Origin of the sequence: Nocardioides sp. Root1257 (genome assembly GCF_001425175.1) — a bacterium.
Classification (GTDB): Bacteria; Actinomycetota; Actinomycetes; order Propionibacteriales; family Nocardioidaceae; genus Nocardioides.
In genome coordinates this window covers 1-113,286 of the sequence record NZ_LMDV01000010.1, presented here as the reverse complement: position 1 = coordinate 113,286, position 113,286 = coordinate 1, and the positions used below count along the sequence as shown (strand labels likewise).

Annotated in this window: 113 protein-coding genes and 4 tRNA genes (1 of these 117 only partly in view); 75 read left to right on the top strand and 42 right to left on the bottom strand. The window is 70.7% G+C overall.

The window, feature by feature from the left end; all coding sequences use genetic code 11:
• The 3 genes in view from ASC77_RS19480 to ASC77_RS19470 are tightly spaced (each overlapping or abutting the next) and all read right to left on the bottom strand, a layout consistent with a single transcriptional unit that may run on beyond the window.
• A protein-coding gene (locus ASC77_RS19480) for a cytochrome P450 (protein ID WP_056156836.1) crosses the window boundary here: on the bottom strand, positions 1-1,078 show its 5' portion. It extends 101 nt beyond the left edge of the window; the window shows 1,078 of its 1,179 coding nt (coding positions 1-1,078); the start codon lies at positions 1,076-1,078; its stop codon lies beyond the left edge, outside the window.
• Positions 1,075-1,569, bottom strand: a complete 495-nt coding sequence (locus ASC77_RS19475; protein ID WP_056156834.1) for a GNAT family N-acetyltransferase — start codon at positions 1,567-1,569, stop codon at positions 1,075-1,077. Before ASC77_RS19475 ends, ASC77_RS19480 begins: the two co-directional genes overlap by 4 nt.
• The gene (locus ASC77_RS19470; protein ID WP_056156832.1) at positions 1,566-2,174 is read right to left on the bottom strand and encodes a LysE family transporter; all 609 of its coding nucleotides are present in this window, start codon (positions 2,172-2,174) and stop codon (positions 1,566-1,568) included. The genes ASC77_RS19475 and ASC77_RS19470 overlap by 4 nt, the downstream gene beginning before the upstream one ends.
• 17 nt (positions 2,175-2,191) lie before the next feature.
• On the opposite strand from ASC77_RS19470, the gene ASC77_RS19465 reads away from it, so the two are divergent.
• Positions 2,192-2,827 carry an MBL fold metallo-hydrolase gene (locus ASC77_RS19465; RefSeq protein WP_056156831.1) on the top strand — a complete coding sequence of 212 codons (636 nt, stop codon included), beginning with the start codon at positions 2,192-2,194 and terminating at the stop codon, positions 2,825-2,827.
• Positions 2,828-2,831: 4 nt separating this feature from the next.
• Here the strand turns inward: ASC77_RS19465 and ASC77_RS19460 are convergent, their stop codons facing one another.
• Positions 2,832-4,058, bottom strand: coding sequence for an isochorismate synthase MenF (locus ASC77_RS19460; RefSeq protein ID WP_056156829.1), 1,227 nt, complete (start codon positions 4,056-4,058; stop codon positions 2,832-2,834).
• Positions 4,059-4,122: 64 nt separating this feature from the next.
• Here ASC77_RS19460 and ASC77_RS19455 point away from each other — a divergent pair, with 64 nt between their 5' ends.
• Positions 4,123-4,758 (top strand): hypothetical protein, encoded by a 636-nt coding sequence (locus ASC77_RS19455; RefSeq protein WP_156391194.1) that lies wholly within the window; start codon positions 4,123-4,125, stop codon positions 4,756-4,758.
• Between the two features lie 37 nt (positions 4,759-4,795).
• Here ASC77_RS19455 and ASC77_RS19450 read toward each other — a convergent pair whose 3' ends face one another.
• Entirely contained in the window at positions 4,796-5,719 is a 924-nt protein-coding gene (locus ASC77_RS19450; RefSeq protein WP_056156825.1) for a L,D-transpeptidase family protein, read from the bottom strand.
• 158 nt (positions 5,720-5,877) lie between these two features.
• Here ASC77_RS19450 and ASC77_RS19445 point away from each other — a divergent pair, with 158 nt between their 5' ends.
• From ASC77_RS19445 to ASC77_RS19370, 16 genes are all read left to right on the top strand, one after another.
• On the top strand, positions 5,878-6,567 hold the full coding sequence (locus ASC77_RS19445; RefSeq protein WP_056156823.1) for a demethylmenaquinone methyltransferase: 690 nt from the start codon (positions 5,878-5,880) through the stop codon (positions 6,565-6,567).
• A gap of 331 nt (positions 6,568-6,898) precedes the next feature.
• Positions 6,899-7,258: an NADH-quinone oxidoreductase subunit A gene (locus ASC77_RS19440; RefSeq protein WP_056156820.1), complete on the top strand. Its 360-nt coding sequence runs from the start codon at positions 6,899-6,901 to the stop codon at positions 7,256-7,258.
• 14 nt (positions 7,259-7,272) lie between these two features.
• On the top strand, positions 7,273-7,827 hold the full coding sequence (locus tag ASC77_RS19435) for a NuoB/complex I 20 kDa subunit family protein (protein WP_056156818.1): 555 nt from the start codon (positions 7,273-7,275) through the stop codon (positions 7,825-7,827).
• Complete coding sequence (locus ASC77_RS19430) at positions 7,824-8,537, top strand: NADH-quinone oxidoreductase subunit C (protein WP_056156816.1); 714 nt, start codon at positions 7,824-7,826, stop codon at positions 8,535-8,537. The genes ASC77_RS19435 and ASC77_RS19430 overlap by 4 nt, the downstream gene beginning before the upstream one ends.
• A 1-nt stretch (position 8,538) precedes the next feature.
• The gene (locus ASC77_RS19425) at positions 8,539-9,879 is read left to right on the top strand and encodes an NADH-quinone oxidoreductase subunit D (RefSeq protein WP_056156814.1); all 1,341 of its coding nucleotides are present in this window, start codon (positions 8,539-8,541) and stop codon (positions 9,877-9,879) included.
• A gap of 67 nt (positions 9,880-9,946) precedes the next feature.
• Positions 9,947-10,699, top strand: coding sequence for an NADH-quinone oxidoreductase subunit NuoE (gene nuoE / locus ASC77_RS19420; RefSeq protein ID WP_056156813.1), 753 nt, complete (start codon positions 9,947-9,949; stop codon positions 10,697-10,699).
• On the top strand, positions 10,692-12,002 hold the full coding sequence (gene nuoF / locus ASC77_RS19415) for an NADH-quinone oxidoreductase subunit NuoF (protein WP_056156811.1): 1,311 nt from the start codon (positions 10,692-10,694) through the stop codon (positions 12,000-12,002). The genes nuoE and nuoF overlap by 8 nt, the downstream gene beginning before the upstream one ends.
• On the top strand, positions 12,002-14,407 hold the full coding sequence (locus ASC77_RS19410; RefSeq protein WP_056156809.1) for an NADH-quinone oxidoreductase subunit G: 2,406 nt from the start codon (positions 12,002-12,004) through the stop codon (positions 14,405-14,407). Before nuoF ends, ASC77_RS19410 begins: the two co-directional genes overlap by 1 nt.
• Positions 14,408-14,412: 5 nt before the next feature.
• Complete coding sequence (gene nuoH, locus ASC77_RS19405; RefSeq protein WP_056157234.1) at positions 14,413-15,714, top strand: NADH-quinone oxidoreductase subunit NuoH; 1,302 nt, start codon at positions 14,413-14,415, stop codon at positions 15,712-15,714.
• The gene (gene nuoI, locus ASC77_RS19400; RefSeq protein WP_082575044.1) at positions 15,714-16,286 is read left to right on the top strand and encodes an NADH-quinone oxidoreductase subunit NuoI; all 573 of its coding nucleotides are present in this window, start codon (positions 15,714-15,716) and stop codon (positions 16,284-16,286) included. The genes nuoH and nuoI overlap by 1 nt, the downstream gene beginning before the upstream one ends.
• The gene (locus ASC77_RS19395) at positions 16,286-17,125 is read left to right on the top strand and encodes an NADH-quinone oxidoreductase subunit J (protein ID WP_056156807.1); all 840 of its coding nucleotides are present in this window, start codon (positions 16,286-16,288) and stop codon (positions 17,123-17,125) included. The genes nuoI and ASC77_RS19395 overlap by 1 nt, the downstream gene beginning before the upstream one ends.
• Entirely contained in the window at positions 17,122-17,421 is a 300-nt protein-coding gene (gene nuoK, locus ASC77_RS19390; protein ID WP_056156805.1) for an NADH-quinone oxidoreductase subunit NuoK, read from the top strand. The genes ASC77_RS19395 and nuoK overlap by 4 nt, the downstream gene beginning before the upstream one ends.
• Before the next feature lie 11 nt (positions 17,422-17,432).
• The gene (gene nuoL, locus ASC77_RS19385) at positions 17,433-19,364 is read left to right on the top strand and encodes an NADH-quinone oxidoreductase subunit L (protein ID WP_056156803.1); all 1,932 of its coding nucleotides are present in this window, start codon (positions 17,433-17,435) and stop codon (positions 19,362-19,364) included.
• Positions 19,361-20,899 carry an NADH-quinone oxidoreductase subunit M gene (locus tag ASC77_RS19380; RefSeq protein ID WP_056156800.1) on the top strand — a complete coding sequence of 513 codons (1,539 nt, stop codon included), beginning with the start codon at positions 19,361-19,363 and terminating at the stop codon, positions 20,897-20,899. Before nuoL ends, ASC77_RS19380 begins: the two co-directional genes overlap by 4 nt.
• Positions 20,899-22,497, top strand: a complete 1,599-nt coding sequence (gene nuoN, locus ASC77_RS19375; protein WP_056156798.1) for an NADH-quinone oxidoreductase subunit NuoN — start codon at positions 20,899-20,901, stop codon at positions 22,495-22,497. Before ASC77_RS19380 ends, nuoN begins: the two co-directional genes overlap by 1 nt.
• Positions 22,494-23,498, top strand: coding sequence for a polyprenyl synthetase family protein (locus ASC77_RS19370; protein ID WP_056156797.1), 1,005 nt, complete (start codon positions 22,494-22,496; stop codon positions 23,496-23,498). The genes nuoN and ASC77_RS19370 overlap by 4 nt, the downstream gene beginning before the upstream one ends.
• 120 nt (positions 23,499-23,618) lie before the next feature.
• On the opposite strand, the gene rarD is transcribed toward ASC77_RS19370, so the two are convergent.
• From rarD to ASC77_RS19355, 3 genes are all read right to left on the bottom strand, one after another.
• Positions 23,619-24,527: an EamA family transporter RarD gene (gene rarD / locus ASC77_RS19365; protein ID WP_082575042.1), complete on the bottom strand. Its 909-nt coding sequence runs from the start codon at positions 24,525-24,527 to the stop codon at positions 23,619-23,621.
• Positions 24,528-24,661: 134 nt separating this feature from the next.
• Positions 24,662-25,747: a 2-oxoacid:ferredoxin oxidoreductase subunit beta gene (locus ASC77_RS19360; protein WP_056156795.1), complete on the bottom strand. Its 1,086-nt coding sequence runs from the start codon at positions 25,745-25,747 to the stop codon at positions 24,662-24,664.
• Positions 25,744-27,675: a 2-oxoacid:acceptor oxidoreductase subunit alpha gene (locus ASC77_RS19355; protein ID WP_056156793.1), complete on the bottom strand. Its 1,932-nt coding sequence runs from the start codon at positions 27,673-27,675 to the stop codon at positions 25,744-25,746. Before ASC77_RS19355 ends, ASC77_RS19360 begins: the two co-directional genes overlap by 4 nt.
• Positions 27,676-28,018: 343 nt before the next feature.
• Here ASC77_RS19355 and ASC77_RS19350 point away from each other — a divergent pair, with 343 nt between their 5' ends.
• Genes ASC77_RS19350 through ASC77_RS19335 form a run of 4 tightly spaced genes read left to right on the top strand, consistent with a single transcriptional unit; the run spans position 28,019 to position 31,677 of the window.
• The gene (locus tag ASC77_RS19350) at positions 28,019-29,029 is read left to right on the top strand and encodes a sulfate ABC transporter substrate-binding protein (protein WP_056156791.1); all 1,011 of its coding nucleotides are present in this window, start codon (positions 28,019-28,021) and stop codon (positions 29,027-29,029) included.
• Positions 29,029-29,874: a sulfate ABC transporter permease subunit CysT gene (cysT, locus tag ASC77_RS19345; RefSeq protein WP_056156789.1), complete on the top strand. Its 846-nt coding sequence runs from the start codon at positions 29,029-29,031 to the stop codon at positions 29,872-29,874. The genes ASC77_RS19350 and cysT overlap by 1 nt, the downstream gene beginning before the upstream one ends.
• On the top strand, positions 29,867-30,703 hold the full coding sequence (locus ASC77_RS19340) for a sulfate ABC transporter permease (protein WP_235547811.1): 837 nt from the start codon (positions 29,867-29,869) through the stop codon (positions 30,701-30,703). The genes cysT and ASC77_RS19340 overlap by 8 nt, the downstream gene beginning before the upstream one ends.
• A complete protein-coding gene (locus ASC77_RS19335; RefSeq protein ID WP_056156788.1) occupies positions 30,700-31,677 on the top strand; it encodes a sulfate/molybdate ABC transporter ATP-binding protein in 978 nt (325 codons plus the stop codon). The genes ASC77_RS19340 and ASC77_RS19335 overlap by 4 nt, the downstream gene beginning before the upstream one ends.
• On the opposite strand, the gene ASC77_RS19330 is transcribed toward ASC77_RS19335, so the two are convergent.
• Positions 31,678-32,697: a hypothetical protein gene (locus ASC77_RS19330; protein WP_056156786.1), complete on the bottom strand. Its 1,020-nt coding sequence runs from the start codon at positions 32,695-32,697 to the stop codon at positions 31,678-31,680. It abuts the gene before it with no gap.
• Positions 32,694-33,185: a YajQ family cyclic di-GMP-binding protein gene (locus ASC77_RS19325; protein WP_056156784.1), complete on the bottom strand. Its 492-nt coding sequence runs from the start codon at positions 33,183-33,185 to the stop codon at positions 32,694-32,696. The genes ASC77_RS19330 and ASC77_RS19325 overlap by 4 nt, the downstream gene beginning before the upstream one ends.
• Before the next feature lie 118 nt (positions 33,186-33,303).
• Between ASC77_RS19325 and ASC77_RS19320 the strand changes: the two genes are divergently transcribed.
• Positions 33,304-33,385, top strand: a tRNA-Tyr gene (locus tag ASC77_RS19320).
• A gap of 53 nt (positions 33,386-33,438) precedes the next feature.
• Here the strand turns inward: ASC77_RS19320 and ASC77_RS19315 are convergent.
• Positions 33,439-34,458, bottom strand: coding sequence for an amidohydrolase family protein (locus ASC77_RS19315; protein ID WP_056156782.1), 1,020 nt, complete (start codon positions 34,456-34,458; stop codon positions 33,439-33,441).
• 115 nt (positions 34,459-34,573) lie between these two features.
• Here ASC77_RS19315 and ASC77_RS19310 point away from each other — a divergent pair, with 115 nt between their 5' ends.
• The 10 genes from ASC77_RS19310 (at position 34,574) to ASC77_RS26785 (ending at position 42,071) form a co-directional block, all read left to right on the top strand.
• Positions 34,574-35,236: a GntR family transcriptional regulator gene (locus ASC77_RS19310; RefSeq protein ID WP_056156780.1), complete on the top strand. Its 663-nt coding sequence runs from the start codon at positions 34,574-34,576 to the stop codon at positions 35,234-35,236.
• 181 nt (positions 35,237-35,417) lie between these two features.
• Positions 35,418-36,407, top strand: a complete 990-nt coding sequence (locus ASC77_RS19305; RefSeq protein WP_200945059.1) for an ABC transporter substrate-binding protein — start codon at positions 35,418-35,420, stop codon at positions 36,405-36,407.
• On the top strand, positions 36,404-37,222 hold the full coding sequence (locus tag ASC77_RS19300; RefSeq protein WP_056156778.1) for an ABC transporter permease: 819 nt from the start codon (positions 36,404-36,406) through the stop codon (positions 37,220-37,222). The genes ASC77_RS19305 and ASC77_RS19300 overlap by 4 nt, the downstream gene beginning before the upstream one ends.
• Positions 37,219-38,004 carry an ABC transporter permease gene (locus ASC77_RS19295; protein ID WP_056156775.1) on the top strand — a complete coding sequence of 262 codons (786 nt, stop codon included), beginning with the start codon at positions 37,219-37,221 and terminating at the stop codon, positions 38,002-38,004. Before ASC77_RS19300 ends, ASC77_RS19295 begins: the two co-directional genes overlap by 4 nt.
• Position 38,005: 1 nt before the next feature.
• A complete protein-coding gene (locus ASC77_RS19290) occupies positions 38,006-38,869 on the top strand; it encodes an ABC transporter ATP-binding protein (protein WP_056156774.1) in 864 nt (287 codons plus the stop codon).
• Positions 38,866-39,558 (top strand): 4-carboxy-4-hydroxy-2-oxoadipate aldolase/oxaloacetate decarboxylase, encoded by a 693-nt coding sequence (locus ASC77_RS19285; RefSeq protein ID WP_056156772.1) that lies wholly within the window; start codon positions 38,866-38,868, stop codon positions 39,556-39,558. The genes ASC77_RS19290 and ASC77_RS19285 overlap by 4 nt, the downstream gene beginning before the upstream one ends.
• Positions 39,555-40,619, top strand: coding sequence for a 4-oxalomesaconate tautomerase (locus ASC77_RS19280; protein WP_056156769.1), 1,065 nt, complete (start codon positions 39,555-39,557; stop codon positions 40,617-40,619). Before ASC77_RS19285 ends, ASC77_RS19280 begins: the two co-directional genes overlap by 4 nt.
• On the top strand, positions 40,616-41,566 hold the full coding sequence (locus ASC77_RS19275; RefSeq protein WP_056156767.1) for a VOC family protein: 951 nt from the start codon (positions 40,616-40,618) through the stop codon (positions 41,564-41,566). Before ASC77_RS19280 ends, ASC77_RS19275 begins: the two co-directional genes overlap by 4 nt.
• An 88-nt stretch (positions 41,567-41,654) precedes the next feature.
• Positions 41,655-41,897: a DUF6458 family protein gene (locus ASC77_RS19270; protein ID WP_056157226.1), complete on the top strand. Its 243-nt coding sequence runs from the start codon at positions 41,655-41,657 to the stop codon at positions 41,895-41,897.
• Positions 41,898-41,918: 21 nt separating this feature from the next.
• Complete coding sequence (locus ASC77_RS26785; RefSeq protein ID WP_156391192.1) at positions 41,919-42,071, top strand: hypothetical protein; 153 nt, start codon at positions 41,919-41,921, stop codon at positions 42,069-42,071.
• A gap of 99 nt (positions 42,072-42,170) precedes the next feature.
• On the opposite strand, the gene ASC77_RS19265 is transcribed toward ASC77_RS26785, so the two are convergent.
• Positions 42,171-43,331 carry an alpha-hydroxy-acid oxidizing protein gene (locus tag ASC77_RS19265; RefSeq protein ID WP_056156765.1) on the bottom strand — a complete coding sequence of 387 codons (1,161 nt, stop codon included), beginning with the start codon at positions 43,329-43,331 and terminating at the stop codon, positions 42,171-42,173.
• A gap of 17 nt (positions 43,332-43,348) precedes the next feature.
• Positions 43,349-44,026, bottom strand: a complete 678-nt coding sequence (locus ASC77_RS19260) for a CHAP domain-containing protein (RefSeq protein WP_056156763.1) — start codon at positions 44,024-44,026, stop codon at positions 43,349-43,351.
• 258 nt (positions 44,027-44,284) lie between these two features.
• Between ASC77_RS19260 and ASC77_RS27810 the strand changes: the two genes are divergently transcribed.
• Positions 44,285-44,995, top strand: a complete 711-nt coding sequence (locus ASC77_RS27810) for an acyltransferase (RefSeq protein ID WP_321163708.1) — start codon at positions 44,285-44,287, stop codon at positions 44,993-44,995.
• On the opposite strand, the gene ASC77_RS19250 is transcribed toward ASC77_RS27810, so the two are convergent.
• The 6 genes from ASC77_RS19250 to ASC77_RS19225 are packed head-to-tail and all read right to left on the bottom strand — an operon-like array spanning position 44,996 to position 50,321.
• Entirely contained in the window at positions 44,996-45,721 is a 726-nt protein-coding gene (locus tag ASC77_RS19250) for a ZIP family metal transporter (protein ID WP_056156761.1), read from the bottom strand.
• Positions 45,722-45,727: 6 nt separating this feature from the next.
• A complete protein-coding gene (locus ASC77_RS19245; RefSeq protein WP_056156759.1) occupies positions 45,728-46,672 on the bottom strand; it encodes a metallophosphoesterase in 945 nt (314 codons plus the stop codon).
• A 22-nt stretch (positions 46,673-46,694) separates the two neighbouring features.
• On the bottom strand, positions 46,695-47,954 hold the full coding sequence (locus ASC77_RS19240) for a GNAT family N-acetyltransferase (protein WP_056793489.1): 1,260 nt from the start codon (positions 47,952-47,954) through the stop codon (positions 46,695-46,697).
• A gap of 40 nt (positions 47,955-47,994) precedes the next feature.
• The gene (locus ASC77_RS19235; protein ID WP_056156755.1) at positions 47,995-48,342 is read right to left on the bottom strand and encodes a hypothetical protein; all 348 of its coding nucleotides are present in this window, start codon (positions 48,340-48,342) and stop codon (positions 47,995-47,997) included.
• 36 nt (positions 48,343-48,378) lie between these two features.
• Positions 48,379-49,479, bottom strand: a complete 1,101-nt coding sequence (locus ASC77_RS19230) for a fumarylacetoacetate hydrolase family protein (protein WP_056156754.1) — start codon at positions 49,477-49,479, stop codon at positions 48,379-48,381.
• Entirely contained in the window at positions 49,476-50,321 is an 846-nt protein-coding gene (locus ASC77_RS19225) for a hypothetical protein (protein ID WP_082575038.1), read from the bottom strand. Before ASC77_RS19225 ends, ASC77_RS19230 begins: the two co-directional genes overlap by 4 nt.
• A gap of 69 nt (positions 50,322-50,390) precedes the next feature.
• Here ASC77_RS19225 and ASC77_RS19220 point away from each other — a divergent pair, with 69 nt between their 5' ends.
• Entirely contained in the window at positions 50,391-51,593 is a 1,203-nt protein-coding gene (locus ASC77_RS19220) for a homogentisate 1,2-dioxygenase (RefSeq protein WP_056157221.1), read from the top strand.
• A 50-nt stretch (positions 51,594-51,643) separates the two neighbouring features.
• Here the strand turns inward: ASC77_RS19220 and ASC77_RS19215 are convergent, their stop codons facing one another.
• Positions 51,644-52,111: a nitroreductase family deazaflavin-dependent oxidoreductase gene (locus tag ASC77_RS19215; RefSeq protein ID WP_056156750.1), complete on the bottom strand. Its 468-nt coding sequence runs from the start codon at positions 52,109-52,111 to the stop codon at positions 51,644-51,646.
• A 30-nt stretch (positions 52,112-52,141) separates the two neighbouring features.
• Positions 52,142-52,990: a hypothetical protein gene (locus ASC77_RS19210; RefSeq protein ID WP_056793487.1), complete on the bottom strand. Its 849-nt coding sequence runs from the start codon at positions 52,988-52,990 to the stop codon at positions 52,142-52,144.
• Positions 52,991-53,147: 157 nt separating this feature from the next.
• Here ASC77_RS19210 and ASC77_RS19205 point away from each other — a divergent pair, with 157 nt between their 5' ends.
• A complete protein-coding gene (locus tag ASC77_RS19205; RefSeq protein WP_056156747.1) occupies positions 53,148-55,508 on the top strand; it encodes an FdhF/YdeP family oxidoreductase in 2,361 nt (786 codons plus the stop codon).
• A gap of 14 nt (positions 55,509-55,522) precedes the next feature.
• Complete coding sequence (locus ASC77_RS19200; RefSeq protein WP_056156745.1) at positions 55,523-56,494, top strand: pirin family protein; 972 nt, start codon at positions 55,523-55,525, stop codon at positions 56,492-56,494.
• Positions 56,495-56,504: 10 nt separating this feature from the next.
• Here ASC77_RS19200 and ASC77_RS19195 read toward each other — a convergent pair whose 3' ends face one another.
• The 8 genes from ASC77_RS19195 to ASC77_RS19160 form a co-directional block, all read right to left on the bottom strand.
• Positions 56,505-56,882, bottom strand: a complete 378-nt coding sequence (locus ASC77_RS19195; RefSeq protein ID WP_082575032.1) for a TOBE domain-containing protein — start codon at positions 56,880-56,882, stop codon at positions 56,505-56,507.
• Between the two features lie 17 nt (positions 56,883-56,899).
• Entirely contained in the window at positions 56,900-57,820 is a 921-nt protein-coding gene (locus tag ASC77_RS19190) for an ABC transporter ATP-binding protein (protein WP_056156743.1), read from the bottom strand.
• Entirely contained in the window at positions 57,817-58,533 is a 717-nt protein-coding gene (locus ASC77_RS19185) for an ABC transporter permease (protein ID WP_056156741.1), read from the bottom strand. Before ASC77_RS19185 ends, ASC77_RS19190 begins: the two co-directional genes overlap by 4 nt.
• Positions 58,530-58,853, bottom strand: a complete 324-nt coding sequence (locus ASC77_RS19180; RefSeq protein WP_056156738.1) for a DUF2149 domain-containing protein — start codon at positions 58,851-58,853, stop codon at positions 58,530-58,532. The genes ASC77_RS19185 and ASC77_RS19180 overlap by 4 nt, the downstream gene beginning before the upstream one ends.
• Positions 58,850-59,494, bottom strand: a complete 645-nt coding sequence (locus ASC77_RS19175; RefSeq protein ID WP_056156736.1) for a MotA/TolQ/ExbB proton channel family protein — start codon at positions 59,492-59,494, stop codon at positions 58,850-58,852. The genes ASC77_RS19180 and ASC77_RS19175 overlap by 4 nt, the downstream gene beginning before the upstream one ends.
• Positions 59,494-60,729: a PKD domain-containing protein gene (locus ASC77_RS19170; RefSeq protein ID WP_056156734.1), complete on the bottom strand. Its 1,236-nt coding sequence runs from the start codon at positions 60,727-60,729 to the stop codon at positions 59,494-59,496. The genes ASC77_RS19175 and ASC77_RS19170 overlap by 1 nt, the downstream gene beginning before the upstream one ends.
• Before the next feature lie 109 nt (positions 60,730-60,838).
• Positions 60,839-62,509: a substrate-binding domain-containing protein gene (locus ASC77_RS19165; protein WP_056156733.1), complete on the bottom strand. Its 1,671-nt coding sequence runs from the start codon at positions 62,507-62,509 to the stop codon at positions 60,839-60,841.
• A 78-nt stretch (positions 62,510-62,587) separates the two neighbouring features.
• Positions 62,588-63,025, bottom strand: coding sequence for a CHRD domain-containing protein (locus ASC77_RS19160; protein WP_056156730.1), 438 nt, complete (start codon positions 63,023-63,025; stop codon positions 62,588-62,590).
• Positions 63,026-63,089: 64 nt separating this feature from the next.
• Between ASC77_RS19160 and ASC77_RS19155 the strand changes: the two genes are divergently transcribed.
• A complete protein-coding gene (locus ASC77_RS19155) occupies positions 63,090-63,665 on the top strand; it encodes a DNA-3-methyladenine glycosylase I (protein ID WP_056156728.1) in 576 nt (191 codons plus the stop codon).
• Here the strand turns inward: ASC77_RS19155 and ASC77_RS19150 are convergent.
• Positions 63,658-64,494: an alpha/beta fold hydrolase gene (locus ASC77_RS19150; protein WP_200945058.1), complete on the bottom strand. Its 837-nt coding sequence runs from the start codon at positions 64,492-64,494 to the stop codon at positions 63,658-63,660. The genes ASC77_RS19155 and ASC77_RS19150 overlap by 8 nt on opposite strands.
• 25 nt (positions 64,495-64,519) lie before the next feature.
• On the opposite strand from ASC77_RS19150, the gene ASC77_RS19145 reads away from it, so the two are divergent.
• Both ASC77_RS19145 and ASC77_RS19140 read left to right on the top strand, forming a co-directional pair.
• Positions 64,520-65,434 (top strand): hypothetical protein, encoded by a 915-nt coding sequence (locus ASC77_RS19145; RefSeq protein WP_200945057.1) that lies wholly within the window; start codon positions 64,520-64,522, stop codon positions 65,432-65,434.
• Positions 65,435-65,483: 49 nt separating this feature from the next.
• Positions 65,484-66,863, top strand: a complete 1,380-nt coding sequence (locus ASC77_RS19140; RefSeq protein ID WP_056156723.1) for a glutamate decarboxylase — start codon at positions 65,484-65,486, stop codon at positions 66,861-66,863.
• Here the strand turns inward: ASC77_RS19140 and ASC77_RS19135 are convergent.
• From ASC77_RS19135 to zwf, 5 genes are read right to left on the bottom strand one after another with little or no spacing between them, the layout of a single operon-like run.
• Positions 66,857-67,516: a class I SAM-dependent DNA methyltransferase gene (locus tag ASC77_RS19135; RefSeq protein WP_056156721.1), complete on the bottom strand. Its 660-nt coding sequence runs from the start codon at positions 67,514-67,516 to the stop codon at positions 66,857-66,859. The genes ASC77_RS19140 and ASC77_RS19135 overlap by 7 nt on opposite strands.
• A gap of 10 nt (positions 67,517-67,526) precedes the next feature.
• The gene (locus ASC77_RS19130) at positions 67,527-68,048 is read right to left on the bottom strand and encodes a hypothetical protein (protein WP_056156720.1); all 522 of its coding nucleotides are present in this window, start codon (positions 68,046-68,048) and stop codon (positions 67,527-67,529) included.
• Positions 68,049-68,077: 29 nt separating this feature from the next.
• The gene (eda, locus tag ASC77_RS19125) at positions 68,078-68,701 is read right to left on the bottom strand and encodes a bifunctional 4-hydroxy-2-oxoglutarate aldolase/2-dehydro-3-deoxy-phosphogluconate aldolase (protein WP_200945056.1); all 624 of its coding nucleotides are present in this window, start codon (positions 68,699-68,701) and stop codon (positions 68,078-68,080) included.
• Positions 68,685-70,553 carry a phosphogluconate dehydratase gene (edd, locus tag ASC77_RS19120; protein WP_056157213.1) on the bottom strand — a complete coding sequence of 623 codons (1,869 nt, stop codon included), beginning with the start codon at positions 70,551-70,553 and terminating at the stop codon, positions 68,685-68,687. The genes eda and edd overlap by 17 nt, the downstream gene beginning before the upstream one ends.
• 17 nt (positions 70,554-70,570) lie before the next feature.
• Positions 70,571-72,067 carry a glucose-6-phosphate dehydrogenase gene (gene zwf / locus ASC77_RS19115; protein WP_056157212.1) on the bottom strand — a complete coding sequence of 499 codons (1,497 nt, stop codon included), beginning with the start codon at positions 72,065-72,067 and terminating at the stop codon, positions 70,571-70,573.
• Positions 72,068-72,155: 88 nt separating this feature from the next.
• Here zwf and ASC77_RS19110 point away from each other — a divergent pair, with 88 nt between their 5' ends.
• From ASC77_RS19110 to ASC77_RS19100, 3 genes are read left to right on the top strand one after another with little or no spacing between them, the layout of a single operon-like run.
• Entirely contained in the window at positions 72,156-73,370 is a 1,215-nt protein-coding gene (locus tag ASC77_RS19110; protein ID WP_235547810.1) for an ROK family protein, read from the top strand.
• Positions 73,371-73,396: 26 nt separating this feature from the next.
• Entirely contained in the window at positions 73,397-73,777 is a 381-nt protein-coding gene (locus tag ASC77_RS19105) for a DoxX family protein (RefSeq protein WP_056156716.1), read from the top strand.
• A 35-nt stretch (positions 73,778-73,812) separates the two neighbouring features.
• Positions 73,813-75,210, top strand: coding sequence for an amidase (locus tag ASC77_RS19100; protein ID WP_056156714.1), 1,398 nt, complete (start codon positions 73,813-73,815; stop codon positions 75,208-75,210).
• Between the two features lies 1 nt (position 75,211).
• Here the strand turns inward: ASC77_RS19100 and ASC77_RS19095 are convergent, their stop codons facing one another.
• Positions 75,212-76,021, bottom strand: a complete 810-nt coding sequence (locus ASC77_RS19095) for a thioesterase family protein (RefSeq protein WP_200945055.1) — start codon at positions 76,019-76,021, stop codon at positions 75,212-75,214.
• Between the two features lie 30 nt (positions 76,022-76,051).
• Between ASC77_RS19095 and ASC77_RS19090 the strand changes: the two genes are divergently transcribed.
• The 3 genes from ASC77_RS19090 (at position 76,052) to rpmG (ending at position 76,472) form a co-directional block, all read left to right on the top strand.
• Positions 76,052-76,124 (top strand) — tRNA-Thr (locus ASC77_RS19090).
• A gap of 55 nt (positions 76,125-76,179) precedes the next feature.
• Positions 76,180-76,253: transfer RNA gene (locus ASC77_RS19085), tRNA-Met, on the top strand.
• A 48-nt stretch (positions 76,254-76,301) separates the two neighbouring features.
• Positions 76,302-76,472 carry a 50S ribosomal protein L33 gene (rpmG, locus tag ASC77_RS19080; protein WP_056156712.1) on the top strand — a complete coding sequence of 57 codons (171 nt, stop codon included), beginning with the start codon at positions 76,302-76,304 and terminating at the stop codon, positions 76,470-76,472.
• Between the two features lie 89 nt (positions 76,473-76,561).
• Here rpmG and ASC77_RS19075 read toward each other — a convergent pair whose 3' ends face one another.
• On the bottom strand, positions 76,562-77,899 hold the full coding sequence (locus ASC77_RS19075) for a PLP-dependent aminotransferase family protein (protein WP_056156710.1): 1,338 nt from the start codon (positions 77,897-77,899) through the stop codon (positions 76,562-76,564).
• Positions 77,900-77,983: 84 nt separating this feature from the next.
• Between ASC77_RS19075 and ASC77_RS19070 the strand changes: the two genes are divergently transcribed.
• Positions 77,984-78,613: a DJ-1/PfpI family protein gene (locus ASC77_RS19070; RefSeq protein ID WP_056156708.1), complete on the top strand. Its 630-nt coding sequence runs from the start codon at positions 77,984-77,986 to the stop codon at positions 78,611-78,613.
• 22 nt (positions 78,614-78,635) lie between these two features.
• Here the strand turns inward: ASC77_RS19070 and ASC77_RS19065 are convergent, their stop codons facing one another.
• Positions 78,636-79,598, bottom strand: a complete 963-nt coding sequence (locus ASC77_RS19065) for a hypothetical protein (RefSeq protein ID WP_056156705.1) — start codon at positions 79,596-79,598, stop codon at positions 78,636-78,638.
• A gap of 17 nt (positions 79,599-79,615) precedes the next feature.
• Between ASC77_RS19065 and ASC77_RS19060 the strand changes: the two genes are divergently transcribed.
• From ASC77_RS19060 to ASC77_RS19050, 3 genes are read left to right on the top strand one after another with little or no spacing between them, the layout of a single operon-like run.
• Complete coding sequence (locus tag ASC77_RS19060; protein WP_056156703.1) at positions 79,616-80,014, top strand: FAS1-like dehydratase domain-containing protein; 399 nt, start codon at positions 79,616-79,618, stop codon at positions 80,012-80,014.
• On the top strand, positions 80,011-80,406 hold the full coding sequence (locus ASC77_RS19055) for a MaoC/PaaZ C-terminal domain-containing protein (protein WP_056156701.1): 396 nt from the start codon (positions 80,011-80,013) through the stop codon (positions 80,404-80,406). The genes ASC77_RS19060 and ASC77_RS19055 overlap by 4 nt, the downstream gene beginning before the upstream one ends.
• Positions 80,403-81,425 (top strand): UDP-N-acetylmuramate dehydrogenase, encoded by a 1,023-nt coding sequence (locus ASC77_RS19050; RefSeq protein WP_056156699.1) that lies wholly within the window; start codon positions 80,403-80,405, stop codon positions 81,423-81,425. Before ASC77_RS19055 ends, ASC77_RS19050 begins: the two co-directional genes overlap by 4 nt.
• A 3-nt stretch (positions 81,426-81,428) precedes the next feature.
• Here ASC77_RS19050 and ASC77_RS19045 read toward each other — a convergent pair whose 3' ends face one another.
• From ASC77_RS19045 to ASC77_RS19030, 4 genes are read right to left on the bottom strand one after another with little or no spacing between them, the layout of a single operon-like run.
• On the bottom strand, positions 81,429-81,854 hold the full coding sequence (locus ASC77_RS19045) for a hypothetical protein (protein WP_056156697.1): 426 nt from the start codon (positions 81,852-81,854) through the stop codon (positions 81,429-81,431).
• Between the two features lie 4 nt (positions 81,855-81,858).
• The gene (locus ASC77_RS19040; RefSeq protein ID WP_056156695.1) at positions 81,859-82,404 is read right to left on the bottom strand and encodes a DUF4190 domain-containing protein; all 546 of its coding nucleotides are present in this window, start codon (positions 82,402-82,404) and stop codon (positions 81,859-81,861) included.
• A gap of 13 nt (positions 82,405-82,417) precedes the next feature.
• Positions 82,418-83,434 (bottom strand): adenosine deaminase, encoded by a 1,017-nt coding sequence (locus ASC77_RS19035; RefSeq protein WP_056156693.1) that lies wholly within the window; start codon positions 83,432-83,434, stop codon positions 82,418-82,420.
• A gap of 11 nt (positions 83,435-83,445) precedes the next feature.
• Complete coding sequence (locus ASC77_RS19030; protein ID WP_056156691.1) at positions 83,446-84,738, bottom strand: aminotransferase class I/II-fold pyridoxal phosphate-dependent enzyme; 1,293 nt, start codon at positions 84,736-84,738, stop codon at positions 83,446-83,448.
• Positions 84,739-84,898: 160 nt separating this feature from the next.
• Here ASC77_RS19030 and ASC77_RS19025 point away from each other — a divergent pair.
• The 25 genes from ASC77_RS19025 to ASC77_RS27805 all read left to right on the top strand — a co-directional run bounded on the left by ASC77_RS19025 (position 84,899) and on the right by ASC77_RS27805 (position 112,918).
• Positions 84,899-84,971: transfer RNA gene (locus ASC77_RS19025), tRNA-Trp, on the top strand.
• A 39-nt stretch (positions 84,972-85,010) separates the two neighbouring features.
• Positions 85,011-85,259 (top strand): preprotein translocase subunit SecE, encoded by a 249-nt coding sequence (secE, locus tag ASC77_RS19020; protein WP_056157209.1) that lies wholly within the window; start codon positions 85,011-85,013, stop codon positions 85,257-85,259.
• Positions 85,260-85,469: 210 nt separating this feature from the next.
• Positions 85,470-86,159 (top strand): transcription termination/antitermination protein NusG, encoded by a 690-nt coding sequence (nusG, locus tag ASC77_RS19015; protein ID WP_414813200.1) that lies wholly within the window; start codon positions 85,470-85,472, stop codon positions 86,157-86,159.
• Between the two features lie 238 nt (positions 86,160-86,397).
• Positions 86,398-86,826 carry a 50S ribosomal protein L11 gene (gene rplK / locus ASC77_RS19010; RefSeq protein WP_056156689.1) on the top strand — a complete coding sequence of 143 codons (429 nt, stop codon included), beginning with the start codon at positions 86,398-86,400 and terminating at the stop codon, positions 86,824-86,826.
• 62 nt (positions 86,827-86,888) lie between these two features.
• Entirely contained in the window at positions 86,889-87,608 is a 720-nt protein-coding gene (rplA, locus tag ASC77_RS19005; RefSeq protein WP_056156687.1) for a 50S ribosomal protein L1, read from the top strand.
• An 82-nt stretch (positions 87,609-87,690) separates the two neighbouring features.
• On the top strand, positions 87,691-88,662 hold the full coding sequence (locus tag ASC77_RS19000) for a D-2-hydroxyacid dehydrogenase family protein (RefSeq protein WP_235547809.1): 972 nt from the start codon (positions 87,691-87,693) through the stop codon (positions 88,660-88,662).
• A gap of 218 nt (positions 88,663-88,880) precedes the next feature.
• Entirely contained in the window at positions 88,881-89,573 is a 693-nt protein-coding gene (rplJ, locus tag ASC77_RS18995; protein WP_056156684.1) for a 50S ribosomal protein L10, read from the top strand.
• Positions 89,574-89,663: 90 nt separating this feature from the next.
• On the top strand, positions 89,664-90,059 hold the full coding sequence (gene rplL / locus ASC77_RS18990; RefSeq protein WP_056156682.1) for a 50S ribosomal protein L7/L12: 396 nt from the start codon (positions 89,664-89,666) through the stop codon (positions 90,057-90,059).
• 250 nt (positions 90,060-90,309) lie between these two features.
• Complete coding sequence (locus ASC77_RS18985) at positions 90,310-91,263, top strand: ABC transporter ATP-binding protein (protein ID WP_056156680.1); 954 nt, start codon at positions 90,310-90,312, stop codon at positions 91,261-91,263.
• A 15-nt stretch (positions 91,264-91,278) separates the two neighbouring features.
• A complete protein-coding gene (locus ASC77_RS18980) occupies positions 91,279-92,064 on the top strand; it encodes an MlaE family ABC transporter permease (protein WP_056156678.1) in 786 nt (261 codons plus the stop codon).
• A 5-nt stretch (positions 92,065-92,069) separates the two neighbouring features.
• The gene (locus tag ASC77_RS18975; protein WP_056156675.1) at positions 92,070-92,897 is read left to right on the top strand and encodes an MlaE family ABC transporter permease; all 828 of its coding nucleotides are present in this window, start codon (positions 92,070-92,072) and stop codon (positions 92,895-92,897) included.
• Positions 92,898-92,902: 5 nt separating this feature from the next.
• Positions 92,903-94,204: an MCE family protein gene (locus tag ASC77_RS18970; protein ID WP_056157203.1), complete on the top strand. Its 1,302-nt coding sequence runs from the start codon at positions 92,903-92,905 to the stop codon at positions 94,202-94,204.
• Positions 94,201-95,235 carry an MCE family protein gene (locus tag ASC77_RS18965; RefSeq protein WP_056156673.1) on the top strand — a complete coding sequence of 345 codons (1,035 nt, stop codon included), beginning with the start codon at positions 94,201-94,203 and terminating at the stop codon, positions 95,233-95,235. The genes ASC77_RS18970 and ASC77_RS18965 overlap by 4 nt, the downstream gene beginning before the upstream one ends.
• Positions 95,236-95,296: 61 nt before the next feature.
• Positions 95,297-96,262, top strand: coding sequence for an MCE family protein (locus ASC77_RS18960; protein ID WP_056156671.1), 966 nt, complete (start codon positions 95,297-95,299; stop codon positions 96,260-96,262).
• 1 nt (position 96,263) lies between these two features.
• Positions 96,264-97,388: an MCE family protein gene (locus ASC77_RS18955; RefSeq protein ID WP_056156669.1), complete on the top strand. Its 1,125-nt coding sequence runs from the start codon at positions 96,264-96,266 to the stop codon at positions 97,386-97,388.
• Positions 97,385-98,818, top strand: coding sequence for an MCE family protein (locus tag ASC77_RS18950; RefSeq protein ID WP_056156668.1), 1,434 nt, complete (start codon positions 97,385-97,387; stop codon positions 98,816-98,818). The genes ASC77_RS18955 and ASC77_RS18950 overlap by 4 nt, the downstream gene beginning before the upstream one ends.
• Positions 98,815-100,101, top strand: coding sequence for an MCE family protein (locus ASC77_RS18945; protein ID WP_056156665.1), 1,287 nt, complete (start codon positions 98,815-98,817; stop codon positions 100,099-100,101). Before ASC77_RS18950 ends, ASC77_RS18945 begins: the two co-directional genes overlap by 4 nt.
• Positions 100,098-100,697 carry a hypothetical protein gene (locus ASC77_RS18940; protein WP_056156664.1) on the top strand — a complete coding sequence of 200 codons (600 nt, stop codon included), beginning with the start codon at positions 100,098-100,100 and terminating at the stop codon, positions 100,695-100,697. Before ASC77_RS18945 ends, ASC77_RS18940 begins: the two co-directional genes overlap by 4 nt.
• The gene (locus ASC77_RS18935) at positions 100,694-101,467 is read left to right on the top strand and encodes a J domain-containing protein (protein ID WP_056156662.1); all 774 of its coding nucleotides are present in this window, start codon (positions 100,694-100,696) and stop codon (positions 101,465-101,467) included. The genes ASC77_RS18940 and ASC77_RS18935 overlap by 4 nt, the downstream gene beginning before the upstream one ends.
• 214 nt (positions 101,468-101,681) lie before the next feature.
• A complete protein-coding gene (locus ASC77_RS18930) occupies positions 101,682-105,170 on the top strand; it encodes a DNA-directed RNA polymerase subunit beta (RefSeq protein ID WP_056156659.1) in 3,489 nt (1,162 codons plus the stop codon).
• A gap of 80 nt (positions 105,171-105,250) precedes the next feature.
• Positions 105,251-109,138, top strand: a complete 3,888-nt coding sequence (locus ASC77_RS18925) for a DNA-directed RNA polymerase subunit beta' (RefSeq protein ID WP_056156658.1) — start codon at positions 105,251-105,253, stop codon at positions 109,136-109,138.
• Positions 109,139-109,243: 105 nt separating this feature from the next.
• Positions 109,244-109,723 carry a DUF4232 domain-containing protein gene (locus ASC77_RS18920; protein ID WP_162249840.1) on the top strand — a complete coding sequence of 160 codons (480 nt, stop codon included), beginning with the start codon at positions 109,244-109,246 and terminating at the stop codon, positions 109,721-109,723.
• A gap of 14 nt (positions 109,724-109,737) precedes the next feature.
• On the top strand, positions 109,738-110,784 hold the full coding sequence (locus ASC77_RS18915) for a hypothetical protein (protein WP_082574990.1): 1,047 nt from the start codon (positions 109,738-109,740) through the stop codon (positions 110,782-110,784).
• A 12-nt stretch (positions 110,785-110,796) separates the two neighbouring features.
• The gene (locus ASC77_RS18910; RefSeq protein ID WP_056156655.1) at positions 110,797-112,032 is read left to right on the top strand and encodes a geranylgeranyl reductase family protein; all 1,236 of its coding nucleotides are present in this window, start codon (positions 110,797-110,799) and stop codon (positions 112,030-112,032) included.
• A gap of 10 nt (positions 112,033-112,042) precedes the next feature.
• Positions 112,043-112,918: an NUDIX domain-containing protein gene (locus tag ASC77_RS27805; protein ID WP_056156652.1), complete on the top strand. Its 876-nt coding sequence runs from the start codon at positions 112,043-112,045 to the stop codon at positions 112,916-112,918.
• Positions 112,919-113,286: the final 368 nt, after the last annotated feature.

The window sequence follows — 113,286 nt, the reverse complement described above, 5'->3', positions numbered from 1 at the left end:
GGCGGGCGAGCAGCGGCAGGGCGACGGCCATGTCGGTGCGCGCGACGAAGTGGCCCAGGCAGTGGTGGACGCCGGCGCCGAAGCCGTGGTGCGGCGGGCGCTGCTGGGTGATGTCGAAGGCGGGGTCGGGCATCGCCGACGGGTCGGTGCCCGCGCTGTGCGACAGCATCTGCACGATGCCGCCCTGCGGGATGTGCAGTCCCTGGAACTCGACGTCCTCGAGCGCCTCCCGCGTCACCCACGTGACGGTCGGGTTGACGCGCATGACCTCCTCGACGGCGTTCTCGCCGAGGTCCGGCCGCTCGCCGAGGAGGCGCCACTGGTCGGGGTGCCGGAGCAGCGTCTGCAGGGCGAGCCCGAGCTGGTTGCGGGTGGTCTCCATGCCCGCGAAGGCCAGGAACACCAGCGCGACGCCGAGCTCGTGGCGCGAGAGCCGGTCGCCGTCCTCGGTCGCCTGCACGAGCGTCGTGACCAGGTCGTCGCGTGGGTGTGCGGTGCGATCGGCGACCACCTCGTCGACGTACCCGAAGAGCCCGTCGAGGGCGGCCTCGATCTTCGGGACCTGGTTGCCGACGTCGATCGAGAAGGACGCGCCGAGGTCGTCGGCCCAGTGGGCGACCTGGAGCCAGTTGTCCTCGGGCAGCCCGAGCAGCACGCAGATGATCCGGGCGGCGTACGGCTCGGCGAACTCGGAGATGAGCTCGACCGACCCACGGTCGGCGAAGCCGTCGATGAGCTCGTTGGCCAGCGCCTGGAACCGCGGGCGCATCGCGGCGATCGTCTTGTTGCGGAAGGCCGGCACCATCAGCCGGCGGATCCGCGCGTGGTCGTCGCCCTCCAGCGACAGCAGGGTCTCCTGCCACCAGTCGGAGAAGAGTCCCGAGTGGATGCCGTTCTGCGCCGGCCAGCGCGCGTTGCCCTGGCGGAAGCGCCGGTCGCGCAGCAGCGCGCTCACCTCGGCGTACCGCAGCACCGCCCAGCCCCAGTTGGTCTCGACGTACCAGCTGTCGTCGCGGGCTGCGTGCACCGTCGGCGAGGTGACGTCGAACGCCGGGTCGGACAGGTCGAAGTACGTCATGGTCGGACCATCCTGATCTCCCAGGTCCCGAGCCCGTCGTAGAAGTCGCGTGCTCCGTCGGCGACGAAGCCGTTGCGGCGGTAGAACCCCTGCGCGCGGTCGTTGTCCTCGAGGACCCAGAGCGAGCACGGCTCGTCGGGTCGTACGGCGTCCCAGAGCTCCTGCCCGAGACCGGTGCCCCACCACGCCTGCCGCGTGTAGATCGCGTAGAGCTCCGTGGCGGCATCGCCCTCGTGGCGGCCCGGACCGACCACGGAGAAGCCCACCACCTCGCCATCCGCCTCGGCCAGCACGCGCGGCGGCCCCTGCGTCAGGTGCCGGGTCCACGCCGCCAGCCAGCCCTCGGTGTCGGCGAGGCGCTCGGCCAGCAGGGCGGGGTCGGCGTACGGGCCGTAGGCCTCGCGCCAGCAGTCCGCGTGCATCACCGCGCAGGCGGCCGCGTCACCGGGCACGGCCTGTCGGAGGATGGCCCGTCGGAGGTGAGGAGTCACGCGAGCATCGTATGGATCGCGAGGAGGGCGATGACGGCGGCCGACACCAGGCCGGTGACCAGGTGGGCGCGGTGGCCGGTCGCGACCCGGCCCAGGGCCGCGCCGCCGCCGGCCAGCAGGAGCTGCCACGACGCGCTGGCGACGAACGCCGCGAGCACGAACACCACGCCCTCGGCCGCGCCCGACACGAGGTGCTGGTTGCCCAGGACCACGGCGGCGAAGTAGACGACGGTCGTGGGGTTGACCGCGGTGATGCCGAGGAAGAGCGCGTACGCCGCGCCGGCGCCCATCGGCCGCACCTCGCGGACCCTGCCGGCGGTCCCGATCGCGTGCACCGCCGTGAGCCCCGCGATCACCAGCAGCACGATGCCCGACGCGATCGTCAGCGCGTGCGCGACGGGCTCGAGCGCCGCGGCCACGGCCGCCCCGGCGGCGACGGCCAGCAGCGCGTACCCTCCGTCGACCGTGGCGATGCCGAGCGCGCCTGCCGCGCCGACGCGGAACGACGTCCGCGACGCGAGCGTGACGAGGAACGCCCCGACGGCGCCGATCGGGATCGCGATCGCCCAGCCGGTGACGAGACCGGACACGACGGCTTCGAGCACGGTGGCATCGTAGGGACATGCGGATCACGAAGTTCGGCCATGCCTGCGTCCGGATCGAGCACGACGGCACCACGCTGGTGCTCGACCCCGGCGTCTTCACCGACGTCGAGGCCGTCGACGGCGCGGACGCGGTGCTGATCACCCACGAGCACCCCGACCACTACGTCCCCGACCACCTGCGCGCCACCGACGCCCGGATCTTCACGATCGACTCCGTCGCGGCCAAGATCCGCGAGGACGCCCCCGAGGTGGCCGAGCGGATCACGGTCGTCGCTCCCGGCGAGACCTTCGACACCGGGCTGCCGGTCCGGGCGGTCGGTGAGATGCACGCGGTCATCCACCCGGAGATCCCGCGGATCTTCAACAGCGGGTACGTCGTCACCGCCGGCGACGCGAAGGTCTACCACCCGGGCGACTCGCTGACCGAGCCCGGCGAGGACGTCGACGTACTCCTGGTGCCGTCGTCGGCGCCGTGGCTCAAGGCCTCCGAGGCGATCGAGTTCGCGCGCGCCGTGAAGGCCCCGCGCAACCTGGCCATCCACGACCGGATCTACACCGAGGCCGCCCACGGGATCCTCGAGACGCAGATGAACCTGTTCCTGCCGAAGGCCGGCCAGGAGTACGTCCGGCGCGCCGACGGCACCGACCTGTAGGGCGTCAGCCCGCGGTCAGCGCGTCCCGCACCGGCACGAACTTCGCCTGCGCCTCGGCCAGCTCTGCCTCGGGGTCGGAGTCGGCGACGATGCCGCAGCCGGCGAAGAGGCGCACGGTGGACCCGGAGACTCGGGCGGAGCGCAGCGCGATGCCCCACTCGCCGTCGCCGGACGTGTCCATCCAGCCGACCGGACCGGCGTAGCGGTCGCGGTCCATGCCCTCGATCTCCGCGATCAGGGCGGTCGCGACCGGGGTCGGCGTCCCGCCGACGGCCGCGGACGGGTGCAGCGCCTCGGCGAGCTGGAGCGACGAGACGGTCGCCGAGTCGTGCACGACCCCGGCGACGTCGGTGGCCAGGTGCATCACGTTGGGCAGGTGCAGCACGAACGGCGCCTCGGGCACGTTCATGGACGAGCAGTGCGGCTCCAGCGCGTCGGCGACGGAGCGTACGGCGTACTCGTGCTCCTCGAGGTCCTTCGAGGACCGGGCCAGGGTGGCGGCCAGGGCGAGGTCGCGCTCGTCGTCGCCGGTGCGCCGGATGGTGCCGGCGAGCACCCGTGACGTGACGAGGCCGCGCTCGCGGCGGACCAGCATCTCGGGCGTCGCACCGAACATGCCGTCCACGTGGAACGTCCAGCACATCGGGTAGGTCTCGGTCAGCCGACCCAGCGGCCACCGGACGTCGATCGGCTCGTCGGCGGTGGCGACCAGGTCGCGGGCCAGGACGACCTTCTCGAGCTCGGAGCGGCTGATCCGCGCCACGGCGTCCGCCACGACCGACATCCACTGCTCGCCGTTGAGTGCGCCGTCGGCGAAGCTCACGCCCACCGGCGCCGCGGCCGCGGGGGCCGGGTCCAGGGCGGGGTCGGCGTCGTCGCCGACGACGGTCAGCCAGGCGACGTCTCCGCGGCGACCGACGACCACGCGCGGCACGACGAGCACGGACTCGCCGGGCTCGTTGGCGAAGGTGAACGTGCCGAACGCGACCGGGCCGGTGCCGGGCTCGTTGACCTCGTCGCGGACGCTCGCCCGGGCCGTCGTCTCGCGCCACCACTTGTCCGCGTCCGCGAAGCGGGTGGCGCCGTGGGTGCGGACCTCGGCGGCGACGCCCCAGCCCACCAGTCCGTCCCCGCGGCGCAGCCAGGTCACCGGACGGTCGGCCGGGACCAGGTCGAGGAGCCGCGTGGCCTCGGCGAGCTCGAGGCGGGTCGTGCGGACGGTGAGCGTCACGGGCCGAGCGTACTCACGGACCCGTCGAAACCCCGCGTCGGCTGCACCGGTAACGTCGGAGGGCGTGAGCACCCCCACAAGCACCGGTCGACCCTCGGTGGTCGCGATCCTGCTCGGCCTCCTCCTGCTCGGCCTGGTCGCCGCCTTCGCGATCGGCCTGCCGAAGGCGCAGGGAGACGAGGCCGCCGCCGAGCCCGAGGCGCTGGAGCTGGCGCTGCCGGACACGCTTCCCGGTGGGTACGTCGCGTCCGACGACCCGGCCGCGTTCGCCGACGGCCAGCTCGCCGACCAGGCCGAGGACATCGCGAAGCAGGAGCAGGCCAACGCCGACTACGGCAACGGGGTGCTCCCGGATGCGCTCGGCACGTCGGCCGCCACCCGGACCTACGTCGCCAACGGCACGGAGGCCGTCTTCGTCCAGGTGTTCCAGTCCGAGGGCGGCGCGTTCGCGCCCAACAACATCCCCGACCCGGCCAACAGCGGCGGCCAGGCCGCCACCGAGATGGCCAAGGTCGGCGACGGCGCCTGCATCCTGACCTACGGCCAGGCCCAGGCGGCCGGCCAGGCCGCGCCCGTCGCGTTCAGCCAGTGCCAGGTCTCCCAGGGCGAGGTGACGGTCCAGATCGGCTCGTCCGCCATCGCTGCCGAGGACCTGGTCGGCGTCGCCGACGACCTCGTGAAGACGTTCCAGCAGGACTGAGCCCCCTCGGGGCCGCTCGGGCCGCTCGGGCCCTCGGTCAGGACCAGTAGACGACGACCGTGTCGCCGACCTGGACCTGGTCGAAGAGGTGCGCGACCCCGTCGTAGTCACGGATGTTCACGCAGCCGTGCGAGGCGCCGGCGTACCCCCGGGCGGCGAAGTCCGACGAGTAGTGCACGGCCTGGCCGCGGTCGAAGAACATCGAGTACGGCATGGCCGACCCGAAGAGCCGCGACACGTGGTCCGCGTCCTTGAGGTAGACGTGGAAGACGCCCTCACGCGTGGGCGTGGCGGCCGCGCCGAACCGGGCGTCGAGGGTCTGCTGCACATGCCCGTCGACGACGAGGCGGAGCGTCGAGCTGGTCTTGTCGATGCAGAGCACCCGGCCGACACGGCACCGCGGATCGAGGGCGCCGGGGACGTTGCCGCGGTTGTGCAGCTCGGCGGTGGTCGGCTCGACCGTCATCGCCGCGAGCCGGTCGAGGGTGCGCTGGTCGACCTCGCCCGTCACGGGGATCTCGCGCTTGGCCTGGAAGCCGCGTACCGCCTCGCGGGTGACGTCGCCGTACGTCCCGGTGACGTCGGCCTGGAACCAGGCGATCTGCTTGAGTCGCGCCTGGAGGTCGCGCACCCGTGCGCCATCGTCGCCCGGGCCGAGCAGCCGCGGGCCCGGGACGAGCTCCACGGGCTTCGGCTTCGCGGGCGCGGAGGGCGGCTCGGGTGTCGGCGTCGGTGTAGGCGTCGGCGTGACCGCGGGAGTCGGGGTCGGGGTCGGCGTCGGGGTGACGGCGACCGCGGTGGGCGAGCCCGTGGCGGGCTCGGCCTCCGGGGCGCCGGGCGTGCCGGTCGCGGAGGGGTGGGCCGTGGGGCTGTCGCCGAGGGCGTAGCCCGCGACGAGCGCACCGGCGCACAGCAGGCCTGCCGTGGCGGCGATGAGCAGCAGGCGACGCAGGAACAGCATGAGCTCTCCCGGGGAAGTAGGTGAGTCGGACACGAGGGTGACGCCTGGGCGCTCCATCCGGTTGCATCCGGGCGGCGTGTTCCTCGCGCCGATGCCAACCTGTTACCCGCGCCGGGGGGCCGAGCCGGCCCCGGATCGCACCCCCGTATTCTCGGCGCGTGCCCCGCGCAGAGCTCGACAAGCAGCCGACCGACGTACGTCGGATGTTCGACGCCGTCGCCCGCCGCTACGACGTCACCAACGACGTGCTGTCGATGGGCCAGGACCGGCGCTGGCGCCGCGAGGTGATCGCGGCGGTCGACCCGCAGCCGGGCGAGCGGGTCCTCGACCTGGCTGCCGGCACCGGCACGTCGAGCCAGCCGTTCGCCGACCGCGGCGCGACCGTCGTGCCGTGCGACTTCTCGCTCGGCATGCTCCAGGTCGGCAAGAGCGCGAAGCCGCACCTGCCCTTCACGGCCGGCGACGGCACCCAGCTGCCGTTCGCCGACGAGACCTTCGACGCCGTCACGATCTCCTTCGGGCTGCGCAACATCGTCGACCCCGAGGCCGGGCTGCGCGAGATGCGGCGGGTCACCCGCCCTGGGGGCCGCCTGGTGGTCTGCGAGTTCAGCCACCCCACCTGGGCGCCGTGGCGCACGGTTTACCTCGAGTACCTGATGAAGGCACTGCCGCCGATCGCCCGGGCCGTCTCCTCGGCACCGGACGCCTACGTCTACCTCGCCGAGTCGATCCGCGCCTGGCCCGACCAGCGCGGACTGGCCGCCCTGATCGCCGGGGCCGGCTGGGAGTCGCCGCAGTGGCGCGACCTCTCCGGCGGCATCGTCGCGCTCCACCGCGCCAACCGCTGACGTCCGGGGCGGCTGGAAGCCTGTAACGCCGGGTTACTGACTCTTCCCACCAGGTTGCAATGGGGTGGGAAGAGCGGGTAACCCGGCGTTACAGCCAGCCAGGGCGCCGGCCCGAATTAGGGCATATCCGCATTCCCTAAATCCCCAGGTCAGGCTGGGGATCCGGGACCTTCGACCCCATTTCGTACGCCGCGCCGGGGGTCGCGTGCGCCTCCCGAGGTGGAGTGGTTAACTGTGTTCCGCGCCACTTAGTGATTCAGTTCACAAAGTCACAAAATCGGCCCTTCCGGACCGAGTCCGGGCGCAGCGGACACAGGAAGGAACGCGAGGCATGTCGCTCTACACGCCGGTCCTGGCGCTGACGCTCCTCGCGGCGCTGTTCGCCGTGGGATCCGTGGCCATGAGTGCCCTCGTCGGCCCTAAGCGCTACAACCGCGCCAAGCTGGACTCCTACGAGTGCGGCATCGAGCCGACCCCGCAGCCGGTCGGCGGCGGGCGGTTCCCGGTGAAGTACTACATCACCGCGATGCTCTTCATCGTCTTCGACATCGAGATCATCTTCCTCTACCCCTGGGCCGTGCGCTTCGACGCGCTGAAGCTCTTCGGCCTGGTCGAGATGGTCGTCTTCATCGCCACCGTCTTCGTCGCCTTCGCCTACGTATGGCGCAGAGGTGGCTTGGAGTGGGACTGAGAGGTAACTGACCCATGGGTATCGAAGAGAAGCTCCCCAGCGGCGTGCTCCTCACCACCGTCGAGGGCGTCGCGGGCTACATGCGCAAGGCGTCGTTCTGGCCGGCCACCTTCGGCCTGGCCTGCTGCGCGATCGAGATGATGACCAGCGGCGGCCCGAAGTACGACCTCGCCCGGTTCGGCATGGAGGTCTTCCGGGCCAGCCCGCGCCAGGCGGACCTGATGATCGTCGCCGGCCGGGTGAGCCAGAAGATGGCCCCGGTCCTGCGCCAGATCTACGACCAGATGCCCAACCCCAAGTGGGTCCTGGCGATGGGCGTCTGCGCGAGCAGCGGCGGCATGTTCAACAACTACGCCGTCGTCCAGGGCGTCGACCACGTCGTGCCGGTGGACATGTACCTGCCGGGCTGCCCGCCGCGCCCCGAGATGCTCATCGACGCGATCCTCAAGCTCCACGACCAGGTCCAGCACACCAAGCTCGGCGCCAACCGGGCCCAGGAGATCGAGCAGCTCGAGACGGCCGCCCTGCGGGCGCTGCCGACCTCCGAGATGCGGGGTCAGCTCCGATGACGAACAACGACCACACCGACGAGACCCCCGAGAACCTGCCGGCCCAGTCCGGCGAGGTGCACGCCGTCGGCGTGCGCCAGGGGATGTTCGGCATCCACGGCACCGGCGACACCAGCGGGTACGGCGGGCTCACCCAGCCGATCGTCTACCCGGGTGAGGCCCAGCGGCCCTACGGCGGCTGGTTCGACGAGGTCGCCGACGCCCTGGAGCAGGCCGCGACCGCAGCAGGGGTGGAGGTGGCGACGCCGCGCGTGGTCGTCCACCGGGGCGAGATCACGTTCCACGTCCGTCGCGAGGACCTTCCGGTCGTCGCCCAGGTGCTTCGCGACGAGCCGCGCCTGCGCTTCGAGCTCTGCTCGGGCGTCAACGGCGTCCACTACCCGGCCGACACCGGCGCCGAGCTGCACGCGGTCTACCACCTGCTCTCGATGACCCACAACCGCCGGATCCGCCTCGAGGTCTCCGCCCCGGACGCCGATCCGCACATCCCGTCGATCGTCTCGACGTACCCGACGAACGACTGGCACGAGCGCGAGGTCTTCGACATGTTCGGGATCGTCTTCGACGGCCACCCCGCGCTCACGCGCATCCTGATGCCCGACGACTGGCCGGGCCACCCCCAGCGCAAGGACTACCCGCTGGGAGGCATTCCCGTGGAGTACAAGGGCGGCACCGTCCCACCGCCCGACCAGCGCAGGAGCTACAACTGACATGACTGCCGACCAGGATCTGTACGCAGGCTCCAACGAGACCACCGACGGCCGGGTCTTCACCGTCACCGGTCAGGACTGGGACTCGATCGTCGAGGGCCTCGCCGAGGACGTCGACGAGCGCGTCGTCGTCAACATGGGCCCGCAGCACCCGTCGACGCACGGCGTGCTCCGCCTGATCCTCGAGCTCGAGGGCGAGACGGTGACCGAGGCCCGCTGCGGCATCGGCTACCTCCACACCGGCATCGAGAAGAACATGGAGTACCGCTCCTGGGTCCAGGGCGTCACGTTCTGCACCCGGATGGACTACCTCTCGCCGTTCTACAACGAGATGACCTACGTGCTCGGCGTCGAGCGGCTGCTCGACATCGAGGACCAGATCCCCGAGAAGGCGGAGGTGATGCGGGTCCTCCTCATGGAGCTCAACCGGATCTCCTCGCACCTCGTCTGCATCGCGACCGGCGGCATGGAGATCGGCGCCCTCACGGTGATGACGATCGGCTTCCGGGAGCGCGAGCTGGTGCTCGACCTCTTCGAGCTGATCACGGGGCTGCGCATGAACCACGCGTTCATCCGCCCCGGTGGCGTCGCGCAGGACCTCCCGCCCGGCGCGCTCGACGAGATCCGCAGCTTCATCGCGCTGATGAAGAAGCGGCTCCCCGAGTACGCCGACCTCTGCAACGCCAACCCGATCTTCAAGGCCCGCCTCGAGGGCGTCGGCCACCTCGACCTCGAGGGCTGCCTGGCGCTCGGTCTCACCGGCCCGGTGCTGCGCAGCACCGGGTACCCCTGGGACCTGCGCAAGACGCAGCCCTACAGCGGCTACGAGACCTACGACTTCGACGTGCAGACGTGGGACACCGCCGACTCCTACGGCCGGTTCCGGGTCCGGCTCGCGGAGATGTGGGAGTCGCTGAAGATCATCGAGCAGGCCGCTGACCGGCTGGCGAAGATGGACGGCGCACCGGTGATGGTCGCCGACAAGAAGATCGCGTGGCCCAGCCAGCTCGCCATCGGCAGCGACGGCATGGGCAACAGCCTCGACCACATCCGGCACATCATGGGTGAGTCGATGGAGGCCCTGATCCACCACTTCAAGCTGGTCACCGAGGGCTTCCGGGTGCCGGCCGGCCAGGCGTACGTGCCGATCGAGTCGCCGCGCGGCGAGCTCGGCGCCCACGTCGTCTCCGACGGCGGCACGCGCCCCTTCCGGGCGCACTTCCGCGACCCGTCGTTCACCAACCTGCAGGCGACGAGCGTGATGAGCGAGGGCGGCATGGTCGCCGACGTCATCGTCGCGATCGCCTCCATCGACCCCGTCATGGGAGGTGTCGACCGATGACTCACCCCACGAAGTTCTTCGGCTCCACCGCTCCGCTCCTCCGCCTCACAACTTCGAGGGGACCCCGATGACGTTGACCACGGAGACGTACGACGAGCTCCGCGCCATCGGCGCGCGCTACCCCGAGGCCCGGTCGGGACTGCTCCCGATGCTGCACCTGGTGCAGTCGGTCGAGGGTCGCATCACCCCCGAGGGCATCGAGGCGTGCGCGGAGGTCCTCGGCATCACCGCCGCCGACGTCAGTGGCGTCGCGACGTTCTACACGATGTACAAGCGCCGCCCGGTCGGCGACTACCACGTCGGGGTCTGCACCAACACGCTCTGCGCGGTGATGGGCGGCGACCAGATCTTCTCCCGCCTCAAGGAGCACCTCGACGTCGGCAACGACGAGACCACCGAGGACGGCAAGGTCACCCTGGAGCACATCGAGTGCAACGCGGCGTGCGACTACGCGCCGGTGATGACCGTCAACTGGGAGTTCATGGACAACATGACCCCGGACGCCGCCGTCGGCCTCGTCGACGCCCTCCGCGACGGGGCAGAGGTGCACTCCACCCGCGGCCCGCGCATCGTCACCTGGCGCGAGGCCGAGCGGGTGCTCGCCGGCTTCCCCGACGACCTCGCCGACGAGGGCCCGGCCGCCGGACCCGCGTCCCTGGTGGGGCTCGGCATCGCCCGCGACCGCGGCTGGACCGCCCCGCACCCCGACACCGACGCCGGCAGCGGCCGCACCGCGGACTCCAAGCAGGAGGCGGTGGCCCAGGCCGACACCGGCCGCGCCGAGACCGAGACCAAGCAGGAGGAGGGCAGCGATGACTGACGTGCTCACCCCGGTCCTCACGGACAACTGGGGCGACGACCGCAGCTGGACGCTCGACTCGTACGCCGCCCGCGGCGGCTACGAGGCCCTCGACAAGGCGTTCGCGATGGCGCCCGACGACGTCATCAACGAGGTCAAGGAGTCCGGCCTCCGCGGCCGCGGCGGCGCCGGCTTCCCCACCGGCATGAAGTGGGGCTTCATCCCGCAGGACAACCCGAAGCCGAAGTACCTCGTCGTCAACGCCGACGAGTCCGAGCCGGGCACCTGCAAGGACATCCCGCTGATGATGGCCAGCCCGCACACGCTGGTCGAGGGCGTCATCATCAGCTCCTACGCGATCCGCGCCAACAAGGCGTTCATCTACATCCGCGGCGAGGTCCTCCACGTCGTCCGGCGCGTCCAGCGCGCCGTGCAGGAGGCCTACCTGGCCGGCCACCTCGGCAAGAACATCCACGGCTCGGGCTTCGACCTCGACGTCGTCGTGCACGCCGGCGCCGGTGCCTACATCTGCGGCGAGGAGACCGCCCTCCTCGAGGGCCTGGAGGGTCGCCGCGGCCAACCGCGGCTGCGCCCGCCGTTCCCGGCCGTCGCCGGTCTCTACGCGAGCCCGACCGTCATCAACAACGTCGAGTCGATCGCCTCGGTGCCGAGCATCATCGCCCACGGCCACGGCTGGTTCTCGTCGATGGGCACCGAGAAGTCCAAGGGCTTCGGCATCTTCTCGCTCTCCGGCCACGTGCAGAGGCCGGGTCAGTACGAGGCTCCCCTCGGCATCACCCTGCGGACGCTGATCGAGCTCGCCGGCGGCGTACGCGACGGGCACGAGCTGAAGTTCTGGACGCCCGGTGGCTCCAGCACCCCGCTGCTGACGGCCGAGCACCTCGACATGCCGCTCGACTTCGAGGGCGTCGGCGCGGCCGGGTCGATGCTCGGCACCCGGGCCCTGCAGATCTTCGACGACAGCACCTGCGTGGTGCGGGCGACGCTGCGGTGGACCGAGTTCTACAAGCACGAGTCCTGCGGCAAGTGCACCCCGTGCCGCGAGGGCACCTGGTGGCTGGTGCAGACGCTGTCCGCGCTCGAGAACGGGCAGGGCAGCGAGGCCGACCTCGACCTGCTCCTCGACCAGTGCGACAACATCCTCGGCCGCTCGTTCTGCGCGCTCGCCGACGGCGCCGTCAGCCCGATCACCAGCTCCATCAAGTACTTCCGCGACGAGTACGTCGCGCACCTCACCGAGGGCGGGTGCCCCTTCGACCCGGCCCGATCGACCGCCTGGGCAGGACAGGAGGTGAACGCCTGATGACGACTACTCCTGAGAAGACCGACCTGGTCACGCTCACGATCGACGGCGTCCAGGTCAGCGTCCCCAAGGACACCCTGGTGATCCGGGCGGCCGAGGAGGTCGGCGTCCAGGTCCCGCGGTTCTGCGACCACCCGCTGCTCGCACCGGTCGGTGCCTGCCGCCAGTGCCTGGTCGACATCCCCGACGCCGGCAACGGCCGCGGCTTCCCGAAGCCGCAGGCCTCCTGCACGCTGCCGGTCGCCGAGGGCATGGTCGTCAACACCCAGGCCACCAGCCCGGTCGCCGACAAGGCGCAGCAGGGGATCATGGAGTTCCTGCTGATCAACCACCCGCTGGACTGCCCGGTCTGCGACAAGGGCGGCGAGTGCCCGCTGCAGAACCAGGCGATGTCCAACGGCCGCGGTGAGTCGCGCTTCTCCGCCGGCGGCGGTGTGAAGCGGACGTACCCGAAGCCGATCAACATCTCCGCCCAGGTGCTGCTCGACCGCGAGCGCTGCGTGCTCTGCGCCCGGTGCACGCGCTTCTCCGAGCAGATCGCCGGCGACCCGTTCATCGCGCTGATCGAGCGCGGCGCCCTCCAGCAGGTCGGCATCTACGAGCGCGAGCCGTTCGACTCGTACTTCTCCGGCAACACCATCCAGATCTGCCCGGTGGGTGCGCTGACCAGTGCCGACTACCGGTTCCGGTCGCGCCCGTTCGACCTGGTCTCGACGCCGAGCATCGCCGAGCACGACGCGTGCGGCTCCGCGATCCGGATCGACCACCGGCGCGGCAAGGTGATGCGCCGCCTCGCCGGCAACGACCCCGAGGTCAACGAGGAGTGGATCACCGACAAGGACCGCTTCGCGTTCCACTACGCCACCGAGGCCGACCGGCTGTCCTACCCGCAGGTGCGGGACGAGGACGGCAGCCTCCGCCCGGCGTCGTGGCCCGAGGCCTTCGCCGTCGCCGCACGCGGCCTGCAGGCCGCAGGCGCCACCGGCGTGCTCACCGGTGGCCGGGTGACGGCCGAGGACGCCTACGCCTACAGCAAGTTCGCGCGGGTCACGCTCGGCACCAACGACATCGACTTCCGCTCGCGCCCGCACTCGGCGGAGGAGGCCTCGTTCCTGGCGTCCGAGGTCGTGCTCCGGAGCACGGTCACGTACGCCGACCTCGAGTCCGCGAGCACGGTCGTCCTGGCCGGGCTCGAGCCCGAGGACGAGGCCGGGATGATCTTCCTGCGGCTGCGCAAGGCCGCGATGCACCACGGCACCCGCGTCGTCGCGATCGCGCCGTACGCCACCCGTGGCCTGGCCAAGATGTCCGGCCACCTGGTCCGCACCGCCCCCGGCGACGAGGCCGCCGCGATCGAGGCACTCGTCGAGCAGGGGGAGTTCGGCATCGACAAGACGGCCGTCGTCCTGGTCGGCGAGCGGCTCGCGACCGTGCCGGGCGCGCTGAGCGCCGCGGCCGGCCTGGCCGCGAAGACCGGTGCCCGGCTCGCCTGGGTCCCGCGTCGCGCGGGTGACCGGGGAGCTGTCGAGACCGGCTGCCTGCCCAACCTGCTGCCCGGCGGCCGTCCGGTCGCCGACCCCGCCGCCCGCGTCGACGCCGCCGCCGACTGGGGCGTGGACCACCTGCCCGACGCCGTCGGCCGCGACGCCGACGGCATCGTCGCCGCCCTCGGCGCCGGCGAGCTCCAGGGTCTCGTCATCGGTGGCGTCGACCCCGACGACACGAGCGACCCGGCCGCCACCCGCGCCGCGATCGCCGCCGCGTCGTTCGTCGTCGCCCTCGAGCTGCGCGAGACCGACGTGACCCGGGCCGCCGACGTCGTCTTCCCGGTGGCCCCGCCGGTCGACAAGGCGGGCATGTTCGTGACGTGGGAGGGCCGACCGCGCACCTTCGACGCGGTCTTCTCCAGCCCCAGCTCGCTGCCCGACCTGCGCATCCTGGCCGGCATCGCCGAGGAGCTGAGCTCGATGGGGCCGGGCCGGTCACTCGGGTTCCGCACCGTCGCCGAGGCGCGCGTCGAGATGGAGGAGATGGGCCCGTGGGACGGCGAGCGCGCCGGCCTCGGAGGTGTCGAGACAGGACCTCGTCCTTCCTCGACCACCGAGGGCTTTGCCCTGGCGACCTGGAAGCTGATGGTCGACAACGGCTCGCTCCAGGACGGCGACAAGGCCTACCGCGCCACGGCGCGGGTGCCGGTCGCACGGGTCTCGGCCGCGACGTACGCCGCCCACGGCCCGACCGTCACGCTCACCGGTGACCGTGGCTCGGTGACCCTGCCGGCCGAGGTGGCCGACCTGGGCGACGACGTGGTGTGGCTGCCGGCGAACTCCTTCGGCAACGGTGTGCTCGCCGACCTGGCGTCGCCCGGCAGCCGGGTCACGATCGCGAAGGGAGTCGAGTCATGATCGCGATGGCGGCCGAGCCGCTCGACCAGTTCGGGCACGACGTCTGGTGGGTCATCCTCGTCAAGACGGTGCTGATCTTCGTGATCCTGGTGCTCCTGACGCTCTTCAACATCTGGTGGGAGCGCCGGGTCGTGGCGCGGATGCAGCACCGCATCGGCCCCAACGTGCACGGGCCCTTCGGCCTCCTCCAGTCCCTCGCCGACGGCGTGAAGCTGGCGCTCAAGGAGGACCTAACCCCCAAGGCCGCCGACAAGGTGGTCTTCCTGATCGCACCCGTGTTGGCCACCGTGCCGGCCTTCGTGACCTTCGCGGTCATCCCGTTCGGGCCGACGGTCAACTTCTTCGGCCAAGAGACCCCGCTCCAGCTGACCGACATGCCGGTCGCGGTCCTCTTCGTGATGGCCATCGCCTCGATCGGCATCTACGGCATCGTGCTCGGCGGCTGGTCCAGCGGCTCGACGTACTCCCTGCTCGGCGGCCTGCGCTCCAGCGCGCAAATGATCTCCTACGAGGTCGCGATGGGTCTCGCCCTCGTCGCGGTCTTCCTGTACGCCGGCTCGATGTCGACCTCGCAGATCGTCGACGCGCAGGACGACCTCTGGTTCGGCCTGATCCTGGCGCCGTCGTTCGTGATCTACGTGATCGCGATGATCGGAGAGACCAACCGCGCCCCGTTCGACCTCCCCGAGGCGGAGGGCGAGCTCGTGGGCGGGTTCCACACCGAGTACAGCTCGCTGAAGTTCGCGCTCTTCTTCCTCGCCGAGTACATCAACATGGCGACCGTCTCGGCGCTCGCGACGACGCTCTTCCTGGGCGGGTGGCACGCGCCGTTCTGGATCGACCACGTGTGGGCCGGTGCCAACGAGGGCTACTGGCCGGTGCTGTGGTTCTTCGGCAAGGTCCTCTTCTTCATCTTCATCTTCATCTGGCTGCGCGGCTCGCTGCCGCGGCTGCGCTACGACCAGTTCATGGCGTTCGGCTGGAAGCGGCTGATCCCCATCGCCCTGGTGTGGATCGTCGCCGTCGCGACCATCCGCTCGATCTCGCTCGAGGGCGGCATCGACCGGCGCTGGCTGCTGATCGGCATCGGCGCGCTGGCGGTCGTCTTCGTCGTGCTGTTCTTCATCGGTGACTCGCAGGAGGAGACCGACGAGGTCGAGGCCGTGGCGACTCCGGGTGGCTTCCCGGTCCCGCCGATGCCGGCCGGAGGCGCCGTGCGCGGTGCCGCCCAGCCACTGACCTTCGAGAACCGATCACCCATCACGGAGCCTGTCGCCGCGACGCGCAGCGCAGGGGAGGAGATCTGATGGCTGACGAGCAGTCCAAGAGCATGAAGGAGCAGCTCTGGGACCCGATCGCCGGGTTCGGGGTCACCTTCCGCACCATGTTCAAGAAGGTCGTCACCGAGCAGTACCCGTTCGAGAAGCTTCCGACGGCTCCGCGCTTCCACGGCCGGCACCAGCTCAACCGCTGGCCCGACGGGCTCGAGAAGTGCATCGGCTGCGAGCTGTGCGCCTGGGCGTGCCCGGCGGACGCGATCTACGTCGAGGGCGCGTCCAACGACGACTCAGCCAACGGCGAGGGCCGCTTCAGCCCGGGTGAGCGCTACGGCCGCGTCTACCAGATCAACTACCTGCGCTGCATCCTGTGCGGCCTGTGCATCGAGGCGTGCCCGACGCGGGCGCTGACGATGACCAACGAGTACGAGCTGGCCGACAACAACCGGGCCGACCTCATCTACGAGAAGTCCGACCTGCTCGCCCCGCTCCTGCCCGGCATGGAGCAGCCGCCGCACGCGATGCTGCTCGGCGACGACGAGGGCGCCTACTACCGGGGCGAGTTCGCCGCACCCGCCCCGGCCGCACGGGAGGCTGACTGATGGTCGCGTTCTGGATCCTCGCGCCGGTCATGGTGATCGCCGCCCTCGGCATCCTCTTCGTCCGCAAGGCCGTGCACGCCGCGCTGCTGCTCGCGGTCGTGATGATCTCCCTGGCGGTGCTCTACCTGACGCTGGACGCCCCGTTCCTCTTCGCGGTGCAGATCATCGTCTACACCGGCGCCATCCTGATGCTCTTCCTGTTCGTGCTGATGCTCGTCGGCGTCGACGCCTCCGACTCGGTCGTCGAGACGATCCGCGGCCAGCGGGTGCTCTCCATGGTCGGCGGCGTCGTGCTCGGGACGGTCCTCGTGGTCGCGCTCGGCCAGATCTCGCTCGGTCCGGCGGTCGGGCTCGGCGCTGCGAACGCCAACGGCAACATCGAGGCGGTCGCCGACATCCTGTTCTCGCGCTACGTCTTCGCGTTCGAGACCACCAGCGCGCTGCTCATCACCGCGGCCGTCGGCGCGATGGTGCTCGCCCACCGCGAGCGCCTCACCCCGAAGGCCGGGCAGCCCGAGCTCGCCGCACAGCGGGTCAAGGACTACGCCGAGAAGGGCACGCATCTCGGCCCGCTGCCTCCTCCGGGCGTCTACGCCCGCCACAACGCGGTCGACACCCCGGCGCTGCTGCCCGACGGCACCGCGGCCTCGAGCTCCGTGTCCCGGGTGCTCGCCGCCCGCGGCACCGTGCGGTCCGCGCCGGCGACTGCCGACGCGATCGAGGACATCGAGAAGCAGATCGGCTGGGCCCCGCACGCCGGCCGCGACTCGGCCCCGCCTGCCTCGACCACCGAGGAGTCGCCCGCGACCGGCGGCCACGAGACGGGGAGCGACGCGTGAACATCCAGGCGTACGTCGTCCTCTCGGCGATCCTCTTCACCATCGGCTGCGTGGGTGTCCTGACCCGGCGCAACGCGATCGTGGTGTTCATGTGCGTGGAGCTGATGCTCAACGCCTCGAACCTCGCGCTCGTCGCCTTCGCCAAGCAGCACGGCAACCTCGACGGCCAGATCGCCGCCTTCTTCGTGATGGTGGTGGCCGCGGCCGAGGTCGTGGTCGGGCTCGCGATCATCATGACCATCTTCCGGACCCGGCGCTCGGCCTCGGTCGACGACGCCAGCCTGCTGAAGCTCTAGGAGTCGCGTAGATGTTTGCGTTCCACGAAGGCGGCGGCATCCCGGTCGTCGCCCCCACCTCCGCGGACGGTGTCTTCGGCCTGCTCTGGCTGGTGATCGCGCTGCCTCTCGCCGGCGCCGCGGTGCTGCTGATCGGTGGCAAGTACACCGACCGGTGGGGCCACCTGCTGGGCACGCTGCTGCCGATCGGGTCGTTCGTCATCAGCCTGGCGATGTTCATCGCCCTGCTCGGTCGCGACGAGTCGGACCGCCAGATCAGCCAGCACCTCTACCAGTGGATGCAGACCGGCCACCTCGACGTCGGCATGGACCTGCTCTACGACCCGCTGTCGGCGCTCTTCCTGCTGCTGATCACCGGAGTCGGCTCGCTGATCCACGTCTACTCGATCGGCTACATGGCGCACGACCCACGCCGGCGCCGGTTCTTCGGCTACCTGAACCTCTTCGTCGCCGCGATGCTGATGCTCGTCCTGTCGGAGAACTACCTCGGCCTGTTCCTCGGCTGGGAGGGCGTCGGCCTCGCGTCGTACCTGCTGATCGGCTTCTGGCAGCACAAGCCCACCGCGGCCGCGGCGGCCAAGAAGGCGTTCGTCATCAACCGCGTCGGCGACATGGGGCTGTCGCTCGCGATCATGCTCTTCTTCATCACCTTCGGCTCGACGAGCTTCACCGTGATCAGCGCCGGTGCCGGTGACGCCTCGACGACGACCATGACGATCCTCGGACTGCTGCTCCTGCTAGGCGCCTGCGGCAAGTCCGCCCAGTTCCCGCTGCAGGCCTGGCTCCTGGACGCGATGGAGGGCCCGACCCCGGTGTCGGCGCTCATCCACGCCGCGACCATGGTCACCGCCGGCGTCTACCTGGTCGTGCGCTCCAACTTCGTCTTCGAGCTCGCGCCACACGCGCAGACGGTCGTCGTGATCGTTGCCGTCGTCTCGATCTTCTGGGGCGCGTGGATCAGCTGTGCCAAGGACGACATCAAGAAGGCCCTGGCCGGATCGACGATGAGCCAGATCGGCTACATGATGCTGGCGGCCGGGCTCGGCGTCGCGGGCTACGCGTTCGCGATCATGCACCTGCTCATGCACGGCTTCTTCAAGGCCAACATGTTCCTGGGTGCCGGCTCGGTGATGCACGGCATGGACGACGACGTCGACATGCGGCACTACGGAGCCCTGCGCAAGATGATGCCGGTGACGTTCCTGACGTTCGCGATGGGCTACCTCGCGATCATCGGGTTCCCGGGTTTCTCCGGCTTCTGGTCCAAGGACAAGATCATCGAGACCGCGCTCGCCGACAACTGGATCATCGGCCTGTGCGCCCTGGCCGGCGCCGGCGTCACCGGCTTCTACATGACCCGGATGATGCTGATGACCTTCTTCACCGACAAGAGGTGGGAGAAGGGCGTCCACCCCCACGAGTCGCCCTCGGTGATGACGGTGCCGCTCATCGTGCTCGCTGCACTGTCGGTGCTCGGTGGCGTGGTGCTGATCAACGACTGGATCGTCGACTTCCTGGCCCCGGTCACCGGCACCGCCCCCCACGAGGACCCGCCGATCCCGGCGATCGCCGTCAGCGTGATCGCGGTGGCCGTCGTCGCCGTCGGCGTCGCCGCGGCGTGGTTCCTGGTCGGCAAGCGGGAGGTTCCGCGCACGGCGCCTCAGGACGTCTCGTTCGCCACCCGCGCCGGTCGCGAGGAGCTCTACGGCAACACGATCAACGACACCCTCGTGGTCAACCCGAGCAGGCACCTCACCACGGCGCTGCTGGCCACCGACAAGTACGCCGTCGACGGCGTACTCACCGGGGGCCCGGTCGCCGTGGGACTGCTCGCCGGGTTTGCCCGACGCGTCCAGAACGGCTACGTCCGCTCGTACGCCCTGTCCATCCTGGTCGGCGCCCTCATCGTCGCCGCGGCCCTCCTGGCGGTGAACCTCGCGTGAACGACTTCCCCTGGCTCACCACGCTGATCGTCGTGCCGCTCGTCGGCGCGCTGGTCACGGCGCTGTTGCCCAAGGCCGGCCGCGAGTCGGCGCTGCCCAAGCAGGTGGCGCTCGCCTTCTCGCTCGTCACCGCGGCTGTCGGCATCGTCATCGCCACCCAGTTCCACGCCGGCGACGGCATGCAGCTGGAGGAGACCCACACCTGGATCGAGGCGCTCGGCGTCCACTACGCCCTCGGCGTCGACGGGCTCGGCCTGCTGATGATCCTGCTGACCGTCGGGCTGGTGCCCGTCGTGTTCGTGGCGTCGTGGCACGAGGCCGACGGCCGCAACCCCGCGGCGTTCTTCGCCTGGGCGCTGGCACTGCAGGGCTTCGCGCTCTGCGTCTTCGCCGCGACCGACGTCTTCCTCTTCTACGTCGTCTTCGAGGCGACGCTGATCCCGGCGTACTTCCTGATCGGCGGCTTCGGCCGCGAGGGCCGCGGCTTCGCGGCACTCAAGTTCCTGATGTACCAGCTCGGTGGCGGCCTCGTGCTGCTCGCCGCGGTGATCGGGCTCTACGTCGTCTCGGCCGACGCCGGCACCCCGTCGTACCTGCTCAAGGACCTCCAGCAGCTCGACATGAGCACCACCTGGGAGCGCTGGCTCTTCGTCGGCTTCATGATCGCGTTCATCGTGAAGGCGCCGCTCTTCCCGCTGCACACCTGGCTGGCCGACACCACCGAGAAGGCGACCCCCGGCACGAGCGTCCTGCTGGTCTGCATCCTCGACAAGATCGGCACCTTCGGGATGCTGCGCTTCTGCCTCGGCATCTTCCCGAACGCCTCGCAGTGGGCGACGCCGGTCGTCATCACGCTGGCGCTGATCTCCATCGTGTACGGCGCGTTCCTCGCGATCGGGCAGGACGACATCCTGCGCCTCATCGGCCTGACGTCGCTGAGCCACTTCGGCTTCATCACGCTCGGCATCTTCGCGCTGACCAGCCAGGGCGGCTCCGGCTCGATCCTCTACATGGTCAACCACGGAGTCGGCACGGCCGCGCTGTTCCTGCTCGCGGGCTACCTGATCAGGCGCAAGGGCACGTCCCTGATCAGCGAGATCACCGGCGTCGAGCACCGCGCACCGGTGCTGGCCGGCCTCTTCCTGGTCGCCGGCCTGGCCACGCTCGGCCTGCCGGGCCTGAGCCAGTTCGTCTCCGAGATCCTGGTGATGATCGCCGCGTTCGACTACCACTGGTGGGTCGGCGCCGTCGCGGTCACCGGCATCGTGCTGGCCGCCGTCTACGTGCTCTGGCTCTACCAGCGCACGATGACGGGGCCGGAGGTGCCGGAGGACGCGGGCATCCGTGACCTCGACCGGCGCGAGCTGGTCGCCGTCGTACCCCTGGTCGCGGCGCTGGTCGTCTTCGGCTTCTTCCCGATGCCGATGCTCGACGCCGTCAACCCGACCGTCGACTCGCTGCTCCACCACGTCGGCGTCACCGACGACCCGCCGACGGTTCCCGCCGCTGACCACGACGAGGAAGGTGCTCACTGATGGACTTCACCAAGCCCACCATCGAGTACGCCGACATCTGGCCGCTCATCCTCGTCTTCGGTGTCGCGTGCGTCGGTGTCGTCGTCGAGGCGTTCGTCCCGCGACAGCGTCGCTTCCTGGTGCAGACCGTGCTCGCCGCGGCCGGCCTGGTGGCCGCCCTGGTCGGCACGATCCTGGTCGCCCGCGACCTGACCGTGCACAACGACGGTGCCGCCCGCGGCGCGATCGACGTCGAGGGCACGCTGGCCGTCGACGGCCCGGCCGTCTTCTTCTGGGGCCTGATCCTCGTCGTCGCCCTCGGCGGCGTGCTGCTCTTCGCGGAGCGCCGCCTCGAGGGCGGGGTGTCGGCGTTCGCCGGCCAGGCGGCCGCGCTGCCCGGCACCGAGGCGGAGCGCCAGGCCTCGAAGAGCGGCCTCGAGCACACCGAGATCTACCCGCTGCTGATGTTCGCGGTCTTCGGCATGCTGCTCTTCCCGACCGCCAACGACCTGCTCACGCTGTTCGTGGCGCTCGAGGTCCTCTCGCTCCCGCTCTACCTGCTCTGCGGTCTCGCCCGCCGGCGTCGGCTGCTCAGCCAGGAGGCGGCCCTCAAGTACTTCCTGCTGGGCGCCTTCTCATCCGGCTTCTTCCTGTACGGCGTCGCGCTGACCTACGGCTTCGCCGGCTCGATGTCGTACGCCGAGATCAACGAGTCGGTCCGCAACGACCTCTCCAACCAGACGCTCCTGCTGCTCGGCCTGGGCATGCTGACCGTCGGCCTGCTGTTCAAGGTCGGCGCGGCGCCGTTCCACTCGTGGACCCCCGACGTCTACCAGGGCGCGCCCACGCCGGTCACGGCGTTCATGGCCGCCGGCACCAAGATCGCGGCCTTCGGCGCGATCCTGCGGCTGTTCTACGTCGCCTTCGGCTCGGAGCGCTGGACCTGGCAGCCGATGCTGTGGATCATCGCGATCCTGACGATGGTCGTGGGCGCGGTGCTCGCGGTCGTCCAGACGGACATGAAGCGGATGCTCGCCTACTCCTCGATCGCGCACACCGGCTTCCTCCTCACCGGCGTCCTCGGCGTGCAGCAGGCCTCCGAGCTCTCCGACGGCGAGGTCACGTCGATGCAGGCGGTGCTGTTCTACCTGACGACGTACGGCTTCGCGATGCTCGGCGCCTTCGCGGTCGTCACGCTGGTGCGCGACTCCTCGGGCGAGGCCTCGACGTTCGCGCGCTGGCAGGGCCTGGGCCGCCGTTCGCCCCTGGTCGCCGGCCTGTTCGCGTTCTTCCTGCTCTCGATGGCAGGCATCCCGCTGACTGCCGGGTTCGTGGGCAAGTGGGCGGTCTTCACGGTCGCGCTGTCGGCCGGGGCGTGGCCGGTCGTGGTCGCGGCGATCGTGTGCAGCATCATCGCGGTCTTCTTCTACGTGCGGGTGATCGTGCTGATGTTCTTCGTCGACGTGACCCCCGACGCGGGCGAGCTCGCCAGCGTCGCGCGGCCCTCGGTGCTGACCTCCGCGACCATCGCCGTAGGGCTCGCCGCGACGATCGTCCTGGGCGTCGTACCCGGCCCGGTGCTCACGTTGGCCGATCATGCTGGACAATTCCTCAGGTGACGTCCGGATCTGCCGCTCTCGCACTACCCGTCGGCGACGACGAGCTCGCCGCCCGACTCCACGAGCGCCTCGCTCTCGTCGAGGAGGCGCTGGCGGTCCACGTCCGCAGCCGCGCCGAGTTCGTGACCGAGACGGCCAGCCACCTGATGGCGGCCGGCGGCAAGCGGTTCCGGCCGCTGCTGGTGCTGCTCGCCGCTGAGCTGGGCGACCGGGCCGGCTCCGACGAGGTGATCACCGCGGCCTGCGTGGTCGAGCTGACCCACCTCGCCTCGCTCTACCACGACGACGTGATGGACGAGGCCGACCTGCGCCGCGGCGCCGTCGCCGCCCACACCCGCTGGGGCAACCACGTCGCGATCCTCACCGGTGACTTCCTCTTCTCGAAGTCTTCCGAGCTGACCGCCGAGCTCGGCGCCGACGCCGTGCGGATCCAGGCAAAGACGTTCACCCGGCTCGTCGAGGGACAGATCCTCGAGACCGTCACCCCAGGGCCTGGCGAGGACCCGCTCGCGCACTACCTCGAGGTCGTCGCCGGCAAGACCGGGTCACTGATCGCCACCTCCGCCCGCTACGGCGCCCGCTTCGGCGGAGCCCCGCGCGAGGTGGAGGAGGCACTGACGGCGTACGGCGAGATCGTGGGCGCGGCCTTCCAGCTCTCCGACGACATCCTCGACATCGCCTCCGACTCGGTCGAGTCCGGCAAGGTGCCCGGCACCGACCTGCGCGAGGGCGTCCCCACGCTCCCGGTGCTCATGGCCCGCGCCTCCATCGACCCCGCCGACGCCCGCCTGCACGAGCTGCTCGACGGCGAGCTCACCGACGATGCCCTGCACGCCGAGGCCCTCGACCTGCTCCGCAAGCACCCGGCCCTCGACGAGGCGCGCGCGTACGTCGTCGCCCAGGCCGCCGACGCCAAGCAGCACCTGGCGGTCGTGCCCGAGGGCCCGGTCCGCGCGGCCCTCGAGGCGTTCGCCGACATCGTGGCGACCCGCTCGGCCTGACGGGTTGAATCGAGACTTCTGACGGTCGAGTCGGGAGTTCTGACGGTTCAGTCGGTACTTCTGGACAGTCGATGTGTCGAGAAGTACCGATTCAACGGTCACAACTCTCGATTCAACCCGTCAGAGGGCGGCCGCCTCCACCGTCAGGCGCAGCTGCCGGCGGCGGTGCCGGATCGCCTCGACGGTGAAGATGACGAGCGCGATCCAGACCAGCACGAAGCCGGCCCAGCGCCCGGCGGGCATGTCCTCGTGGAACCACAGCACCCCGAGCGCGAACTGGATGATCGGCGCGAGGTACTGCAGCAGCCCGAGCGACACCATCGAGACCCGGGTGGCGGCGGCGCCGAAGCAGATCAGGGGGACCGCGGTGACGATGCCGGTCGTCATGAAGAGCAGGGAGTGGCCGACGCCGTGGCTCGCGAAGTTGGACCCGCCCGTCACGCCCAGCCAGGCGACGTACGCCAGGGCGAACGGCGCGATCACGGCCGTCTCGTAGGTCAGGCTGTCGGTGGCGCCGACGTTGGCGGTCTTCTTGCACAGCCCGTAGCTGCCGAACGTGAAGGCCAGCACGAGCGCGACGTACGGCAGCCGGCCGTAGTCGAGGCTCAGCACGACGACGGCCGTGGTTGCGATGCCCATCGCGACCCACTGGAGCGGCCGCAGCCGCTCGTGCAGGATCACCACGCCCATCAGCACCGTGACCAGCGGGTTGATGAAGTAGCCGAGCGACGTCTCGACGACGCGGCCGTTGTTCACGCCCCAGATGTACGTCGCCCAGTTCACGCTGATGACGGCGGCGGCGACGGTGAGCAGCACGCGCACCCGCCGGTCGCGCCAGATCGCCCGGAGCTGCGGGCCGCGGCGCAGCACCAGCAGCAGCACGAACATCGAGACGCACGACCACAGGACCCGGTGGGCCAGGATCTCGAACGCGCCGGCTGGCTCGAGCAGCGGCCAGTAGAGCGGGAAGAGTCCCCACATCGCGTACGCCGCGACGCCGAACAGCAGACCACGGCGGGCATCGGGCACCGGCTCAGGATAGGCGGATGGTTAGCCGCCGCCACCAATGGGTATCCGGCCGGTGCGTTGATACACCGTGAGACACGAAAGGGTCCCCGCTCTCGGGCGGGGACCCTTTGTCCGTGGTGGGGTGCGCGTCTCCGCTAGACGACCGTCCAGGTGTCGCCGCCGCCGATCAGGGCGGCGAGCCGGTCCTGGGGCTCGCCGGGAGCGGCCTGCTGGGCCGAGGCGATCTGGCCGCGGGCGCCGTCGTCGTACGTCGGCCGCTCGACCTGGCGGAAGATGCCGATCGGCGACTGGTTGAGGTAGCCGGAGTCGGTCAGCCGCGAGATCGCGAAGGCGGTCGTCGGGTCCGTGTTGTGGGCGTCGTGGACCATGATCGCGTCCTGACCGACGTCGGCCACCAGCGCGACCTTGACCCCGCCGGTCTCGGTGTCGCGGACCAGCCCCTTGCTGCCGTTGCCGAAGAGGATCGGCTCGCCGTGGACGAGCGGGATGATCGCGTCGGCCTTGGTGTCGTTGTTCTTGATCGCGTCGAACGCGCCGTCGTTGAAGATCGGGCAGTTCTGGTAGATCTCGACGAACGACGTGCCGCGGTGCGCGGCCGCCGCCGACAGCACCGAGGTGAGGTGCTTGCGGTCCGAGTCGATGGTGCGGGCCACGAAAGAGCCCTCGGCGCCCAGCGCGAGCGACACCGGGTTGAACGGGTGGTCCAGCGAGCCCATCGGGGTCGACTTGGTGATCTTGCCGGCCTCGGAGGTGGGGGAGTACTGGCCCTTGGTGAGGCCGTAGATCCGGTTGTTGAAGAGCATGATCGTCATGTTCACGTTGCGGCGCAGCGCGTGGATCAGGTGGTTGCCGCCGATCGAGAGCGCGTCGCCGTCACCGGTGACGACCCAGACCGACAGGTCCTCGCGGGCCGTCGCGATGCCGGTCGCGATCGACGGCGCGCGGCCGTGGATCGAGTGCATGCCGTAGGTGTCGAGGTAGTACGGGAACCGCGAGGAGCAGCCGATGCCAGAGACGAAGACGATGTTCTCGCGCCGCAGGCCGAGCTCGGGCAGGAAGCCCTGCACGGCCTTGAGGACGGCGTAGTCGCCGCAGCCCGGGCACCAGCGCACCTCCTGGTCGGAGGTGTACTCCTTGCCGGTCTGGGGCTGGTCGTTGGTCGGGACCAGCTCGACACCCGACCGGAGGCCGGGGAACGGGAGCTCGGTACTGGTGGTCACTGCGATGCCTCCTGCGGAGTGAGGTCGACGGTCACGCCCTCGGCCTCGGCGACCAGGCCGCCGATGGCGTCGGCGAGCGCTGCTGCCTTGATGGGCATGCCGTTGACCTGGTTGTAGCCGATCGCGTCGACGAGGTACTTGCCGCGCAGCAGCAGGCTGAGCTGGCCGAGGTTCATCTCGGGGCAGAGCACCTTGTCGTAGCGCTTGAGGATCTCGCCGAGGTCCTTCGGAAACGGGTTGAGGTGACGCAGGTGCACCTGCGCCACGTTGTAGCCGGCCTTGCGGACCCGGCGGCAGCCAGCGCCGATCGGGCCGTACGTCGAGCCCCAGCCGATCACCAGGACCTTCGCCTCACCTGAGGGGTCGTCGACCTCGAGCGGCGGCAGCGAGTCCGCGATCCGGTCGACCTTCGCCTGGCGGATCCGGACCATGTAGTCGTGGTTGGCGGGGTCGTAGGAGATGTTGCCGGTGCCCTTGGCCTTCTCGATGCCACCGATGCGGTGCTCGAGGCCGGGGGTGCCGGGGATGGCCCACGGGCGGGCGAGCGTGTCCTCGTCGCGCAGGTAGGGCCAGTACTCCTCGACCTCGGTGCCGTCCTTGGCCGTGACCGTCTGGTTGCGCTCGGTCGCGAACGCCGGGTCGATGGTGGGGAGGTCGGCGATCTCCGGGATCCGCCACGGCTCGGAGCCGTTGGCGAGGTAGCCGTCGGAGAGCAGCAGCACCGGGGTCCGGTAGGTGATCGCGATCCGCGCCGCCTCGAGCGCGGCGTTGAAGCAGTCGCCGGGGGACTGCGGTGCCACGATCGGCACCGGGGCCTCGCCGTTGCGCCCGAACATCGCCTGCAGCAGGTCGGCCTGCTCCGTCTTGGTCGGCAGACCGGTGGACGGCCCGCCGCGCTGGACGTCGACGACGACCAGCGGGAGCTCGGTCATCACGGCCAGGCCGATCGCCTCGGACTTCAGCGCGAGGCCGGGACCTGAGGTGGTGGTGACACCGAGCGAGCCGGCGAACGCGGCTCCGATGGCCGCGCCGATGCCGGCGATCTCGTCCTCGGCCTGCAGCGTGGTGACGCCGAACGCCTTGTGCTTCGAGAGCTCGTGGAGGATGTCCGAGGCCGGCGTGATCGGGTAGGAGCCCAGGAACACCGGCAGCCCCGACTGCACGCCGCCGGCGATCAGGCCGTACGAGAGCGCCAGGTTGCCGCTGATGTTGCGGTAGGTGCCCGCGCTCATCGGGGCCGGCTTGATCTCGTACTGCACGACGAACGCCTCGGTCGTCTCGCCGAAGTTCCAGCCGGCCTTGAACGCCGTGATGTTGGCGTCGCGGATGTCTGCGACCTTCGCGAACCGCTTCTCCAGGAAGCTGATCGTCGAGTCGATCGGGCGCCCGTACATCCACGACAGCAGCCCGAGCGCGAACATGTTCTTCGCGCGGGCGGCGTCCTTGCGGGACAGGCCGAACTCCTTGACCGCCTCGACCGTCATCCCGGTCAGGTCCAGCGGCTGGACCTGGAACTCGCCGAGCGGGTCGTTCGCGTCGCCCAGCAGGTCGAGCGGGTTGACGTCGTAGCCGGCCTTGTCGAGGTTGCGCTTGGTGAAGTCGTGGGTGTCGACGATGATCGCCGCGCCGCGGGGGAGGTCGCCGAGGTTGGCCTTGAGCGCGGCCGGGTTCATCGCGACCAGCACGTCCGGGGCGTCGCCGGCGGTGAGGATGTCGTGGTCGGCGAAGTGCACCTGGAAGGACGAGACGCCCGGCAGCGTGCCCTGGGGCGCCCGGATCTCGGCCGGGAAGTTCGGCAGCGTCATCAGGTCGTTGCCGAAGACGGCCGACTCCGACGTGAACCGGTCACCGGTCAGCTGCATGCCGTCACCGGAGTCGCCCGCGAACCGGATGATCACCCGGTCGAGCTGCTTGACCTGCTTGGACACTGTGCGCCCACTTCCCTCTGTTGCTGCTGTGCTCTTGCCTGCTCGTGCCGTAGCGCCCGCACCCCAGCCCGTGGCGGCGGACGCCATCTCGATCGTACTCACGGTACGCAGAAACTGGAACACGTTTCAGTTTCTCGCGTGGATCCCCGCAAGCACGGCCTCCCACGATAGTCCGCCGCCCTCGGCCGCCGGACGCGTCTCCCCTGATGGATCCGTGATCCGTCCCACATCATATATTTTCCCGCCGCAATGGCCCCAATGCCAGTTACTTCGACTAAGTCCACTACTCTGCTCGTCATTGACTAGAAATGGTCCCGGGTGCGGGGTCAGGAAAGAGAAGGCGATGAACAAGACGATCAAGGTTGCGGTGGCCCTGTCGGCCGCCGGGGTGCTGGCCTTGACGGGGTGCTCCAGTGACTCGTCCAGCGACAGTGGCGACACCGTCAACGTCGTTGGTTACTCCGTTCTCCAGCAGGCCAACGAGGGCGTCATCGACGCCTTCAAGGACACCGATGCCGGCAAGGGTGTCGACATCAAGGGCTCGTACGGCGCCTCGGGCGACCAGAGCCGTGCCGTCGTCGCCGGCCAGAAGGCCGACGAGGTGCACCTGTCGCTGGAGCCCGACGTGACCCGCCTGGTCGACGAGGGCATCGTCGCGAAGGACTGGAAGGACAACGACACCAAGGGCATCTGCACGACGTCCGTCGTGGTCATGGTCGTCAAGTCCGGCAACCCCAAGGGCATCGACAGCTGGGACGACCTGGCCAAGCCCGGCGTCGGCATCGTCACCCCGAACCCCGCGTCCTCCGGCTCCGCCAAGTGGAACCTCCTCGCGGCGTACGGCTCCGTCATCGGCGACGGTGGCAGCGAGGCCGACGCCGAGACGTACATGAAGAGCTTCTTCGACAACGTCGTCGCGCTGCCCGACTCGGGTCGCGACGCGACCACCGCCTTCACCAGCGGCACCGGCGACGTCCTCCTCTCCTACGAGAACGAGGCCATCCTGGCCCGCCAGAGCGGCACCGACTTCGACTACGTCATCCCCGACTCGACCCTGCTCATCGAGAACCCGTGCGCCCTGACGAAGGACGCCTCGGACTCGGCGAAGGCGTTCCTCGACTTCCAGAAGAGCGCCGACGGCCAGAAGCTGTACGCCGAGACCGGCTACCGCCCGCTGGTCGACGTGGGTGACGTCGAGGTCGACGGAGCCAACGACTCGAGCGACCCGTACCCGGACCCGGCGAAGCTGCTGACCATCGACCAGGACTTCGGTGGCTGGGCCGAGGCCAACACGAAGTTCTTCGACGAGAACGACGGCATCCTCACCAAGATCCAGGCGGAATCGGGCCAGTAATGGCCTCAGCCGTAGCAGTGGGCGGCCGGCCGGCGCGAAAGCGCCGGTCGGCCTCGTCCGGTTCTCTGACCCGAGGGTCGGCCTTCGGGCTCGGCGTCTCCATGATCTGGTTCAGCCTGCTGGTCCTGATCCCGCTCTCCGCGATCATCGTCAAGGCCGCCGGCGGCGGCCTGTCGACGTTCACGGACGTCCTCACCAACGACAACACCCGGGCCGCGCTCGGCCTCACCGTGGTGTCGTCGCTCATCATCACCGCGATCAACATGGTGATGGGCACGATCATCGCGTGGGTCCTGGTCCGGGACCGGTTCCCCGGCAAGGGGCTGCTGGACCTGATCATCGACATCCCGTTCGCGATGCCGACGATCGTCGCCGGCCTGGTGCTGCTGTCGCTGTACGGCCCCGAGAGCCCGATCGGCGTGGAGGTCAACAGCACCCGCTGGGCGGTGCTCCTCGCGATCGCCTTCGTGACGCTGCCGTTCGTGGTGCGCACGGTGCAGCCGGTGCTCGAGGAGCTCGACACCGACGTGGAGGACGCCGCGGCGTCACTCGGTGCGACCCGGTTCACGACGTTCCGCCGGGTCGTCCTGCCGTCGCTGGTGCCCGCGATCTTCGCCGGTGCCGCGCTGTCCTTCGCTCGAGGGATCAGCGAGTACGGCGCGCTGGTGCTCATCAGCGGCAACCTGCCCCGCAAGACCGAGGTCGTCTCGGTGCGGCTCTTCTCGTTCCTCGAGGGCGGCAACACCGAGGCCGCTGCTGCGGTGGCGACGATCATGCTGCTGGTCGCGCTCCTCGCGATCGTGGCGCTCGACGTGATCCAGCGACGGGTGGCCCGACGTGGCTAGCCGGGGGAGCACGGCGGTCGCGAACCAGTCGTCGGTCGTGAAGTGGGTGCTGCGGTTCCTGGTCATCGGCTACCTGCTGATGCTGGTCGCGTGGCCCACGGCGTACGTCGTCAAGCACACCTTCGCCGACGGCCTCACGGGCATCCAGGACGCGCTCGCCGACCCCGACGTCGTGCACGCGCTCAAGCTGACGGCCCAGATCGCGGTGATCGCGGTCATCATCAACACCGTCTTCGGTGTCGGGATGTCGCTGCTGCTGGTGCGCAAGACCTTCATCGGCAAGCGCGCGCTGTCGGTGCTGATCGACCTGCCGCTGTCGGTGTCGCCGGTCGTCGTCGGCCTCGCCCTGGTGCTGGTCTACAACGGCCGGTTCGGGTGGTTCGGGCCGTGGCTGGAGGACCACGGGATCCAGGTCATCTTCGCCAAGCCCGGCATGATCATGGCGACCTGCTTCGTGATCCTGCCGCTGGTCATCCGCGAGGTCGTCCCGGTGCTCGAGGAGCTCGGCGACGACCAGGAGCAGGCCGCCCGCAGCCTCGGGGCCAACGCGCGGCAGACCTTCATGCGGATCACCCTGCCTGGCATCAAGTGGGCGGTCGTGTACGGCGTGGTGCTGAGCCTCGCCCGCGCCCTCGGTGAGTTCGGGGCCGTCAAGGTCGTCGCCGGCAACGTCGGCGGCGAGACCCAGGTGGCCACCGTCCTCGTCCAGCAGAAGTACCAGAACTTCCAGCAGGAAACGGCGTACTCCGTGGCATTCATGCTCGTCTTCATGGCGGTGCTGTGCCTGGTCGTCGTCGCCCTGCTGCGTCCTAAGGAGCAAGAATCGTGAGCATCGAGATCAAGGGCGTCAACAAGAAGTTCGGGGACTTCGTCGCGCTCGACGACGTCAACGTGTCGCTGCCCACCGGCCAGCTGACCGCCCTGCTGGGGCCGTCGGGTGGTGGCAAGTCGACCCTCCTGCGGATCATCGCGGGCCTCGACTCGGCGGACACCGGGACGATCAGCATCGAGGGCACCAACGCCACCGAGCTGCCGCCCCAGAAGCGCAACGTCGGCTTCGTCTTCCAGCACTACGCGGTCTTCAAGCACATGACGGTGGCGAAGAACGTCGCCTTCGGCCTGGAGATCCGCAAGCGTCCCAAGGCTGAGGTGGCGGAGAAGGTCGACGAGCTGCTCCGCCTGGTGCACCTGTCGCAGTTCGCCCACCGGCTGCCGTCGCAGCTCTCGGGCGGTCAGCGTCAGCGGATGGCACTGGCGCGCGCGCTCGCCGTCGAGCCGACGGTGCTGCTGCTCGACGAGCCGTTCGGCGCGCTCGACGCGAAGGTCCGCAAGGAGCTGCGCGACTGGCTGCGTCGCCTGCACGACGAGGTGCACGTGACGACGGTTTTCGTGACGCACGACCAGGAGGAGGCCATGGAGGTCGCCGACGAGATCGTCGTCATCAACGAGGGCCGGGTCGAGCAGGTCGGCACCCCCGACCAGCTGTACGACGAGCCGGCGAACGACTTCGTGATGGGCTTCCTGGGCGAGATCACCACGCTCAACGGCGTGATGCTGCGCCCGCACGACGTGCACATCTCGTTGACCCCGCAGCTGCCCGGTGCCGCAGAGGGCACCATCTCCCGGCTGCTCCGGGTCGGCTTCGAGGTGCGCGCCACGGTGCTCACCGACGACGGCGACGAGGTCACCGTCGTGCTCACCCGCACGCATGCCCGTCAGCTCGGCCTCGAGACCGGTGTCCGGGTCTGGGTCACCGCGGCCTCGGGCGCCCTGACGATGCCGTCGCTGAGCGTCGCTCGCTGATCAGGGGCGGACCGAGGCCACGAGGCGACGCGCGTCGTCGGCCTCGGTCCGCCACTGGCTCGGCCGTGCGCTCCAGGTGACCCACGCGTCCCCGGCGTCGACGGTGACCGCCCGCCAGGTGCCCGTGGGCGCCTGGAACTCTCCGGGCTTCCTGCGCACCGTGAGCCAGGTCAGCCGGTCCGAGCCGGGCTCGTAGCGGACGTCGGTGACGCTCCTGCGGGAGCGCAGCCGGTCGGCGCGCTCGGCGAGCGTGAGGCTCGGACGCGGCTCGATCTCGGCGTACCGCAGCAGCGACGCCCGGCCGGGGCGCAGGTAGAGATGGCAGCTGTTGCCGTAGCTGTCGATGGACTCGGTCTGCGGGATTGGCGGCCGGAAGGTCACGGTGAGGCCGCGCGCGCGGCACGTGCTCCGGTCGCTGTGCACCAGCCCCACGCTGCGGCGTACCGCGCGGGAGGTCGCCGCATCGGGGCCCTTGCGGTGCGGCGTGGTCCAGCTCAGGCGTACGCCGCGGGCCTGCACCGTCCAGACGTCGAGGTCCTGCCCGTCGCAGTAGCAGTAGTAGGTCAGCCGCTCGCCGCGGTGCCGGCCGAAGACCGGCACGTCGGCCGCGTAGGCGATGTCGCTGACCGAGTCGTCCCCGCCCTCGTCCTCGAAGGGGTCGACCTCCCGCTTCTTCACCGCCTCGAGGGTCTCCAGAGGCCCGACCGAGAGCGACAGGTCGCGGCCGAAGCCGGGCCCGGTGAAGTCGCATCCGGCCCCGCCGCGCGACGTCGCGGCGTACCCCGGCGGCACGCTGACCCGGACGGCGAGGCCGGAGCTCCGGTCCGGGCGGCGCAGGTCGGAGCACTGGGTGAACGTGAACCCTCCTGGCACCGCCGCCGTCGCGGGTCGGAACGGCTCGGGGTCCTGCCGGGGCGCGCTCACCGTGGGTCCGGCGGCGCTGTGGGGCTCGGCGCCACCGCTCGAGCACCCGGCGGTCGCGAGCGCGACCGCCAGGAGCAGGGTGGCGAGGCGGCTCACCGGTAGTTGGTGAACTGCACCGCGAAGTCGTAGTCCTGCTGCTTGACCAGGGCCTGCACGGCCTGGAGGTCGTCGCGCTTCTTGGAGGAGATGCGCAGCTCGTCGCCCTGGATCTGCGCCTTCACGCCCTTGGGGCCCTCGTCGCGGATCAGCTTCGAGATCTTCTTCGCGTCCTCCGAGGAGATGCCCTCCTTGAGTGCGATCCCGATCTTGGACTGCTGGCCGGACTGGCGCGGCTCGGAGGCGTCCAGGATCTTCAGGCTCTGCTGCCGCTTGATCAGCTTGTCCTTGAAGACGTCGAGGACCGCGTTGGCCCGGTCGTCGGCCGACGCGGAGATCTCGATCGCCTCGTCGCCCTGCCACTCGATGGTGGCGCCGGTGCCCTTGAAGTCGAACCGGGTCGCGATCTCCCGGGCCGTCTGGCCGAGCGCGTTGTCGACCTCCTGGCGGTCGATCTTGCTGACGATGTCGAACGACGAGTCGGCCATCTTCACTCCTCCGGTCTGCTGCGCCAACGAGGGCGCCTGAGTTTTCGTGTGCCGCGGGGGCTGCGCTATTGTTTCGCCTTGTTGTCGTCGAGCCAAACGGCTCTCGAGAACACCCCCAGGCAGGTTGCCCGAGCGGCCAATGGGAGCGGACTGTAAATCCGTCGGCTTTGCCTTCGAAGGTTCGAATCCTTCACCTGCCACAGGGAACGCTGGCCCTCGCCTCAGGCGGGGGCCAGCGTGGTTTCCGGTGCGTTCAGCTGGCGCTGGTCGGCGGCAGGCGTCGGTCCAGGAGCGGATACACGGCGCGAGCGTTGCCCTCGCACACCGCGAGACGCTGGCTCTCCGTGAGCGGGCTGCGCTCGACGTACCGGAGGGTGTCGTCGAAGTAGTGGCCGGTCGTCGGGTCGATGCCGCGGACGGCGCCGACCATCTCGGAGCCGAAAAGGACGTTGCGGGCGTCGATCACCGAGGTCAGCAGGTCGATGCCGGGCTGGTGGTAGACACAGGTGTCGAAGAAGACGTTGCCCATCAGGTGGTCCTGCAGCGGGGGCCTGCCGAGCATGTCGGCGAGCCCCCGGTAGCGGCCCCAGTGGTACGGCACAGCGCCGCCGCCGTGCGGGATGACCAGGCGCAGCTCCGGGAACTGCGTGAAGAGGTCGCCCTGGAGCAGCTGCATGAACGCCGTGGTGTCGGCGTTGAGGTAGTGCGCGCCGGTCGCGTGGAAGGCCGGATTGCAGCTCGCCGACACGTGCACCATTGCGGGCACGTCGAGCTCGCACATCGCCTCGTAGATCGGGAACCAGTAGGGGTCCGTCAGCGGGGGAGCGGTCCAGTGGCCGCCGCTCGGGTCCGGGTTGAGGTTGAGCCCGACGAAGCCGAGGTCGACGACGCGGCGCAGCTCGGCCACGGCGGCGTCCAGAGGGTCGCCGGCGGTCTGGGGCAGCTGGGCGACGCCGGCGAAGTTGTCGGGGAACAGCTCGACCACCCGGGCGATCAGGTCGTTGCTGACCTGGGCCCACCGCGTGCTGACCGCCAGGTCGCCCTCGTGGTGGCCCATCGCGGAAGCGCGGGGGGAGAAGAGCGTCAGGTCGGTGCCCCGCTCGCGTTGGAGCCGCAGCTGGTTGGCCTCGATCGACTCGCGGATCTCGTCATCGGAGAGGCGGGGGTACGCCGGTGCCGGGTCCCCTGCGGCGTACGCCGCGAGCTGCGCCTCCCGCCACCCGGTGTGCGCGGCCGGGGCGGTCGTGTAGTGGCCGTGACAGTCGATGATCACGCGTCCTCCGCACCTTGATTGTTAACCATTTTGTTCTCAGATAGGGTGCGACTGTACACAGGAACCGTCGGGAAGTGGAACGCGCTGCCGACGTCGGTCACTAGAGTCGAGGGTCATGAGCGCCACGTCAGCAGCGGAGCCCGTCGAGCCGGCCGGCCGTGCCGACGCGGTCGCCGACCGGATCCGCGCGACGATCCTCGCCGGTGACTTCGTGCCCGGCCAGCGCCTTGTCGAGGCCGAGCTGAGCGACGCGTTCGGCGCCAGCCGTGGGGCCGTGCGCGCCGCTCTCCTCCAGCTCGACCACGAGGGTCTCGTGGAGCGGGTCGCCAACCGTGGCGCCCGCGTGCGCGCGGTCAGCGTCGAGGAGGCGGTCGCGATCACCGAGGTGCGGATGGTGGTCGAGGGACTGTGTGCCGCGAAGGCTGCCGAGAACGTCACGGACGCCGACATCACTGAGCTGCGAGACATCGGACGCCGGATGCAGGAGGCCGTCCGCGCCGGCGAGATCGTCGTGTACTCGCAGCTCAACACCATGCTCCACGACCGGGTGCGCGAGCTCGCGGGCCAGCCGGTCGCGACCGAGGTGCTGTCCCGGTTGCTGGCCCGCAACGTGCGTCACCAGTTCCGCCTGGCGCTGCGCCCGGGGCGTCCTCAGGTGTCCCTGCCCGAGCACCTCGCGATCATCGACGAGATCTGCTCGCGCAGCCCCGAGGGCGCCGAGCGGGCGGCTCGCCGCCACGTCGCCAGCGTCATCGAGGCGCTCCGCGACGCCACCTGAGTCGCCGACATCCCTGCGGTCGACGGCGATCGACGCCTGCGTCGGTCGCCGAACAGTGTCTGCTCTTTTGAGAGCAAGATTGTTCTTCACATTGTGAACAATCGGTTGTAGTCTCCGTCACACGTGGCCGTCGGAGGCCCGGTCTGCGCCTCGCGCGGAACTTCACCATCGAGGAGACTCCATGCACCTGACGAACCTGCGCGGCACCCGCCGGCGCCGCATGGCCGTCGCCGCCCTGCTCGCCCTGTCGGTCAGCCTCACCGCCTGCGGCGGGAGCGACAGCGGCGGTGGGGACACGGGCGCGGACGGCACGACGAGCATCACCGTCGGCGTGATCCCGATCATCGACGTCGCCCCCATCTACCTCGGGATCAAGCAGGGCTTCTTCGAGGACGAGGGCCTGGACCTGAAGCTCGAGACCGCCGAGGGCGGCGCGGCGATCGTGCCCGGCGTGATGAGCGGCCAGTACCAGTTCGGATTCAGCAACAGCGTCTCGCTGATGCTGGCGCAGTCGCAGGGCCTGGACATCAAGGCGGTCTCGGCGGGGGTGGCCTCGACCGGCAAGGACGGCAACGACTTCGGCGGCGTCGTCGTGCCCGCCGACAGCGACATCAAGTCCGCCAAGGACCTGGCCGGCAAGAAGATCGCGGTCAACACCCTCAAGAACATCAACACCGTGACCATCAACGAGGCGGTCCGCGCCGACGGCGGCGACCCCTCCACGATCGAGTACGTCGAGCTCGGCTTCCCGGACATCGCTCCCGCGGTCGAGAGCGGCGACGTCGACGCCGGCCAGCTGGTCGAGCCGTTCCTGACGATCGCGGCCGGCAACGGCGACCGCCAGGTGTCGTCGAACTACGTCGCGACCGACCCGAGCCTGATGGTCGGCCTGTACTTCACCTCGGCCAAGTACATGGACGAGAACCCGGACGTGGTCGACGGCTTCACCGCCGCGATGACGAAGTCGCTCGAGTACGCCACCGACCACCCGGACGAGGCGCGGGCCATCCTCAGCGAGTACACCGACATCGACGCGGGCGTCCAGGAGAAGGTCGTGCTGCCGGCCTGGCCGACCGAGATCGGCACGGACTCGATCGACAAGCTCGCCGACCTGATGGTCGAGGACAAGCTCGTCGACTCCAAGCCTGACTCGAGCGCGCTGCTGCCGTGACCGTTGCCGTCCATCCGACCTCGACCGGCGCCCGTCGCGGCACCGGTCGGGGTCGTGACGCCGTGCCCGGGGCGCTCGGCCTCCTCACCGTCGTCGCGCTGTGGGAGATCCTGCCGACCGCCGGGGTCGTCAACCCTGAATACCTGCCGCCCTTCACCGAGGTCGCGTCCGCGCTCGCCGACCAGCTCGGGACCAGCACCTTCTGGACCGCGCTCGGGCAGACCCTGCGCGGCTGGGCGATCGGGCTCGCGATCTCGATGGTCGCCGGCATCGTCGTCGGCATGCTGATCGGGAGCTCGCGCCTGGCGCGGGAGCTGACCGCCTCCACCATCGAGTTCCTGCGGCCGATCCCGTCGGTCGCCCTGATCCCCCTCGTCGTGCTCCTCTACGGGAGCCAGCCGAAGTCGGCCCTGGTGCTGGTCGTCTACGCCGCGTTCTGGCAGGTGCTCGTCCAGGTGCTGTACGGCGTCGCCGACGTCGACCCCGTCATCCGGGACACCGCACGGTCCTACCGGTTCTCCCGGTGGGCGCGCTTCCGGCAGGTCGTGTGGCCGACCGCGCTGCCGTACGTCGTGACCGGCTTCCGGCTCGCCGCGGCCGTCGCCCTCATCCTCGAGATCACCGCCGAGCTCGTGATCGGAGTACCCGGTCTGGGGCAGCGCGTCGGCGTGGCCCGGTCCTCCGGCGCGACCGACACGATGTACGCCCTCGTGGTGGTCGTCGGCCTGATCGGCGTCGCCGTCAACGCCTCCGCGCGCACCGTCGAGCGACGCGTGCTGCGCTGGCACCCGTCGGTGCGGAGGGAGAGCGCATGAGGATCCGGCACCTGCTCCTCCAGCTGCTGAAGGCGGTCGCGCTCCCGATCGTGCTCGTCACGATCTGGTGGGTCGCGTCCGCGGACAGCACCAGCTTCTTCTGGCCGCCGCTCTCGGAGATCGTGAAGACGTTCCCCGAGACCTGGGACTGGGATCGCATCCAGCACGACGTGCTACCCAGCCTCGCGCGCCTGGCGATCGGCTACACGATCGCGCTCGTCGTGGGAGTCGCCCTGGGGAGCGCGATCGGCCTCTCGCGCACCCTGCGCGCGTTCCTGGAGCCGACGCTGGAGTTCTTCCGGGCGATCCCGCCGCCGATCCTGGTGCCGGTGATCGCCGTCTTCGCCGGCTACACGGGCTGGACCGGCAAGATCATCACGATCGCGCTCGGCTGCCTCTGGCCGATCCTGCTCAATGCCGTCGAGGGCGTCCGAGGGCTCGACGAGGTCCTCGTCGACACCGCCCGCAGCTACCGGCTCCGCCGCCGGACCCGCTTCGCCCAGCTGGTCCTGCGCGGCTCGAGCCCGCAGGTCGCCGTCGGCGCCCGGCAGGCGCTCTCGATCGGCGTCATCGTGATGGTGATCAGCGAGCTGTTCGGCGCCAACCGCGGGCTCGGCGCCTCGATTGTGCAGTTCCAGCGTTCGTTCGCGATCCCGCAGATGTGGACCGGCATCATCCTGCTCGGTCTCATCGGCTTCGCGCTCTCGGTGGTCTTCCGGATCGTCGAGCACTACTCCCTCGCCTGGTACCGCGGCCTGCGCCAGGCCGACCGGGGAGCGTGACATGACCAGCACCCAGATCCCAGGAGCCACCGACGTGACCGACCCCGCGACCGACCCTGCGACCGACCTCGCCCTCGACGTACGCGGCCTGAAGAAGGTGTACGACGGCCAGGGGCGCAGCGTCGAGGCCGTCCGCGACCTCACGTTCTCCATCGAGCGCGGCTCCCTGGTCTGCATCGTCGGCCCGTCGGGCGCAGGCAAGACCACGCTGCTGCGCTGCATCGCCGGCCTGCTCGGCATCACCGACGGCGAGGTGGTCCTCGACGGCGAGCGGGTCACGAGCCCGCCGGCCGGCATGGCCGTGGTGTTCCAGGAGTACGGGCGCAGCCTCTTCCCCTGGATGACCGTGCGCCAGAACGTCGAGCTGCCGCTGAAGGAGAAGGGGCTCAGGAGGGCCGAGCGCCGGCGCCTCGTCGACGAGGCGCTCGCTGCGGTCGGGCTCACCGACAGCGAGGACGCCCACCCCTGGCAGCTCTCGGGCGGCATGCAGCAGCGGGTCGCGATCGCGCGGGCGGTCGCCTACGAGCCGACCGTGCTGCTGATGGACGAGCCCTTCGCCGCCGTCGACGCGCAGACCCGTGCCGACCTGGAGGACCTGGTGCGCACGCTCTGGAAGCGGCTCGGCGTGACCGTCCTCTTCGTCACCCACGACATCGACGAGGCGGTCTACCTCGGCCAGCGGGTGCTGGTGCTCTCGAACCGGCCGACCGTGATCCTCGAGGACGTCGCGATCGACCTCCCCGACGAGCGCGACCAGCTCGAGACCCGGTCGACGCCGAGGTTCGCGGAGCTGCGGCACCACGTCTACGAGCTGATCCAGCAGGCCAAGCGCGGCCACCGGCCCGACGGTGAGGCGCCGGCGTGAGGACCGTGATCGTCACGGACGTCCCCCACCCCGACGCCGACCACGTCGAGCGGCTCCGGTCGTACGGCGTCGCGACGATCCACGAGGCGCTGGGACGCACCGGCAGCCTCGGTCCCGACCTGCGTCCGGTCCAGCAGGGCCTGACCATCGCCGGGCGCGCGGTCACCGCGCTGTGCTGGCCCGGCGACAACCTGATGATCCACGCCGCCATCGAGCAGTGCGGGCCGGGCGACGTCCTGGTGGTCGCGACGGTTACGCCCAGCGGCCACGGCATGTTCGGTGACCTCTTCGCCACCGCACTGCGGCACCGTGGCGTCCCCGGCGTCGTCATCGACGCGGGAGTGCGCGACACCGAGACGTTGCGGGAGATGGGCTTCGGGGCCTGGTCGCGCCACGTCTCGCCGCAGGGCACCGTCAAGGCCAGCGCCGGCAGCGTCAACCTGCCTGTCGTCATCGGCGGTCAGGTGGTCGAGCCCGGAGACGTGGTCGTCGCGGACGATGACGGCGTCGTCTGCGTGCCCCGGCTCCGCACCGGCGAGGCGGTCGACGCCGCAGCGGCCCGCGCGGCCAAGGAGGACGCGACCCGCGCGGCCTTCGAGGAGGGCGAGCTGGGCCTGGACCGCTACGGGCTGCGGCCGCTGCTCGAGCGGCTCGGCGTCACCTACGAGCCGTGGCGGGAGGGTCGGTGACGGGCGTCCGGTGTGCGCTGATGCGCGGCGGCACGTCCAAGGGCGCGGTCTTCGTGGCGGACGACCTGCCGTCCGACCCGGCCCGGCGTGACGCGCTGCTGCTGCGCATCATGGGCAGTCCCGACGCCCGCCAGATCGACGGCCTGGGCGGCGCCCACCCGCTCACCAGCAAGGTGGCGGTCGTGTCCCCGTCCGACGACCCGGACGTCGACGTCGACTACCTCTTCCTCCAGGTCGCCGTCGACCGACCCAGCGTCTCCGCCTCGCAGACCTGCGGGAACATGCTCGCCGCCGTCGGGCCGTTCGCGATCGAGCGCGGTCTCGTGCCCGCCGCCGACGGCAGCACCGAGGTGCGGGTGCGGCTCGCCAACACCGGCGCCCTCGCGACCCTGCGGGTCCGGACGCCGGGAGGCGTGGTCACCTACGCCGGCGACACGGAGGTCACGGGGGTGCCCGGCACCGCGGCGGCCGTCGAGGTCGTCGCGGTCCCGACCGGCAAGCCGCTCTTCCCGACCGGCCACGAGCAGGACCACCTCGCCGATCACGACGTCACCTGCGTCGACAACGGGATGCCGTGCGTGGTCGTCCGCGCCGAGGACCTCGGCGTGACCGGCGCCGAGTCCCCGGCGGACCTCGAGGCCGACGACGCCCTGCTCCACGCCGTACGCCGGATCCGCGCCGCGGCCGCCGAGGCGATGGGTCTCGGCAGCGACCTGGACTCGATGACCGTGCCCAAGATCGTGCTGGTCGCGCCACCAGCGGCCGGTGGAGCCGTGCTCACCCGCAGCTTCATCCCGGAGCGCGTGCACCAGGCGATCGGCGTGCTGGCCGCAGCCTCGGTGGCCGCCGCCCTCCGGGCCGGGGGCTCCGTCGCGCACGGGCTCGCCGACCTGCCCGCCGACGGCGACCCGCTGCGCATCGAGCACCCGACCGGCTTCCTCGACGTCAACGTCGACGGCGCGGCCACCTCGGTGGTCCGCACCGCGCGCCTGCTCATGGACGGGTTCGTCCACCCCGGGCCCGAGCGGATCCGGCCGACCGACCTGGAGGAGATCCTGTGAACCCCGCACGCGGCGACATCGCCCACCTCGGACATGCGGAGCTGCTGACGCCCGACCTGGACGGGACCGTCTGGTTCTTCACCGAGATCCTCGGCCTGACCGAGACGAAGCGCGTCGGTGGCTCGGTGCACCTGCGGACCTTCGACGACTACGAGCTGACCAGCCTGGTCGTCACCGCCCACGAGACCAACGGCCTGCGCCGGATGGCACTGCGAGCCTCGAGCCCCGAGGCCCTCGAGCGGCGGGCGGCCGCGTGCATCGAGGCGGGCCGCGCGGGGGAGTGGGTCGACGGCGAGGCCGGGGCCGGCCGCACCTTCCGCACCACCGACCCCGACGGTCACCTCTTCGACCTCTACTACGACACCGAGTACTACGTCGCGCCCGACGACCTGCGCCCCTCGCTGAAGAACCAGCCGCAGGCCAGGCCCAACCGCGGCGTCGGCGTACGCCGCCTCGACCACGTGAACTACCTGGCCGCCGACGTCCTCGCCAATGCCGAGTTCATCGAGCACACGCTGGGCGGCCGGCCCACCGAGCAGATCAAGCTCGACTCCGGCAAGGTCGCGGCGCGGTGGATGACCTTCAACAACAAGTCCTACGACGTCGTCTACACCGAGGACTGGACCGGGACCGAGGGGCGGCTGCACCACATCGCGTTCGCGACCGACGAGCGCAACGACATCCTGCGCGCCGCCGACCTGTGCATCGACCGGGGCGTCCACATCGAGACCGGCCCGCACAAGCACGCGATCCAGCAGACGTTCTTCCTCTACGTCTGGGAGCCCGGCGGCAACCGGATCGAGCTGTGCAACCCGCTCACCCGCCTCGTCCTCGCCCCCGACTGGCCGATGGTCACCTGGACCGAGGAGGAGCGCAAGAAGGGGCAGGCCTGGGGCCTGCAGACGATCTCCACGTTCCACACCCACGGGATGCCGCCCGTCGGCTGATCGCCGCTCCAGCACGCTGGAGGTTTGTCGCGGACCGCGATCGGTCACTGTCCCGGTGTCGCGGGGGGCGATGAACAAGGAGAACATCATGGGTTACGGCGTCGGCGTCTTCCTGCTTGCCCTCGGCCTGATCCTGGCGCTCGCCGTCCAGGACTCCCTCTCCGGCGTGGACCTGACCATGGTCGGCTGGATCCTCGCGGCTGTGGGCGTGCTCGCGCTGGTCCTCACCGCGGTCACCCTCAACCGTCGTGGTCAGGGGTCGCACACGCGGGCGACCACGACCCGGGCGGACGGCAGCCAGACCGTCCGTGAGTCCCGCACGGACCTCTGAGGAGAGGGCACAGGTCCACCCATGACGGTCACGATGCCCGTCCCGAGCGCCACCGAGCGTCCCGAGCCGCCCCTGCACGAGCACGCGTGGCGGCTGCAGGCCGTGTGGCACGAGGACGGCGTGGCGACCGAGGAGTTCGGGTGCTCCGGGTGCGGGCGGGTCACCTTCCGGTGACCGATCGACCCGGGATGTAACGCTCCGGACCGGTCACGACATGTGCAGGTGCCGGCGGTCCCCACCTGTCGCGTCCCCCCGCGTTGGGACCGCCGGCACCTAGACGCGCACCAGCACGTCGCGCGTGAGCTCGGCGATCGACGCGTAGCCGTTCAGTCCCATGGTCAGGTCCGCCTCGGCGAGCAGGCACGAGAGCACGAACTCGACGCCGGCCGTCCCGCCGAGGACCGCGCCGTAGCCGTACGGCCGGCCGATGCCGACCGCCGTCGCACCGAGAGCGAGCGCCTTGACGACGTCGACGCCGGAGCGCACGCCGGAGTCGAAGAGCACCGGCATCCCCTCGGCGGCGTCGACGACCCCGGGCAGCAGGTCGAGCGCCGGTGCGCTGGCGGCCTGACGACCTCCGTGGTTGGAGCAGTAGATGCCGTCGACGCCGGCGTCCTTTGCCCGGCGTACGTCGTCGGGGTGGCAGATCCCCTTGAGCAGCAGAGGCAGGTCGGTGAGCTCACGCAGCCAGGCGAGGTCGTCCCAGGTGAGGGCCGGGTTGCCGAACGTGAAGGCCCACTGGATCGCCGCCGCGCCCAAGTCATCCTCGGGCGACTTCTCGAGCTTGGACCGGAAGACGGGGTCGGTGAAGTAGTTGGCCAGGCAGGCGCCGCGCAGCTGTGGGAAGGTCGCGTGCTGGAGGTCGCGGGGCCGGTAGCCGAGCGACCAGGTGTCGAGCGTGACCACGATGCCGCGGAAGCCGGCTGCCTCGGCGCGGTGCACGAAGCTCTCGGCGAGCTCGCGGTCGTTGGGCGTGTAGAGCTGGAAGAAGCCCGGGGTGTCGCCCAGCGCCGCGGCGACGTCCTCCATCGGGTCCTGCATGAGGGTCGAGGCCACCATCGGCACGCCGGACGACGCGGCTGCCGCAGCCGTGGCCACGTCGCCGTGCTCGTCGTCGGTCATCACGCCGAGCACGCCGATCGGCGCCATGAAGACCGGCGCCGGCAGCCGGTGGCCGAAGAGGTCGACCGACAGGTCGCGCTCGGCGGCACCGGAGAGCATCCGCGGCAGGATGCCCCAGCGCTCGAAGGCAGCGACGTTGCCGCGCTGCGTGTGCTCGTCGCCCGCACCGCCGGAGACGTAGTCCCACAGCCGGTGCTCCATCTTCTCCTGCGCCGCGGCCTCGAGGCCGGCGAAGGTGAGCGGGTACGCCGGCGTCTCGCCGCCGAGGCCGGCGAAGTAGAGCCCGAGCTGGAAGTCGGAGTAGTTGGCCATGCGGCCCATCCAAGCAGTCAGGTGCGGGCGACGCCCGGGATCCGGTAGCCGTTGATCGAGTCGGCCCACCCGACGTACGTCAGGTGCCACTCGCGGGTCAGCCTGCTCAGCGAGATGGTCGCGACGACACCCGAGCCGCCGGCGTCGCTGGAGCGCACCCGGCCGTGGCCGACGGAGATCGCGATGTGCCCGGCGCCGGCGCTGCCGCCGGTCCAGTAGACCGCCGCGCCCTTCGGCGGGGTGACGTCGTGGGGGTGCCGGCCCGTGGCGTGGTCCCAGGCGGTGGCCGCGGTCGAGTAGCGCGACGGGATGTCGGCCTGCTCGCGCGCCCACCCGAGGCACTGGCCCGGGATGTTGTACGTCGAGGCCTCGGCTGAAGCGACCGTCTCGGCGGCGTCGCTGCTCGCCACCGGCACCGTGGGGATCGGCTTGCGGACGATCGGGATCGACGGCCGGACGCGCTGCTCGACCTCGCGGGTGGCGGTGCGGTCGAAGTCGCGCGACGCGAGCGGCTCACGTGCGTCGGACGACGCCCCGGCTGCCGCGGCCGGCGTACGCGCCGGGACGGCGTCGGCCACCGGCGTGGGGAGCGGGGTGAGGTGACGATGGCCGGCGACGACCGCCGTGATCGCGACGATCGTCACCGCGAGCACGACGACGACCCAGCGGGGCGCGTTCGCGGCGCGGTCGAGCATGGACGGGGACGATGACAACTGCTGACTCCTTCATCGGCGGGCCAGCGGCGGCCGTACGGCGGCCTGACAACGACACCTGATCGTGCGGTCCTGGCGAGGGAGAGCGCGCGGCGGGCCATCACCCACCGCAGGCGCTACGAGGTCCAACGACGCCGACCCGCCCTGTTATCCCGAATCGGACGTGACCTGACGCATATACGCGGGGCGAGGCACGTGGTCTTCGCCACAACCACGGCGGAACCCGCTAGCCTCGCGGTCGTGACCGGCCCGATGAACCGAATCCTCAACCGCGCGGTGCTGGCGTCCTCGCGCTGGCTCGACAAGGTCGGCCAGATCGTCCCCGGGACCCGCGCCGCGGAGCAGTTCGGGAGCCTCGGACGGGGAAGCAGCATCGGCTTCCCGATGGCGACCCTGATGGGGCAGCGCTCGATCCACATCGGCGAGGACACCCTGGTCGGGCGGCACGTCAGCCTCGCGGTCGGGTACGGCGTCCTCGACACTCGCGCCCCGGAGCGGGCCCTGGTGATCGGCGACCGCAGCGTGATCGGCGCCCGCTGCACGATCATCGCGCACGAGTCGATCGTGATCGGCGACGGCGTCTGGTTCGGCCAGGACATCTTCGTGTCCGACGCGAGCCACGGCTACCAGGACCCGGAGCTCCCGATCGGCGAGCAGTTCGGCACCCACGACCCGGTCGAGATCGGCTCGGGCACCTGGATCGGGCACGGCGCGATCATCCTGCCGGGTGCCCGGATCGGCCGGAACGTCGTCGTGGCCGCCGGCTCGGTCGTCCGCGGTGTGGTCGAGGACCACACCGTCGTCGGCGGCGCGCCCGCGAAGGTGCTGCGGCGGCTCGAGCCCGGGGTCGGCTGGGTCGGCACGCGGGGCGACGTACGACCCGTGCTGCACGGCCCGTTCGGACTGGCCGCAGCGGCAGCAGCCGAGGCAGAGGCCGAGGAGACCGCCTAGCTACTGCAGGACGGTCAGCACCCCGGCGACCAGGAAGCCGACGACGGTCAGCAGACCGACGGTGCGACCGCCGTGCTTGTAGGACTCCGGGATCATCGAGTCCGCGAGCATCATCAGCACGGCACCACCGGCGAACGCACTCGCATAGGTGCCGACGTGGTTGAGGTGGTCGGCCATCACGTAGCCGAGCCACGACGCGAGGCCGCAGGCGATCGTCAGCAGGGTCCACATCACGGTGATGCGTCGATCCGGCGTGCCCGCCTCCTGGAGGCTGGTGGTGCCGGCGAGTCCCTGCGGGATGTTGGAGACGAAGATGGCGGCCAGGAACGCCACGCTGATCTCGCCGCCGAGGGCCAGCCCGAGACCGAGGATGAAGGCCTCCGGGATGCCGTCGAGCAGCGCCCCGAGGAACATCGCCATCCCCGAGCCGCCCTCGCCCCTGCCGGCCGCGACCGACACCCGCGCGGCACCGCCGCCGTTGTCGACGAGCCGGTCGCCGACGTAGTAGACGAGCGCTCCGACGAGCGCGCACCCGCAGATCTGCCAGCCGTCGGTGAGGGTGCTCTCGGGGATCAGCTCGTAGGCGACGGCGGCGAGCAGGGTGCCGCCGCCGAAGCCCATCATCAGCCCGATCGCGCGCTCGGACCGTCCGAGCGGCTTCGCGAGCAGCTGGCCGAGGAACAGTGCGGCCGAGGAGAACAGGCCCCAGAAGAGTGCGGCCCCCATGACCCGTCAGACCTGTCCGGGGACCTGCATCTCGCCGGTGTAGATCGGGGAGTCCTTGCGGGACAGCAGCTCCCGTCGGTCCTCGGGGGAGAGCGCCTCGACCTGTGCTCGCACGTCGGACGGGAAGCCGCTCACCTCGGGTGCCTCGTCGGCCGGGACGACGGTGTGCACGATGCGGTCGTCGTACAGGTGCACCATCGTCATCGCCTGGTGGCCGTCGACGCCGGACACGAACCGCGCGAGCGGCGCCGGGTCGGAGGTGTAGCAGGTCGCTGAGGCGACGGACACCGGGATGCCGGCGAACGTGGAGTACGTCGAGTAGTGGAAGTGCCCGCCCAGGATGCAGCGCACGTCGGTGCCCTCGAGCACCTCGGCGAGCCGCGCCTGGTCGAGCAGCTCGATCACCTCGGCGGCGGGCATCATCGGGATCGGGATCGGCGGGTGGTGCAGCGCGAGCAGGGTGCCGTGCGGGGCCGGGGTGGCGAGCTCGTCAGCGAGCCACGCGAGCTGGGCCTCGGTGATCTCGCCGTGGTGGTAGCCCGGCACGCTGGTGTCGAGCGAGATGATCCGCAGGCCGTCGACGTCGTGCACCCGGTCCTGGGTGCGCTCCTCGCCCGACGCGGAGGACTCGTCGAAGAGCTCCGCGGCGTACGTCGCGCGCTCGTCGTGGTTGCCCATCACCCAGACCACCTGGGCGCCCATCTCCGCGGCGATCGGCTCGACGAGCTCGCGGAGGCGGGCGTACGCCGCCGGCTCGGCCTTGTCGGCGAGGTCGCCGGTGAAGACCAGGGCCTGGGGGAGCGGGTCGAGGCGGGCGATCCGGGCGAGCGCCAGGGCCAGGCCGACCTCGGTGTCGATCACGCCGTACTGGCGCTCCCCGGCGGCCAGCAGGTGCGGGTCGCTGAGGTGCGCGATCGTGTGGCGGGGCGCGGGGTACTGACCGAACTGCACGTCGACACGCTACCGGGACGGGTCAGAAGCCGACGGCGGACACCGGGGTGACGTCCGAGCGCAGCGCGCGCCAGAGCTCGCGGGCCGCGCCGGGTCGCTGCTCGCTGACCAGCCCGGCACGAGCCAGGCCGAGCAGGTTGGCCCCGCCCAGGTAGGCGCTGCCCAGCGCCTGCACCGGGAGCCGGACGTCGGCGTCGGCCTCGGTCCGCTCGACCGTGGCCGCGCCCGAGGCGTCGGCGTGGATCCGCCACCGACCCTCGTTCCAGGGCGCCGACCGGTCGGCGACCTCGACCACCACGTCGCAGGGCGCGCTCCAGGAGCGGTCCATGAGCGCCTCCGGCAGGTCGACGAGCCGGACCCACAGGCCGTCGTAGGTCTCGACGCCGCCGGTCGCGCGCGGGCCGCCGGCCCAGTGGATCAGGGCGTCGTCGGCGGCGACGTTGCCGAGCTTGACGGTCGAGACCAGGTCGAAGTCGAGCAGCCGTCGTACGAGCGCGAGCCGGGTGGCGGGATCGCCGACGACCACCCAGGCCTCGAGGGTGCTGTCGGGGCGCGAGTGCGTCCACTTCTCGTTGCGCCGGAAGGCGGTGAACCCGACGTCGACGCCGTCGCGGCGGGCGAAGAGCACCCGCCACGGCTCCTTGCCCCGGAGGTTCTCCGGGAGCTGCTGGCAGACGCGCTCGTAGTAGCCCTGCGCGCCGATGATGGCGCCGAGCTCGGCGTTCGCGAGATGGACCTCGCGCACGCGCGCGGGCATGCCCGGGTCCGTCACGGTCGCCAGCTGGGTCGTGATCCCGTCCGCGGCGTCGTCCAGGTGGGGCGCGGTCAGGGTCGCGCCCCGCGACAGGGTGACCGTGAGCTCCAGGGACGCGAGGCCGTAGCCGTGGCGGCCGTAGATCGCCGGCTCGCTCGCGTGCAGGGCGGAGACGTGCGTGCCGGGCTCCGCGTGGACCTGCTCGAAGTGATGGCGCAGCATCGCCGTCAGGATGCCGCGACGTCGGTGGTCGGGGTGTACGCCGACCCAGGTGAGCCCCGCGCACGGGACCTGGCGCGTCGCGTCCTGCGGGCCGGGGATCGAGAGCGTCATCGGGAAGACGCCGTAGATCCCGGGGTACGTCGTCGGGTCGGCGCCCTCGAGGTCGACCGCGAAGCGCTGGTCGACCGGCAGCCCGATCAGCTGCTCCTCGGTGCTGGCCGCCGGCACCTCGGCGAACCACACCGTCTGGTCGGTCGCGAGGTAGCGGTCGGCGTCGGAGGCCACCTCCACACGGATGTCGCTCATGCCCTCAGCCAACCGCCGCTGGGTGGCCGCCACAACCGGTTTAGCGGCCGTCCTCGTCGAGGTAGGTGCGGTCGCCGACCGGTCCGAGCGGCTCGACGCCGGACAGTCCTCCGGCAGGACGGGCCGAGCGCTCGATCGCCTCGTGCAGCCCGGACCACCTGATGCCGACGGTCACCGCCCAGGCGACGACCGCGGCGAAGAGGGCGAGCTGGCCGAGACCGATGATCAGCAGCCCGAGGTAGGCCAGCACGGCGCTGCCGGAGTCGTCGTTGTAGACCGACTCGTGCGGCCACTCCACCGAGGCGATCAGGGCGCCGAGACCGATGGCCACGACCCCGCCGACGACAAGGCCACCGACCAGGTTGCCGGCGTTGGTGCGATCACTCATGGCTCCGGTCTGCCCCGGACCGCGGTGCGCTAACCCCTAGCCTCGCGCGGGCTCGATCCGGCCGACGACCTCGCCGAGGGTGATCCGTCCGCCACCGGTGCCGGGTGCCGAGTAGCGCAGCACCACCTCGGCGCCGTCGGCCAGGAACGCCGACTCGTCGCCCCAGCCGATCTCCAGCAGTGACCCGCGCTGGTCGGCATCGGGCCCGCTGATCGTCCCGGACCCGTAGAGGTCACCGGTGCGCAGGGACGCGCCGTTGACGGTGAGGTGCGCGAGCATCTGGGCCGGCGACCAGTACATGTCGCGGTACGACGGCCGGCTGACGACCACGCCGTCGACCTCGATCTCCACGTCGATGTCGAGACCGCGAGTGGCGCCAGGACCCAGGTAGGGCAAGGGCTCCGGATCCTGACCGGGCAGGTCCACCCAGGCGGCCTCCAGTGCCTCGAGCGGAGTCACCCAGTGCGAGATCGACGTCGCGAACGACTTGCCGAGGAACGGACCGAGCGGCACGTACTCCCAGGCCTGGATGTCGCGCGCCGACCAGTCGTTGAGGCCGACGACGCCGAAGACGTGGTCGGCGAACGCGTCGTGGGGCACGGGGGTCCCGAGCCGGGACCCGACGCCGACCACGAAGCCGAGCTCGGCCTCGATGTCGAGACGTGCCGAGGCGCCGAAGACGCCGCCCGGCCGCTGGCCGCTCGGTCGCACGACCGGCGTGCCGGACGGGACGACGGTCCCGGCGCGGCCGTGGTAGCCGACGGGCAGGTGCTTCCAGTTCGGCAGCAGCGCGTCGCCGTCGGGTCGGAAGATCCTGCCGACGTTGGTCGCGTGGTGCTCGGAGGCGTAGAAGTCGACGTAGTCCGCCACCTCGACCGGCAGGTGGAGGGTGACGTCCGCCAGGGGGAGCGTCGGCGATCCGCCCTCGAGCAGCTCGCGGGCCTGGGCACGGGTCTCGGTCCAGACCTCGGGCCCGAGGGCCAGGAACGCGTTGAGGGAGGACGTCGCCAGCTCCGGCCGACCGGTCGCGGCGGCGAGGTCGAGCACCGTGTCGTCGAGGCGGACGCCGACCCGGGGCGTGTCCCCGAGGTGCGAGAAGACGCCGTACGGCAGGTGGTCGAGCCCGAAGCCGCTCATCCGACCAGGCCCAGTTGGAGCAGGTCCTCGAGCGGCTCGCTGACCGAGCACGAGCCGAACGACGTGAACCACCGGCGCGCACCCGCGAGGTCGAGGTCGCGCGCGGTCTCCACGACCACGGCGGGCTCGCGCTCGTCGAGGACGTCGGCCACCTCGGCGGGGGTGCTGCCGTCGAAGGCGTGCCGAGTGGCGACGAGGACGTTGAGGAAGCCGTGGTGCTCGAACCCGTCGTCGCCGGTGTGACGGACCGCGCGGTGCAGGCCGGCCGTGCACTTGAACGGCGTCTCGCGGTCGAGCGCCGCGTCGATCCAGCCGGCCAGGGTCGCGGCGGTCGGGAAGGCATGTGCCTCCAGCCCGCCGGTGCGGAGCTTGAGCCGGTGCTCGGCGGCCGCGACCTCGTCGGCGGCCGCGAGCCACAGCGGCTCCGGGCACGACGCGGGGATCTCCACGAAGACCGGCACGTGGTCGTCGAGGACGCCCTCGGCCCGGGCCGCGTCGACGGCGGCGACGACGCGACGGGCGGCGCCCACCGGGTCGGCGGGGTCGCGCAGCGCGATCTCGAGGCCCTCGACGGCGACGTGGAGCTTGCGGCCCAGCCCGGCCGCGCCGGCGACCTGGCCCGCGCCGCCGGTCACCACGACGGACAGCGCGAGCGGCGTGCCGCGCAGCAGCGGGATGTCGGTGTCGCGGGCGACGAACGTGCCGACCAGGTCGGCGTACGGCGCGTGCCGTCGGGCGGCGTGCTCGGCCGCGGCGTCGTGCAGGGGAGCGTCGCCCGGGGGGAAGATGGCGGCGTCGTCGACGAGGCCGCGCCAGGTGGCTGGGAGTGGTTCCGTTGACACCCTGGCTACTCTAGCCAGAGATCAGATATCGGACGACAACGTTCGATTATCGGACACATGGAGATCCTGATGGCCCACTACCGATGCCTCGGCTCGGTGCCGCCGAAGCGGCACACCCAGCACCGCGACCCCGACGGGCACCTCTACTACGAGGAGCTGATGGGGGAGGAGGGCTTCTCCTCCGACTCGTCGTTGCTCTACCACCGCGGGGTGCCCTCGGCGATCGTCGCCAGCGAGGTCTGGGAGCTTCCGGACCAGAGCCGGACGCCGAACCACCCGCTGAAGCCACGACACCTCAAGCTGCACGAGCTCACGACCGGGACGGATGCCGTGAACGACCGGCGCCTCGTGCTGGGCAACAACGACGTGCGGATCTCCTACGTCGTGACCGGCACCGAGGCGTCGCCGTACTACCGCAACGCGATCGGCGACGAGTGCGTGTACGTCGAGTCCGGGTCGGGCGTCGTCGAGACCGTCTTCGGCGTGATCGCCTACCGCGCCGGCGACTACGTGATCGTGCCGCGCGCGACGACGCACCGGTGGCTGCCGTCCGAGCCGAGCCGGCTGTACGCGATCGAGGCCAACAGCCACGTCGCGCCGCCGAAGCGCTACCTCTCGCGCTACGGCCAGCTGCTCGAGCACGCGCCGTACTGCGAGCGCGACCTGCACGGACCGACCGAGCCCTTCCTCCAGGACGGCGCCGATGTCGAGGTGCTCGTCAAGCACCGCACCAGCGCCGGGATCGTCGGCACCCGGATGACCTACGCGACGCACCCGTTCGACGTCGTCGGCTGGGACGGCTGCCTCTACCCGTACACGTTCAACATCGAGGACTACATGCCGATCACCGGCAAGGTGCACCAGCCGCCGCCGGTGCACCAGGTCTTCGAGGGCCACAACTTCGTGGTCTGCAACTTCCTGCCGCGCAAGGTCGACTACCACCCGCTGTCGATCCCGGTGCCCTACTACCACTCCAACGTCGACAGCGACGAGGTGATGTTCTACGTCGGCGGCGACTACGAGGCCCGCAAGGGATCCGGCATCGGGCTCGGCTCCATCTCGCTGCACCCCGGCGGCTACGCGCACGGTCCGCAGCCGTCCGCGATCGAGGCCTCGCTGGGCGCCGACTACTTCGACGAGTCGGCCGTCATGGTCGACACCTTCGCCCCGCTCGACCTCGGCGAGGGCGGGCTGGCCGTCGAGGACCCGGCGTACGCGTGGACGTGGGCGGGACGGGGCCCGGACGACCCGGCGGTGTTCTCGAACAGCTGAGGAACGGTGGTTGAGGTGCGAGCGGAGCGAGCCTCGAAACCACCACCGACTCAGCGTGTGGTGAGCCGGAAGACCGGGATCAGCCGGTCGGTGCGCTCCTCGTACCTGGCGAAGTTCGGCCAGGTCCGCAGCATCACCTGCCAGGCCGCGGCCCGGTCGTCGTCGGCCAGCTCCTGCGCGGTGACGGGCACGTGCTGCCCGTCGTACGCGATCTCGGCCTCGCCGGCCGCACGCAGGTTGCCGACCCAGACCGGCATGTCGGGACCACCGAAGTAGGAACCCGCGATCAGCCAGGTGCCGTGGTCGGGCACGCACAGGAGCGGCGTGCTGCGCGGCAGCCCGCTCTTGCGGCCGACGACGGTGAGGACCAGGTTCGGCAGCCCGGCGACGTCGAGGATCGAGATCCGCCCCCGGGTCAGCCGCTGCAGCCCGCGGTCGGTCCAGACGATCTGCGGCAGCAGCTTCGGCATCCAGGGGATGGCGCCGATCCGGATCGCGAGTGGCGTGAGGACTCCCATGCGCCGCTAACTACCGGACCGGCGCCGGGGTCACGCCGCGACCGGCTCGTTGTTGAGCGTCTTGTACGTGTACGCCGTGCCGATGAGGATCACCGGGACGGCCACGATCAGGCCGATCCCGCAGAGGCAGGCACCGACCAGCCACGCCACCACGCTGAGGAGGAACCACAGGATCACGTTGCCGGCGTTGTTCTTCGTGAACTCGAAGCTGGCCCTGATCGCATCGATCGCCCCGAGCTCCTGCTTGTCCATCAGGAAGTAGAGCGTGTACGACGTGAAGAACATGATCAGGAGACCCGGGATCACGCAGAGGATGAAGCCGACGAACGTCGCGACGCCGATCAGCAGGGACGCGACGATCACCTCGGGGAGCTTGGTCGGAGTGAGGATCGTCTTCGGGTCCAGCTCCTTGCCCTCCGTGATGTCCAGGGCGGCCCGCACGATGCCGGCGCCGATGATCATCGAGATGACCCACGAGATCAGGCTGAAGATCCAGCTGATGATGTTCTGGACGACGAAGATCCCGCCGTTGCACGTGTCCAGGTGGGTCTCACCGGTGGAGGAGTTGTAGGTGAGCTGCGGGTCGCAGGCGGCCGCGCGCCCCAGGAAGAACCCGATGGCCTGGATGACGATCAGGACGCCGACCAGCACGAGGACGGCGATCAGGATCTGCCCGACGTTCTGGGTGAACTTCGTCCAGCCGTAGGAGAAGGCGTTCCCGACGCTGTAGCCGCCAGTGCCACCCGGAGGTGCGGGCGGAGGGGGCGGCGGCACCTGCCCGTACCCACCGGTCGGCGGTGGGGGCGGCGGGGGAGCCTCGCCGTACTCGCCCGACGGCGGCGGTGCGGGCTGCTCGGGAGGGGGTTCGTTCGTGGACATGAAGGCTCCTCGTTCGTCGCTTGAGCGGCAGACCCCTGCAACCTAGCGGGATCCAGGCGTTCGCGGACAGGGCCGGGCCGGACTATTGCGGCTGGCACATCCCTTGCCGGAGTGGTGGGTACCACTGCGGCATGACGGCACGCGGCAGGATGGGGACATGAGGAAGGCACCGAAGCACGACATCGACGAGAGCCACCTCGAGATCGAGAGGCCCAAGCAGGCGGCGGCGGGCGCGACCGCCGTCGCGATCTCGATGAAGCTCGCGGTCGAGCAGATGGGCGTGCGGCGTACGGCGCAGACCCTGCTGCGGCTCAACCAGGCCGACGGCTTCGACTGCCAGGGCTGTGCCTGGCCCGACCCCGACCCGAGCCACCGGCACACCGCCGAGTTCTGCGAGAACGGCGCCAAGGCCGTCACCGAGGAGGCGACCCGACGCCGCGTCGACCGGGCGTTCTTCCTCGAGCACTCGATCGACGACCTCCGCGACAAGACGGACTATTGGCTGGGCCAGCAGGGCCGGATCACCGAGCCGATGGTGCTCCGGTCCGGGTCCACGCACTACGAGCCCATCGCGTGGGAGCAGGCGTTCGACCTGATGGGCGGGCTGCTGAAGGGGCTGGCGTCTCCCGACGAGGCGGTGTTCTACACCTCAGGCAAGACCTCGAACGAGGCCGCGTTCGCCTACCAGCTCTTCGCCCGTGCCTTCGGGACCAACAACCTCCCGGACTGCTCCAACATGTGCCACGAGTCGACGTCGGTCGCGCTCGCGGAGGCGATCGGCATCGGCAAGGGCTCGGTCAGCCTCGAGGACATCCACCGGTCGAAGCTGATCGTGATCGCGGGCCAGAACCCCGGGACCAACCACCCGCGGATGCTGAGCGCGCTCGAGATCGCCAAGCAGAACGGTGCCCGGATCATCGCGATCAACCCGCTCCGCGAGGCGGGGCTGGTGCGCTTCAAGAACCCGCAGAAGGTGCGCGGCTGGGCCGGAGCGGGCACCGGGCTGGCCGACCTGCACCTGCCGGTGCGCGTCAACGGCGACCTCGCGCTCTTCCAGGCGATCGGCGCGCTGCTGCTCGAGTGGGACGCCCTCGACCACGAGTTCGTCCGCGACCACACCGCCGGCTTCGAGGAGTGGGCGACGGCCGCGCGCGAGCTCGACTGGGACGCCGTAGGCCGGGCGACGGGCCTCGACCGGTCCGAGGTCGTGGCCGCGGCCCGGATGTTCCAGGAGTCCGACGCGACCGTCGTCTGCTGGGCGATGGGCATCACCCAGCACCGCAACGCGGTCGCCACCGTCAAGGAGATCGTCAACGTCGCGCTGCTGCAGGGCAACATCGGCAAGCCGGGCGCCGGCCTGTGCCCCGTGCGCGGCCACTCCAACGTCCAGGGCGACCGGACGATGGGCATCTGGGAGAAGCCGCCGTCGCACTTCCTCGACGCGCTCCAGCAGGAGTTCGGCTTCGACCCGCCCCGCGAGCACGGCTACGACACGGTCAAGGCGATCGAGGCGCTGCGCGACGGCAACGCCAAGGTGTTCATCGGGATGGGCGGCAACTTCGTCTCGGCCGCGCCCGACACCGAGGTCACCGAGCAGGCGATGCGCAACGCGGACCTGACCGTCCACGTCTCCACCAAGCTCAACCGGTCGCACGTCGTCACCGGCCGGGAGGCCCTGATCCTGCCGGCGATGGGGCGCAGCGAGCGCGACCTGACCGGTGGCCGGCTGCAGCGCGTGACGGTCGAGGACTCGATGTCGGCCGTGCACGCCTCGCACGGGCCGCTGAAGCCGGCCTCGCCGTACTTGAAGTCCGAGGTCGACATCGTCTGCTCGCTCGCGATCGCGACCCTCGGCGACCGGCACGGCATCCCGTGGGACGCGTTCCGCTCCGACTACACCGAGATCCGGCACCGGATCGCGCGGGTCGTGCCGGGCTGTGCGGCGTACGACGAGAAGGTCAGCCAGCCGGGCGGCTTCGTGCTGCCGCACCCGCCGCGTGACTCGCGGACGTTCAAGACCGAGGCCGGCAAGGCGATGTTCACGACCAGCCCGACCGACGTCCTTCACGTCCCCGAGGGCCGGCTGCTGCTGCAGACGCTGCGCTCGCACGACCAGTTCAACACCACGATCTACGGCCTCGACGACCGCTACCGCGGCATCCACAACGGACGGCGCGTGGTGTTCGTGCACCCGGACGACATCACGGCGCTCGGGCTCGAGGACGGGTCGGTCGTCGACCTCGTCAGCGAGTGGTCGGACGGCTCGGAGCGCCGGGCGCCGCAGTTCCGGGTGGTGCCCTACGAGCAGCCTCGTGGCTGCGCGGCGGCGTACTACCCCGAGACGAATCCCCTGGTCCCTCTGGGCTCCACGGCGATCGGCAGCAACTGCCCGACCTCGAAGTCGGTCATCGTCCGCCTCGAGCCGCCGACCGGTGGGCAGGGCGTCGAGGGCAGCGACGCGGGCCACGTCTCGGGCGGCGACAAGAAGCGCACCGTGGAGCCGGAGCACCTGAGCTGATCCACAATGGGGGCGTGAGCAACCTCGAGGAGAAGCCACCGGAGCTCGACTGCCGTACGGCGCCCGCGGCGGGCGTCGAGATCATGACGCCGCGAGACGTCCCGCTCGGCGGTCCGCGGGCGATGCGGGTGCGGCGGACGCTGCCGCAGCGCGAGCGCTCGCTGATCGGCGCCTGGTGCTTCGTCGACCACTACGGCCCCGACGAGGTCGCCGCCACCGGCGGCATGGTCGTGCCGCCGCACCCGCACACCGGGCTGCAGACCGTGAGCTGGCTCTTCACCGGCGAGGTCGAGCACCGCGACAGCGCCGGCCACCACGCGATGGTGAGGCCCGGCGAGGTCAACCTGATGACAGCGGGGCGCGGCATCAGCCACTCCGAGGTCTCGCCGCCGTCGACCACGACCCTGCACGGCGCGCAGCTGTGGGTGGCGCTGCCCGACGCCTCGCGCTTCGTCGATCCCGACTTCGCGCACCACGCTCCCGAGCCGGTCATGGGGGACGGCTACGAGGCGCGGGTCTTCCTCGGCTCGCTGCTGGGCGAGTCGTCGCCGGTCGCGACGTACACGCCCCTGCTCGGCGCCGAGCTCCTGCTCGAGCCGGGCGCCCGCCTGGTGCTGGACGTCGACCCGACCTTCGAGCACGGCGTCCTCGTGGACACCGGCGTGCTGACGGTGGCCGGCACCGAGGCCGAGCGGCACGACCTCGCCTACGTGCCTCCCGGCACCGCGACGCTCGAGCTCACGGCGTACGACGAGCCGGTGCGGCTGCTGCTCCTCGGCGGGCCGCCCTTCGGCGAGAGCATCGTGATGTGGTGGAACATCGTCGCCCGGACCCACGAGGAGGTCGTCGAGTGGCGCACCGCGTGGCAGGACCAGATCGTCGACGGCCGGCTCACCGACGGGTGGTTCGGCATCCCGGTCGGAGACGAGCGCCCGCCGATCCCGGCGCCGCCGCTGCCCAACGCCCGCCTGAAGGAACGGCGCTGACGCTCGGACCTCAGGACGTCTCGACGATGACGTTGGTCGACTTCACGACGGCCGTGGCGGCGACGCCTGGCTCGAGGCCGAGCTCGTCGGCGGAGTCGCGGCTCATCAGCGACACGACGCGGAAGTCGCCGCACTGCAGCTCGACCTTGGCCATCACGCCGTCGCGCACGACCGACACCACGACGCCGGTGAACCTGTTGCGGGCGCTCGAGGAGCGCTCGGAGCTGGCGGTCGAGGCGATCAGGTCACCGAGCCGGTCGGCCGCGAGCACGCGCTGGTTGCCGCGACGCTCGAACGTGACCCGGCCGTCCGCCTCCCAGCGGCGCAGGGTGTCGACGCTGACGCCCACGGCCTGGGCGACCTCGCCGATCCGCAGGTAAGCCGTCACGCGAGCACGATAGTGCGTCAGTCGCTGGGGAACCTGACGGCGTGCTCGAGGCGCACCCGGACCCGGTCGCCGGTGCCGATCCGGGTGCCGCGGTGGAAGGTCCTCAGCGTCCCGCGGGCCGTCGCCAGGTCGACCCGGACCCCGTCCTCCATCCGCAGCTCCCGGGTCACGGTCGCCTCGAGGTCGCCGGCCTCGTCGAGGTGGACCCACGCGGCGCGCGTCAGGACGCGGGTGCCGTCGGGCTCGACCAGCTCCCCGTCGTACCCGAGGAAGCGCGCGACCTCCGCGGACGGCGGCTCCCGCAGCAGGTCGTCGGGCGCGCCGTCCGCGAGGATCCGGCCGTCGAGCAGGACGAGGACGCGGTCGGCGAGCGCCCAGGCGTCGGCCCGCTGGTGGAGCACGACCAGGACCGCACGGGCCGCGTCGCGGAGCGCCGTCGAGGTGTCCTGCACCAGCGCGGCATGGGTCTCCGGGTCGAGGCCCGCGAAGGGCTCGTCGAGCAGCAGCAGGTCGGGGCGTACGGCGAGGCCGCGCGCGAGGTGGACCCGACGGCGCTCCCCGCCGGACAGTGCCGCCGCCTGGCGCCGGGCCAGGTGCTCCGCGCCCAGCTGGGCGAGTGCTGCGTCCGTGCGGGCGCGTCGCTCACCACGTGGCACGCCCCACCACGACTGCGCCAGGTCGACGTTGGCGCGCACCGAGCGTGAGGCCAGTCCCGGGCTCTGCAGGACGGTCGCGACCCGCCCGTGCCGCGTGACCGTCCCGGCGGACGGCTCGATGATCCCGCCGACCGCCTCGAGGATCGTGCTCTTGCCGGCGCCGTTGGGGCCGAGCAGCGCGACCACCTCCCCGGCCCGCAGGTCGAGGTCGAGGTCGTGGACGACGGTGCGGCGGCCGCGCTTGATCGAGACCCCCGCCAGGGTGGCGACGGGCTCCGTCACGCGTGCCTCGGGACCCGGTTGCGAGCGCCGGCGTACTGCAGCACGGTCAGCACGGCGGAGATGAGCAGGATCAGCCCGAGCAGCAGGATCCCGATCGCGATCGCCCAGGAGTAGCGGCCCGCGTTGACCTCCTCGAGCGCCGCGCTGGCGAGGGTCTGCGTCGCGAACGGCAGGTTGCCGCCGATGATGGCCACCGCACCGACCTCCGAGAGCCCGGCGCCGACGGCGGCGATGAGCGCGGCGATCACGCCGACCCGCGCCTCGCGCAGGGCGAGCAGCGCGATCCGGTGCCGGCGGGCGCCGTACGCCCGGGCCTGGGAGATGAGCCCCTCCGAGATGTCGCGCACGGCGGCGGCCGTGAGGGCCACGATCACCGGGAGGGCGAGGATGGTCTGGGCGACGTACACGCCCTTGAGCGTGAACACGAGGTGGAGCTCGCCGAGCGGACCCTGCGGGAGGGCGACCACGAACAGCATCACGCCCACGATGACCGGCGGCAGGCCGAGCCCGGCGTTGGCGACGGTCAGGGCGAGGCCGCGCCCGCGGAACCTCGCGAGCCCGAGCAGGAGCCCGATCGGGAGCCCGATCACGGCCGCGGTCAGGGTCGAGACGATGCAGACCTTGAGCGTCACCTCGAGGAGGTTCATCAGGTAGGGGTCGCCGTCGACGAGCAGCTGCCAGGCGTCCTGGATCCCCTGCCAGACGAAGTTCACGGGGTGGCGTCCTTCGGCACGACGTAGACGAGGCGGCCGTCCTCGAGGCGGTAGACGGTGCCCACCTTCTCGCCGTTGCCGATCACCTTCTCGCCGTCCGGCGGGACGGAGCCCGAGGTCTCGTCGGGCTTGACGGTGACCGAGTTGTCGGGCGTGAGGCCGGTCTTGGTGATCGCGGACTCCAGGTTGAGCGACGCGAGGGCGGCGAGCAGGAAGCCGACGGCCAGCACGATGCCGAGGTCGAAGAGGTTGACGAGACCGTCGAGAGGATCGCCGGCACGGTCCTCGCGGTGGTGGGCGCGGGTGCTGACCCTGATCATGGCGCCACCTGCTGCGACCCGACGGGCGCCGTGAGCACGGCGGCGACGTACTCGAGGTCGGAGTGGTCCTGGCCGTAGATCCGGTCGCGCGCGAGGGAGAGGGCGAACGCGGCCGCGCCGACGAGCAGGCCGAGCACCGTGATGCTGAAGGCGAGGCGGAGGTTGTCCGTCAGGGCGGCGACGTCACCGTCCGCGAGGCCCTCGAGCGCGGGTGAGAGCGGGATGAGGGTGCCCATCAGGCCGAGCGCCGGGCCGAACCTGACGAGCAGCCGGGTCCGGCTCAACCGCCGTTCGGACGCGAAGTCGAAGTCGGCGAGCTGCTTGGCGAGCCTGGGCTCGGCTCCGGGCGTGCCCGCCTCCTCCGAGAACGCCGAGAGCACGCGGCCCATCTGGTCGCTCCACGCCACCGGCTGCAGAGCCGCGCGTACGGCGGCCCGGTCGCCCGCGTCGAGGGCGGTGCGGGCCGCATCGGCAGCCCGGGACAACGCCGGGAAGCTCCGGCGCTGGCGTCGGATGCGTTCCGCCAGGAACGCCCCCGTCTCGACGATCACCGCGAGGAGCGCCGCCACCGCTGCCAGCACCACCGGGAGCTCGAGTGCCTCGGCGACGTTGAAGATCACCTGGTAGATGTCGTCGGTCACTAGTGCATCCTCGCGGGCGGACGCAGCCGTCGCCACCAACCGGGCCGTGCCTCGCGGAGTCCGCCGAGGACCAGGAGGGTCGCGCCGACGGCGGCCGCGACCAGCCAGCCGGGAAGGGTCAGCGGGTGGTGGTCCGTGACCCGCTCCGCCTCCGGAGCCTGGACGCTGCCCGGTGGCGGCTGCTGCACCGGTGCGACCGCTTCGGGCTGCTGCCCGGCCGAGAGCAGCACCAGGCCGTCGACCGCGACGCCTGCGTCGGACGGTGTCGCGTGCGGCGTCGTGCTGGAGGTGCTCGTCGGCCCGGCTGTCGGCCCGGCGCTGTGACCGGTGGCCGGGCTGCCGCCGGACCGGCCACTCGTTCCTTCGGTCTGGTCGGCGTCGGGGGTCCCGCTGGAGGTCGCGGTCGGTGTGGCTGTGGGGGTCGCGGTGCCGGTGGCCGACGCGCTGGGTGTCGTCGTGCTGGGTGTCGTCGTCGGCGTCTCGGTGGGTGGCTCGGTCGGCCCACCGAACGTGACGCGCGCGTAGGTGCTGCCGCTGGAGCCGTCCGCGCCGGTGACGACCAGCGCGACGGTGGCGTAGTCGCTGGCGAACGACGACGCCCAGGTGTGCGCGACGGAGGCTCCTGCCCCGTGGCCGCTCCGGTCGCCGAAGTCCCAGTCGTAGGTCAGCCCCGTGCCGGACGGGTTGTCCACCGTCGCGGAGAGCTCGACGGGGCTGCCCTTCCGTGGGTCGGGCGAGACGTGGATGACAGGGGCGAGGAGCTGCCCGCTGGCGTGCACCGTGATCCGGAGGGCACCGCCGGGGTCGGTCTGGAAGAAGCCGCCGACCTGTGGGTCCTGGGACAGGTTGACGTCGTCGTCGCCGCGGAGCGGCCGGATGTAGCCGAGCTGGTCGCCACTCACCCCGTAGATGACCGGGCCGCCCTGGGTGAAGCCGTTGGACCCGACGGCTCCGAGGTCGCCCGCCTGCAACGGGTGGCTGCGGTCGCCGGCGTCGAACACCTCGGTGAAGGAGGTGGCGTCGGGATCGAGCTGGGAGCCCGGGTGGTCGGGGTCGGCGATGTCGGAGACCAGGTCACGCAGCAGGGTGCCGCCGCCGACGATCTGGTCGCTCGTCCTCCCGTCGTCCCCCCGCAGGATGTAGTCGTCGTCGGCCGCAGCATCGTGCAACCGGGCGAGGTCGGCGAGGTCGAACGTCTTGCTCGTCGTCGTGCTGCCGACGACCGAGACGATCACGCACGGACCGCCGCCCGGGCACCCCGGCGCGGCGTACGCCGGCCCCGGCCCGGCCCCGCCGAGGACGGCGAGACTGAGCCCGGTCAGCAGTGCGAGCCGTCGGATCAGGTCAGGAGACCTTCACCTTGCGGGAGAACCCGGTCGTGGCGGCCGTGAACGAGGTGCCGTTGGAGTAGCGCACCCGCAGCTTCCAGACGCCCTTCTTGAGCTTCACCCGCACCTGGTACGCCGCGGCTCCGGACCTCGGGTGCACGGTCCTGAGCAGCCTGACCTTGTGCGCGCCGAGCTTGCCGTAGACCTGGACGACGGCACCCTTGTAAGCGTGGGGGCCGAGCTTGCCGCGGACCTGGACGACCCGGTGCTTGCCGACCTTCGGCTTGGCGATCGTCGCGCTGCCGACCACCACGGTCCGGCCGGCCGGGGCCGACGTCCCCTCCAGGAGGTCGCCGAACACCGGGGTGAGGGCGGCGTTCTCGATCTGCGTGATCTCGTCGACGGCGACGCTGTAGATGAGCGACTTCTGCGGCTTGTACGAGAAGGCGAAGTGCCCCGCGGAGTCGGTGGTCGTGGTCGCGACGGTCACCGGCGTGTTCCCAGGCCCGGCCGCAGGTGTGCCGACGAGCCGGACCGGGACGCCGCTGAGTGCCGGGGTGCCGGGAACGACGTTCGCGAGGTCGCCGCTCACCTTGATCGCGGCCCCCGCCTTGACCTTCGCCGGCGCGCTGGTGACGGTCAGCTTCGGTGCGGCCGACGGGAGGAACGGCGCGTCGGCGGTGTCGTTGAGGTAGCTGCCGACGGCAGCCTGCCCGGCCGTCGAGGTCACCCAGTCGAGGAACGCCAGGGCGGCGGGCTTGTTGATCTGGACGCTGGGCGTGCCCGTGAACTTGTCCGGGTTGATCGCGTAGGCGTGGAACGAGTTGACGAGCAGCAGGGAGTCGCCGCGCACGACGACCTGCAGGTTGGGGATCCCGGTCTTCTTCAGGTACTGGAACGTGCCCCGGTCGGTGAAGACGTAGCAGTTGTTGTTGCCGGTCCCGCCACCCGGAAGGGTCGTGCACACGTCAGCGGTCTGGATGTTCGGGGCCTGGGTCTGGCCGGTCGCGGGGTACCAGCTCGGGAAACTCGCCTGGATCGTGCCGGGGGCACCCGTCGGGCAGGCGCCGCTCACGTCGTCGGCCGCGGGTCGCACGCCGCCGCCGTTGGCGGTCGACACCGTGCAGGTGTGCACCCCGGTGGTCTCCGCCCAGATGTTGTGGGACTGCACGTCGGTGCCGGACCCGGTCTCGCGGGCCACCAGGAAGGCGTTGCCCGCCGCGCCGGCCGCCGCGATCTTCTGGAACGCCTCGGTCGGGTTGGTGGCCGGCGAGCTGCCGGACATCACGTGCGCCGGGTCGGAGGCCGGTCCCAGGAGCACGAAGTCGCCCCAGAAGATGGCGCGACCGAAGGGCTCGACCGAGAACCCGTCGCCGACGAACTGGTTCTCGAGGCTGGCCGCGTGCACGATCAGCGCACTGCCCAGACCCTGACGAGCGTTGTCGATCGCCTTCTGGGTGGCCGAGCCCTGGTAGGTGACGGTGTACTGCGGGTACGCCGCCTCGAAGCCGGGCTTGAGCACGTCCAGGAAGAGGTGCGAGTCGGAGACGTCGCTGGTCCCGACGATGGTCAGGGTGCTGTCGGAGTCCGCCTCGGCGGACGTGGTCGGTACGGCGACCAGCGCGAGGCTGGCGCCGCCGATGGCGAGGAGGGCGGCGAGGCCGCGGCGAGCGCGAGGGATCTGCACCTCGCCTGTTATATCAGGGCTTTTCCTAGGTAGTACCTAGCAATGGCGATTTCCTCGATCCGCGGTAGCCAGGTCTGCTCAGTGGTGCAGCGTGCCCTGGATGGCGCCCGCGGGGTACGTCGGGTTGTGCACGTTGAAGTAGTACTGGCGCGGGTGCCGCAGGATCTGCCTGATCGTGCGTGCGGGCACGCCGGTGGCGCACCGCGGGCCGCCGGTGACCGAGCCGGCCAGGTCGACGACGATGCTGCCGTCCGACACCCGGTGGATGTGCGCGGCGTCGGGCCGCTGGATCCGTCGCCACTCGACCGTCGCGCAGACCCGGCCGCGCGCCTTGTCGAACGTGAAGTGGGCCTGGCCCGACCCGTCCGGGTCGCCACTGGGACGCAGGCGGGTCTCGAGGCGCACCACGGCGCGCTCGGCGGGAGCGGCGTGGGCCGCGGTGTCGACGAGGAAGCTCGACGTCAGGAGCGTGAGTCCGGCGCTGAGCGCCAGCAGGGCGGGCGTGCGGTTCGTCATGGGAGTGACACGACCGGGGACGCCGCGGGGTTCAGGTGTCGGCGGTCTGGGTCAGGATGGGGCCATGGGACCGCTGATCGGTGAGGACGGGGTCGCGCGCTGCCCGTGGGCGGGCGGTGCGGGGGTGATGCGCGACTACCACGACGAGGAGTGGGGTCGCCGCGTGGACGGCGAGGCGGCGTACCTCGAACGGCTGACCCTGGAGGCGTTCCAGTCCGGGCTGTCCTGGTCGACGATCCTCAACAAGCGGCCGGCGTTCCGCGAGGTCTTCCACGGCTTCGACGCGGAGGCGATCGCGGCCTTCGACGAGGCGGACGTCGAGCGGTTGATGCAGGAACCCCGGATCGTCCGCAACCGGATGAAGATCGAGGCTGCGGTCACCAACGCCCGCGCGAGCGTGGCGCTGCGCGACGCCGAAGGGCTGGAGGCGTTCGTGCTCGGGTTCGCCCCCGACGAGCCCCCCGCGTGGAAGGACACCGCGGAGATGGCGACCACGTCGGCCGAGTCGGTCGCGCTCTCGAAGGGCCTGAAGAAGCGCGGCTTCGCGTTCGTGGGACCCACGACGATGTACGCCCTGATGGAGGCGATCGGCATCTTCGACCCGCACCTCGTGGGCTGCTTCCGGCGCGGCCTCAGCTGACGAAGGCCAGGACCTCCGCCGCCACCGCCCCGGGTTGCTCCAGCTGGAGGAAGTGGCCGGCGCCGGCGATCTCCGTCGCGCCCGCGAGGCGCGCCAGCCCCGGCTCCATGCAGCGGTCGCCGTCGCCGTGCAGGACCAGGAGCGGGTGCACCGGCTCGGCGAGTGCCGGCGCGATCCCGCTGCCGAGCATCGCGCGGTAGTACGACACCACCGCCCGCGCGTGCGCGCGGTCCGGTACGGCGGCGCGCAGCAGGTCGAGGTCCTCGCGGGCGTCGTACGCCGGTGACCACGATCGCCACAACCGCGTCGTGAGCCGGTCGAAGGTCCGCTCGGACAGGCCGGGGACCTGGTTGGCCGCGATGTACCAGGAGTGGAAGGGCTGACGCACCATCGCTGCCAGCCACGGCCGCCACGTCGACCGCGAGGGGTTCATCGCCGTGAACGGCGGCACCGCGAGCGAGACGTGTCGGGCGTACGGCGAGGCCGGGTCGGCCGCGACCGCGTTGGTCGTGATCGCGCCCCAGTCGTGGCCGACCAGCACGCTGTCGGTGTCACCGCCGAGGGCGTCGTGGAGCGCCACCGCGTCGCCGACCAGCGCGCGCACCGAGTAGTCGCCGTCGGCGGGGATTCCCGACGGCGCGTAGCCGCGCAGGAACGGCGCGGCGACCCGGAGCCCGCCCTCGGCCAGTAGCGGCGCGACCCGGCGCCAGGTCGCGGCAGTGTCGGGGAACCCGTGCAGGGCCACCACGAGCCGACCGTCCGCCGGCCCCCACTCGAGGACGTGGACGGTGTGGCTGGGCAGCTGGACGTCGTACCGACGGGTGACCACGGAGACACACCCTAGAGTCAGCCTCATGTCCCCGCAGGCCGCGCCGGCCGCCGGCGTCCCGCGCACCCACCCGGCCCGATGGGTCCTGAGCCGGGTCGAGCGGTCGGCATGGTTCACGACCCGGGTCACCTGGGCGCTGCCGGACGGCGGGGCGGTGCGCTGGGCGTCCCGTCTCGCCCGCCGCCGCGGCCGGGTGGAGCTGCTCGACGCCGAGGGCTCGGCCGTCGGCTTCGTCGACGCCGCACCTCCGACCGCCCGTCGGCTCGGTCGGGCCAACCTGGTAGCCGCGACCGCGTTCACCCTCGGCGGCGCACTCTTCGCCGTCGGGGCGCTGATGGCGCAGCTCGACCTGGGTGACCTGCGGGACGTCGACCTCGTCTACCTCGTCGGCGGGGTGTTCTTCAGCCTGGGCGGCTACGTGTCGGTGCTCCAGGCGTCCAACACGCCCACGGACATCGACGACACCGGCGCCCTCGCGTCCGCGCGCTGGCGATGGGCCGCCTTCGAGCCCGCTCACATCGGGTGGCTCAGTGCCGCCGTGCTGTTCGTCGGGACGCTCTTCTTCGGCGTCAGCCTGGTGGCTGCCTTCGCCCAGGACCTCACGCCGCGGCAGACCAACGGCTGGATCTGGGTGCCCGACATGGTCGGCTGCGTCTGCTTCCTGGTCTCCGGGCACCTCGCGCTCGTCGAGGTCGGGCACGGTCGCATCTGGCGCGTCGTCAACGACCTCGGGTGGTGGATCGTCGGCATCAACCAGCTCGGCTCGATCCTCTTCCTCCTGGCCGGGATCGCCGCGTTCACCCGACCCGCCACCTCGACCGCCCTGGACGTCGGGCTGGTCAACTGGGGCACGTTCTGCGGCGCCGTGTGCTTCGCCGTCGGCGGGGTGCTGCAGCTGTTCGAGCGACCGCAGACCGCCGCGGGTGGGTCCCCGGGCTAGTCCAAAAGGGGTGACGACGCGGAGGTCCGCACGTGCTTGGCTCGGTGGCATGAACCGTGCATCGGACGACCGGGCAACCGCCCTCTTCGGCAACCGCTTCCTCACTGAGTCGGCGCCGTCCACGACCTTCCCCGAGAGCGGCATGGTGCCCGTCGAGGCCATGCGTCTGATCGGTGAGGACCTGGTGATGGAGGGCGACCCCCAGCGCAACCTCGCCACCTTCGTGACCACCTGGATGGAGCCGGAGGCGCAGCGGATCATCGCCGAGAACCTGCACCGCAACTTCATCGACCACGCCGAGTACCCGATCTCCGCCGAGATCGAGCAGCGCTGCGTGCGGATGCTCGCGGACCTCTTCCACGCACCCGGCGAGACGACCGGCTGCCGCACCCAGGGCTCGTCCGAGGCGATCATGCTCGGCGCCCTCTCCCTGAAGTGGAAGTGGAAGGAACGACGGGAGGCCGCCGGGCAGCCGGTCGACCGGCCCAACCTGGTCTTCGGCGGCGACGTGCACGTCGTCTGGGAGAAGTTCTGCCGCTACTTCGACGTCGAGCCGCGCATCGTGCCCTTGGCCGAGAACAAGTACACGATCGGTCCCGACGACGTCGTGGCCCACCTCGACGAGAACACCATCGGCGTCGTCGGGGTGCTCGGGACGACGTTCACCGGGCACATGGACGACATCCGCGGCATCAACGACCTCCTGGTCCGACTCAAGGCCGACCGTGGCCTCGACATCCCGGTGCACGTCGACGGCGCCAGCGGCGGCTTCGTGTGGCCCTTCCTCTACCCGGACTCCGCCTGGGACTTCCGGCTCGAGCAGGTCCGGTCGATCAACGTCTCCGGCCACAAGTACGGGCTCGTCTACCCCGGCATCGGGTGGCTCGTCTTCCGGGAGAGGAGCGACCTCGCCGAGGACCTGGTCTTCTACGAGAACTACCTCGGCAAGACCGACGCGACCTTCACGCTCAACTTCTCCACCGGGGCCGCGATGGTGCTCGCGCAGTACTACATGTTCGTCCGCCTCGGCCGCGAGGGCTACACCTACGTGATGCGGCAGATGCAGGAGAACGCGAAGGCGCTCGCCGACAACCTGCGCGCCGGCGGGCGCTTCGAGGTGATCGGCGACGACCAGGAGCAGCTCCCGCTCGTGGCCTTCCGGCTCAAGGCCGGCCACGACGTGTCGTACGACGAGTCGGACGTCGCCTGGCAGCTCTCGGCCGAGCGCGGCTGGATGGTGCCGGCGTACACGCTGCCGCCGGACGCCCAGGACGTGAAGATCCTGAGGGCGCTGGTCAAGGAGACGATGAGCCGGGCCCAGGTCGACCGCCTGTGCCAGGACATCGAGGACGCCTGCACGACCCTCGACCACAAGGGCGCGGCAGCCGCGGTGGAGCGTGAGCAGGTCAAGCAGGGCTCCGGCTACTGACCCGCGGCATCGCTCCGGCGGGCGATGAGGTAGCCCTGCGGCTGCACCTCGTCGGGGTCCGCCGGCCGTCCCGCCGAGAAGACGACCTCGAACCCGGCCTCGCGGAACCGCTGCTCGACCTCCGCGGGTGAGTGCCAGTAGACGTCGAAGCCGATGCCGAGGTCGAGCGACTGACCACCTCGACGGCGGGTGTCGTCACCGACCTTGTACGCCGTCGCGACGAACCCGCCCGGCTTCACCACCCGAGCGATCTCGGCGAAGGCGGCGGCCCGGTCGTCGGGATCGAGGTACATCAGGGAGTACCACGCGACGGCGCCGTCGAGCTCCGCGTCGCCGAACGGCAGCGCGCGCAGGTCGCCGACCTGGAAGTCGTGGCCGGGGTGGTCACGGCGCGCGACCCGGATCATCTCCGGTGACAGGTCGACGCCCCGGCTCGTGAGTCCCTGGGCCTCCAGGTACGGCGCCAGGCGGCCGGTCCCGCAGCCGAGGTCGCCCACGGGACGACCGGCGCCCGCGTCGCGCACGAGCTCGGAGAAGAGGCCGAGCACGGCGCGCTCGATCGGCATCTGGTCGAGCAACCCGGTCAGCCGCTCGACGTACACCTCGGCGAGCACGTCGTGGGCGTCGCGGAGCTCCTGCGTCTGTCGGTCCACGACCGAGACCCTAGGCGCGGCGCCGCGGCAGCAGGCCGAGCGACGCCGACACCAGGAGGGTGAGGCCGGAGACCACCGCGGTCCAGGCGGGGCCGTCGTCGAGGCCCGCCAGGGTCGCGGCGCCGCCGACCAGCGCCACGGCGACGAGCGCCACGGCGAGCGGGGTGAAGAAGGGCTGCCGGAAGGCTCGGGCGAACGGGACGAAGTGGAGCCCCAGCACCAGCACGACCCACACCGGGGTCAGGTCGTCGCGGCCGAGCGCGCGCAGCGCTGCCGCACCGAGCGGGATCGAGATCACCAGCGCCGTGACGGCGATGCCGTAGAGCCGCAGTCCAGCGCGCGAGGGCGGCGGCGGAGCGACCGGCGAGGAGCGGAGGTAGCGGGTCAGCGAGATGACGACCAGGGCCCCGAGCGCCAGGCCGAGAGCCCGCACGATCGCCTCGCCCGGCAGCCCGTCGGCGTTGACCTGCACGAAGACCTCGCCGCCGACCAGCCCGACCAGGCTCCCGAGAGCACGTCCGTCCAGACCCACGGGGCCACTCTTCCATCCGGGTCGGACGGTCAGCGCAGGGCGGCAGCCTCCGCGGCGAGCCGGGTGACCCGGTCCCAGTCGCCGGCGGCGAGCGCGTCCGGCGGGGTGATCCACGAGCCACCGACGCAGCCGACGTTGTCGAGCGCGAGGTACGACGGCGCCGAGCCCAGCGTGATCCCGCCGGTCGGGCAGAACCGGGCGGCCGGCACGGGGGCGCCGACGGCCTTGAGGAACGCCGTGCCTCCGGAGGCTGCCGCCGGGAAGAACTTCATCTCGGTGCAGCCCGCCTCCAGGGCGGCCAGCACCTCGGAGACGGTGGCGGTGCCGGGCAGGAACGGCAGCCCGGTGTCCTGCATCGCGTGCAGGAGAGACCGGGTGGTGCCGGGGGAGACCAGGAACTGGGCGCCGGCATCGAGGGCGTCCTGGGCGTTCGCCGGCGAGGTGACGGTGCCGGCGCCGATGAGGATCTCGGGCACCTCGGAGGCGATCGCGCGGATCGCGTCGAGGGCGACCGGCGTACGCAGGGTGAGCTCGATCGCCGGCAGGCCGCCCGCCACCAGGGCGCGAGCGACCGGCACGGCGTGGGCGAGGTCGTCGATGACGACGACCGGCATCACCGGGACGACGTCGAGGACGCTAGACGGACTGGGCAACGGGGACCTCCTGGCCGGGGGCGGTGACGCCCGGGAAGACGCTGGCGCCGGTGTCGGCCGAGCCGACCGTGGCGCGGAAGGCGGCGAACAGCTCGCGGCCGGTGCCCGCCCACTCGGGACCCTGGGGCGCCCGGCCGGTGATCGGGCGGCGGGCGAAGACCTCGTGGTCGACGTGCAGGCCGAGCAGCCCGCCGTCGGCGTCGACGGTGATCACGTCGCCGTCCTGGATCCGCGACAGCGGACCGCCGAGCGCGGCCTCGGGGGTGACGTGGATGGCGGCCGGGACCTTGCCGGACGCGCCGGACATCCGGCCGTCGGTGACGATCGCGACCTTCTGGCCGCGGTCCTGCAGCACGCCGAGTGCCGGGGTGAGCTTGTGCAGCTCCGGCATGCCGTTGGCGGCCGGGCCCTGGTAGCGGATCACGGCGACGAAGTCGCGGCCGTCGAGCTCGCCGTGGCCGAAGGCCTCGAGGAAGTCGTGCTGGTCGTCGAAGACCACCGCCGGCGCGCTGACGAAGCGGTGCTCCGGCTTGACGGCCGACGTCTTGACGACGGCCCGCCCGAGCGGCCCGGTCAGCATCCGGAGGCCGCCGTCGGGGGAGAACGGCGCGTCGGCGGGACGCAGCACCGCGTGGTCGAGGGACTCGGTCGGCCCGTCCTCCCAGGTCAGGTCGTCACCACGGAGGACCGGCTCCTGCGTGTAGCGCCAGAGCCCGTGGCCGGCGACGGTCAGCACGTCGTCGTGCAGCAGCCCGGCCTCCAGCAGCGTGCGCACCAGGTAGGCGATGCCGCCGGCGGCGTGGAAGTGGTTCACGTCGGCCTCGCCGTTGGGGTACATCCGGCTGAGCAGCGGTACGACGGCGGACAGGTCGGACAGGTCGTCCCAGGTCAGGGCCACGCCCGCGGCCCGCGCGATCGCGACCAGGTGCATCGTGTGGTTGGTCGACCCGCCGCTCGCGAGCAGCGCGACGCAGGCGTTGACGATCGCCTTCTCGTCGACGATGTGCCCGATCGGCGTGCTCTCGCCGTCACCGGCGCCCTGGGCCGTCAGCTCGGTGACCCGGTAGCCGGCCGCGCGGGTCAGCGCCTCGCGCAGCGGCGTCCCGGGGTTCACGAACGACGAGCCGGGCAGGTGCAGGCCGAGCACCTCCATCAGCAGCTGGTTGGAGTTCGCGGTGCCGTAGAACGTGCAGGTGCCGGCGGAGTGGTACGACGCCGCCTCGGCCTCGAGCAGCTCGTCGCGGCCGATCTTGCCCTCGGCGTACAGCTGACGGACCCGGGCCTTCTCGGAGTTGGGCAGGCCCGAGGTCATCGGACCGGCCGGGACGAACACCGTCGGCAGGTGGCCGAAGGACAGCGCGCCGATCAGCAGGCCGGGGGTGATCTTGTCGCAGACCCCCAGCATCAGGGCGCCGTCGAACATGTCGTGCGAGAGCGCGATCGCGGTGGCCATCGCGATGACGTCACGGCTGTAGAGGGAGAGCTGCATGCCGTCGCGGCCCTGGGTGATCCCGTCGCACATGGCGGGGACGCCGCCGGCGAACTGGGCGATGCCGCCGGCCCGGATGACGGCCTTCTTCAGCGCCTCGGGGTAGTCGCGGTAGGGCTGGTGCGCCGAGAGCATGTCGTTGTAGGAGGAGACGATCGCGACGTTCGGCTTGGTGCGGCCGCGCAGCGCCTTCTTCTCCGTCGGCTCCGAGGCGGCGAAGCCGTGGGCCAGGTTGGCGCAGGCGAGCCGGCCGCGGGCCGGGCCGACCTGGCCGGCCGCGTCGATCCGGCGCTGGTACTCGGCGCGGCTCTCCGCGCTGCGCTCGACGATCCGGGCCGTCACGGCCTCGAGGGTGGGATGCAGCTGCTGAGGGGGAGGGGTCACTGGTCGGGCTCCTGCCAGGTTCGGCCGTCCCGCTCGAGGAGCATCGCGGCGGCGGTCGGACCGGTCGTGCCGGCCGGGTACTTCCGCGGCCGCTCGGGCGTCGCCGCCCAGCGACGCAGGATCGGCTCGGTCCAGGTCCAGGCCGCCTCGACCTCGTCGCGGCGCATGAAGAGCGTGGGGTTGCCCTTGATGACGTCCATCAGCAGACGCTCGTAGGCGTCCGGCAGCCGCTCGTCGAACGCGGTCGCGTAGCTGAGGTCCAAGGAGACCGGCCGGAGGCGGTAGCCCCCGGGCCCGGGCTCCTTGGCGGTGAGGTGCAGGCGCATGCCCTCGTCGGGCTGGACCAGGATGTGCAGCCGGTTCGGCGCGGTGACGCCCTCGGCCCCGGGGAACATCGAGTGCGGCGGCTCCTTGAAGACCACCACGATCTCGGACGCCCGTCGATCCATCCTCTTGCCGGTGCGCAGGTAGAACGGCACCCCGGCCCATCGCCAGTTCTGCACCTCGGTCTTGAGGGCCACGAAGGTCTCGGTCCGAGACCCCCCGTGACCCAGGTCCTCGGCGTACGACGGCACGGCGGTGCCGTCGACGAGTCCTGCCTCGTAGCGACCACGGACGGTGTCCTGGTCGACGTCGGTCGGTCCCATCGGTCGCAGTGCCTGGAGCACCTTGACCTTCTCGTCGCGCACGGTCTCGCGGCCGACGTACGTCGGGGGCTCCATCGCCACCAGGCAGAGCAGCTGGAGCAGGTGGTTCTGCACCATGTCGCGCAGCGCGCCCGCGTGGTCGTAGTACTCGCCGCGGCCACCGACCCCGACGGTCTCGGAGACGGTGATCTCGACGTGGTCGACCCAGCGGGAGTTCCACAGCGGCTCGAGGAACGTGTTGGCGAAGCGCGTGACCAGGAGGTTCTGGACGCTCTCCTTGCCGAGGTAGTGGTCGATCCGGAAGATCTGGGACTCGGCGAAGACCCGGCCGACGGCGTCGTTGACCTCGCGGGCCGACTCCAGGTCGTGGCCGATCGGCTTCTCGAGGACGACGCGGGCGTGCTCGTCGACGACGCCGATCTCGTCGAGGCGCTGGCAGATCGAGCCGAACAGCTTCGGGGCGACGGCGAGGTAGAAGACGCGCACCGCGTCGTCGGGGCGGGGCCGGTCCTTGAGCAGCGCGTGGAAGCGGTCCCAGTCCTCGGGGACCTCGGCGTCGAGCATCAGGTGGAAGAGCCGCGCCAGGAAGCGGTCGACCGCACCGTCGTACAGGTCCGCGGCGTCGACGTGCAGGGAGAGGGCCTCGCGCACCTCCGCGCGCCAGCCGGCGTCGTCGAGGTCGGAGCGCGAGACGCCGAGGATCCGGTAGTCGGCGGGCAGCTGACCCTCGAGGTCGCGGTGGTAGAGGGCCGGCAGCAGCTTGCGCAGGGCCAGGTCTCCCGTGCCACCGAAGACGGTGAAGTCGCACGCGGCCGGCAGCACGTGCGGGCTGGGGTGAGGGTCCATGTCGTCCACGGTAGGAACTAGTTCGGCTCATTGCAAGCACAACTAAGGTTCTTTCACGATCAAAGTAGGGCGCGTTATGCTCACGCCCGTGACGCAGACCTCGACCCGCGCCGCTCAGCCGCGCACCGACGTGCGCGAGAGTGCCGCTCCGGCCACCGCCGGCGAGCTGCTCGACCTGGTGCGCAGCGGCCGCGCCAGCACCCGGTCGCAGCTGCGCGCCCTCACCGGGCTGTCCCGGACCGCCATCACCACCCGGGTCAGCTCGCTGACCTCGGCCGGGCTGCTGCTCCTCGGCGAGGAGCTCGCGTCGACCGGCGGGCGTCCACCCGGCGCCCTGGTCTTCAACCAGCACGCGGGCGTCGTGGTCGCGGTGGCGATCGGCCGCTCCCGCAGCCAGCTGGCCGTGATGGACCTCGACGGTGAGGAGATCGCATCCGACTCCCGCGACCACGAGGTCGGCGTCGGCCCCGACGAGCTGATGCCGGAGATCGCGACCCGGCTCGCCGGCCTGCTCGACGGGGTGGAGCCCCCCGTCCTCGGCATCGGGCTGAGCCTGCCCGGCACCCTGGACTCGGTCCGCGGCCTCAGCATCGGCTCGCCGGTGATGTCCGGCTGGGACGGCGTCGAGCTGGCGCCGTACCTCGACGGGGTCACCCGGGCACCGCTCTTCGTCGGCAACGACGCGGACGTGCTCGCGCGCTCCGAGCTCCTGGGTCGCTCCGCCGCCCTCGACGACGTGCTCGTGGTGAAGGCCTCCACCGGTCTGGGTCTCGGCATCATCGCCGACGGCCGGGTGCTCAGCGGCCACCTCGGCGCCGCGGGCGAGATCGGGCACACCAAGGTCGACGCCGCTGCCGGGCTCCCGTGCCGCTGCGGCGCGACCGGCTGCCTCGAGACCCTCGCCGGCGGCTGGGCCCTGGTCGCTCGCGCCCGCGAGTCCGGGCACGAGGTCGGCCACCTGCGCGACCTGGTCGCCCTCGCCCTGCAGGGTGACCCCACCGCCCGCGGGCTGCTGCGGGACAGCGGCCGCGAGCTCGGTGAGGTGCTGGCGATCGCGATCAACCTGCTCAACCCGGCCGCGATCGTGATCGGCGGCGACATGGCGTCGGCGTTCGACTTCCACGTCGCCGGGATCCGGGAGAGCGTCTACGCCCTGGCCGCGCCGCTGGCGACCCGCGACCTGCAGTTCCTGCCGGCGACGCACGGCGACCAGGCCGGCCTGGTGGGCTGCGCGGCGCTGGCGCTGGACCACGTGCTCGCGCCGGTGGCCGTCGACGCACGCCTGGCGGCCGCTGCGTCGTAGGTGGCGGCCTCGATAGGGTCGGCCGCGTGGACGCGAACACCTGGCTCTGGATCCTCGCCGGATTCCTCGCCTTGCTCTTCCTCGGGACCGGCGTTCTCAAGCTGACCCGCACGCGCGAGCAGATCGTCGCCGAGGGCCTCACCTGGGCCGAGGACTACTCGGAGTCTCAGCTGCGCGCCCTCGGCTGGGCCGAGGTCCTCGGGGCCGTCGGCCTCGTCGTGCCGCCCCTCGTCGGGCTCGGCATCGTCACCCCCGTCGCAGCGACCTGCCTGTCGGTGCTGACCGTCGGTGCCCTGGTTGTGCACGTGCGCCGGCGCGAGCTGCTCCCCGACGCGCTGCGCACCATCGCCCTGATCGTGATGTGCGTGGTGCTCGCCTACTGGCGCTTCGGTCCCGAGGCGTTCTGACCCAACCGCCGTCCCCGCGGCGCTAGCCTCGGCTCGTGAGCCGTGTCCACGCCTTCAGTGACGACGCCCTCGGTGACCTCGACGCGGTCGGGCTCGTCACCGCCATCCAGGAGGGCGAGGTCTCGATCCCCGAGGTCGTCGAGGCCGCGATCAGCCGCACCGAGCGGCTCCAGCCCGACCTGAACGCCGTCGCGCACGTCGCCTACGACCGTGCCCGCGCCGAGGCCCGGGACCCCCGCGGCGGCTTCTTCGCCGGGGTGCCGACGTTCCTCAAGGACAACGTCGACGTCGCCCGGATGCCCACCCAGCAGGGCTGCGACGCCTACCGCGGCCATCCGCTCGCGGTGGACGGCGACTTCGCCCGGATGTTCCTGGCCACCGGGCTGGTCCCGCTCGGCAAGACCCAGCTCTCGGAGTTCGGCTTCAGCCCGTCGGCCGAGCACCCGCGGCTCGGCCCGGTGCGCTCCCCGTGGGACACCGAGCGGACCGCGGGCGCCTCGTCGGCCGGTACGGCGGCGCTGGTCGCGGCGGGCGCCGTACCCCTCGCGCACGGCAACGACGGCGGTGGGTCGATCCGGATCCCGGCGGCGGTCAACGGCCTGGTCGGGCTCAAGCCGACCCGGGACCGGCTGGCCCAGGACAAGCTGAACCGGCAGATGCCGATCCGGATCGTCTCGGACGGCGTGCTGACCCGCTCGGTGCGGGACACGGCCGCGTTCCTCCGCGAGGCCGAGCGCGTCTACCGCGAGCTCCGGCTGCCTCCGATCGGCGACGTCACCCGACCGGGTCGCAAGCGGCTGCGGGTCGCCGTGCACACCGCCGGCATCGGCCGCGCCGCCGCCCCCGAGGTCGTCGAGCTCACCCTCAAGACCGCTCACCTGCTCGAGGAGCTCGGCCACGAGGTCGAGGAGGTCGCGCACCCCGCTCCGCTGACCGTGCCCGACGACTTCCTGCTCTACTGGGCGATGCTCGCGATGATGATCGTGCGCACCGGCCGTCGCGCCGCCGGCCCCACGTGGGACCGGTCGCGCCTCGACAACCTCACGCTCGGCCTCGACCGCCACTGCCGTCGCAACATCCACCGACTGCCCGGCGCGATCCGCCGACTGCGTCGCCTCCCGGCCGTGTCGGCGGACTTCCACCGCACCTACGACGTCGCACTGTCGCCGACCCTGGCCCACGAGACGCCACTGGTCGGACACCTCGACCCGACCGCGTCGTACGACGTCGTGATGGAGCGGATCCTGGACTGGGTCGCGTTCACGCCGTGGCAGAACGCCACCGGCGACCCGGCCGTCTCCCTGCCGCTGGCAACCACGGCCGCGGGGCTGCCCCAGGGGATGATGCTCACTGCCGGTGCAGGTGACGAGGCCACCCTCCTGGAGCTCGCCTACGAGCTCGAGGGGGCCGCGCCCTGGCCGTCCCTGCGCTGACTCACCGAGGCACCACCAGCAGCGCCTGGGCCGAGCGGGCGACCAGCCCGCTCTCGTCGTACGCCGCGGAGGTCGCGACGCCCACCGAGCCGTCGGACAGGGTCGTCTCGGCGTCCAGGCAGATCCACTCGCCGACCGGCTCCCGGAGCACGTGGACGGTCAGCTCGGTGTTGAGGAACCCCCACTCGCGTACGTCGAGCGCGGCGCTCGCCCCCGACGCCGAGTCGACGCACGCCAGCAGCCGCTGCACCGGTGAGATCGGCTCACCCTCGACCAGCGCGGGGCTGCGCATCCACACCGTGCCGGTGCCGGGGACGTCGAGGCCGCCACTGACCCATCGCCACTCGATCGCGTCCAGGTAGCCGCCGTGCCAGCCGTCCGGGCGGGCTTGCTCGGCGCCGTCGGCGGGGGAGTGCGGGAGCGGCTCCGGGTCCCCGCCCGGACCGTCGGCGCGCGGGAACATCCAGGCTCGGGCGGTGGCCGCGACCCGGTCCCGCGACACGTCACGGAGCTCCGCGCCGAGCAGCTGGACCGACCGGCCCGCGCGCAGGACGGACGCGCTCACGGCGACCGGACCCACCGGCACCGGACCCAGGAGCTCCATCGTGAAGCGGCCGATCCGGGCGTCCGACAGACCCTCGATCGCGCGGGCCAGGAGGGCCGCCGGCGGGCCGCCGTGCTGGCTGTCCGGCGACCACGGGCCGGCCGTCGCAGGGAGTGAATCGAAGGCCTCGGCGGCGTCGTCGGAGCCACTCCGCGAGGTGCTCGTCAGGCGGTAGAACGGGGTGTTCCGGGCCGATTTCTCGTTCACGCATCCCCCTGTGTATCGTTCTCCGTCGTTGCCCCTTTAGCTCAGTCGGCAGAGCGTCTCCATGGTAAGGAGAAGGTCTACGGTTCGATTCCGTAAAGGGGCTCTGGGTGCGGGAGCCCGCCGGTCGTAGACTGACTGGTGGGAGCCCCTGTCCCCCTGGCGGGGTAGCTCAGGTGGTTAGAGCACACGACTCATAATCGTGGTGTCGCGGGTTCGAGTCCCGCTCCCGCTACTCGAACCCCGTACGACCAGCATCACCCGAATCGACAAAGGACTTCCCGTGGCCAGCAAGAGCAGCGATGTTCGCCCCAAGATCACGCTCGCGTGCGTGGACTGCAAGGACCGCAACTACATCACCAAGAAGAACCGGCGGAACGACCCCGACCGGCTCGAGATGATGAAGTTCTGCCCGCGCGACCGCAAGCACACGATGCACCGCGAGACCCGCTGATCCCAGCTTCGTCGACGACCCGCCCGAGTTCTCGGGCGGGTCGTTCGCATTTCAGGGGCGGCGTCGTGCCGCTCTGAGACGTTGCCCTCTCAGCTCGTTGCGTCGAGCTCGATCGTTCGCCTGACGGTCCGCAGGGCGACCGGCAAGGTGCTGAGGTCGGTCGACCCGAGTGCCAGGCGGATGGCCTGCGGGGTGTGGCTGGTGGTGGCGAAGGGCTCGGCGGTGGAGACCGAGATCCGTTGCCCGGCGAGGTCGGCGGCGATGCGGTCGGCGCGGGCGTCCTCGGGGAGGGGGAGCCACACGAAGTAGGACGCCGGATGGCTGAGGTGGGGCAACGGGTGGAGCGCCCCGCGGGCGATGCTCTGACGCTCGGCCGCGTCCTGTCGCTTCTGCGCCTCGAGCTCGTCGACGGTGCCGTCGGCCAACCAGCGGCAGGCGATGGTGACGGTGAGGGCAGGGGTGTTCCAGGTGCTCGCGCGGATGGCACGTCCGAGCGCGGGCACCAGTGCGGCGGGTGCCGTCACGTAGCCGACCCTCAGTCCGGTCGCGATGCTCTTCGACAACCCCGAGACATGCACGGTGATGTCCGGCGCGAGCGCCGCCAGGGCAGGAGGCGGCGATGCCTCGAGGTACGCGTAGGACGCGTCCTCGATGAGCAGCTGTCCGTGGGTACGGGCGATGGAGACGAGTCGCTGACGGCTCGTCTCGTCGAGCACGGTGCCGAGCGGGTTGTGCAGGGTCGGCATCGTGTAGATCGCCCGCACCGGACGCTGTGCGCAGAGACGTTCGAGAGCATCGAGGTCGGTCCCGTGCTCGGTGATCGGCACCGCGGCGAGCTCGAGGTGCAGGGCGGCGGCGACGACCTTGAACCCGGGATAGGTGATCGCGTCGACGGCCACCACGTCTCCGGGGCCTAGGGTTGCCATCAACGTCACCATGAGGCCGTGCTGGGCTCCGCTGACGACCAGGACACGCTCTGCGCTGGTGGGGATGTCGCGGCGGGTCAGATGAGCGGCGATGGTCGCCCGGTCCTGCAGTCTCCCGGCGTGCGGCTGGTAGCGAAGCAGCGCATCCAGGTCGCCGGAGCCGGCGACGTCACGGAGCGCCTGACGCAGCAGGTCGGCCTGGCCAGGCAGCGACGGGTAGTTGAAGCTCAGGTCGACGGTGTCCCCGGCGACGGCCTGCTGGTCGATGCCGTGGCCGATCGGCAGCGCGAGGTCACGCACGAAGGTGCCGCGGCCCTGCTCCCGGCTGACCAGGCCGATGGCCTCGAGCTCGGCATAGACGCGGGTAGCCGTCACCACCGCGATGCCCTCGCGAGCAGCGAGCTCCCGGTGCGTGGGCAGACGCGCGCCCGCAGCAAGCCGTCCCGATCGGATGGCGGCGGCGTACGAGTCGACGAGTGACGTGTAGCGCGGTGCCGGCATCGAGCGATTGTATGCATGACAATTCTTGGACTGTCCTGCTTGATCGGTCCTACCGTTGCGGACCCACAGACCGAGAGGACCGACGTGCACATCGCCATCCTGACCTTCGAGGGCTACAACGAGCTGGACTCGCTCATCGCCCTCGGCGTCCTGAACCGCATCAAGGACGACGACTGGCGGGTCACCATCGCGACGCCAGCTCCCCGGGTGACGTCGATGAACGGAGTGGTCATCGAGCAGATGTCCACCCTCGACGAGGCCGTCGCCGCCGATGCCGTGATCGTCGGGAGCGGGATCGCAACGCGTGAGGTGGTCGAGGATCCGTCGATCATGCGCACGCTCGGGCGCCTGGACCCGTCCCGGCAGCTCATCGCTGCCCAGTGCTCAGGTGCGCTCGTCCTGGCCAGGCTGGGACTTCTGCGGGACATCCCCGCCTGCACGGACCTGACCACCAAGCCCTGGGTCGTCGCCGCAGGTGTCGACGTCCTCAACCAGCCGTTCTTCGCGAAGGACAACATCGCCACCGCCGGCGGCTGCCTCGCCTCCCACTACCTCGCGGCCTGGCTCATCACCCGCACCCGCGGCGCCGAAGCCGCCGGAGCCGCCCTGCACTACGTCGCACCCGTCGGCGAGAAGGAGGAGTACATCGAACGGGCATGGCGCAACATCACGCCCTACCTGCCGACGCGCGAGTCGGCCATGACATCGGCCTGACCGGAGCGCTCACGGGAGGCGGTCAGACCTCGCAACCGGGCCGCTGCCACCGGCGTACGTCGGCGACGTCGAGCCGCACCAGGGTCGGTACGACGGGGTGCCCGCCCGCCTCCTGGTAGCGCCGGCTCCCGGACTCGCTGACCACCCACATCCCGTCGCGGCCGGCCGGCGCCATCCCCTCGGCCCCCGGGACGAAGCCTCGTCGACCGGACGGCCCGACCAGGATCCCGCAGCGGGTGTTCGACCGGGCCCACCACAGGCCCGGCTCCCGGGCGCCGAGACGCCCCCAGAACACACCCTGCGTGTGCGACGGGCCGACCACGTGCTCCAGCACGTCGCCGTCGTCGATGACGGTGGCGCTCCCGGCGACGAGCGCGTCGGGGTCGAGCCAGTCCAGCCAGCCGCGGCGGGCGGAGCGGTAGGCGCCGACGCCCAGACGACCCGCGTCGTCGACGACCGCGAACGAGCCGCGGACGCCCGCCTGCAGCGACCAGGCGTGCTGCACCTCGAGGGTCTCCGGGTCGAGCAGCCAGAGCCGGGCGGCCTCGGCGAGCCAGAGGCCGTGCCCGTCGATCGTGATCCCGCCCGCGTGCCGGCAGGAGCGGGTGCCGTCGGGCAGCGCGACGTCCCGCAGCACCCGGCGGTCCTCCGTGCGGCCGGTCCGCAGGTCGGTCCGGACCACGGTGCACCACAGGTGTCCCTCCCGGCCGTCGCCGTCGAAGCCGCTGACCCAGGCCGTCCGCCCGCGCACCGCGACGCCCTGGGCGACGAAGCCGCTGCGCGCGAGCGCCAGCCACGTCGCGGCGCACGCGGCGTGGTCGTTGGGGAACCGGTCGGGCTCGCCCTCGACGTACGCCGGCGTCGGCCCGGAGACGCTCTCGGAGGTCAGTGGCCCGCAGCCGCTCGGGGTCCTCGGCGCTGATCGCGGCGGGTCGCCCGGGTCCGCCGCCGTGCAGCCGACCGCCAGCACGACGAGCGCGAGCACAACGCTAAGTTGGAGGCATGCCAGTCGACCAAGAGCTCGTCGGTCGGACCTTCCCACCCACGCGACCCTACGAGGTCACGGAGGAGAAGGTCCGCGACTTCACCGAGGCGACCGCCGGCGAGTACGCCGGGGGAGCCGCCCCGCCGACGTACCCGATCGTCGTGGCCTTCGACGCGATGAACGCCTTCCTGGAGGCCGTGTCGGTCGACCTCTTCCGGATCGTGCACGGTAACCAGAAGTTCGCCTACGAGCGCCCCGTGGTCCCCGGCGACGTGCTGACGGCGACGCTCACCGTCACGTCGCTGCGCCAGATCGCGGGCAACGACATCATCGGCACCACCAGCGCGATCAAGGACCAGACCGGTGCCCTGGTCTGCACGACCAGCGCCACCCTGGTCCACCGAGGTGCGGCATGAGCGCTCAACCGACCTTGGAGACGCAGACCTACACGATCACCCGCGCCGACCTGGTCCGGTACGCCGAGGCCGGCGGCGACCACAACCCGATCCACCAGGACGAGAGCGTGGCTGCCAGCGTCGGGCTGCCGGGCGTGATCGCCCACGGCATGTACACGATGGGGCTCGCCGCACGTGCCGTCACGACCTGGTACCCCGGCGCCGAGGTCGTCAGCCTCGGCTGCAAGTTCACCAACCCGGTCGTCGTGCCCGCCGACGGCGGCGTCGAGATCGAGGTCGCGGGGGAGGCGAAGGACGCCGACGGGCTGACCACGGTGTCGCTCACGGTCACCTGCGCCGGGCAGAAGGTGCTCGGCATGCCGAAGGCCGTCCTGCGCGCCTCCGGACGATGACGGAGCTGCGGGAGCGCACGACGCTCCGGCTCGGCGGCCCGGCCGAGCGCTGGGTCCGGGCCACCACCGAGGCCGAGCTGACCGACGCGCTCGTCGACGCCGACACCGCGGGCGAGCCGGTCCTGGTGCTCGGCGGCGGCAGCAACCTGGTGGTCGCCGACGGCGGCTTCCAGGGCACGGTCATCGAGGTCGCGACCACCGGCGCCGAGATCGAGGCCGACGACGAGCCCACCTGCGGCGGCGCCACGGTCACCGTCGCCGCCGGCGAGAGCTGGGACGACGTCGTCGCCCTGGCTTCCGAGCGCGGATGGGTGGGCATCGAGGCGCTCTCGGGGATCCCCGGGTCCGTGGGGGCGACGCCGGTGCAGAACGTCGGCGCCTACGGCCAGGAGGTCAGCCAGACGATTACGCGCGTGCGGGTCTGGGACCGGACCCTGCGCGGCGTGCGCACCTTCGCGAACGCCGACTGCCGCTTCGGCTACCGGACCTCACGCTTCAAGCAGGACCCGTCGCGCCACGTCGTGCTGTCCGTGTCCTTCCAGCTCCGCCAGGGCGACCTCGGCGCACCGGTGGCGTACGCCGAGCTCGCCCGCGCCCTGGGTGTCGAGCTGGGTGAGCGGGCACCGCTCGGCGACGTACGCGAGGCCGTCCTCGGCCTGCGCCGCGGCAAGGGGATGGTGCTCGACGCGGCCGACCACGACACCTGGAGCGCCGGGTCGTTCTTCACCAACCCGGTGGTCGACGCCGACGCCGTGCCCGAGGGCGCGCCGGCCTGGCCGCAGCCCGATGGCCGGGTCAAGACGAGTGCCGCCTGGCTGATCGACCACGCCGGGTTCGCGAAGGGCTACGGCACCGAGCGCGTCTCGCTCTCGACCAAGCACACGCTGGCGCTCACCAACCGGGGTGGCGCCAGGACCGACGACCTGCTCGCGCTGGCCCGGGAGGTCCGCGACGGCGTGGCGGAGCGGTTCGGGATCGTGCTGGTCAACGAGCCGGTCCTGGTCGGCTGCGAGCTGTAGCTCTCAGTAGCCGCTGTCGTACGTCGTGCTGCTGCTGGTTCCGACGGCGACCAGCGCCACGATCAGGATGACCACCGCGAGCGCGGCGAGGATCAGCAGGATCGTGCCGACGATCCCCATGATCCGGCCGCTGTTGGCCTCGTCGCGGCCGCCGACGGTGCCGGGCGGTGCTGCGTCGATCTCCTTGACGGCCCGGCTGCCGATCGCCCACGCGAACGGGGACAGCACCAGCGTCACGCCGCCGCACGACAGGATCCCGACCAGGCCGATGATGCCCAGGACCATGGCGGTCGTCGCCGAGGGGTGCTTGGGCGCCGGCGGCTGGTAGGCGTACGGCTGGCCGTACCCGTACGGCGGCGGCTGCTGGGGCGGCTGCTGCTGGTAGGGCTCCTGCGGTGCGCCGTACGGGTTCTCCGGTCCGGTCGTCATGGCGTCATCCTGTCAGGCTCGCGCTGGCGTCGTCGAAGGCGTTCGGGTCGTTGATCGCGACGATGATGATGACGACGAGGACCGCGATCGCGAGGACCAGCAGCACGGTCCCGATGATGCCGAGGATGAAGCCGGTGAGGGCCAGACCGTGGCCGCCGAGCTGGCCCTGGGAGCGCTTGATGCGGTTGAGCGACACCTTGCCGAGCACCAGCGCGACCGGCGACGCGAGCAGTCCGAGACCGTAGGCGCAGGACAGCACGAGGGCAGCGATGCCGGTGATCATCGAGCCGAGCGCGAGCCCGTCGGTCGGCGGCGCCTGCGTCGCGTAGGGGTACGCCGGCTGCCCGTAGCCCTGCTGCTGGTAGGGCGGCTGCGGCTGCTGCTGGTACGGCTGCTGCTGGTACGGGTTCCCGTACGGCGGCTGCTGCGGCTGCTGGTACGGCGAGGGCGCGCCGTACGGCGAGGGGGCGGGTGGTGGCGGGGGCGGGCTGTCGGACGGCGAGGGGGAGGGGTCCTGCTCGCCGTACGGGTTCTCCGGACCGGTCGTCATGCGCGACATCCTGTCAGGCAGGAGCCGCCAGCCACCGGTCGATGTCCGCGAGGATCGCCGCGCGCGTGTCGTCGGGCGCACGGGAGGCCCGCACCGACATCCGGGCCAGCTCGGCGAGCTGGGCGTCGTCGAGCTCGTGGGCGGCGCGCATGGTGGCGTACTGACCGGCCAGCTGGGAGCCGAACAGCAGCGGGTCGTCGGCGCCCAGGGCGACCGTCGCGCCGGCGGCGAGCAGGGTCGGCAGCGGCACCGAGGTGAGGTCGGAGTAGACGCCCAGCGCGACGTTGGAGACCGGGCAGACCTCCAGCGCGACGCCGGCCTCGACGATGCGGTCGAGCAGCGCGGGGTCCTCGGCAGCGCGCACGCCGTGGCCGAGCCGGTCCGCGCCGAGCGCGTCCAGGCAGAGGCGGATGTGCTCGGGTCCGCGCAGCTCGCCGCCGTGCGGCGCCAGCAGCAGACCGGCGCGATCGGCGATCCGGAACGCCGACGCGAAGTCGGCGGTGCTGCCGCGACGCTCGTCGTTGGAGAGGCCGAAGCCGACGACCCCCCGTCCGGCGTACTGCCCCGCGAGGCGGGCGAGGGTGCGCGCGTCGAGCGGGTGCCGGGTGCGGTTGGCGGCGATCACGACGGCCATCCCGAGCCCGGTCGTGCTCGACGCGTCCCGCACCGCGTCGAGCACCAGGTCGGTGAACTCGGTGATGCCGCCGAAGCGGGCGCCGTACCCGCTGGGGTCGACCTGGATCTCCAGCCAGCGCCCGCCGTCGCGGACGTCGTCCTCGGCGGCCTCGCGCACCAGCCGACGTACGTCGTCCTCGGTGCGCAGCACCGACCGGGCCACGTCGTAGAGGCGCTGGAAGCGGAACCAGCCCTTCTCGTCCGCGGCTGACAGGGTCGGCGGCCACTCCTCGACCAGCTGGTCGGGCAGCGCGATGCCGTCGCGGGTCGCCAGCTCGAGCAGGGTCGAGTGCCGCATCGACCCCGTGAAGTGCAGGTGCAGGTGCGCCTTCGGGAGCGTGAGGAGATCGCGCATGGTGGCGGTGGTCAGCCGCCCAGCTTCTCGGCCGCCGCGAGCAGCACGCAGGTGGCCACGGCCTCCATCGCTCCGGTCACCTCGCCCAGGGTCGGGTACGTCGGGGCGAGGCGGATGTTGGTGTCGCCCGGGTCGCGGCGGTAGGGGTACGCCGAGCCGGCCGGCGTGAGGGCGACCCCGGCCGCCTTGGCCAGCTCGATGACCCGGGTCGCCGTGCCGGGCAGCACGTCGAGGCTGACGAAGTAGCCGCCGCGCGGCTGGCCCCACGTCGCGATCCCGAGCCCGCCGAGCCGCTCGGAGAGGATCCGCTCCACCTCGGCGAACTTCGGGGCGAGCAGCGCGCGGTGCTTGGCCATGTGGTCGCGGACGCCCTGGACCGAGCCGAAGAGCTCGAGGTGCCGCAGGTGGTTGACCTTGTCGGGGCCGATCGAGCCGAGGCCGAGGTGGGCGTGGTACCAGGTCATGGTCTCCCGGGAGCCGCCCACGAACGCCACGCCGGCGCCGGCCCAGGTGATCTTGGAGGTCGAGGCGAAGAGGACGGGACGGTGCGGGTGGCCGGCGACCGCCGCGAGCGACAGGATGTCGGCGCTCTTCGTCTCCTCGGGCGTCAGGTGGTGCAGCGCGTAGGCGTTGTCCCAGAAGATCTTGAAGTCCGGCGCCGCGGTCGGCATCGACGCCAGGCGCTCGGCGACCTCCTGCGTCGTGACCTGCCCGGTCGGGTTCGCGTAGGTCGGGACCAGCCACATCCCCTTGATCGAGGGGTCGTCGGCCACCAGGGCCGCGACCGCGTCGACGTCCGGGCCGTCGTCGGTCATCGGCACCGGGATCATCTCGATGCCGAACCACTCCAGCAGCGTGAAGTGCCGGTCGTAGCCGGGCACCGGGCAGATGAAGCGGACCTTCTCCTCGGCGGCCCACGGCCGCTCGGAGTCGACGCCGCCCTTCAGCCACAGGTAGGAGAGGACGTCCTTCATCAGCGTCAGGCTCGACGTGCCCTGCGCGGAGAGCTGGTCGAGCTCGATGCCGAGCAGCTCGGCGAACATCGCCCGGAGCTCGGTGACGCCGGCGAGGCCGCCGTAGTTGCGGGCGTCGACGCCGTCCGGCGTCGTGGTCGTCGTGGGCAGCGTCAGCAGGGCGTCGGAGAGGTCGAGCTGCTCGGCCGAGGGCTTGCCGCGGGTGAGGTCCAGGCTGAGGCCGGCGGCGACGAGCTCGTCGTACGCCGTCTGCTGGGTCTGGCGGAACGCGGCCAGCTCGGCGGGGGACAGGTCGGCCAGTCGCTGGTTGGGGGGCTGCTGCTCGCTCACCCTCCCATCGTGTCAGAGCCGGCCCGCGCGCGACCGCGCCGGTCCGCGGACAGACCTGATTGGTGCTCTCGACCACGGGGACCGTAGACTCCGGGTTTGGTGGATCAGCCAGATGCTCGGCCGCGCCCGGAAACGGTTTCGGCGGTGCAGGGTCCACCGGAGGGCACTAGCTCAACTGGCAGAGCATCGGTCTCCAAAACCGAAGGTTGGGGGTTCAAGTCCCTCGTGCCCTGCAAGGTCAGTCAGGTACGAATCGAGAGGGTGTGACCGGAGTGCCGGACAGCAAGGCGGTCCACGGTGAGCGGGGCGGCAGCGCCCACAAGCGCACCAGCCTCCCCACGTTCTACCGCCAGGTGGTGGCCGAGCTCCGCAAGGTCGTCTACCCGACGCAGGAACAGCTGATCACCTACTTCATCGTGGTGATGGTGTTCGTGATCTTCATGATGACGCTCGTCTCGCTGCTCGACCTGGGCTTCGGCAAGCTCGCCTTCGAGGTCTTCTCGGGCGGCTCGTCATCCTGACCGACCGGCGGATCGACCACAGCAGCACCCAACGTGATGGAGCAGGACGTGTCTGAGCAGGAGCCCACCCTCGAGGACCAGTACGGCGAGCCGAACGACGGCCCCGAGATCGAGGAAGACCCGCGCCTGGACGCCGAGGTCACCGACGAGGACAGCGACGAGACGCGGGGTCTCGACGACACCCGGGCCGACGGCGCCTCGAGCATCGAGATGTCCGAGGCCGAGGGCGACGAGGGCCCCGAGGGTGACGAGTCCGCCGACGACGCCGACGACAACGACCCGCTCGAGGTCTTCCGCCGCGAGCTGTGGGCCAAGCCCGGTGACTGGTTCGTCGTGCACACCTACTCCGGTATGGAGAACCGGGTGAAGTCGAACCTCGAGAACCGCATCATCTCCCTCAACATGGAGGACTACATCCACGAGATCGTGGTCCCCACCGAGGAGGTCGCGGAGATCAAGAACGGCCAGCGCAAGATGGTCAAGCGCACCGTCCTCCCCGGCTACGTCCTGGTCCGCATGGACCTCACCGACGAGTCCTGGTCCGCGGTTCGGCACACCCCGTCCGTCACCGGCTTCGTCGGCCACAGTCACCAGCCGGTGCCGCTGTCGATGTCCGAGGTCGAGAGCATGCTCGCCCCCGCCGTCGTCGCCCGCGCCGAGGCCGAGGCCGCCGCGGCCGGGACCCCGAGCGCCTCGTCCGGTGCCGCGGCGAAGAAGCCGGTCGAGGTCGCCGACTTCGACGTGTCCGACTCCGTCATGGTGGTCGACGGCCCGTTCGCCACGCTGCACGCGACGATCACCGAGATCAACGCCGAGTCGCAGCGCGTCAAGGCCCTCGTCGAGATCTTCGGCCGCGAGACCCCGGTCGAGCTGTCGTTCTCGCAGATCCAGCGCGTGTGAAGTCGCCGGCGTAGCCGGCAACTTCGCAAGCCCGCGCTGGGATTGAGGAGCGCTCGGCTCGACCGCGCGAAGCGCGGGCGGGCGACGCGTCTCGAAATCCAGAGGATCCGGATTTCACAGAACTCGAGAACCGCCGCACAATAGTCAGGTTGCCCACGCTCAACCGGGCTCCAGCAGTAGGTGGCAGAGGCGTACGACGTACTCCTCGTCATGACCACGAGACAGAAAGAGAAGCACGATGCCTCCCAAGAAGAAGATCGCCGCGCTCGTCAAGGTGCAGCTCCAGGCCGGTGCCGCGACTCCTGCTCCGCCCGTCGGTACCGCTCTCGGTCCGCACGGCGTGAACATCATGGAGTTCTGCAAGGCCTACAACGCGCAGACCGAGTCCATGCGCGGCAACGTCGTCCCCGTCGAGATCACCATCTACGAGGACCGTTCGTTCACCTTCATCACCAAGACCCCGCCGGCCGCCGAGCTGATCAAGAAGGCCGCCGGTCTGAAGAAGGGCTCGGGCACCCCGCACACGGAGAAGGTCGGCAAGCTGACCAAGGACCAGGTGCGCGAGATCGCCCAGACCAAGCTGCCCGACCTGAACGCGAACGACATCGACGCAGCCATGAAGATCGTCGAGGGCACCGCCCGTTCGATGGGTGTCACGACCGACTGACCGTGGGAGGGCCGCGCTGGCCCGCTAACCACATATCTTTTTCGAAGAGAAACGAGAAGCACATGCAGCGCAGCAAGACCTACCGCGCGGCGGCGGACACGTTCGACAAGGACGAGCTCCACGCCCCGCTGGCCGCGATCAAGATCGCGAAGACCACCAGCAAGAAGAAGTTCGACGAGACCGTGGACGTCGTCATGCGTCTCGGCGTCGACCCGCGCAAGGCCGACCAGATGGTTCGCGGCACCGTGAACCTGCCGCACGGCACCGGCAAGACCGCTCGCGTCCTCGTGTTCGCGAACGCCGACAAGGCCGAGGCCGCCCGTGAGGCCGGCGCCGACGTTGTCGGTGGCGACGAGCTGGTCGAGAAGGTCGCCGGCGGGTGGCTCGACTTCGACGCCGTCGTCGCGACCCCCGACATGATGGGCAAGGTCGGCCGTCTGGGCCGCGTGCTCGGCCCGCGTGGCCTGATGCCGAACCCGAAGACCGGCACCGTGACGCCGGACGTGGCCAAGGCCGTGTCCGACATCAAGGGCGGCAAGATCGAGTTCCGCGTCGACCGCCACGCCAACCTGCACTTCATCATCGGCAAGGCCTCCTTCTCCGAGGGCCAGCTCGCGGAGAACTACGCCGCGGCGCTCGACGAGGTGCTGCGTCTGAAGCCGGCCAGCTCGAAGGGCCGCTACATCAAGAAGGTCACCGTCTCCACGACCATGGGCCCCGGCGTCCAGGTCGACCCCAACCGCACCAAGAACGTCGCGGTCGAGGACGAGGCCACCGCCTGACCCAGATCCACCGCGGAAGCCCGTCACCCACCTGGGTGGCGGGCTTCTGTGCATGTCGTGGGGCATCTGGGAGGCTGGCCGCGTGCCCGATCCCCTGCACTGCGTGATCCTCGACGACTACCAGGGCGTCGCCACGTCGTACGCCGACTGGACGACGCTCGACGGGGTCACCGTCTCCGCCGTCCGTGACCACGTCGGCGACGAGGACGTCCTGGCCGACCTCCTCGAGGGCGCCGAGGTGCTGGTGCTGATGCGGGAGCGGACGCCGCTGACCCGGACCCTGCTCGAGCTGCTGCCGTCGCTCCGGCTGGTGGTGACCACGGGGATGCGCAACGCCTCGATCGACCTCGACGCCTGCCGCGACCACGACGTGACCGTGTGCGGCACCGGCTCGCTCCCGACGCCGACGGTGGAGCTCACGTGGGCCCTGATCCTCGGCCTGTCGCGGCACCTGGTCGCCGAGTCCGAGCTGTTCGCAGACCCGGCCACACCCTGGCAGTCGACGGTCGGGACGGACCTCGCCGGGGCGACGCTCGGCCTCGTCGGGCTGGGCCGGATCGGGTCCCGGGTCGCGCGTGTCGCCCGTGCCTTCGACATGGACGTGCTCGCGTGGAGCCCCCACCTGACCGAGGAGCGGGCCGCTGCCGCGGATGCGCGCCCGGTCCCGAAGGCCGAGCTGTTCGCCCGCTCCGACGTGGTGTCGCTGCACCTGGTCCTCTCCGACTCCACCCGCGGGATCGTCGGCGCTCCCGAGCTCGCGGCGATGCGCTCCACGGCGTACCTCGTCAACACCGCGCGGGCGGGCCTCGTCGACGGCGACGCCCTGGTCGCCGCCCTGCGGTCGGACGCGATCGCGGGCGCCGGCCTCGACGTGTACGACGTGGAGCCGCTGCCCGGCGAGCACCCGCTGCTCGAGCTCGCCAACGTCCTCGCCGTGCCGCACCTGGGCTACGTCACCGAGGGCAACTACCGGACCTTCTTCACCGAGGCGGTCGAGGACGTCGCCGCCTGGATCGCGGGGAGCCCGGTCCGGGTCCTCACCGATTTGTCCTGACCCGCGGGCGCGCCGTACTGTTCCTCCTGAAACCAAAGACCGCCGGTTGTCGTCCTGTGCACTACAGGGTGACCGAAGGGTTCGCGAAGCGGACGGCCTGCGCAGGGGACAGAGCAAGAACAGCGGGACAACCGCGAATTCCACGCCCTGAGCCTTGCGCTCGGGGCGTTCGTCTTTCCGGGACCGGGACGCCGGGGTCTACCACCGGAAGGAGACCCATGGCGCGGGCAGACAAGCAGGCAGCCGTCGCGGAGATCGTTGACTCGTTCAACGACTCCGCCGGTGCTGTGCTGACCGAGTACCGCGGTCTCACCGTGAAGCAGCTGCAGGACCTGCGGCGCTCCCTCGGCGAGAACGCCAGCTACGCCGTGGTCAAGAACACGCTCGCCAAGATCGCGGCCTCCGAGGCCGGCATCTCTGGCGTGGACGACCTCCTGAACGGCCCGACCGCCATCGCCTTCATCAACGGCGACGTGGTCGAGGCCGCCAAGGGTCTGCGTGACTTTGCCAAGGCCAACCCCACCCTTGTCATCAAGGGTGGCGTCCTGGACGGCAAGCCCCTCGACGCCTCCGAGATCGCCAAGCTGGCGGACCTCGAGTCGCGTGAGGTGCTGATGGGCAAGCTGGCCGGCGCGATGCTCGCGTCGCTCAGCCAGGCCGTCTACCTGCTCAACGCTCCTCTCGCCCAGGCCGCCCGTCTCGCGGGTGCGCTCCAGGCGAAGGCCGAGCAGGACCCCTCGATCCTCGCAGGTGGTGCTGGCACGCCAGCCGCCGCCGAGGAGGCCCCGGCCGAGGAGACCGCCCCCGAGGCGGCCGCCGAGACCGAGACCCCCGCTGACGAGGCCCCTGCTGCGGAGGCCGACGCCCCCGCCGCCGAGGCCTCCGACGAGGGCGAAGCCACCGAGTCCTGATCCTCCGGATCAGCTCGGTACACACCACCTGAAACCCGGTCCGGACGGCCACCTCGCCGCCCGGGCCACCGAATGGAAGGAAACGCCACCATGGCGAAGCTCACCACCGACGAGCTGCTCGACGCGTTCAAGGAAATGACCCTCATCGAGCTCAGCGAGTTCGTGAAGCAGTTCGAGGAGACCTTCGGCGTCACCGCTGCTGCCCCCGTCGCCGTTGCTGCCGCTCCGGCCGCCGGCGGTGCCGCTGGCGGCGCCGCTGACGCTGCCGCCGACCAGGACGAGTTCGACGTCATCCTGGAGTCGGCCGGCGACAAGAAGATCAACGTCATCAAGGAGGTGCGCGGCCTCACCTCGCTCGGTCTGAAGGAGGCCAAGGACCTCGTTGAGGCCGCTCCCAAGGCGATCCTCGAGAAGGTCGACAAGGCTGCCGCCGACAAGGCGAAGGAGGCCCTCGAGGCCGCCGGCGCCACCGTCACCGTCAAGTGACGTTGTTGTCCTAGCTGCACCCAACGAGGGGCGGTCACCGGAAGGTGGCCGCCCCTCGTGCCATTTCCAGGGCGGTGGCCGCGAAAACGGTCCAGACCTTCCCGTCCGGGAGGTGTAGCCGCCGTCACAGCGGGAAGGAAACTCGCGCGTAACTTCGCCGGTGGCTACCCGTTGGTACGGGTCAGGGGAGATGGGGACCGGTCCGAACGCGCCGTGGCGCGTGCAGTGACAGAGGAGGGACAGGACGCTCATGGGTGTAGAGATCAAGGTCGACAACCTCAGCAAGTCGTTCGGCAAGCAGCTGATCTGGGGCAATGTCACGCTGACGATCCCCGCGGGCGAGGTGTCCGTGATGCTCGGTCCGTCCGGCACCGGCAAGTCCGTCTTCCTCAAGGCGCTGATCGGACTGCTCAAGCCCGACGAGGGCTCGATCCTCATCGAGGGCACCGACATCGCGAGCTGCTCCGAGAAGGACCTGTACGAGATCCGCAAGCTCTTCGGCGTGCTGTTCCAGGACGGCGCGATGTTCGGCTCGATGAACCTCTTCGACAACGTCGCCTTCCCGCTCCGCGAGCACACCAAGAAGTCCGAGTCCGAGATCCGTGACGTCGTCATGGAGAAGATGGACCTGGTCGGCCTGGTGGGCGCCGAGGACAAGCTCCCCGGTGAGATCTCCGGCGGCATGCGCAAGCGTGCCGGCCTCGCCCGGGCCTTGGTCCTGGACCCCGAGATCCTGCTGATCGACGAGCCCGACTCCGGCCTCGACCCGGTGCGCACGTCGTTCATCAACCAGCTCTTCATCGACCTGAACGCGCAGATCGACGCGACGTTCCTGATCGTCACCCACGACATCAACACGGCCCGCACGGTCCCCGACAACATCGGGCTGCTCTACCACCGGCACCTGGCGATGTTCGGTCCGCGCGAGATGCTGCTCTCGTCCGAGGAGCCGGTCGTGCGCCAGTTCCTCAACGCGCAGACCGTCGGCCCGATCGGCATGTCCGAGGAGAAGGACGCCGACGAGCTCGAGGCCGAGAAGGACCTCGACATGCCGCCGCTGCCGCCGATCCCGCTCCAGCTCGAACCCTCCAACGGCATCCCGCGGCGCAGCCAGCGCGAGCCCGGCGCATGGTGTCGCGACAACGGCGTCACGCCGCCTCCTGGCTCGTTCCAGGAGAACATGTCCATGGTCACCGGTGGCTGACGGAAGCGTGTCCTGATGTCCTCGTCCACCGCCCAGCGTGCCCTGGCGCCGATCGGGACCGCCGGCAACCTCTTCGCCTTCGGTCTCGACGTCGCGCGGGGGCTCTTCCGGCGCCCGTTCCAGACGCGCGAGTTCATCCAGCAGGCCTGGTTCATCGCCTCGGTCACGATCATCCCCACCGCGCTGGTCGCCATCCCGTTCGGCGCGGTGATCGCGCTCCAGGTCGGCGGACTCATCAAGCAGTTCGGTGCGCAGTCCTTCACCGGCTCGGCGGCCGTGCTCGCCGTGGTCCGCGAGGCGGGTCCGATCGCCACGTCGCTGCTGATCGCGGGCGCAGCGGGGTCGGCCATCGCGGCCGACCTCGGCGCGCGCAAGATCCGCGAGGAGCTCGACGCGATGATGGTGCTCGGGATCGACCCGATCCAGCGCCTGGTCGTGCCCCGCGTGCTCGCCTGCATGCTGGTCGCGTTCTTCCTCAACGGCCTGGTCAGCGTCGTCGGCGTCTCCGGTGGCTACGTCTTCAACGTGGTGCTCCAGGACGGCACGCCCGGCTCCTACATCGCGAGCTTCACCGCGCTCGCGCAGCTGCCCGACCTGTGGCAGGGCATGCTCAAGGCGCTGGTCTTCGGCCTGATCGCCGCGATCGTCGCCTGCTACAAGGGCATGAACGCGAAGGGCGGCCCGAAGGGCGTCGGCGACGCCGTCAACGAGTCCGTCGTCGTCACCTTCATGCTCCTCTTCATCGTCAACTTCGTGATGAGCGCGATCTACTTCCAGCTCGTCCCACCGAAGACCGGCTGACGGCGATGGCGAACATCAAGGCGGTCTACGACCGACCGGCCAAGTTCCTCGACAACCTCGGGGCGGAGCTCCTGTTCTTCGTCCGGGCGCTGGCCTGGACCCCGCGCACGCTGCGGCGCTACAAGAAGGAGATCCTGCGCATCCTGGCCGAGGTCACCCTCGGCTCGGGCGCGCTGGCCGTGATCGGCGGCACCGTCGGCGTCATCACCGCGATGTGCTTCTTCACCGGCACCGAGGTGGGGCTGCAGGGGTACGCCGCGCTCAACCAGCTCGGCACGTCGGCGTTCTCCGGCTTCGTGTCGGCCTACTTCAACACCCGCGAGATCGCTCCCCTGGTCGCCGGCATCGCGCTGGCCGCCACCGTCGGCTGCGGCTTCACCGCCCAGCTCGGCGCGATGCGGATCTCCGAGGAGATCGACGCGCTCGAGGTGATGGCGATCCCGTCGCTGCCGTTCCTGGTGACCACCCGGATCATCGGCGGGCTGATCGCGATCGTCCCGCTCTACGTGGTCGGCCTGCTGTCGTCGTACTTCGCGACCCGGCTGACCGTCACCCAGTTCTTCGGGCAGAGCACCGGCACCTACGACCACTACTTCAACCAGTTCCTGCCGCCCGGCGACGTGCTGTGGTCCTTCGGCAAGGTCCTGGTCTTCGCCGTCACCGTCATCCTGATCCACTGCTACTACGGCTACAACGCCTCCGGCGGCCCCGCGGGCGTGGGCGTCGCGGTGGGTCGCGCCGTCCGCACGAGCATCGTGGCGATCAACGTCATCGACCTCTTCCTGTCGATGGCGATCTGGGGCGCGTCCACCACCGTCCGGATCGGTGGGTGACGCGGATGGCTCGCAGCACGCTCGGCAGCTCGGCTGCTCCCAAGGTGATGGGCATCGTCTTCCTGGCGATGGTCGTCGGGGGCGTCTACCTCACCTTCGCGATCTTCACGAAGAAGTTCACCGACTACGACGAGGTGACGCTGCAGACCTCGACGATCGGCCTGCAGCTGCCCGACCGCGCGGACGTGAAGATCCGCGGCGTCATCGTCGGCGAGGTCCTCGGCTTCGAGGCCAACGGCGCCGGCGACGGTGCCAACGTCACGCTCGGGATCTTCCCCAGCGAGCTCGACACGATCCCCGCAGACGTGACCGGGTCGATCGTGCCGAAGACGCTGTTCGGCGAGAAGTACGTCTCGCTGGTGGTGCCCGACAAGCCGGACTCCGACCACATCGAGGCCGGCGCCACCATCAAGCGGACGGTGGTCTCCACCGAGGTCGAGCAGGTGCTCTCCGACCTCTACCCGCTGCTGCGCACCGTCCAGCCCGCTGCGCTCAACCAGACCCTCAACGCGCTCTCGACCGCGCTCGACGGCCGCGGTGACCAGCTCGGCCAGAACATCGAGACGCTCGACGGCTACCTGAAGAAGATCAACCCCCAGATCCCGGCACTGATCGAGGACCTCCGGCTCACCTCCCAGGTGTCCGACAACTACGCCGAGGTGATGCCGCAGATCGCGCAGATCCTCGACGACACCGTGCTGACCACCGGCACCCTCGAGGGCCGCGAGCAGAAGCTGCACGCGCTCTTCCAGGACGTGTCCGCGTTCTCCGACACCGCCACCGACTTCCTCGACGAGAACGGCGACAACCTGATCCGGCTCAGCGAGGTCGGCCAGGAGCAGCTGCGCGTCTTCGCGAAGTACGCGCCCGAGTACAACTGCCTCACGCGCGGCATCGTGAACGCCGGCAAGCTCCAGGCCGAGGCGTTCCGCGGCTTCACCCTGCACATCGTCCTCGAGACGCTGCCGCACCAGCCCCGGCCCTACGACGCCAACGACACCCCGCACTTCGGGGAGGACCGTGGGCCGAGCTGCCTGCACCTGCCGAACCCGCCGTGGAACCAGTCCAACCCGGTGCGGCACCAGCCGAACTTCGACGACGGCGTCGACGAGCCGACCGGCAAGGGCACCAGCCGGGTGGCCCCCAACGCCAACTTCCGGACCAGCGTGCCCGGGAGCCCGGAGGAGACCGCCCTGCTGCGCTCGCTGCTCGCCCCGGCGCTCGGCGTCACCTCCGCCGACGTGCCCGACCTCGGCGTGCTGCTGGTCGGTCCGATGGCCCGGGGAGCCGAGGTGTCGCTGCGATGAAGCTCCTCGACCGCCGTACCACCTCCGACCTGGTGAAGCTGATCATCTTCATCGTCGTGACGACCCTCGCGACCTCGGTCCTCGTGGTGCTCATCGGCAACATCTCGTTCTCGCCGAAGCACGACTACCGCGCCGTCTTCGTCGACGCCACCGGTGTCGTCAAGGGCGACGACATCCGGATCGCCGGCGTCAAGGTCGGGACGGTCAAGAGCGTCGACGTCGTCGATCGCACCCGGGCGCGGGTCACCTTCAGCGTCGAGGACGACCAGACGCTCAGCAAGGCGACCCACGCGTCGATCCGCTACCGCAACCTGGTCGGCCAGCGCTACATCTCCCTGTCCGACGAGATCGGGGACACCGGCGAGCTGAAGCCCGGCGACACCATCCCGGTCGCGCAGACGTCGCCCGCACTCGACCTGACGGTCCTCTTCAACGGCTTCAAGCCGCTCTTCCAGGCGCTGTCGCCGGCCGACATCAACCAGCTCTCCTACGAGATCATCCAGGTCTTCCAGGGCGAGGGCGGCACCCTCGAGGGGCTGCTCTCCCACACCGCCTCGGTGACCTCGACGCTCGCCGGGCGCGACCAGGTGATCGGCGAGCTGATCGACAACCTCAACTCGGTGCTCGACCACATCGGCAACCGCGACGACCAGCTCAGCCAGCTGATCACGACCTTCCGCACGTTCGTGGGCGGGCTCAAGGACGACCGGAAGGCGATCCTCGGCTCGCTCGACGACATCTCCGAGCTGTCCGTCCAGACCGCGGGCCTCGTGTCCGGCATCCGCGAGCCGTTCGTCAGCGACATCAAGCAGCTGCGCCGGCTCTCCGGCAACCTCGACAACGGGAAGGCCGAGCTCGACCGGGCCCTCCAGGTGCTGCCGATCAAGCTCAACAAGGTCGGCCGCACCGCGACGTACGGCTCCTGGTTCAACTTCTACCTCTGCCACTTCCAGGGTCGCGTGCGACTGCCGGGCGGTCAGTCCGTGCCGGTCGACTACAGCACCGGCAGCGACAGGTGTGATCTCGGATGAACCACCCCTCGAAGTTCTTCTCCTCCGCTTCGCTCCCCCGAACAACTTCGAGGGGACCCCGATGAAGCCCTTCCGTGAGCGCAACCCCGTGATCATCGGGGCGGTGAGCCTGGCGGTCGTCGCCCTGCTGGTGATGGCGGCCTTCCGGGCCCAGGACCTGCCGGTCATCGGTGGCGGGGACACCTACTACGCGGCGTTCAAGGAGTCCGGCGGCCTGAAGGCCAACGACGAGGTCCGGATCGCCGGCGTCCGCGTCGGCAAGGTGGAGTCGGTCGCGCTCGACGGCGACCACGTCAAGGTCACCTTCCGGGTCGACACCGACTCCGGGTTCGGCAAGGACACCAACGCCGCGATCAAGGTGAAGACGCTGCTGGGCGCGATGTACCTCGCGCTCGAGCCGGCCGGCCCCGGTCAGCTCGCGAAGGGAGACGAGATCCCGGTCGAGCGCACCACCTCGCCGTACGACGTGGTGGACGCGTTCTCCGGCCTGGCGCAGACGTCCGAGAAGATCGACACCGACCAGCTCGCGAAGTCGCTCGGCACCCTCGCCGACCTGACCCGCAACACCCCGGAGGAGTTCCGTGCCGCCCTCTCCGGCGTCTCGCAGCTCTCCTCGAACATCGCGGCCCGCGACGACCAGATCAACACCCTGCTCACCAACCTCGACCGGGTCTCGACCGTGCTCGACGACCGTGACCAGGACATCGTCGGGCTGATGAAGGACTCCGACGTCCTCTTCCGCGCCCTGGTGGCCCGTCGCGAGGCGGTCCACAACCTGCTCGTGTCGACGAGCGGGCTCTCCGAGGAGCTGACCACGCTGATCCGGCAGAGCCGTGCCGACCTCAAGCCGGCGCTCGACCACCTCGACCACGTGCTGGTGGTGCTGAACAAGAACGAGGACAACCTCGACAACAGCCTGCGGCTGATGGCGCCGTTCTACCGCGTCTTCGCGAGCACACTCGGTGGCGGTCCCTGGTTCGACACCTACATCCAGAACATGCCGCCCGTCCCGAAGGTGGGTGGCTGAGATGGCGACGTTGAAGCGGGTCGCCGTCCCCGCCGTCCTCGTGCTCCTGCTGGTCGCGGCCGCGTTCACGATGTTCCGCGGCGACGACTCCAAGACGCTGACCGCCCACTTCCCGCGGACGATCTCGATCTACGAGGGCAGCGACGTCCGGGTCCTCGGCGTCCCGGTCGGGACCGTCGACAAGGTCACCCCGTCCGGCACCGACGTCGTCGTGACGATGCACTACGACGCGGACGTCCAGGTCCCCGACGACGCCAAGGCCGTGATCATCGCCCCGTCGGTCGTCGGCGACCGCTACGTCCAGCTCACCCCCGTGTACGACGGCGGGAAGGTGCTCGCCGACGGCGCGACGCTCTCCGTGGACCGGACCGCGGTCCCGCTCGAGCTCGACCAGATCTACAGCAGCATCGATGACCTGACCGTCGCGCTCGGCCCGACCGGCGCCAACAAGGAGGGCGCGCTCACCGACCTCCTGGAGAGCACGGCGGCCAACTTCGGCGGCCAGGGCGCGAAGTTCAACACCACCATCAAGAACTTCAGCAAGCTCAGCGCCACCCTCGACGACAACAAGGACGAGCTCTTCGGATCCGCACGGAAGCTCGAAGGCTTCATCGGCACCCTGGCGACCAACGACAAGACGGTCCGCAAGTTCAACGACTCGCTGTCCGACGTGTCGACGATGCTCTCCGGTGAGCGCGACGAGCTGTCCACCGCTCTGCGCAACCTCGCGACCGCCCTCGGCGAGGTCTCGAGCTTCGTCAAGGAGAACCGCGACGCGCTGGGTCGCAACATCTCCGGGCTCAACCGGGTCTCGAAGGTCCTGGTCAAGCGCCGCTCCGAGCTCGACCAGATCCTCGACTCGGCGCCGCTCGCGCTCAACAACCTGGCCCTGACCTACAACCCGGAGGCCGGCACGCTCGACACCAACGCCAACCTCGGCGAGGTCGTCAACCAGGTCACCGGTGACCCGTCGTCGTTCCTCTGCGGTGTCGTCGGCCAGGCCGACAGCTCCGGCGCGCTGTGCAACCTCGTCAAGCAGGCGCTCGGTCGCTCGGCTCCCAACGGCAGGACGTCGGGTGACAAGTTCGACCCGACGCTCGGTGGACTCGTGGAGGCGGACCGATGACCCGTCCCCGTACGTTCCTGCGCGCCCTGGTCGCCGCCCTGGCCGGTGTGCTGCTGCTGACCGGCTGCGACCTCGACGTCTACAAGCTCCCGCTCCCCGGCGGCACCGACGTCGGTGACGACGCCATCACGGTCTCGGCGGACTTCCGCGACGTGCTCGACCTGGTGCCGAAGACGACCGTCAAGGTCAACGACGTCAGCGTCGGGCAGGTGACCGACATCGAGCTCCGCGACGGGCACGCCGTGGTCACCATGGACCTGCGCAAGGACGTCGAGCTGCCGGCGAACGCGATCGCCGAGATCCGGCAGACCAGCCTGCTCGGCGAGAAGTTCGTGTCGCTGAGCCCGCCGACCGACGTCGCACCCCAGGGCGAGCTGGTCGACGGCGCCGAGCTCTCCCTCGACCAGACCGGGCGCAACCCCGAGGTCGAGGAGGTGCTGGGTGCGCTGAGCCTGGTGCTCAACGGCGGCGGTGTCGCCCAGCTGAAGACGATCGCGACCGAGGTCAACAAGGCGCTCGACGGACGCGAGGGCGCGACCCGCTCGGTCCTCGACCAGATCCGTGCCTTCATGACGCAGCTCGACGACAACAAGGACGACATCGTCACGGCGATCGAGTCGGTCAACCACCTGGCGAAGTCCGTCCGCGACCAGCAGGGCTCGATCGACGCGGCCCTCGAGGAGCTGCCGAGCGCGCTGACCTCCCTCGACAAGCAGCGCGGCGACCTCGTGAAGATGCTGCGCTCGCTCGACCAGCTCAGCGCCGTCGGCGTCCGGGTCATCGACGCCTCCAAGGCCGGCACCATCGAGTCCCTGCGCCAGCTGAACCCGGTGCTGACGGAGCTGGCCAACTCCGGCGACGCGTTCGTGAAGTCGTTCAACGTCTTCCTGACCTACCCGTTCGTCGACGAGGTCGTCGGCCGCGACCCGCAGGTCGCCCGCAACCTGCACATGGGCGACTACACCAACCTGTCGATCCAGCTCGACATCGACCTGTCGGGCGGCATCACCGGCGTCCCGACCAAGCTGCCGACACTGCTGCCGGGCGACCTGGAGCCGACCAAGATCGTCGACCTGCTGACCCGCTGCCTGTCCAGCGGCGACCTCAGCAGCCGCGCCTGCCAGCGCCTGATGAGCAACCTCCAGGGCCTGACCCAGCTGCGTGAGGCCTGCCTCAAGCCGGCCAACCGCGACTCCGCGGTCTGCCAGGCGCTGGCCCAGGTCCCGGGCCTGCCCGCGGTCCCCGGCCTCCCGCTGTCCCAGCCCTCGGGGGCGCCGTCGGTCCCGATCCTCGGCGACCTGCTCGGCCTCGGCCGGGCGGCCGCCGGACCGACCCGGTCGGCGCACGGCCCGACGATGGGCCAGCTCAGCCGGGCGTTCGACCCCGCCCTCGTCCGCCTGCTCGTCCCGGGGATGGTGAGCACCCGATGATCACGCGTCGTACCCGACTCCAGCTGCTCGTCTTCGTGGCGATCACCCTGCTCGGGGTGAGCTACGTCGGAGCCCGCTACGCCCGCCTCGACCGGGTGTTCTTCGACGACCACTACACGGTCGTCGCCCACCTCGAGCGCTCCGGCGGCATCTACGAGGGCGGCGAGGTGTCCTACCGCGGCGTCCAGGTCGGCAGCGTCGGCAAGCTCGTGCTGACCGACGACGGCGTCGACGCCTACCTCGACATCGACAACTCCGACGACGACATCCCCGCCGACACCCTCGCGGTCGTCGGCAACCGGTCGGCCGTGGGGGAGCAGTACGTCGAGCTCCAGCCCCGGACCGACAAGGCGCCGTACCTCGGGGAGAACTCGGAGATCGCGATGGCGGACACCCGCACGCCGATCGCTACCGAGAAGTTCCTCGGCGACATCTCCGACACCGTCGAGTCGGTCGACAAGGACGCGCTGGCGACCACGGTCGACGAGCTGGGTCAGGCGTTCGCCGGCACCGGCACCGACCTGCAGCGCATCATCGACACCGGCAACTCGTTCATCAACGAGGCCGATGCCAACTTCGAGACCACCACGGCGCTGATCCGCGACAGCAACACGGTGCTGCAGACGCAGTCCGACAAGGCCAGCGCGATCCGCACCTTCGCCCAGCAGCTCAGCCTGTTCACCGGCTCGCTGGCCGGCTCCGACAAGGACCTGCGCGAGGTGATCGACCAGGGCTCGGCGACGGCGACCCAGCTGCGCACGTTCCTCGAGGACAACCGCGTCGACCTGGCCGAGCTGCTCAACAACCTGGTGACCACCGGCGACGTGATCGTCAAGCACCTGCCCGGCATCGAGCAGATCCTGGTGGTCTACCCCTACGTCGTGGAAGGCGGCTTCACGGTCGTCTCCAAGTCCCCCGACACCGGCCTCTACGACGCGCACTTCGGCCTCATCCTGACCAACAACCCGGTCTGCCACCGCGGCTACGAGAGCACCGACACACGCCCGCCGCAGGACGGCAGCAACCGGCCGATGAACACCAAGGCCGGCTGCACCGAGCCCGCGTCGCAGAGCAACCCCCGCGGTGTGCAGAACCTGAAGCGCGCCGGTGCGGCCTACCGCCCGCCGCCGGTCGCCTCCTACGACCCCGACAGCGGCCGGCTCCGCTGGGGCGGCCAGGTCAGCGCCGCCAGCTCGCAGCCCGGCACGCTCGCCCCGAAGAGCTTCGGAGAGGACACGTGGAAATGGCTATATCTCCAGCCGTTGACCGAGAGCCAGAAGTGACCAGCGCCGCCGCGCCGGTCCCCGAGGAGCCGCGGGGCGCGCCCAACGGGCGCTTCCGCATCGTGCTGCTCGGCGTCCTCGTGGTCGCGCTGCTCGCCTCCGCGGGCGCACTGGTCTGGCTGCTCGCGCAGCGCCAGGGCGACGCCGGGGGAGCGCAGTCCGAGCGCGACGCGGTGCTCCGGCAGACCGAGCAGTTCGTGCTCCGCCTCAACACCTACGGCCCCGACGGTCTCGACGCGCAGAAGCACCTGCCCGACTACCAGAAGCAGGTCACGGCGGTCATCACGCCGAAGTTCGCCGCCGACTTCGAGAAGTCCGGCCTCCCGATCGCGGAGCAGACGGTCGCCCAGGCGGGCTACGCCCGCTCGGTGAAGGTCTACGGCGTGGGCGTCGAGTCGATCGATGCCGACTCGGCGACGGCGATCGTCGCCGCCGGGTTCACCGGCAGCTACCCCGACCCCCAGCACCCGAAGGACGCCTCGAAGCGCGTCGACTCCGACGCCGACGTGCTCCGGTGGCAGGTCGACCTGGTGCTGTCCGACGGCACCTGGCTGGTCGACGACTACGCCCCGGTCAAGACGGAGGACGGCCAGTGAACACCCCGAGCTGGTACGACCTCCTCGGCGTCGCCCCCGACGCCCCGGCCGACGAGGTCCGCGCCGCCTGGCGCGCGGCGATCGCCGACCTGGACCCGACCGACCGCCGCTTCGGACCGCTCAACCGGGCCGCCGAGGTGCTCCTCGACCCCGAGCGTCGCGCGGCGTACGACGCCGAGCTGGCCACCGCCGAGCCGGAGCCCGAGCCCGAGGCGGTGGCGACGCCCGAGCGGGAGCCCGAGCTGGTGGCTGCCACCCCGGGTGCCCTCGACGCCCCGGCCCGCGAGCGCCGTGTCGTCCCCGGGTGGCTGCTCGTCGGCGTCGCGGTCCTGACGCTGCTGGTCGCCGGCAGCGCCGCCGTGGTCGCGGCGACCGTCCCCTCCGACCGGTCCGTCGACCAGGCCTCCACCGCGGCCCGGTCGGCCGCGGAGCGGGCCATCGTGCCGGTCCTGTCCTACGACGCCGCGCACCTCGACGACTCGAAGGCCGCTGCCGAGGGCTACCTCACCGGCAGCTACCGCAAGAAGTACGACGAGCTCTTCGACGGCATCATCGCCGCGAACGCCCCGTCGACGGGCACCGTGGTCACCGCGCGCCTGGTCAGCTCCGGGGTGGTCCGCGCCGACGACGACCGGGTGCAGGTCTTCCTCCTCGTCGACCAGACGCGCACCAACAAGGCCGAGAAGCAGCCGGTCGTCTACAAGAACTGGGTCACCGTGACCATGGAGAACGTCGACGGCGACTGGCTGGTCTCCGGGCTCGACACCTGAGCGTCGGGGCGACGGTGCTTGACCTGACCGCCGCGGGAGTTCATGATCGACGCCAACGCCGCTCCGGTGATCTGAGACCGGGGTTTGTGGCGGCTGCGCGCGTGCGGTAGCCTGTTCCTTTGCGTCCGCTCTCAAATGCGCTCCAGCCTGCCCGGTGGCTGGTTCAGTGGTGGGCCGACGCCGATCTCACAGCGTAACCGTCGAAGGACACCTCTTGGCCGCGCGCACCACTTCCGGTAACTCCCGCCGCATCTCTTTCGCAAAGATCTCCGAACCACTCGAAGTCCCGCAGCTCCTCTCCCTCCAGACCGACAGCTTCGACTGGCTGGTCGGCAACGAGGCTTGGCAGGACGTCGTCCAGCGCCGCCTCGACGCGGGTGAGGACGTCTCCCAGAAGTCCGGTCTGACCGAGATCTTCGAGGAGATCTCGCCGATCGAGGACTTCTCCGAGACCATGTCGCTCTCGTTCGAGAACCCGGTCTTCTACGACCCGAAGTACACGGTCGACGAGTGCAAGGAGAAGGACTTCACCTACTCCGCACCGCTCTACGTGTCTGCGGAGTTCACCAACAACGACACCGGTGAGATCAAGGGCCAGACGGTCTTCATGGGCGACTTCCCGCTCATGACGCCGAAGGGCACCTTCGTCATCAACGGCACCGAGCGCGTCGTCGTCTCGCAGCTCGTCCGGTCCCCGGGCGTCTACTTCGAGCGCACGGCCGACAAGACGTCCGACAAGGACATCTACACCGCGAAGCTGATCCCGTCGCGTGGCGCCTGGCTCGAGTTCGAGATCGACAAGCGCGACCTCGTCGGCGTCCGCCTGGACCGCAAGCGCAAGCAGAACGTCACGGTGCTCCTCAAGGCCCTCGGCCTGACCATCGAGGACATCCGTCGCGAGTTCGCGGACCCCAACAGCACCGACGGCCGCGCCTACGAGTCGATCGAGCTGACCCTGGAGAAGGACCACACCCAGGGCGAGGACGACGCGCTGCTCGACATCTACCGCAAGCTGCGTCCCGGCGAGCCGCCGACGCGTGAGGCTGCGCAGACGCTGCTGAACAACTACTACTTCAACCCGAAGCGCTACGACCTCGCGAAGGTCGGCCGCTACAAGGTCAACAAGAAGCTGGGCCTCGTCGAGGCGTTCGACCAGCAGACGCTCACCGTGTCCGACATCGTCGCCGCGATCCGCTACATCGTCGCGCTGCACGACGGCCAGACCGAGGTCGAGGCGCCCCAGGGTGCTCTCGAGATCGCTGCGGACGACATCGACCACTTCGGCAACCGGCGCATGCGCACGGTCGGCGAGCTGATCCAGAACCAGCTCCGCACGGGCCTGGCCCGCATGGAGCGCGTGGTCCGTGAGCGGATGACGACCCAGGACGTCGAGGCCATCACGCCGCAGTCCCTGATCAACATCCGTCCGGTCGTCGCGGCGCTGAAGGAGTTCTTCGGCACCTCGCAGCTCTCGCAGTTCATGGACCAGACGAACCCGATCGCGGGCCTGACGCACAAGCGTCGTCTCTCGGCCCTCGGCCCGGGTGGTCTGTCCCGTGACCGCGCCGGCATGGAGGTCCGTGACGTCCACCCGTCGCACTACGGCCGGATGTGCCCGATCGAGACGCCGGAAGGCCCGAACATCGGTCTGATCGGCTCGCTGGCCTCCTACGGCCGGATCAACCCGTTCGGCTTCGTCGAGACGCCGTACCGGAAGGTCGAGAAGGGTCGCGTCACCGACAAGGTCGACTACCTGACCGCCGACGACGAGGACAAGTACGTCATCGCCCAGGCGAACGCCGTCATCGACGACAAGGGCCGCTTCCAGGAGGAGCGCGTCCTGGTCCGTCAGCGCGACGGTGAGGTCTCCGAGGTCCTGGCCGACGAGGTCGACTACATGGACGTCTCGCCGCGCCAGATGGTGTCGGTCGCGACCGCCCTGATCCCGTTCCTCGAGCACGACGACGCCAACCGCGCGCTCATGGGTGCCAACATGCAGCGCCAGGCCGTGCCGCTCATCACGAGCGACTCGCCACTGGTCGGCACCGGCATCGAGTACCGCGCCGCGGTCGACGCCGGCGACGTGGTCGTCGCGACCAACGCCGGTGTTGTGAAGGAGGTGTCCGCGGAGCTCGTCGAGACGATGAACGACGACGGCACCTACTCGACGTACAAGCTGGCGAAGTTCAAGCGCTCCAACCAGGGCACCTGCATCAACCAGCGTCCGCTGGTCTCCGAGGGTGACCGCGTCGAGGTCGGCTCGCCGATCGCCGACGGTCCGTGCACCGACGACGCGGAGATGGCGCTGGGCACCAACCTGCTCGTCGCGTTCATGCCGTGGCAGGGTCACAACTACGAGGACGCGATCATCCTCAGCCAGCGCCTGGTGCAGGAGGACATCCTCACCTCGATCCACATCGAGGAGCACGAGGTCGACGCCCGCGACACCAAGCTCGGGCCGGAGGAGATCACGCGGGACATCCCGAACGTCTCCGAGGAGATGCTGGCCGACCTCGACGAGCGCGGCATCATCCGCATCGGTGCCGAGGTCCAGACCGGTGACGTCCTGGTCGGCAAGGTCACGCCCAAGGGCGAGACCGAGCTGACCCCGGAGGAGCGCCTGCTCCGCGCGATCTTCGGTGAGAAGGCGCGCGAGGTCCGCGACACCTCGATGAAGGTGCCGCACGGTGAGTCCGGCACGGTCATCGGCGTCCGCGTCTTCGACCGCGAGGAGGGCGACGAGCTGCCGCCGGGCGTGAACCAGCTGGTCCGCGTCTACGTCGCGCAGAAGCGCAAGATCTCCGTGGGTGACAAGCTCGCCGGCCGTCACGGCAACAAGGGCGTCATCGCGAAGATCCTGCCGATCGAGGACATGCCGTTCATGGAGGACGGCACCCCGGTCGACGTGATCCTCAACCCGCTGGGTGTCCCGCGACGGATGAACATCGGTCAGATCCTCGAGCTCCACCTGGGCTGGCTCGCCAAGCAGGGCTGGGACCTGGACCTGCACGACGGTCCGAAGGACGAGGACTGGAAGAAGCGCCTGATCAAGATCCACGCGGACAAGGCCGCGCCGAACTCCCGGGTCGCGACCCCGGTGTTCGACGGCGCCCGCGAGGACGAGATCACCGGCCTGCTCGGGGCGACCAACCCCAACCGGGACGGTGTCCGGATGATCGACGCGACCGGCAAGGCGGACCTCTTCGACGGCCGCTCCGGCGAGCCGTTCCCGGACCCGGTGTCGGTGGGCTACATGTACATCCTGAAGCTGCACCACCTCGTCGACGACAAGATCCACGCGCGCAGCACCGGCCCCTACTCGATGATCACGCAGCAGCCCCTGGGCGGTAAGGCCCAGTTCGGCGGCCAGCGGTTCGGCGAGATGGAGGTCTGGGCGATGGAGGCGTACGGCGCCGCCTACGCCCTGCAGGAGCTGCTCACGATCAAGTCCGATGACGTGCCTGGTCGCGTCAAGGTCTACGAGGCCATCGTGAAGGGCGAGAACATCCCCGACTCCGGCATCCCCGAGTCGTTCAAGGTTCTCGTCAAGGAGATGCAGTCGCTCTGCCTCAACGTGGAGGTGCTGTCGCAGGACGGCACGGCCATCGAGATGCGCGACGCGGAGGAGGACGTCTTCCGCGCCGCCGAGGAGCTCGGCATCGACCTGTCCCGCCGCGAGCCCAGCTCGGTCGAAGAGGTGTGAGTCGCGGGGCCGGCTCCGGTCGGCCCCGCCTCCGCCCCCCTCACTCAGATTTCTAGAACTACCGAAGGGTTGCAGCCATCGTGCTCGACGTGAACTTCTTCGACCAGCTTCGGATCGGCCTGGCCACCGCGGATGACATCCGCACGTGGAGCCACGGTGAGGTCAAGAAGCCGGAGACGATCAACTACCGCACGCTCAAGCCCGAGCGTGACGGTCTCTTCTGCGAGAAGATCTTCGGTCCCACCCGGGACTGGGAGTGCTACTGCGGCAAGTACAAGCGCGTGCGCTTCAAGGGCATCATCTGCGAGCGGTGTGGCGTCGAGGTCACCCGGTCGAAGGTGCGCCGTGAGCGGATGGGCCACATCGAGCTCGCCGCCCCGGTCACCCACATCTGGTACTTCAAGGGTGTCCCGAGCCGCCTCGGCTACCTCCTCGACCTCGCCCCGAAGGACCTCGAGAAGGTCATCTACTTCGCGGCGTACATGATCACCTCGGTCGACGAGGACGCGCGCCACAAGGACCTGTCCTCCCTGGAGAACAAGGTCGGGCTGGAGCGCGAGCGCCTCGAGAAGCGTCGTGACGGCGCCGTCGAGGACCGCGCGAAGAAGCTCGAGGAGGACCTCGCCGCCCTGGAGGCGGAGGGTGCCAAGGCCGACCAGCGCCGCAAGGTGAAGGACGGCGCCGAGCGCGAGATGAAGCAGCTCCGCGACCGTGCCCAGCGCGAGATCGACCGCCTCAACGAGGTGTGGGACACGTTCAAGAGCCTCAAGGTCCAGGACCTCATGGGCGACGAGATGCTCTACCGCGAGATGAAGAACTGGTTCGGCAAGTACTTCGAGGGCTACATGGGCGCCACGGCGATCCAGAAGCGCCTCCAGGACTTCGACACCGAGGCCGAGGTCGAGTCGCTGCGCGAGACCATCGCCACCGGTAAGGGCCAGCGCAAGGTCCGTGCCCTCAAGCGGCTCAAGGTCGTCGACGCGTTCCGCAAGACGGGCAACAAGCCGCAGGGCATGGTCCTGGACGCCGTCCCGGTCATCCCGCCGGACCTGCGCCCGATGGTGCAGCTCGACGGTGGCCGCTTCGCGACCTCCGACCTGAACGACCTCTACCGTCGCGTCATCAACCGGAACAACCGCCTCAAGCGGCTCCTGGACCTGGGCGCGCCGGAGATCATCGTCAACAACGAGAAGCGGATGCTCCAGGAGGCCGTCGACTCGCTGTTCGACAACGGCCGTCGTGGTCGCCCGGTCACCGGTCCCGGTAACCGCCCGCTCAAGTCGCTGTCCGACATGCTCAAGGGCAAGCAGGGTCGCTTCCGTCAGAACCTGCTCGGCAAGCGCGTGGACTACTCGGGCCGTTCGGTCATCGTGTCGGGTCCGCAGCTGAAGCTGCACCAGTGCGGTCTGCCCAAGCAGATGGCGCTCGAGCTCTTCAAGCCGTTCGTGATGAAGCGCCTCGTCGACCTGTCGCACGCGCAGAACATCAAGTCCGCCAAGCGGATGGTCGAGCGGGCCACCTCCGGTGCCCGGTACGCCGTGGTGTGGGACGTCCTCGAAGAGGTCATCACCGAGCACCCGGTGCTGCTCAACCGTGCGCCCACGCTGCACCGCCTCGGCATCCAGGCCTTCGAGCCCCAGCTGATCGAGGGCAAGGCCATCCAGATCCACCCGCTCGTCTGCTCGGCGTTCAACGCCGACTTCGACGGCGACCAGATGGCGGTGCACCTGCCGCTGTCGGCCGAGGCGCAGGCCGAGGCCCGGATCCTGATGCTGTCGACCAACAACATCCTGAAGCCGTCGGACGGCCGTCCGGTGACCATGCCGACCCAGGACATGATCATCGGCCTGTTCTTCCTGACCACCGACCGGGACAACACCCAGGGCGACGGTCGGGCGTTCGCGTCGCAGGCTGAGGCGATCATGGCGTTCGACCGTGGCGAGATCTCGCTGCAGAGCAACGTCAAGATCCGCTTCAACGACATCGTGCCGCCGCTGGAAATGGGTGGCGACGAGGGTGCCCTGGGCGACCAGATCACGCTCGAGACGACCCTGGGTCGGGCGATCTTCAACGAGGCCCTGCCGGCCAACTACCCGTACGTGAACTACGAGGTCGGCAAGAAGGCCCTCGGCGCGATCGTCAACGACCTGGCCGAGCGCTACACCAAGGTCGAGGTCGCGGCCTCGCTCGACGCCCTGAAGGACACCGGCTTCCGCTGGGCCACCTTCTCGGGTGTCACCGTCTCGATCGACGACGTCACGACGCCGCCGGAGAAGGTGCAGATCCTGTCGGGCTTCGAGGCCCAGGCAGCGAAGGTCCAGACCCAGTTCGAGCGTGGTCTGGTCACCGACGAGGAGCGCCGTCAGGAGCTCATCGAGATCTGGACCCAGGCGGCCAACGAGGTCGGCAAGGCGATGGAGACGACGTTCGACCGCGCCAACCCGATCTACATGATGGTCGAGTCCGGTGCCTCCGGAAACATGAACCAGATCCGGCAGGTCGCGGCCATGCGTGGCCTCGTGGCAAACCCGAAGGGCGAGATCATCCCGCGCCCGATCAAGTCCAACTTCCGTGAGGGCCTGACCGTCCTCGAGTACTTCATCGCGACGCACGGTGCCCGCAAGGGTCTGGCGGACACCGCTCTGCGGACCGCGGACTCGGGCTACCTGACCCGTCGTCTGGTGGACGTCTCGCAGGACGTGATCATCCGCGAGGACGACTGCGGCACCGAGCGCGGCCTGCCCAAGCGGATCGGCGAGAAGCTCGAGGACGGCAGCGTGGTCAAGGCGGAGAACGCCGAGACCGCGGCGTACGCCCGCTCGGCGGCCACCGAGGTCACCCACCCGAAGACCGGAGAGGTCCTCGCGGCCGCCGGTGAGGACCTGGGCGACGTCAAGATCGGCGAGCTGATCGCGGCCGGCATCGAGGAGGTCAAGGTCCGCTCCGTGCTGACCTGTGACGCCAAGACCGGCACCTGCGCGAAGTGCTACGGCCGCTCGCTGGCCACCGGCAAGCTCGTCGACATCGGCGAGGCCGTCGGCATCATCGCGGCCCAGTCGATCGGTGAGCCCGGCACGCAGCTGACCATGCGTACCTTCCACACCGGTGGTGTGGCTTCGGCGGACGACATCACGCAGGGTCTGCCCCGCGTGGTCGAGCTCTTCGAGGCCCGCTCGCCCAAGGGTCGTTCGCCGATCGCCGAGGCCGCCGGCCGCGTGGAGATCGACGAGACCGACAAGACCCGGAAGATCCTGATCACGCCGGACGACGGCTCCGAGGTCCAGGAGTACCCGGTCTCGAAGCGGTCGCGTCTGCTGGTCGCGGACGGTCAGCACATCGAGGTCGGCCAGATGCTCACCGTCGGTACCCCCGACCCGCAGGACGTCCTGCGGATCCTGGGTGTGCGCCGGGCGCAGGAGCACCTGGTGGACGAGGTCCAGGCTGTGTACCGCAGCCAGGGCGTGTCGATCCACGACAAGCACATCGAGATCATCGTCCGGCAGATGCTGCGCCGGGTCACGGTGATCGAGTCCGGTGAGACCCACCTGCTCCCGTCCGACCTCGTCGACCGGGGTCGCTTCGAGGAGGAGAACCGTCGGGTCGTCTCCGAGGGCGGCAAGCCGGCCTCGGGTCGTCCGGTGCTCATGGGCATCACCAAGGCCTCGCTGGCGACCGAGTCGTGGCTCTCGGCGGCCTCCTTCCAGGAGACCACCCGCGTCCTCACCGACGCAGCCATCCACGGCCGCTCGGACTCGCTGCGCGGTCTGAAGGAGAACGTGATCATCGGCAAGCTGATCCCGGCGGGCACGGGCCTCGAGCGCTACCGCAACATCCGGGTGGAGCCCACCGAGGAGGCCCGCGCCGCGGCGTACTCCGTCACCGGTTACGACTCCTACGACTACGAGTTCGGCAGTGGCGGCCAGGCCGTCGCCCTGGACGACTTCGACTTCGGTTCCTACCAGAACTGATCCAGTCGTACGTTGGCCCCATCACCTTCGGGTGGTGGGGCCTTCGGCATTTCCTGGCAACTCCGAGGTGTGTCCGGGCGTCCCAGTGGCATGACCAAGTTCCTGATGAGTCTTCTGCTGGCCGCCGGTCTGTCGACCCTGGTGGGAGCGCCGGCGCACGCTGCGGCGCCTGAGTGCACGAACGCCGAGCTGGTGGCGTCGTACCGCAGCACGGGCAGCGGGATGAGCCACGAGTTCGGCCGGATCGTGCTGCGCAACGTGTCCGACACGGCGTGCTCGATCCGCGGGTACGGCGGGCTGTCGTACGTCGGGGGCGGGGACGGCACGCAGGTGGGTGCCGCGGCGACGCGGACGTCCGGCCCCGTGCGCAGCATCCTGGTGCGGCCCGGGAAGCGGGTCGTGAGCGAGGTGTCGGCCAGCGACTTCTCGCCGTACCCGCGGCACCGCTGCCGGCCGGCGCACGTCGACGGGTTCCGGGTCTACCTGCCGGACGAGGACCGGGCCCAGTTCGTGGCGCACCCGACGACGGGGTGCCGCAACGACCGGGTGCACCTGCTGGCGCACCGGGCGTTCGCGAGGCCATGAACTAGCCTCGACGGATGACTCGGGTCCTCCTGGCCGTTGCCCTCGCGATCACTCTCCTCGGCGTCGCGCCGCCGTCGTACGCCGCCCCGGTGCGAGCGGACCGGGGTGTGCAGCCGGTGCCGGTCCCGAAGGACGGCCGCGCCGTCGACACCTCGCACCCGGACCACGTCGTCGGCCGGGGCACGCCGGCGAGCTGCACCTCGGCCGCCGTGGTGCGGGCTGTGCGTGCGGGTGGTGTCATCACGTTCGACTGCGGCCCCGATCCGGTGACCATCCGGATGACCCGGACCGCGAAGGTGCTCAACGAGTCGCGTCGCGTGGTGATCGACGGCGGGGGCCTGGTGACCCTCGACGGCGGCGGGACGCGCCGGATCCTCTACCAGGACACCTGCGACCAGCGGCAGCACTGGACGACGTCGCACTGCAACGACCAGCCGTTCCCGCAGCTGGTCGTCCAGCACCTGACGCTCGCGCACGGGAACGCGACGGGCCAGCACGAGGAGGGCGGCGGTGGCGGCGCGATACTCGCCCGCGGCGGGCGCCTCAAGATCGTGGACTCCCGCTTCCTCGGCAACCGGTGCGACCGGCGCGGCCCGGACCTCGGGGGCGCGGCGGTGCGGGCGTTCGACCAGCACCGGGACCGGCCGGTGTACGTCGTGGGCAGCGAGTTCCGCGGCGGCCGGTGCAGCAACGGCTCAGCCCTGAGCAGCATCGGGGTCTCGTGGCGGGTCCTCAACAGCACCTTCGTCGGCAACCGCGCGGTCGGCCGTGGGGCCAACCCGGCCCAGTCCGGCACCCCGGGCGGCGGCAGCGGTGGGGCGATCTACCTCGACGGCAACCGGTTCACGCTGGACCTCGGCGGCACGCTGATCCGCAGCAACGTGGCCAACGAGGGCGGGGGCGCGGTGTTCTTCGTGAGCAACGACCGGACCGGCACGATGCGGGTCCGGCACTCCACCCTCGAGCGCAACGTCAGCCGGGGGTTCGAGACCCGAGGACTGCCCGGCATCTTCTTCCTCGGCGCGCGGCGACCCAGCGTGACCGACTCGGTCGTGCGCTGAGACAATCGGAGGATGAGCACTCCGACCGAGACCGACGTCCTCGTCGTGGGCGCCGGCCCAGCGGGGTCGGCGGCCGCCGCGTGGGCGGCTCGGTCCGGTGCGGACGTGGTGCTCGCGGACGCGGCCGTCTTCCCGCGCGACAAGACGTGCGGTGACGGTCTCACCCCGCGCGCGATCGGTGAGCTCCAGCGGCTCGGGCTCGAGGACTGGCTCCGCGCCCACACCGTCAACCAGGGCCTGCGCGCCCATGGCTTCGGCCAGACGCTGCTGCTGCCCTGGCCCGGGGGCACGCTGCCCGACTGGGGATCGGCCGTCGCCCGCACCGAGCTCGACGACCACCTGCGCACGACCGCGATCAAGTCCGGGGCGACCGCGGTCGACGGGCACCGCGCCGTCGACGTACGTCGTGAGGGCGACCGGGTCGCGGCCGTCGTCTTCAAGACCGACGCCGGCCCGGTCGAGATCGCGTGCCGGCGGCTGGTCGTCGCCGACGGCGTCCGGTCCCCGCTCGGGAAGGTGCTCGGCCGCGAGTGGCACCGGGAGACCGTCTACGGCGTCGCCGGCCGGTCGTACGTCGCCTCCGGGATGTCCGACGACCCCTGGATCAGCTCGCACCTGGAGCTGCGCGGCCAGGACGGGGCGATCCTCAGCGGCTACGGCTGGATCTTCCCGCTCGGCACCGGCGAGGTGAACCTCGGGGTCGGGACCCTCGCCACCGCCAAGCGGCCGACCGACCTGGCGGTCAAGCCGCTGATGGCGCACTACGCGGGCCAGCTGCGCGAGGAGTTCCAGCTCGGCGACGAGCTGCGGATGCCGACCTCCGCCCTGCTGCCGATGGGGGGCGCGGTCTCCCACGTCGCCGGTCGCAACTGGGCACTCATCGGCGACGCCGCGGCGTGCGTGAACCCACTCAACGGCGAGGGCATCGACTACGGGCTCGAGACCGGCCGGCTGATCGCCGAGATGCTCGACGAGCAGGACGACCTGACCCGGGCCTGGCCGGCGCTGCTGACCGAGCACTACGGCGAGTCGTTCTCGATCGCGCGTCGGCTCGCCGGCCTGGTCACCGTGCCCCGCGTGCTGCCGGCGCTGGGCCCGGTCGGGATGCGGTCCGACTGGCTGATGACCCTCGCCCTGCGCTGGATGGGCAACCTGGTGACCGACGAGGACCGGGACCGCGCCGCGCGGGTCTGGCGCTGGGCCGGGCGCCGCTCGATCGCCCGCGACCACCGGCCGCCCTTCTCGTGAGCCGGCCCCGATGAGCGGACTGCCGAAGCGGCAGCGGGTCGCGGCGTACGCCGTGATCCTGCGCGACGGCGCCATCCTGCTGAGCCGGCTGGCGCCGACGGTCACACCCGACGAGCTCTGGACCCTGCCCGGTGGCGGGCTCGACCACGGCGAGGACCCGCGCGACGCCGTCGTGCGCGAGATCCACGAGGAGACCGGACTCGACGCCGTGATCGGCGAGACCGCCCGCGTCTACTCCGCGCACCTGCCCGGGGTCTGGCGCGACGGCCGTCGCGTCGACGCGCACGCCCTGCGGATCGTCTACGAGGGCTGGGTCGCACCCGACGCACCCGCGCCGCGTGTGATCGAGGTCGGCGGATCGACGATGGCCGCCGACTGGAAGCCCGTCTCCGACGTGCTCGACGGCACCGTCCCCGTTGCCCCCATGGTCCTCGAGGCACTCGCCGACCACCGACCCTTCCGCCACCAGCGGCTCGGCGCCTACGCCCTGGTGCGGCGCGGTGACGACGTGCTGCTGACACGGATCTCCGAGCGCGGCTTCCACACCGGCTCCTGGACGCTTCCCGGTGGTGGCGTCGACCACGGCGAGTCACCTCGCTCCGCGGTGCTCCGCGAGCTGCGCGAGGAGTGCGGCGTCGGCGGCACCGTCGGTGAGCTGGTCGCCGTGCACGACGACCACTTCAGCGGTACGGCGCCCTCCGGTCGCTACGAGGACTTCCACGCCGTGGCCATGGCCTTCGCCGTGACCATCGACGACGCCGCCGAGCCGGGGCTCACCGAGGCCGACGGCACCACCGACGCCGTCGCCTGGGTGCCGGTGGCCGACATCGAGTCCGGCGCCCTGCCGGTCCTCGACCTGGTGCGCGAGGCGCTGGGCTCGGCATAGCTCCGGACGTCTCGGACCAGAGGGTGCGGAGCGCCGCGGTCAGTGGTGATTGCTGCTGGTGACGCGACTACCGGGATGCGTGGTCACCGTGGGCGGTGGTTGCGGTGGCGATTTCCAGTGGCTGGTCGGGTTGCGGGTTCGCTCGGGTCGACCGTCGTGGCCCGGGTGGCATGGCAATTGCCCCGGCGATCGCCCGGGAACATCTGATCTACCCGGTGCACCAGATCTTCCCGGCTGTGCTCAGCGCCGCGGTTCGTGGTGGTTGCTGCTGGTGACGCGACTACCGGGATACGTGGTCACCGTGGTCGGTGGTTGCGGGGGCGATTTCCAGTAGCTGGTCGGGCTGCGGGTTCGCTCGGGTCGACCGT

Coding starts and splice junctions, on each gene's coding strand:
- ASC77_RS19260 (WP_056156763.1), bottom strand. CDS start 44,026: ATGCTCGACCGCGCCGCGAACGCGCCCCGCTGGGTCGTCGTCGTGCTC.
- ASC77_RS19435 (WP_056156818.1), top strand. CDS start 7,273: ATGGGTATCGAAGAGAAGCTCCCCAGCGGCGTGCTCCTCACCACCGTC.
- ASC77_RS19310 (WP_056156780.1), top strand. CDS start 34,574: ATGAGCGCCACGTCAGCAGCGGAGCCCGTCGAGCCGGCCGGCCGTGCC.
- ASC77_RS19035 (WP_056156693.1), bottom strand. CDS start 83,434: ATGCGCGATCTCCTCACGCTCCCGAAGGCGCACCTGCACCTGCACTTC.
- nuoI (WP_082575044.1), top strand. CDS start 15,714: ATGGCTGACGAGCAGTCCAAGAGCATGAAGGAGCAGCTCTGGGACCCG.
- ASC77_RS19215 (WP_056156750.1), bottom strand. CDS start 52,111: ATGGGAGTCCTCACGCCACTCGCGATCCGGATCGGCGCCATCCCCTGG.
- nuoH (WP_056157234.1), top strand. CDS start 14,413: ATGGCGGCCGAGCCGCTCGACCAGTTCGGGCACGACGTCTGGTGGGTC.
- ASC77_RS19180 (WP_056156738.1), bottom strand. CDS start 58,853: ATGATCAGGGTCAGCACCCGCGCCCACCACCGCGAGGACCGTGCCGGC.
- ASC77_RS19290 (WP_056156774.1), top strand. CDS start 38,006: ATGACCAGCACCCAGATCCCAGGAGCCACCGACGTGACCGACCCCGCG.
- ASC77_RS19450 (WP_056156825.1), bottom strand. CDS start 5,719: ATGCTGTTCCTGCGTCGCCTGCTGCTCATCGCCGCCACGGCAGGCCTG.
- ASC77_RS18975 (WP_056156675.1), top strand. CDS start 92,070: ATGGCGAACATCAAGGCGGTCTACGACCGACCGGCCAAGTTCCTCGAC.
- rplA (WP_056156687.1), top strand. CDS start 86,889: ATGCAGCGCAGCAAGACCTACCGCGCGGCGGCGGACACGTTCGACAAG.
- ASC77_RS19410 (WP_056156809.1), top strand. CDS start 12,002: ATGACGACTACTCCTGAGAAGACCGACCTGGTCACGCTCACGATCGAC.
- ASC77_RS27805 (WP_056156652.1), top strand. CDS start 112,043: ATGAGCGGACTGCCGAAGCGGCAGCGGGTCGCGGCGTACGCCGTGATC.
- ASC77_RS19295 (WP_056156775.1), top strand. CDS start 37,219: ATGAGGATCCGGCACCTGCTCCTCCAGCTGCTGAAGGCGGTCGCGCTC.
- ASC77_RS19205 (WP_056156747.1), top strand. CDS start 53,148: ATGAGGAAGGCACCGAAGCACGACATCGACGAGAGCCACCTCGAGATC.
- ASC77_RS18915 (WP_082574990.1), top strand. CDS start 109,738: ATGACTCGGGTCCTCCTGGCCGTTGCCCTCGCGATCACTCTCCTCGGC.
- rplL (WP_056156682.1), top strand. CDS start 89,664: ATGGCGAAGCTCACCACCGACGAGCTGCTCGACGCGTTCAAGGAAATG.
- ASC77_RS18970 (WP_056157203.1), top strand. CDS start 92,903: ATGGCTCGCAGCACGCTCGGCAGCTCGGCTGCTCCCAAGGTGATGGGC.
- ASC77_RS19265 (WP_056156765.1), bottom strand. CDS start 43,331: ATGGCCAACTACTCCGACTTCCAGCTCGGGCTCTACTTCGCCGGCCTC.
- zwf (WP_056157212.1), bottom strand. CDS start 72,067: ATGGACCCTCACCCCAGCCCGCACGTGCTGCCGGCCGCGTGCGACTTC.
- ASC77_RS19050 (WP_056156699.1), top strand. CDS start 80,403: ATGACGGAGCTGCGGGAGCGCACGACGCTCCGGCTCGGCGGCCCGGCC.
- ASC77_RS18955 (WP_056156669.1), top strand. CDS start 96,264: ATGGCGACGTTGAAGCGGGTCGCCGTCCCCGCCGTCCTCGTGCTCCTG.
- ASC77_RS19270 (WP_056157226.1), top strand. CDS start 41,655: ATGGGTTACGGCGTCGGCGTCTTCCTGCTTGCCCTCGGCCTGATCCTG.
- ASC77_RS19395 (WP_056156807.1), top strand. CDS start 16,286: ATGGTCGCGTTCTGGATCCTCGCGCCGGTCATGGTGATCGCCGCCCTC.
- rplJ (WP_056156684.1), top strand. CDS start 88,881: ATGGCGCGGGCAGACAAGCAGGCAGCCGTCGCGGAGATCGTTGACTCG.
- ASC77_RS19055 (WP_056156701.1), top strand. CDS start 80,011: ATGAGCGCTCAACCGACCTTGGAGACGCAGACCTACACGATCACCCGC.
- nuoF (WP_056156811.1), top strand. CDS start 10,692: ATGACTGACGTGCTCACCCCGGTCCTCACGGACAACTGGGGCGACGAC.
- ASC77_RS19060 (WP_056156703.1), top strand. CDS start 79,616: ATGCCAGTCGACCAAGAGCTCGTCGGTCGGACCTTCCCACCCACGCGA.
- ASC77_RS18965 (WP_056156673.1), top strand. CDS start 94,201: ATGAAGCTCCTCGACCGCCGTACCACCTCCGACCTGGTGAAGCTGATC.
- ASC77_RS19160 (WP_056156730.1), bottom strand. CDS start 63,025: ATGACGAACCGCACGCCCGCCCTGCTGGCGCTCAGCGCCGGACTCACG.
- ASC77_RS19325 (WP_056156784.1), bottom strand. CDS start 33,185: ATGGCCGACTCGTCGTTCGACATCGTCAGCAAGATCGACCGCCAGGAG.
- ASC77_RS26785 (WP_156391192.1), top strand. CDS start 41,919: ATGACGGTCACGATGCCCGTCCCGAGCGCCACCGAGCGTCCCGAGCCG.
- ASC77_RS19155 (WP_056156728.1), top strand. CDS start 63,090: ATGGGACCGCTGATCGGTGAGGACGGGGTCGCGCGCTGCCCGTGGGCG.
- nusG (WP_414813200.1), top strand. CDS start 85,470: ATGTCCGAGGCCGAGGGCGACGAGGGCCCCGAGGGTGACGAGTCCGCC.
- ASC77_RS18920 (WP_162249840.1), top strand. CDS start 109,244: ATGAGTCTTCTGCTGGCCGCCGGTCTGTCGACCCTGGTGGGAGCGCCG.
- ASC77_RS19210 (WP_056793487.1), bottom strand. CDS start 52,990: ATGTCCACGAACGAACCCCCTCCCGAGCAGCCCGCACCGCCGCCGTCG.
- ASC77_RS19040 (WP_056156695.1), bottom strand. CDS start 82,404: ATGACGACCGGTCCGGAGAACCCGTACGGCGAGCAGGACCCCTCCCCC.
- nuoE (WP_056156813.1), top strand. CDS start 9,947: ATGACGTTGACCACGGAGACGTACGACGAGCTCCGCGCCATCGGCGCG.
- nuoN (WP_056156798.1), top strand. CDS start 20,899: ATGGACTTCACCAAGCCCACCATCGAGTACGCCGACATCTGGCCGCTC.
- ASC77_RS18910 (WP_056156655.1), top strand. CDS start 110,797: ATGAGCACTCCGACCGAGACCGACGTCCTCGTCGTGGGCGCCGGCCCA.
- ASC77_RS19430 (WP_056156816.1), top strand. CDS start 7,824: ATGACGAACAACGACCACACCGACGAGACCCCCGAGAACCTGCCGGCC.
- ASC77_RS19075 (WP_056156710.1), bottom strand. CDS start 77,899: ATGCCGGCACCGCGCTACACGTCACTCGTCGACTCGTACGCCGCCGCC.
- rplK (WP_056156689.1), top strand. CDS start 86,398: ATGCCTCCCAAGAAGAAGATCGCCGCGCTCGTCAAGGTGCAGCTCCAG.
- ASC77_RS19305 (WP_200945059.1), top strand. CDS start 35,418: ATGCACCTGACGAACCTGCGCGGCACCCGCCGGCGCCGCATGGCCGTC.
- ASC77_RS19140 (WP_056156723.1), top strand. CDS start 65,484: ATGAACCGTGCATCGGACGACCGGGCAACCGCCCTCTTCGGCAACCGC.
- cysT (WP_056156789.1), top strand. CDS start 29,029: ATGGCCTCAGCCGTAGCAGTGGGCGGCCGGCCGGCGCGAAAGCGCCGG.
- ASC77_RS19465 (WP_056156831.1), top strand. CDS start 2,192: ATGCGGATCACGAAGTTCGGCCATGCCTGCGTCCGGATCGAGCACGAC.
- ASC77_RS18960 (WP_056156671.1), top strand. CDS start 95,297: ATGAAGCCCTTCCGTGAGCGCAACCCCGTGATCATCGGGGCGGTGAGC.
- ASC77_RS19350 (WP_056156791.1), top strand. CDS start 28,019: ATGAACAAGACGATCAAGGTTGCGGTGGCCCTGTCGGCCGCCGGGGTG.
- ASC77_RS19240 (WP_056793489.1), bottom strand. CDS start 47,954: ATGAGCGACATCCGTGTGGAGGTGGCCTCCGACGCCGACCGCTACCTC.
- ASC77_RS18950 (WP_056156668.1), top strand. CDS start 97,385: ATGACCCGTCCCCGTACGTTCCTGCGCGCCCTGGTCGCCGCCCTGGCC.
- ASC77_RS18945 (WP_056156665.1), top strand. CDS start 98,815: ATGATCACGCGTCGTACCCGACTCCAGCTGCTCGTCTTCGTGGCGATC.
- ASC77_RS19425 (WP_056156814.1), top strand. CDS start 8,539: ATGACTGCCGACCAGGATCTGTACGCAGGCTCCAACGAGACCACCGAC.
- ASC77_RS19440 (WP_056156820.1), top strand. CDS start 6,899: ATGTCGCTCTACACGCCGGTCCTGGCGCTGACGCTCCTCGCGGCGCTG.
- ASC77_RS19045 (WP_056156697.1), bottom strand. CDS start 81,854: ATGACGACCGGACCGGAGAACCCGTACGGCGCACCGCAGGAGCCCTAC.
- ASC77_RS19250 (WP_056156761.1), bottom strand. CDS start 45,721: ATGGGGGCCGCACTCTTCTGGGGCCTGTTCTCCTCGGCCGCACTGTTC.
- nuoL (WP_056156803.1), top strand. CDS start 17,433: ATGTTTGCGTTCCACGAAGGCGGCGGCATCCCGGTCGTCGCCCCCACC.
- ASC77_RS19235 (WP_056156755.1), bottom strand. CDS start 48,342: ATGAGTGATCGCACCAACGCCGGCAACCTGGTCGGTGGCCTTGTCGTC.
- ASC77_RS19145 (WP_200945057.1), top strand. CDS start 64,520: ATGTCCCCGCAGGCCGCGCCGGCCGCCGGCGTCCCGCGCACCCACCCG.
- ASC77_RS19230 (WP_056156754.1), bottom strand. CDS start 49,479: ATGAGCGGCTTCGGGCTCGACCACCTGCCGTACGGCGTCTTCTCGCAC.
- ASC77_RS18985 (WP_056156680.1), top strand. CDS start 90,310: ATGGGTGTAGAGATCAAGGTCGACAACCTCAGCAAGTCGTTCGGCAAG.
- ASC77_RS18980 (WP_056156678.1), top strand. CDS start 91,279: ATGTCCTCGTCCACCGCCCAGCGTGCCCTGGCGCCGATCGGGACCGCC.
- ASC77_RS19220 (WP_056157221.1), top strand. CDS start 50,391: ATGGCCCACTACCGATGCCTCGGCTCGGTGCCGCCGAAGCGGCACACC.